General features: G+C 59.4%; 65 protein-coding genes, 1 rRNA gene and 4 pseudogenes (1 of these 70 only partly in view). 45 read left to right on the top strand and 25 right to left on the bottom strand.

Annotated elements, in window-relative coordinates; all coding sequences use genetic code 11:
* Positions 1–172 precede the first annotated feature (172 nt).
* The 7 genes from rrf to BLQ55_RS19900 all read left to right on the top strand — a co-directional run bounded on the left by rrf (position 173) and on the right by BLQ55_RS19900 (position 12,161).
* A 5S ribosomal RNA gene (rrf, locus tag BLQ55_RS19930) occupies positions 173–288 on the top strand.
* Between the two features lie 155 nt (positions 289–443).
* Positions 444–3,896 (top strand): exodeoxyribonuclease V subunit gamma, encoded by a 3,453-nt coding sequence (gene recC, locus BLQ55_RS19925; protein ID WP_092256181.1) that lies wholly within the window; start codon positions 444–446, stop codon positions 3,894–3,896.
* Positions 3,893–7,582 carry an exodeoxyribonuclease V subunit beta gene (recB, locus tag BLQ55_RS19920; RefSeq protein ID WP_092256178.1) on the top strand — a complete coding sequence of 1,230 codons (3,690 nt, stop codon included), beginning with the start codon at positions 3,893–3,895 and terminating at the stop codon, positions 7,580–7,582. The genes recC and recB overlap by 4 nt, the downstream gene beginning before the upstream one ends.
* Positions 7,579–9,675, top strand: coding sequence for an exodeoxyribonuclease V subunit alpha (gene recD / locus BLQ55_RS19915; RefSeq protein ID WP_092256165.1), 2,097 nt, complete (start codon positions 7,579–7,581; stop codon positions 9,673–9,675). Before recB ends, recD begins: the two co-directional genes overlap by 4 nt.
* Before the next feature lie 138 nt (positions 9,676–9,813).
* Complete coding sequence (locus BLQ55_RS19910; protein WP_092201966.1) at positions 9,814–10,389, top strand: regulatory sequestration protein YfiR; 576 nt, start codon at positions 9,814–9,816, stop codon at positions 10,387–10,389.
* A complete protein-coding gene (locus BLQ55_RS19905) occupies positions 10,386–11,654 on the top strand; it encodes a diguanylate cyclase DgcN/YfiN (protein WP_092201968.1) in 1,269 nt (422 codons plus the stop codon). Before BLQ55_RS19910 ends, BLQ55_RS19905 begins: the two co-directional genes overlap by 4 nt.
* A gap of 3 nt (positions 11,655–11,657) precedes the next feature.
* Positions 11,658–12,161 carry an outer membrane lipoprotein YfiB gene (locus BLQ55_RS19900; RefSeq protein WP_092256163.1) on the top strand — a complete coding sequence of 168 codons (504 nt, stop codon included), beginning with the start codon at positions 11,658–11,660 and terminating at the stop codon, positions 12,159–12,161.
* Here the strand turns inward: BLQ55_RS19900 and BLQ55_RS31695 are convergent.
* Positions 12,158–12,295 (bottom strand): annotated as a pseudogene (locus BLQ55_RS31695) (LysR family transcriptional regulator); the annotation flags it as partial. The gene BLQ55_RS19900 and the pseudogene BLQ55_RS31695 sit on opposite strands and share 4 nt — an antisense overlap.
* Before the next feature lie 164 nt (positions 12,296–12,459).
* Here BLQ55_RS31695 and BLQ55_RS19895 point away from each other — a divergent pair.
* From BLQ55_RS19895 to BLQ55_RS31690, 3 genes are all read left to right on the top strand, one after another.
* On the top strand, positions 12,460–13,686 hold the full coding sequence (locus BLQ55_RS19895; RefSeq protein WP_256326613.1) for a tyrosine-type recombinase/integrase: 1,227 nt from the start codon (positions 12,460–12,462) through the stop codon (positions 13,684–13,686).
* A gap of 463 nt (positions 13,687–14,149) precedes the next feature.
* Positions 14,150–14,776: a helix-turn-helix domain-containing protein gene (locus tag BLQ55_RS19890; protein WP_092256157.1), complete on the top strand. Its 627-nt coding sequence runs from the start codon at positions 14,150–14,152 to the stop codon at positions 14,774–14,776.
* 160 nt (positions 14,777–14,936) lie between these two features.
* Positions 14,937–15,662 carry a hypothetical protein gene (locus BLQ55_RS31690; protein WP_143011754.1) on the top strand — a complete coding sequence of 242 codons (726 nt, stop codon included), beginning with the start codon at positions 14,937–14,939 and terminating at the stop codon, positions 15,660–15,662.
* A gap of 363 nt (positions 15,663–16,025) precedes the next feature.
* Here the strand turns inward: BLQ55_RS31690 and BLQ55_RS19885 are convergent, their stop codons facing one another.
* Entirely contained in the window at positions 16,026–16,346 is a 321-nt protein-coding gene (locus tag BLQ55_RS19885; RefSeq protein WP_092256154.1) for a hypothetical protein, read from the bottom strand.
* A 104-nt stretch (positions 16,347–16,450) separates the two neighbouring features.
* Here BLQ55_RS19885 and BLQ55_RS19880 point away from each other — a divergent pair, with 104 nt between their 5' ends.
* The 3 genes and pseudogenes from BLQ55_RS19880 (at position 16,451) to BLQ55_RS19870 (ending at position 17,956) form a co-directional block, all read left to right on the top strand.
* A complete protein-coding gene (locus BLQ55_RS19880; RefSeq protein WP_092256151.1) occupies positions 16,451–16,732 on the top strand; it encodes a helix-turn-helix domain-containing protein in 282 nt (93 codons plus the stop codon).
* Between the two features lie 254 nt (positions 16,733–16,986).
* Positions 16,987–17,202, top strand: a pseudogene (locus tag BLQ55_RS32575) (hypothetical protein).
* Positions 17,203–17,335: 133 nt separating this feature from the next.
* Positions 17,336–17,956 carry a recombinase family protein gene (locus BLQ55_RS19870; protein ID WP_092256148.1) on the top strand — a complete coding sequence of 207 codons (621 nt, stop codon included), beginning with the start codon at positions 17,336–17,338 and terminating at the stop codon, positions 17,954–17,956.
* Between the two features lie 219 nt (positions 17,957–18,175).
* On the opposite strand, the gene BLQ55_RS19865 is transcribed toward BLQ55_RS19870, so the two are convergent.
* From BLQ55_RS19865 to BLQ55_RS19855, 3 genes are all read right to left on the bottom strand, one after another.
* On the bottom strand, positions 18,176–18,961 hold the full coding sequence (locus BLQ55_RS19865) for a hypothetical protein (RefSeq protein WP_092256146.1): 786 nt from the start codon (positions 18,959–18,961) through the stop codon (positions 18,176–18,178).
* Between the two features lie 12 nt (positions 18,962–18,973).
* Positions 18,974–19,237, bottom strand: a complete 264-nt coding sequence (locus tag BLQ55_RS19860) for a hypothetical protein (protein ID WP_143011753.1) — start codon at positions 19,235–19,237, stop codon at positions 18,974–18,976.
* Between the two features lie 270 nt (positions 19,238–19,507).
* Positions 19,508–19,927, bottom strand: a complete 420-nt coding sequence (locus BLQ55_RS19855) for a Rap1a/Tai family immunity protein (protein WP_092256141.1) — start codon at positions 19,925–19,927, stop codon at positions 19,508–19,510.
* 361 nt (positions 19,928–20,288) lie between these two features.
* Between BLQ55_RS19855 and BLQ55_RS19850 the strand changes: the two genes are divergently transcribed.
* Positions 20,289–20,831, top strand: a complete 543-nt coding sequence (locus BLQ55_RS19850) for a hypothetical protein (RefSeq protein WP_092256138.1) — start codon at positions 20,289–20,291, stop codon at positions 20,829–20,831.
* A 188-nt stretch (positions 20,832–21,019) separates the two neighbouring features.
* On the opposite strand, the gene BLQ55_RS19845 is transcribed toward BLQ55_RS19850, so the two are convergent.
* The gene (locus BLQ55_RS19845; RefSeq protein WP_092256135.1) at positions 21,020–21,967 is read right to left on the bottom strand and encodes a LysR family transcriptional regulator; all 948 of its coding nucleotides are present in this window, start codon (positions 21,965–21,967) and stop codon (positions 21,020–21,022) included.
* A 139-nt stretch (positions 21,968–22,106) separates the two neighbouring features.
* Here BLQ55_RS19845 and BLQ55_RS19840 point away from each other — a divergent pair, with 139 nt between their 5' ends.
* From BLQ55_RS19840 to gntB, 8 genes are all read left to right on the top strand, one after another.
* A complete protein-coding gene (locus tag BLQ55_RS19840; protein ID WP_092201974.1) occupies positions 22,107–23,633 on the top strand; it encodes a CoA-acylating methylmalonate-semialdehyde dehydrogenase in 1,527 nt (508 codons plus the stop codon).
* Between the two features lie 10 nt (positions 23,634–23,643).
* Positions 23,644–24,531, top strand: coding sequence for a 3-hydroxyisobutyrate dehydrogenase (gene mmsB / locus BLQ55_RS19835; protein WP_092256132.1), 888 nt, complete (start codon positions 23,644–23,646; stop codon positions 24,529–24,531).
* A gap of 274 nt (positions 24,532–24,805) precedes the next feature.
* Entirely contained in the window at positions 24,806–25,768 is a 963-nt protein-coding gene (locus tag BLQ55_RS19830; RefSeq protein ID WP_092201978.1) for a proline dehydrogenase family protein, read from the top strand.
* Between the two features lie 11 nt (positions 25,769–25,779).
* Positions 25,780–26,841, top strand: coding sequence for a threonine aldolase family protein (locus BLQ55_RS19825; protein ID WP_092256129.1), 1,062 nt, complete (start codon positions 25,780–25,782; stop codon positions 26,839–26,841).
* Positions 26,838–28,142, top strand: a complete 1,305-nt coding sequence (locus BLQ55_RS19820) for a hypothetical protein (protein ID WP_092201982.1) — start codon at positions 26,838–26,840, stop codon at positions 28,140–28,142. The genes BLQ55_RS19825 and BLQ55_RS19820 overlap by 4 nt, the downstream gene beginning before the upstream one ends.
* Complete coding sequence (locus tag BLQ55_RS19815) at positions 28,139–29,347, top strand: MFS transporter (RefSeq protein ID WP_092201984.1); 1,209 nt, start codon at positions 28,139–28,141, stop codon at positions 29,345–29,347. Before BLQ55_RS19820 ends, BLQ55_RS19815 begins: the two co-directional genes overlap by 4 nt.
* Positions 29,348–29,350: 3 nt before the next feature.
* Entirely contained in the window at positions 29,351–30,466 is a 1,116-nt protein-coding gene (locus tag BLQ55_RS19810) for an aminotransferase class V-fold PLP-dependent enzyme (RefSeq protein WP_092256125.1), read from the top strand.
* A 203-nt stretch (positions 30,467–30,669) separates the two neighbouring features.
* Positions 30,670–31,656, top strand: a complete 987-nt coding sequence (gene gntB, locus BLQ55_RS19805; RefSeq protein WP_092201988.1) for a guanitoxin biosynthesis L-arginine gamma (S) hydroxylase — start codon at positions 30,670–30,672, stop codon at positions 31,654–31,656.
* 66 nt (positions 31,657–31,722) lie between these two features.
* On the opposite strand, the gene BLQ55_RS19800 is transcribed toward gntB, so the two are convergent.
* Positions 31,723–32,067 carry a cupin domain-containing protein gene (locus BLQ55_RS19800; RefSeq protein ID WP_060739285.1) on the bottom strand — a complete coding sequence of 115 codons (345 nt, stop codon included), beginning with the start codon at positions 32,065–32,067 and terminating at the stop codon, positions 31,723–31,725.
* Between the two features lie 96 nt (positions 32,068–32,163).
* A complete protein-coding gene (locus BLQ55_RS19795) occupies positions 32,164–33,045 on the bottom strand; it encodes a LysR substrate-binding domain-containing protein (protein ID WP_092201990.1) in 882 nt (293 codons plus the stop codon).
* A gap of 216 nt (positions 33,046–33,261) precedes the next feature.
* On the opposite strand from BLQ55_RS19795, the gene BLQ55_RS19790 reads away from it, so the two are divergent.
* Positions 33,262–34,026, top strand: a complete 765-nt coding sequence (locus BLQ55_RS19790; RefSeq protein WP_092201992.1) for a sulfite exporter TauE/SafE family protein — start codon at positions 33,262–33,264, stop codon at positions 34,024–34,026.
* Here BLQ55_RS19790 and BLQ55_RS19785 read toward each other — a convergent pair.
* Positions 34,016–34,330: a putative quinol monooxygenase gene (locus BLQ55_RS19785; RefSeq protein WP_092201994.1), complete on the bottom strand. Its 315-nt coding sequence runs from the start codon at positions 34,328–34,330 to the stop codon at positions 34,016–34,018. The two genes, BLQ55_RS19790 and BLQ55_RS19785, sit on opposite strands and share 11 nt — an antisense overlap.
* 201 nt (positions 34,331–34,531) lie before the next feature.
* Here BLQ55_RS19785 and BLQ55_RS19780 point away from each other — a divergent pair, with 201 nt between their 5' ends.
* From BLQ55_RS19780 to BLQ55_RS19770, 3 genes are all read left to right on the top strand, one after another.
* On the top strand, positions 34,532–35,122 hold the full coding sequence (locus BLQ55_RS19780; protein ID WP_092201997.1) for an NADPH:quinone oxidoreductase MdaB: 591 nt from the start codon (positions 34,532–34,534) through the stop codon (positions 35,120–35,122).
* A gap of 208 nt (positions 35,123–35,330) precedes the next feature.
* Entirely contained in the window at positions 35,331–36,242 is a 912-nt protein-coding gene (locus tag BLQ55_RS19775) for a LysR family transcriptional regulator (RefSeq protein ID WP_092201999.1), read from the top strand.
* 103 nt (positions 36,243–36,345) lie between these two features.
* A complete protein-coding gene (locus BLQ55_RS19770) occupies positions 36,346–37,260 on the top strand; it encodes an NAD-dependent epimerase/dehydratase family protein (RefSeq protein WP_092256122.1) in 915 nt (304 codons plus the stop codon).
* 116 nt (positions 37,261–37,376) lie between these two features.
* On the opposite strand, the gene BLQ55_RS19765 is transcribed toward BLQ55_RS19770, so the two are convergent.
* Positions 37,377–38,822, bottom strand: coding sequence for a SulP family inorganic anion transporter (locus BLQ55_RS19765; protein WP_092202003.1), 1,446 nt, complete (start codon positions 38,820–38,822; stop codon positions 37,377–37,379).
* Between the two features lie 310 nt (positions 38,823–39,132).
* Between BLQ55_RS19765 and BLQ55_RS19760 the strand changes: the two genes are divergently transcribed.
* The 4 genes from BLQ55_RS19760 (at position 39,133) to BLQ55_RS19745 (ending at position 43,336) form a co-directional block, all read left to right on the top strand.
* Positions 39,133–40,482 (top strand): GntT/GntP/DsdX family permease, encoded by a 1,350-nt coding sequence (locus BLQ55_RS19760; RefSeq protein ID WP_092202005.1) that lies wholly within the window; start codon positions 39,133–39,135, stop codon positions 40,480–40,482.
* Positions 40,483–40,509: 27 nt separating this feature from the next.
* Positions 40,510–41,370, top strand: coding sequence for a MurR/RpiR family transcriptional regulator (locus tag BLQ55_RS19755; protein WP_072411014.1), 861 nt, complete (start codon positions 40,510–40,512; stop codon positions 41,368–41,370).
* 1 nt (position 41,371) lies between these two features.
* Positions 41,372–42,844: an N-acyl-D-amino-acid deacylase family protein gene (locus BLQ55_RS19750; RefSeq protein WP_092256120.1), complete on the top strand. Its 1,473-nt coding sequence runs from the start codon at positions 41,372–41,374 to the stop codon at positions 42,842–42,844.
* Positions 42,845–42,967: 123 nt separating this feature from the next.
* The gene (locus BLQ55_RS19745) at positions 42,968–43,336 is read left to right on the top strand and encodes a glyoxalase superfamily protein (protein WP_060739274.1); all 369 of its coding nucleotides are present in this window, start codon (positions 42,968–42,970) and stop codon (positions 43,334–43,336) included.
* Positions 43,337–43,403: 67 nt separating this feature from the next.
* Here BLQ55_RS19745 and BLQ55_RS19740 read toward each other — a convergent pair whose 3' ends face one another.
* Genes BLQ55_RS19740 through BLQ55_RS19725 form a run of 4 tightly spaced genes read right to left on the bottom strand, consistent with a single transcriptional unit; the run spans position 43,404 to position 57,846 of the window.
* Entirely contained in the window at positions 43,404–46,217 is a 2,814-nt protein-coding gene (locus BLQ55_RS19740) for an RHS repeat domain-containing protein (RefSeq protein WP_092256118.1), read from the bottom strand.
* Entirely contained in the window at positions 46,214–50,701 is a 4,488-nt protein-coding gene (locus BLQ55_RS19735; RefSeq protein WP_092256115.1) for a SpvB/TcaC N-terminal domain-containing protein, read from the bottom strand. Before BLQ55_RS19735 ends, BLQ55_RS19740 begins: the two co-directional genes overlap by 4 nt.
* Complete coding sequence (locus BLQ55_RS19730) at positions 50,698–55,266, bottom strand: Tc toxin subunit A-related protein (RefSeq protein ID WP_092256112.1); 4,569 nt, start codon at positions 55,264–55,266, stop codon at positions 50,698–50,700. Before BLQ55_RS19730 ends, BLQ55_RS19735 begins: the two co-directional genes overlap by 4 nt.
* A gap of 30 nt (positions 55,267–55,296) precedes the next feature.
* On the bottom strand, positions 55,297–57,846 hold the full coding sequence (locus tag BLQ55_RS19725; RefSeq protein ID WP_092256109.1) for a Tc toxin subunit A: 2,550 nt from the start codon (positions 57,844–57,846) through the stop codon (positions 55,297–55,299).
* A 229-nt stretch (positions 57,847–58,075) separates the two neighbouring features.
* On the opposite strand from BLQ55_RS19725, the gene BLQ55_RS19720 reads away from it, so the two are divergent.
* Together BLQ55_RS19720 and BLQ55_RS19715 are read left to right on the top strand one after the other, a co-directional pair.
* Positions 58,076–58,315: a FitA-like ribbon-helix-helix domain-containing protein gene (locus BLQ55_RS19720; protein ID WP_092202015.1), complete on the top strand. Its 240-nt coding sequence runs from the start codon at positions 58,076–58,078 to the stop codon at positions 58,313–58,315.
* A complete protein-coding gene (locus BLQ55_RS19715) occupies positions 58,316–58,735 on the top strand; it encodes a type II toxin-antitoxin system VapC family toxin (protein ID WP_092202017.1) in 420 nt (139 codons plus the stop codon). It abuts the gene before it with no gap.
* Between the two features lie 54 nt (positions 58,736–58,789).
* Here the strand turns inward: BLQ55_RS19715 and BLQ55_RS32935 are convergent, their stop codons facing one another.
* Together BLQ55_RS32935 and BLQ55_RS32930 are read right to left on the bottom strand one after the other, a co-directional pair.
* Positions 58,790–59,494 (bottom strand): methyl-accepting chemotaxis protein, encoded by a 705-nt coding sequence (locus BLQ55_RS32935; RefSeq protein ID WP_371128544.1) that lies wholly within the window; start codon positions 59,492–59,494, stop codon positions 58,790–58,792.
* 201 nt (positions 59,495–59,695) lie between these two features.
* A pseudogene (locus BLQ55_RS32930) lies at positions 59,696–60,574 on the bottom strand (methyl-accepting chemotaxis protein); the annotation flags it as partial.
* Between the two features lie 347 nt (positions 60,575–60,921).
* Here BLQ55_RS32930 and BLQ55_RS19705 point away from each other — a divergent pair.
* Both BLQ55_RS19705 and BLQ55_RS19700 read left to right on the top strand, forming a co-directional pair.
* Positions 60,922–61,593, top strand: coding sequence for a lipopolysaccharide core heptose(II)-phosphate phosphatase PmrG (locus tag BLQ55_RS19705; RefSeq protein ID WP_371128543.1), 672 nt, complete (start codon positions 60,922–60,924; stop codon positions 61,591–61,593).
* Between the two features lie 24 nt (positions 61,594–61,617).
* On the top strand, positions 61,618–62,478 hold the full coding sequence (locus tag BLQ55_RS19700; protein ID WP_092256103.1) for a phosphatase PAP2 family protein: 861 nt from the start codon (positions 61,618–61,620) through the stop codon (positions 62,476–62,478).
* 97 nt (positions 62,479–62,575) lie between these two features.
* Here BLQ55_RS19700 and katG read toward each other — a convergent pair whose 3' ends face one another.
* Complete coding sequence (gene katG, locus BLQ55_RS19695; protein ID WP_092256100.1) at positions 62,576–64,840, bottom strand: catalase/peroxidase HPI; 2,265 nt, start codon at positions 64,838–64,840, stop codon at positions 62,576–62,578.
* A 360-nt stretch (positions 64,841–65,200) separates the two neighbouring features.
* Between katG and BLQ55_RS19690 the strand changes: the two genes are divergently transcribed.
* Positions 65,201–65,791, top strand: coding sequence for a hypothetical protein (locus BLQ55_RS19690; RefSeq protein WP_092256097.1), 591 nt, complete (start codon positions 65,201–65,203; stop codon positions 65,789–65,791).
* Positions 65,792–65,841: 50 nt separating this feature from the next.
* Here BLQ55_RS19690 and BLQ55_RS19685 read toward each other — a convergent pair whose 3' ends face one another.
* Genes BLQ55_RS19685 through BLQ55_RS19660 form a run of 6 tightly spaced genes read right to left on the bottom strand, consistent with a single transcriptional unit; the run spans position 65,842 to position 72,027 of the window.
* Positions 65,842–67,356 carry an ABC transporter substrate-binding protein gene (locus BLQ55_RS19685; protein ID WP_092256093.1) on the bottom strand — a complete coding sequence of 505 codons (1,515 nt, stop codon included), beginning with the start codon at positions 67,354–67,356 and terminating at the stop codon, positions 65,842–65,844.
* A gap of 27 nt (positions 67,357–67,383) precedes the next feature.
* Positions 67,384–68,355: an ABC transporter ATP-binding protein gene (locus BLQ55_RS19680; protein WP_092256090.1), complete on the bottom strand. Its 972-nt coding sequence runs from the start codon at positions 68,353–68,355 to the stop codon at positions 67,384–67,386.
* Entirely contained in the window at positions 68,352–69,338 is a 987-nt protein-coding gene (locus tag BLQ55_RS19675; RefSeq protein ID WP_092202033.1) for an ABC transporter ATP-binding protein, read from the bottom strand. Before BLQ55_RS19675 ends, BLQ55_RS19680 begins: the two co-directional genes overlap by 4 nt.
* Positions 69,335–70,192: an ABC transporter permease gene (locus tag BLQ55_RS19670; protein WP_092256087.1), complete on the bottom strand. Its 858-nt coding sequence runs from the start codon at positions 70,190–70,192 to the stop codon at positions 69,335–69,337. The genes BLQ55_RS19675 and BLQ55_RS19670 overlap by 4 nt, the downstream gene beginning before the upstream one ends.
* Positions 70,189–71,136, bottom strand: a complete 948-nt coding sequence (locus BLQ55_RS19665) for an ABC transporter permease (RefSeq protein ID WP_060739260.1) — start codon at positions 71,134–71,136, stop codon at positions 70,189–70,191. The genes BLQ55_RS19670 and BLQ55_RS19665 overlap by 4 nt, the downstream gene beginning before the upstream one ends.
* 3 nt (positions 71,137–71,139) lie before the next feature.
* Entirely contained in the window at positions 71,140–72,027 is an 888-nt protein-coding gene (locus BLQ55_RS19660; RefSeq protein ID WP_092256084.1) for a proline iminopeptidase-family hydrolase, read from the bottom strand.
* Between the two features lie 165 nt (positions 72,028–72,192).
* Between BLQ55_RS19660 and BLQ55_RS19655 the strand changes: the two genes are divergently transcribed.
* The 9 genes and pseudogenes from BLQ55_RS19655 to BLQ55_RS19620 all read left to right on the top strand — a co-directional run bounded on the left by BLQ55_RS19655 (position 72,193) and on the right by BLQ55_RS19620 (position 88,554).
* Positions 72,193–72,954 carry a LuxR family transcriptional regulator gene (locus BLQ55_RS19655; protein ID WP_092202039.1) on the top strand — a complete coding sequence of 254 codons (762 nt, stop codon included), beginning with the start codon at positions 72,193–72,195 and terminating at the stop codon, positions 72,952–72,954.
* Between the two features lie 90 nt (positions 72,955–73,044).
* On the top strand, positions 73,045–73,944 hold the full coding sequence (locus tag BLQ55_RS19650; RefSeq protein WP_092256081.1) for a proline iminopeptidase-family hydrolase: 900 nt from the start codon (positions 73,045–73,047) through the stop codon (positions 73,942–73,944).
* A 232-nt stretch (positions 73,945–74,176) separates the two neighbouring features.
* Positions 74,177–75,826 (top strand): ShlB/FhaC/HecB family hemolysin secretion/activation protein, encoded by a 1,650-nt coding sequence (locus tag BLQ55_RS19645; protein ID WP_256326611.1) that lies wholly within the window; start codon positions 74,177–74,179, stop codon positions 75,824–75,826.
* 23 nt (positions 75,827–75,849) lie between these two features.
* Positions 75,850–85,341: a hemagglutinin repeat-containing protein gene (locus BLQ55_RS19640; protein WP_092256074.1), complete on the top strand. Its 9,492-nt coding sequence runs from the start codon at positions 75,850–75,852 to the stop codon at positions 85,339–85,341.
* Positions 85,338–85,559, top strand: a complete 222-nt coding sequence (locus BLQ55_RS19635) for a hypothetical protein (protein WP_092256071.1) — start codon at positions 85,338–85,340, stop codon at positions 85,557–85,559. The genes BLQ55_RS19640 and BLQ55_RS19635 overlap by 4 nt, the downstream gene beginning before the upstream one ends.
* Positions 85,560–85,727: 168 nt before the next feature.
* A pseudogene (locus BLQ55_RS19630) lies at positions 85,728–87,114 on the top strand (IS4 family transposase).
* Positions 87,115–87,291 (top strand): HNH/endonuclease VII fold putative polymorphic toxin, encoded by a 177-nt coding sequence (locus tag BLQ55_RS32925; protein ID WP_371128542.1) that lies wholly within the window; start codon positions 87,115–87,117, stop codon positions 87,289–87,291.
* Positions 87,215–87,916: a hypothetical protein gene (locus BLQ55_RS19625; RefSeq protein WP_143011752.1), complete on the top strand. Its 702-nt coding sequence runs from the start codon at positions 87,215–87,217 to the stop codon at positions 87,914–87,916. Before BLQ55_RS32925 ends, BLQ55_RS19625 begins: the two co-directional genes overlap by 77 nt.
* A gap of 194 nt (positions 87,917–88,110) precedes the next feature.
* The gene (locus tag BLQ55_RS19620) at positions 88,111–88,554 is read left to right on the top strand and encodes a hypothetical protein (protein ID WP_092256065.1); all 444 of its coding nucleotides are present in this window, start codon (positions 88,111–88,113) and stop codon (positions 88,552–88,554) included.
* 353 nt (positions 88,555–88,907) lie between these two features.
* Here BLQ55_RS19620 and BLQ55_RS19615 read toward each other — a convergent pair whose 3' ends face one another.
* Entirely contained in the window at positions 88,908–89,345 is a 438-nt protein-coding gene (locus BLQ55_RS19615) for a hypothetical protein (RefSeq protein WP_092256062.1), read from the bottom strand.
* A gap of 438 nt (positions 89,346–89,783) precedes the next feature.
* On the opposite strand from BLQ55_RS19615, the gene BLQ55_RS19610 reads away from it, so the two are divergent.
* Positions 89,784–90,125 carry a DUF6124 family protein gene (locus tag BLQ55_RS19610; protein WP_060739250.1) on the top strand — a complete coding sequence of 114 codons (342 nt, stop codon included), beginning with the start codon at positions 89,784–89,786 and terminating at the stop codon, positions 90,123–90,125.
* Positions 90,126–90,692: 567 nt separating this feature from the next.
* Here the strand turns inward: BLQ55_RS19610 and BLQ55_RS19605 are convergent.
* Positions 90,693–90,892 carry the 3' portion of a hypothetical protein gene (locus tag BLQ55_RS19605; protein WP_092256060.1) on the bottom strand. Its footprint extends 73 nt past the window's final position, so 200 of the gene's 273 nt are visible here — the last part of the coding sequence; the start codon falls outside the window, past its right edge — the gene reads right to left on this strand; the stop codon is at positions 90,693–90,695.

The raw sequence follows: 90,892 nt of genomic DNA, 5'->3' as shown, positions 1-90,892 counted from the left end.
TATAACACCCAAGCAATTTGTAAGCTCCAAGCCCCAGGGCGAAGGAGAACCAGATTGCGGTGTGTGAAGACGAAACGAACCGAAAGTTCGAGACGCTCGACCGCGACACACAAACTATCGCATACCCATTCGCTGGAACGTGACCGCAAGGCACGCGCTGGCTACCGAATTTCTTGACGACCATAGAGCATTGGAACCACCTGATCCCATCCCGAACTCAGAAGTGAAACGATGCATCGCCGATGGTAGTGTGGGGTTTCCCCATGTGAGAGTAGGTCATCGTCAAGATTAAATTCCGAAACCCCTATCTGCTGACGCAGGTAGGGGTTTTGTTTTGCCCGCAGGAAAGTTCTTACGACAAGCGCGGACAGCTCCCGGCTGTCACAGTCCCCCGACAGTGCTAAGGTTCTGCCCTAGCTTTTGCATTTTCAAGGATGCCTTTCATGCCGGACGCTACGTCCCTCAGCCCAGCTTTCATGGTGGTTCACGGGAATCGCCTCGATGAGTTGCGCAGCCTGGTGATCAGCTTGATGCGGCGCTACCCGCTGGCTCCCCTTGAAAATGAAATCGCCTTGGTGCAAAGCAACGGTATTGCCCAATGGCTCAAGCTCGCACTGGCTGAAGACCCGGAAGATGATGACTCCGGCGGCTGCGGTATTGCGGCGGCCATTGATGTGCAACTGCCGGGCAGTTTCATGTGGCAGCTGTATCGAACAGTCCTGGGGCGTGACGAGATTCCAGCCAAGTCCCTATTGGACAAGGCTCCGCTGATCTGGCGCCTGATGCGCCTGCTGCCGCAGTTGATCGAGCAGCCTCATTTCGAACCTTTGCGACGATTCCTCACCCACGACACCGACCTGCGCAAGCGCTATCAACTGTCCGAGCGCCTTGCCGATCTGTTCGACCAGTACCAGGTGTACCGGGCCGACTGGCTCGAGGATTGGGCTGAAGGTCGACACCAGACACGAAATGTCCGAGGCGAAATCAAGCCGCTCTCGCCGGCGAATTGCTGGCAAGCGGAACTGTGGCGAGCCTTGTTGCTGGATGTGGGTGAACAAGGCATGGCGCAAAGCCGTGCCGGCGTCCACCAGCGCTACATCGAGCGTATCAACAACTTGGAAGTCGCTCCGAAAGGCTTGCCCGCGCGGGTCATCGTATTCGGTATTTCTTCGTTGCCTGCCCAGGTCCTCGAGGCGCTTGCCGGTCTTTCCCGGTTCAGCCAGGTTCTGCTCTGCGTGCATAACCCGTGTCGTCATCATTGGGCGGATATCGTCGCCGACAAGGATCTGCTGCGCCACCAATACAAGCGTCAGGCCCGCAAGACCGGCATGCCCGCCGTCCTCGATCCGCAAACCCTGCATCAACATGCCCATCCGTTATTGGCTGCCTGGGGCAAGCAGGGGCGCGACTATATCAACCTGCTCGACAGCTACGACGACCCCAACAGCTACCGTGCGGTATTTCGCGATGGGCGAATCGACCTGTTTACGGATGGGACCCCCACGACCCTGCTCAGTCAGTTGCAGGATGACATCCTGGAGCTGCGTCCCCTGAACGAAACCCGGGAACACTGGCCTGTCGTCGATACGCAGCGAGACGGCTCGATCCGCTTTCATGTGGCCCACGGTGCCCAGCGTGAAGTCGAGATTCTCCATGACCAGTTGCTGGCCCACTTCAGTGCGGATCCGACCCTGCGCCCACGGGATATCATCGTTATGGTCCCGGACATCGACAGTTATGCGCCGCACATTCGCGCGGTGTTCGGCCAGCTCGACCGGAGCGACCCTCGTTTCATTCCATTCACGCTGACGGACCAGGGCCAGCGTGGACGTGATCCACTGCTGATCGCCGTCGAGCATTTGCTCAAGTTGCCGGACAGTCGTTTCCCGGTCAGCGAAATCCTCGATCTGCTGGATGTCCCGGCGTTGCGCGAACGGTTTGGCATCGATGAGGCCGACCTGCCGACATTGCACCGCTGGATCGAAGGTGCGGGGATCCGCTGGGGGATGAGCGCCGAACACCGTGCCGGGCTGGGCCTGCCTGCGGAGCTTGAGCAGAACAGCTGGCGTTTCGGCTTGCGTCGCATGTTGCTGGGGTATGCTGTCGGCAGTTCGCAGGCCTATGACTGCATCGAGCCCTATGACGAGATCGGCGGTCTGGATGCGGCATTGATCGGTCCACTGGTTGCGTTGCTGGATGCCCTGGAAGTCGCTCATCAGGAACTCACCCAGCCGGCATCGCCGCAGCAATGGGGTTCGCGCCTGCACGACTTGATGCAGCTGTTTTTCCAGGCGAGCAGCGAGCATGACGACTATTTGCTGGCCCAACTCGAAGACTTGCGTGAAACCTGGCTGGAAACCTGTGAGTCGGTGGGGCTGCAAGATGAATTGCCGCTGACGGTGGTACGTGAAGCGTGGTTGGCCGGGCTGGATCAGGGGCGACTGTCCCAACGCTTCCTGGCCGGAGCCGTCAACTTCTGTACCTTGATGCCGATGCGCGCGATCCCCTTCAGGCTTGTGTGCCTGCTGGGGATGAATGACGGTGATTACCCGCGAGCCCAGCCACCCTTGGACTTCGATCTGATGGGCGGCGATTATCGCCCGGGCGATCGTTCCCGCCGTGAGGATGACCGCTACCTGTTGTTGGAGGCGCTGCTTTCGGCCCGGGAAAAGCTGTACATCAGTTGGGTGGGGCGCAGCATTCGCGACAACAGTGAACGACCGGCATCGGTGTTGATCGGCCAACTGCGCGATCATCTCGCCAGTGGCTGGCGGTTGGCCGATGACAGCAAGAGTCTTCTCGATGCCCTGACCCGGGAACATCCGCTGCAACCGTTCAGTGCGCGTTATTTCCATCAAGGTGACGAGCTGTTCAGTTACGCCAGCGAATGGCGAATGCTCCACGACACCTCCGATCACACCGATAAAACCCAGGTGCTGGCACCTTACGTCCAGGAAGAACCTTTGGGCCTCGGTCAGTTACAGGACTTCCTGCGCAATCCCGTCCGCCATTTTTTCAGCCAGCGGCTGAAAGTATTCTTCGAAGCCATCGAGGCGCCTCTGGCCGATGACGAGCCTTTCGTGCTCGATGCGCTGCAACGCTACACCCTGAGTGACAGCCTGCTCGAGGCTGCGCTGGTACGCCTGGACCAGCCGGATCTGGCCCTGGCCGCCCACACCCAGAGACTCCAGAACAGCGGCCTGTTACCGATGGCCGGGTTCGGAGAGTGTATGCAGCGCGAATTGATCGAACCCTTGCCGGATCTGCTCCAGCGTTACCAACAGCTTCTGGCGTTATGGCCCACACCGCTGACCAGTGCCGTGCCCGTCAGCCTGCACTTGCAGGGCGTGAGTGTCGAAGGGTGGCTCAGTGGCCTGCACCAACGCGCCGACGGTGCGGTCCTTGCCATCACGGCTATACCCAATAGCATCGGTTCCACCAAGAGCCGCAAGTGGCATCGCCTGATACGGCCCTGGGTCAACCATCTCGTGGCCTGTGCTCACGGCTTGTCGTTGACGACGGCGCTGGTGGCCAGTGATGACAGCTTGCTGTTGGCACCTTTCGAAGAGCCTGCCGCACGAAAGCTGCTGGGCGATATGCTGCAGGCTTGGCAGACCGGTATGCGCCAGCCGCTGCCGATCGCGGTGAAGACGGCTTTCGCCTGGCTGGGCCAGAGTGATCCGCTCAAGGCCGAAGCCGCGGCGCGCAAAGCCTATGAGGGCGATGGACAGACGTTTGAAGGCGAACGGCGGGAAAACCCGGCCTTGGCTCGACAGTTTCCGGATTTCGCGGCCTTGATGGCTGACGAAACATTCCCCGACTGGTGCGATGCGCTTTATCGGCCCTTGCTCGAAGCCCCATGGCGTTCATCGGCCGGCGAGGAGGCCCGTTCATGAGTCGGCAGACACCATTGGCCCTGGCTTTTCCGCTACGAGGCAGCCAACTGATCGAGGCCAGCGCCGGTACCGGCAAGACCTTCACCATTTCGGCGCTGTACCTGCGTCTGGTGCTGGGGCACGGCGGTTCGGCGTCCGGTTTTGGTCGCGAACTGCTTCCGCCGCAAATCCTGGTGGTGACCTTTACGGACGCTGCCACCAAGGAATTGCGTGAACGAATTCGCACCCGTCTGGCCGAAGCCGCACGCTTCTTTCGCGACGAGATTCCAGCCCCGGATTCACTGATCGCTGCATTGCGCGATGAATTCAGTGCCGAGCAATGGCCCGGCTGCGCGAACCGGCTGGACATCGCCGCGCAGTGGATGGACGAAGCGGCCGTTTCGACCATCCATAGCTGGTGCCAGCGGATGTTGCGTGAGCATGCCTTCGACAGCGGCAGCCTGTTTACCCAGACCCTGGAAACCGACCACAGTGAATTGCTGGGCGAGGTATTGCGCGATTACTGGCGCCTGTTCTGCTATTCGATGCAAGGCGAGGCGCTGAATTGGGTGCGTACCCATTGGGGAGGGCCGGCTGCGCTGTTGCCACGGGTGAGGGGGCTGTTTTCCAGCGAGCGTGGCGACGCTGACGGGCTTGAGCCTGCCGAACTCATCGCCGCCTCCCTGCAGGAGCGCAGTGCTGCCTTGCTCGATCTCAAGGCGCCATGGCGACAGTGGGCCGTGGAACTGCTGGAGATCTGCCAGCAAGGTGTCGCCAGCAAGTCTGTCGATGGGCGCAAGATGCAGGCGCGTTACTTCGAACCGTGGTTTCAGAAAATCACCGCCTGGGTCGATGACGAAAGCCTTGAGCTGTTGGACATCGGCACCGGGTTCACGCGCCTGACCCCCGAAGGTATGGCCGAAGCCTGGAAAGGTGAAGTGCCCAGCCATCCCGGGCTGGACGCCATGGCCGGTCTCAAGGCCAGCCTGGATGCGTTGCCCACGCCAGATGCCGCCGTGTTGCAGCATGCCGCGCGATGGGTCGGGGCGCGTTTCGAAGCCGAGAAGCGTCGCCGCGCCGAAATGGGCTTCGACGACATGTTGTTGCGTCTCGACGCGGCGTTGCAGGCCGACGGGGGCGAGCGTCTGGCGAGCCTGATCCGCGAGCAGTTCCCGGTGGCGCTGATCGATGAGTTCCAGGACACCGACCCGGTTCAATACCGGATCTTCGAAAGCATCTACCGCATCGAAGACAACGATCCTGAGACCGGGCTTTTCCTGATCGGCGATCCGAAGCAAGCGATCTACGCTTTTCGCGGTGCCGACATCTACACCTACCTGCGTGCTCGCCAGGCCACCGCCGGCCGGTTGCATACGCTGGGCACGAACTTCCGTTCCAGCCATGCCATGGTGGGTGCGGTAAACCATATTTTCCAGAAGGCCGAGTCCCGTCCAAAGGGGCGCGGCGCCTTTCTGTTCCGTGAACCTTCGGGTGAGAACCCGGTGCCGTTCCTGTCCGTTGAGTCCCAGGGGCGCAAGGAGTCCTTGCAGGTGGCAGGACAGGCCGTTGCAGCGCTGAATATCTGGCACCTGCCGTCGGAGCAGCCGCTTTCCGGTGCGGTGTACCGGCAATCCATGGCGGCCGCCTGCGCCAGTGAGATCACGGCATTGCTCAACGGTGGCCAGTCGGGACGCGACGGTTTCATGGTCGATGGCGAAACGTTGCGCGGGTTGCGCCCGGCGGATATCGCCATCCTGGTGCGCGACGGTAAAGAAGCGCAGGCCGTGCGAGACGAGTTGTCCGCGCGGGGCGTGCGCAGTGTCTATCTGTCCGACAAGGATTCGGTCTTCGCATCGCAAGAGGCGCGGGATTTGCTGACCTGGCTCAAGGCCTGCGCCGAGCCGGATGTGGAGCGACCGCTACGGGCAGCGCTGGCCAGCATCACGTTGAACCTGCCGCTGACGGAGCTGGAGCGCCTCAATCAGGATGAGCTGGCCTGGGAAGCCCGGGTCATGCAGTTTCGTGGTTATCGCTCGGTCTGGCGTAGCCAGGGTGTGCTGCCGATGTTGCGCCGCCTGCTGCATGATTTCGAACTGCCCCAGGCCTTGATGGCGCGCAGCGATGGCGAGCGGGTGCTGACCAACTTGCTGCACCTTTGCGAGCTGTTGCAGCAGGCCGCCGGTGAACTGGATGGCGAACAAGCCTTGATCCGGCATTTGTCCGAACACCTGGCCTTGTCCGGGCAGGCGGGGGAAGAGCAGATCCTGCGCCTGGAAAGCGATGAGCAGTTGGTCAAGGTGGTCACGATCCACAAGTCCAAGGGCCTTGAATATCCGTTGGTTTTCTTGCCCTTCATCTGTTCGACGAAACCGGTGGATGGCAGTCGATTGCCGTTGCATTACCACGATGAGGCCAACAAGGCGCAGATCAGCCTCACCCCCACCGCCGAATTGATCGCCAAGGCCGATGACGAGCGTCTGGCCGAGGATCTGCGGCTGCTCTACGTGGCACTGACCCGTGCGCAACATGCCTGCTGGCTGGGTGTGGCGGATCTCAAGCGGGGCAACAACAACAGCTCGATCCTGCATGTGTCCGCGCTGGGTTATCTGTTGGGCGGCGGTGTGCCGTTGGCCGAGTCGATGGAGCTGAGGCGTTGGCTGGAAGACCTGCAACAAGGCAGTGTCGCGGTGAGTTGCCAGCCAGTGCCCGAAGCGACCGACGAACGCTACCGGCCGTCGCGCAACGACGCTGTGTTGCTAGAACCCTTGGTGCCCTTGCGAAAAGCCAGCGAAAATTGGTGGATCGCGTCTTACAGCGCCCTGCGCATCGGCGAAAGCCTGAGCGAAGGCAGCGATACCGCGCCAGAGAATCCGCAGGCCCAGAAGCTGTTCGACGATGAGCGACTGGACCCGGACGCTCCCAGGGAGACCAACGCCATCGGTGGCGATATCCACCGTTTTCCCCGTGGTCCCGGCCCCGGCACTTTCCTCCATGGCCTCTTGGAGTGGGCCGCGGGGGAAGGCTTTTCATCTGCGCCGGCGGATATCGAGGATGCCATTGCCCGACGCTGCAATCGCCGAGGCTGGAAAGGTTGGATCGCCACATTGAGCGACTGGCTGCAGCACCTGATCAGAATGCCCATGCCCGTCGGCGACGACCAGGCGCCGGTGGTGCTCGAACAACTGACCCGTTTCCAGGTCGAGATGGAGTTCTGGTTCGCCAGCCACAAGGTCGATGTGCAAAAGCTCGATCAACTGGTTTGCCGGTTCACCCATGGCGGTGTGGCCCGTGTCGCGGCGGAACCGGTGCTGCTCAACGGCATGTTCAAGGGCTTCATCGATTTGACGTTCGAACACGACGGTCGGTATTACGTGGCCGATTACAAATCCAACTGGCTGGGTGTCGATGACATGGCCTACACCGTACAGGCCATGGAACAGTCGATCCTGGACCATCGCTACGACCTGCAATACGTGCTGTACCTGTTGGCCCTGCATCGCCAGCTCAAGGCGCGGCTTCCCGATTACGACTACGACCGGCATGTCGGCGGCGCGCTCTACCTGTTCCTTCGCGGCACCCGCTCGACCAGCCAGGGCGTGTACTTCACCAAGCCGCCACGGGCCTTGATCGAACAACTGGATCGGCTGTTCCAAGGCGCGCCCGAACCCAAGGCCGAGCCGGCGTGGGTACAGGGAGAACTGCTATGAGTCGTTCCTTTGCCGACCTGCTGCCCAAGGCCGCCGACGACGAGAGCCCGGTTGACCTGGCCCCCTTGAGCCGTGCCCAGGACCTGCTGTCGTTACTGACGCGCTGGGTCGAGCGCGGCTGGTTGCGGGCCCTGGACAAGGCATTCGTGGCGTTCCTCCATGAACTGGCGCCGAACGATGATCCCTTGGTCCTGCTCGCCGCTGCGCTGACCAGTCATCAACTGGGCCACGGGCATGTTTGCCTGGATGTATTCGAGACCCTCAAGGAGCCGGACTTCGCCCTGTCGCTGCCCCCCGAGGGCGACCTGCAGCCAGGCGTGATGCTGTTGCCCTCGCAAATATTGCAGACACTGGACGGCGCCCATTGGTGCAAGGCCCTGGCGTCCAGCCGGCTGGTGGCCTTGGCTGCGGATGGGAGCGAGGAGGCGCAGCAACGTCCGTTGGTGCTGTCTGGCAAGCGTCTTTATCTGCGCCGCTACTGGGATTATGAACGACGGATCGACGAGGCGTTGCGCCAACGGCTGATTGACCATGAAGCGGCGCCCGGGGATCTGCGCGAGCGTTTGGACGGGTTGTTCGGGCCGGCCAATGCCAACGGCCCGATCGATTGGCAGAAGCTGGCTTGCGCGCTGGCGACTCGCGGGGCCTTCAGTATCGTGACCGGTGGTCCGGGTACCGGCAAGACCACCACCGTTGTGCGCCTGCTGGCGTTGTTGCAGGCTCCGGCTGTCGAGGCTGGGAGGCCGCTGCGAATTCGCCTGGCTGCGCCCACGGGCAAGGCGGCGGCACGCCTGACCGAGTCCATCAGCCAGCAGGTCCGGACCCTGGACGTGGATGAGGCTGTGCGCGAACGCATTCCGTGCGACGTCACGACAGTCCATCGTTTGCTGGGCAGCCGCCCCGGCACCCGGCATTTTCGTCACCATGCAGGCAATCGCTTGCCGCTGGATGTGTTGGTGGTCGATGAGGCGTCGATGATCGACCTGGAGATGATGGCCAATCTGCTGGATGCACTGCCGACCCATGCACGGTTGGTGTTGCTGGGGGACAAGGACCAGTTGGCTTCTGTAGAGGCCGGTGCGGTGCTGGGGGATTTGTGTCGAGACGCCGAGGACGGTTGGTACAGTCCCCGGACCCGAGCCTGGCTTGAGTCGGTCAGTGGTGAAAACCTGGCGGCCAGTGACCTGCGGCAAGACCTCGACGGCACTCATCCCCTGGCGCAGCAAGTGGTCATGCTCAGGCATTCCCGACGCTTCGGCGAAGGCAGTGGGATCGGTCAACTGGCTCGCTGGGTCAACCAGCAACAGCCGGAAAAAGCCCGTCAGTTGCTGGAGCAAGGGCAATATGCCGATCTGTCCTTCCTGAAATTGACGAGTGAGCACGACACCAAGCTGGAAAAGCTGTTGCTCGACGGCAAGCCAGAAGGGCCCCAGGGGTATCGGCATTACCTGAGCCTGCTGCGGCAGCGTCGCCCGGCCATTTCCCGCCCCTTGGAAGACGGCTGTTGGGCCGATTGGGCTCGAGAGGTACTGGCGGCCTTCGACGAGTTCCAATTGCTTTGCGCGGTGCGGAAAGGCCCGTGGGGCGTTGAAGGGTTGAACCAACGGATCACCGCCGCATTGCTCAAGGCCCGCCTTATCGATAGCGATCACCAGTGGTACGAAGGACGCCCGGTGCTGATGACCCGTAACGACTATGGGCTGGGGTTGATGAATGGCGATATCGGCATCGCCCTCAAGCTGCCCGAACGTGACGGGCCCGATGCCGGCAAGCAGGTCCTGCGGGTCGCTTTCCCGCGCAATGACGGCCAGGGCGGTGTGCGTTTCGTCCTGCCCAGCCGACTCAATGACGTGGAAACCGTGTATGCCATGACGGTGCACAAATCCCAGGGTTCGGAATTCACCCATACCGCGTTGATCCTTCCGGATGCGTTGAACCCGGTCTTGACCAAGGAACTGGTGTACACCGCCATTACCCGGGGCAAGCAATGGTTCAGCCTGATCGAGCCGCGAGTGGGCATCTTCGAGGAAGCAGTCCGGCGCAAGGTCAAGCGCTTGAGCGGGTTGATGCTGGAGTTGGAGCAGGCTGACTGAATCATCAGCTTTTAATGGTTCATGCCCCTCGGCAATTTTGCCTGTTTCGCTCCGAAGTCTGCGTAACACGTGGTCTCGCTGGCTTTTTGGCACTGTGCTATCGTTCCGGCACTTATCATCTGGATCAAGAGACTTTCCATGAAAGTGCCTGTACGGGAGGCAGTGCGCAGCAAGGGGTGGGGGCATTTTCTGCTGGCCGGCCTTTTATGTCTGCTGCTGCCTGTCGCGATGGCCCAGGAGCAGGTCAACACGACCCAGGCCGAGCAGCGGGCCGAAGCGGTGACCCAGGTGGTGTTGGGCATTCTCAGTTACGCACGCTGGCCCGTGGAGCCCACCCAACTGAAGCTGTGTATCGTCGGGCCAACCCAATACACCGACGATCTGGTCAAGGGCACCACCCAGGCCACGGGGCGGCCGGTGACGGTGCAGCGGCTGCTGGCCGATCATCCTGATATCGCCACTGACTGCAACGCGGTCTATGTCGGCAGGCTGACCAGCGATGAGCACACCCGTTTGTTTGCGTCCTTGATCGGCAAGCCGGTGCTGAGCATCAGCGAAGGCGGCGATCAGTGCACCGTGGGGAGCCTGTTCTGCCTGCGGGTCGGCGATGAACAAGTGTCTTTCGAGGTCAACCTTGACTCTGTGGCGCGCAGTGGTGTGCGCATCCATCCAAGTGTGCTGCAGCTTTCCCGCCGCAGGCCGGCGACGCCATGAAACAGCGCAAACCAAGGGTCCGTCCCACCCTGGGCTCGGTCATCGGTCGTGGCCATCTGATCGTCGCGTTGGTGGCTATCACCATGGCCAGTGTTTCCCTGACCTTGCTCGGCCTGCTGGCGTTGCGGGTCTACGCCGATCACAACCTGCACCTGATCGCCCGTTCGATCAACTACACCGTGGAAGCCGCCGTGGTCTTCGATGATTCGGCCGCGGCCACCGAAGCACTGGCCTTGATCGCCTCCACCGAGGAAGTCGCCGATGCCCAGGTGTTGAATGAACATGGCCGTCTGTTGGCACGCTGGCAGCGACCGCAAACCGGCCTGTTGTCGGAACTGGAAGTACACATTGCCAAGGCGTTCCTGGAAAAGCCCATCAGCCTGCCGATCGTTCATCAAGGGCAGAACGTCGGCCGTATCGTGTTGGCGGGGCATGGCGGCAGCCTGTTGCGCTTTTTGCTCAGCGGCCTGACGGGGATCATCCTGTGCACGGCGGTCAGTGCCTGGGTGGCGCTTTATCTGGCGCGGCGCCAGTTGCGTGCGATCACCGGGCCGCTGCGCAGCCTGGCCGAGGTGGCCCACGCGGCACGCAGCGAACGAGCCCTGGACCGACGCGTGCCACCGGCGGCCATTGCTGAACTGGATAACCTGGCCAATGACTTCAACGCATTGCTCGATGAACTGGAGTCCTGGCAGACCCATCTGCAAAGCGAAAACGAAACCCTGGCGCACCAGGCCAGCCACGACAGTTTGACCGGCTTGCCGAACCGGGCGTTTTTCGAAGGCCGACTGATTCGCGCCTTGCGCAATGCCAGCAAGCTCAACGAGCAAGTGGCTGTACTGTACCTGGACAGCGACCGGTTCAAGGGCATCAATGACAACTTCGGCCATGCCGCCGGTGACGCGGTGCTGACGGCCGTGGCGACCCGGGTCCGGGCCCAGTTGCGCGAGGATGACCTGGTCGCGCGCCTGGGGGGCGATGAATTCGCCGTGCTGCTGGCCCCCCTGCACAAGGCCGAGGATGCCGAGCGGATCGCTGAAAAAATCATCGCCAGTATGGAGGTGCCGATTCAATTGCCCGGCAACGCCTCCGTGTTGACCTCCCTCAGTATCGGCATTGCCGTCTACCCGGATCATGGTGCCACACCGGGCACCCTGCTCCACGCCGCCGACGCGGCAATGTACCAAGCCAAACGCCTCGCTCGAGGCGGTCAACATACGGCGGGGTCGGATCACTCCGTCGCTGATCTTCAAACCAGGAGCTGACTCGTGCGTTCATACCCTCAATTTTCCCTGCGCTGGTTCGCGGCGCTGTTCTTGCTTGCCATCCTGACGCTGAGCGGTTGCCAGACGGCCCCGCCGAAAGGCCTGACCCCGGCGCAAATTGCCGTACTCAAGCAACAAGGCTTCGAATTGACCGACGATGGATGGGCCTTCGGTTTGTCGGGCAAGGTGTTGTTCGGCAGCGATGTGGAAAATCTCAACCCGGCCAGTACCGAAATCGTCGAGCGCATCGGCAAGGCGTTGCTGGGGGCGGGCATCGAGCGGGTACGCGTCGATGGTCATACCGACGCCTCGGGCTCCCAGGCCTACAACGAACAACTGTCGATGCGCCGGGCCGCCAGCGTGGGCAAGGTGCTGACAAGCGTTGGCATGCGCGAAGAGAACGTCCAGCTGCGCGGCCTTGGCAGCAGCAAACCGGTCGCCTCCAACGACACCGCCAGCGGTCGCACCGAAAACCGCCGCGTCGCCATCGTGGTCATCGCCGACTAGTCGGCGAACACCATCTCCCGGCTGTCGCCCATCAACAATGGCTGATTCTGCTCGGTCACCTCGCGGATGTAATCCCACAACAACGTAATCCGCTTCAGTTTCCTCAAATCTTCCCGGCAGTACATCCAGAATTTCAAGGAGTACAGGTTTTTCCCAATGTTTACGGGGTTAAACCTTTATGAATCGCCTTTTAGAATGCTCTGCTGTTACAAGTCTTGTACCAAGTCCGGTAAGCCCTTCGAGACCCACTACAAGACTCGCCAAGCTGTATTACTACAGACGCAACGGGATTTACTACATGCGTCTCAGGGCTACTGGTAGCACCTCTGAGGCCGCTGCGGTTTCTTTACAGACCAGCAACAGAAGTGCGGCGATGGAAGCCTCGGAGCAGCTTTCAGGATTCGTCAGGGCATTCCATTTGGAGAACCCAGAGGCTACATGGAGCGCTCTGAAGGAATATTTTCGAGTGGTCACCGTGGAACTGTTTGAGTCCAAGCGTGCCAGCGATGTGGTGCAGGCGTGGGGTGGCTTGCACGATAACAATGCTGCCCCGGCAGGCGGCTCATCGAGCCCCCTGAGGTCCGTAACGAACGCTCCCTTGTCCTTATCTGTAATCGCTCCCGCAGTGACCTTTGAAGCCCTTTCGGCGCTTTACTTGGCGGACCGTGGGCAAGACCAAAAAGCCTCGACCCTGAAGGAAACCAAGATTTGCCACGGGACAATCTCGGCGGCCCTTGGAGAGCTGGACATGCGGAGGCACTCTCGGGCTGACCTCGTTGCCCTACGTGATCGTCTTGCAGATGGCCGCATGCCTTCAACCGTCAACAAGCTGCTCGTTAAGCTGTCAGCTGTCCTCGCGTGGTCAGTTGAAAATGGTCACATATCTAAGTCATACGATAAAAAACTGAAGCTCACCAAGGGCACTGAGTCTAGCCGTAGGGCGTTTACTCAGGATCAGGTAGGCAAGCTTGTGGCGTATTCCAACACGCTCCCAGACACCTCATGGAAGCGCTGGTTGCTCAGCCTTGGAGCAATCACAGGCGGGCGCCTCAACGAAATCTCTCAGTTGACGGTAGGTGACGTTCAGACCCTTGCATCCGGTATCACGGTCATTCACATCAACGAGCTGGGCGAAGGTAAGTCAATCAAGAACAGACGCAGTGAACGATTGGTGCCACTGACTGATGGCGCCTACGGGTTCGACCTTGCAGCGTTCTTGCGGTATGTCGCGCAATCTGGGGCGGGTGCTTTGGCTCAGATTGGCTACAAGACAGCCGGTGAGTGGGCTAACCAACAAGCAATCCCGGCGGCTCTTGGGGAGTCCTACGGTCCCGGCTTAGTGTTCCATTCGTTGCGTCACTCGTTGGCTTCTTTGATGCAGGCCAGAGGGGTCCCTACGGCTTACGCACAGGCTGTGATGGGGCATGCGTCGGGTACGATAACTTTTGATGTCTACGGTTCAGGGGTGCCCGTTGAGACCATCGCGGAGATGCTTCGGGAATTGTTCGTATGCGGTGGTCTGTGACGGTGTCGCTGGGGGCTATTAGCTGCACCGAAAACTTGTTAGTAACCTTCGGTAAACCAGAGCATAACTTGCACCAGATTCGCCATACTCCAATTACCCACTTCTGTCCTGTCCAGTGTTTTCGGACTTACATGGCAGTCTGGACTAAGCAGGACGCTTTCTCTCCCACCGGAAACCAGTTTTTTAAAGAATTTCTCTCGGAGAAAGCGTGGACGAACAAACACATTTGGAACAACCATTTCTAGATCAATAGTTACGCGTCACGTCAACAATTGACTTGACAGGAACCGCATAAAAGTGCATTATGCTCCTCTGTCTCGACGGACAGGCCGACAACTCGAAAAGCCTCACGCGAACACTGTTTATGCAGCGTTTTAGATGAGGCTTTTTTGTGGGCGTCGAATAACCAACTGGCACAACCCGAGGGCTTGCCTATTGAAATGAACTTGAACAGGAGAACAAAATGGCACTCGACTGCCCAGCTTTTACCTCAGCAACCTTTCTTCACGTCGATGGACTGTTGATCAGTTCAGAAACCGGCGAAATCTTCGGCTATGACGACAAGCCTTCTGTGTTCACCGAACGTCCTGACCACCGGCCCGAACTAAGCAAGTGCCGGAGTGCTGACGACCTGAGCGCGTTCCTAAAGCACATTGACCGACGCAAGCTACCACTACATACGCTGCACTCACTGATTGACGCACAGGACATTGCCCATGGTGTATGGCGCCGGACGGGCTTAGATTGTCGTATCACCCTGCCGATGATGAATACCCTTTGCACGCTGCACGGGTTGGTCCAATACCACAACGTCATCATCATGCCCCAAGCTGATCTAGCGAAGGCACTTAGCACGTCGGAGTCAAACCTGATGAAGAAGCTGAGCACTTTGGTCGATACCAACATTGTCCGGGTCAGCACATCAAGGCAGGGCGACATTCGCAAGGGCGAGATCAAATTGACGCTCAATCCTCGACTGATTTTCCGGGGAGATGACTACGCACGGCAGCGGTACTTGAAAGATTGGTATCTGAATCCAGTAAACAACAAGTCGGACTCTGCGAAAGAGACCTTCAGGGTTGCAGCGTAGCCTCACGTAAATTTTCATAAAAAACTACGCGAGAAATCGCCTGCAAGTCCAGTAACACAAGGGCTTGAGCAAAGTCCTATTACTATTGAAAGACCTTTCGACTGACACGTCGAGCAGTCGCGCTCACAGAGGAATACAACCAACATAACAAGGAGGCCATATGACCTACGCAACACAAGCAACAGAAACGCTCCCGCCACGTGGCAAAGGTTCGAGATCAAGAACTCCAGACTATGCACCAATAGAATTTACGATTCCCAAACCAGCCACCAACAAACCGAAAGATGTTTTGTTGTTCGGTGTGGGCATAGATGACTTTACAGGCGATCCCGGTGCAAACGATTGGTCGTACAACGTTTGGAAAGGAATGTTTGATCGTTGTTATAACGAGAAGTCAACAAGATCACGTGCGACGTACACAGATTGCTTAGTGGCGCCATGCTGGCACAGGTACTCTGACTTCAAAGTTTGGTTCGATAAAAACTGCATCGATGGATATCAGTTAGATAAGGATATTCTGAAGCCGGGCAACAGGGTTTACAGCCCTGATACGTGCTGCTTTGTCCCTCAGTACATTAATCAGGCTGCTAGATGGTGGAGAAAAACGCCGAAGTCTGGATATCCGGGGGTTAGGATATTCGGGGGAGGTCTACAAGCTGAAATCACGCATAAAAGCTCACTCAAGATCGGTGAGTTTAGAACGGATGCACTAGATGCCCATTGTGACTGGCAGAGACTGAAAGCAGATGCGATTGACGATCATCTTCGTGATTACCTGCGAGAAACTGCACCTGATCTTCGTGTTGTACGGGCGCTGATCAAGTATGCCGATCTCCTACGCTCCAACGCTGACGCACTAATTCCTACATTCCAATATCGGCACTAACTAGTAACGGAGCGATAGCCAGCACAGCTTACGCTCCCCATACATTCGCATTAGTGAAGTGAAGGACGGCATCTCGCCGCCCAACCACAATAGCTCGGATTTTACGTCCTAGACTTACCGCTTGTTCATCATCTGCCTAATCTGCTTGTCTATCTTCCGATTGTGCCAATCATTGCTTCGCATGGTTACGCCCCAGACGAATATCCACAGTCCGCAGGTCGGGATGTACATCAGCAGATGTAGGACGTGATTGGTGGATTTTCTTCTGACTGGTCAAATACTAGAGTTGGTCTTTCATATCTTGACCTCGCTCGATCCGTTGTTGAATGTATGCATTGGCTCAACTCCTTTCTTGAGCGGAAATCAACGTAACCAACCATTCGCTGTCATGGCGGTTTTGCCGCTGGGGAGCTGGATCAGTGCAGACTTGTCACCGTCCTTGGGACCTTCGATAAAGTTGACCTTAGTGGAAGTTGAAATCGTTCGACACTTACCTGATTCGATCAGACGGCCAGCTTCATCTTCGTCCTGATCAAGCGAGGCTTCCACCATCTTGGTCCAGTCACCAGCCTTGTAACAAACCATCGAACCTGCGACCAGCGTTCGCTTAGGGTAGGTGTCAGCCATGGCGGCTGTAGAGGCGAACAGGGGTAGCAGGCAGAGCAAGCGAGTAATCGTGTTCATCGAGCGTTCCTTGGGTACGACAGGTAGAAACAACAATATCCCAAATTCAGATATCTGAAAACCAGATATAGGTTGGCAGCTGCTCATTTCGCAGTTGTCCAGCCATGCCCAAGACGATCTACAAACCCGAACACGCAGTCCTGTTGTCCCTACTGAAGAAATACAGGAAGGCGGCCGGTCTGACTCAAGTACAGTGTTCAAAGGCTCTGGGGCGTCCACAGTCGTTCATGAGTGACGTTGAGAGTGGGACACGCCGCTTGGATATCGTGCAGCTTCGCGACTTGTGTGAAGTCCTGGGGATTGGTCTTACCGAGCTGGTCGTAGAGTTTGAAAAGTCATTGTGGGAGGAGCGTCAGAACGACAACCCCGTCAGCTTGAACCCTTGAGAAACTAGCAACCTAAGCTAGCGTTGATGATGTCGCCAAAATGACGATAAGCCATTAGGAGCAGCACATGGTTAACAAGCGTGGCAGGGACTCAAAGACCGGCGAGTTTATCCCTATCGAAGAGGCAAAACGGCGTCCTAACACCACAACGGTAGAGACGATCCCACCGCCGAAGAAACCAACGAAACCAAAAGGTAAATAGCAGCACCGTGAGGGCGCTATGAGACGCCCTCACGCCCTCAAGGACGCCCTCTATGCCTGACAACACAGATGCGCGCATAGCAACAGCAGACGTGTTAACCCTGCTGCTGCACAACCAGTACGCGCTAGCCGCTGCAATCGAAGAAGTAGCTCTATAGGCTAGAGCCAGTGGTTCAAGCGAAGCCCATGTGCGTGCCGTCGCTGCGATGGAGACCCTCGATGCGAACGCATCCGCTATCACATCTGGAATCCTAAAGCTCCGGCAATAATCGCTATCAAAGGACTAGACCTATCCGGTAGTCCCACAGCCACTCATGAGTCACTATCAAATATCTATTGCGGATAGCTATAAGATTAAATTATCATTGCTCTATCGAATTTAAGAGCAAAGGATAGCCACCCATGAACGCCCACCTCTACCTCCGAGCATCGACCAAAGACCAAGACGCTAACCGTGCAAAAGTCGCTTTGGAGTCGTTCGCTGTTGAGAAGGGTTTGAACATGGTTGGCGTGTACGCCGAGAACATCAGCGGGACAAAGCTCAACCGGCCAGAACTGCTCTTCCTGCTCGATAATGCCCAGAGTGGTGACGTTCTACTGGTCGAGTCTGTAGACCGCCTCAGTCGCCTCTCGCAAGCTGACTGGGATACGCTCAAGGCCACCATCAAGGCCAAGGGACTTCGGTTGGTCGTGGCTGATCTGCCCACAAGTCATATGCTGGTTGAAGCGAAGGGAATCACAGGTCAAATCATGGATGTAATTAACAACATGTTGATTGACCTGATGGCAACCATGGCGCGACTGGATCAAGAGAAGCGTGTGGAACGCATCCGTCAGGGTTTGGAGAACAAACGTATTGCTGACCCGGATTGGAAGCCAGCAGGGAAAGGCAAGGACACTGTGAAGTGGGCGAAGGTGAAGGAAACCATAGCCAAACATCCAACCATGTCTGCTGATGACGTCGCCAAGTTGGCTGGCTGTGGCGTTGCTACGGTTTACAGGATCAAGCGTGAGATAGCTTGACTTCTAACAGGTAGCTTTGTTCTGCGGGGCTCTCAGGGGACCACAGACTTATTTACGGTTCCCTTTGGACCTTTCTATCTGACGCCGCATTTCGTTGTTCGATAGCACTAGCTTTCGCACCAGAGTTTCATGGGAAACGCCCCAGCTTATATTCCAGCCTGAAAAATTAAACTTCGTAAAGATGAGGCCGTTTCCCACGGCGCGGGGCAGGATTTCAGACTACTTTTCACCCTTGCCATGCTCAAGGAACTGACGGGCACCAAAGTACCTTTCACTGACATGGTGGAAATCAATCTTCCCCACAGCGTCCAGCTCATCAAGTCTATCGCTCTGCCAGCTGGCAAATTTATAGATTACATAAGCTGAGGTTTCGTGTATGGGCTCTTGCATCTGACCTGTAATCCAACGATCCCATTCCATATGATAGAAGTAGCTTGGCTGCATAGTCTCAGGGCTTTTGTCGGGGTTGAGCAGAGTGCTGAATCTGGAGCGAATCACCTTCTCTGCTGCCTTATAGGTATGCTGCATGCTGTCGCTCTTGATTCTCTCAGCCAGATTCTGTGCGGTGATAATCAGGCGTGCGGACTCCAGCCACGCAAGGCGACTTCTATACAGTCTGCCATCGATAGGACTTTTGAGCTTTTCTAGGGCTTCATTCAAGCACTCAAGAGATTGTTTGCTATACACCTCATCGTCTCGAATTTCCTTTTCCTGAGCGATGCCAGAGAGCTGTGTAGAAATGGTGTCTGATTGAGTTTTGATGGTGGCTATGATGCCGATGAACCCAAGGGCAGAGATTACAGTTGATAGCACGCCTCCGAAGTAGTCACCGAACACGCCCCAATTGCTAGGATCAGTGCTAAAACTGGATGTAGAGAATCGCCAGAGCCAGGGGGCTATCACTACCACTGTGCTACCTATTAGCACAACGATAGCGATAGGTGCCCAGCTCTTGGTTACCATGCTGTGCTTTTTGGTGTTGGCTTCCAGTGCTACTCGCTTCATATATTGATGCCCTTAAATCCTATCAGCACGCAGGTCTAGGCTAATCAGCAGCCTTTTCACAATTTCGTGGCATTGCTGCTCAGGCATATCTGTTGCCACACTCACCAAACCAACGCTGTTCCTACCCACAGTGCAGCCTACATCTTCAAAGTGGGTTACAACGTCTGCATAGAATGCCTCAAGCTTCTGCTCTTGCTCATCTACAGAAAGCTCATCCCGCATTGGGTTAGCTGGGCTTGGCCCTTGGTAGTAGGGTCTGTAGCTATAAGTTTTCATTTTTCACCTTTGGAAGTTAGATTTAATCCGAGTCTATCCAAGTACTTTTGTTGCTGCAATTATATTAATCTGCTCGGAGGGCTATGCACACATACAGCGTTGCTATAAACATCAAAAGGAACATCGCCACACTCTATGGTGTTCTCGTCTTGACGGCAGTTGTTCAGGAGAAACGCCTCAGCTTATGTTTCAGTGCGAATCCATACCCATAAAAGATTAGGCTGAAAATTTTGGCGGGAAATTGGGATTTTGTGTGGAAGATAACCTTTATCAGTTCTTGCAGGGGTATGCCGTATGGAAGGCCAGCATTGTTAGCATGCTGCTGTCGAGGGCAAGTGCATCAGGATGTGCTTTTAAGTATTCAACCACAACTCGCACTTGTGTGCCGACCTTGATCTCAGTCACGGGAAAACATGTCTTCATGGGTTCGTTGAGTGATCCGTTGAGGCTTGCCATGACCGTCTTCACGCCACCAACTATCCCGATGCACTGACCCATTTCCAAGAGATTGCCTGCGTCACTGGGCTTCCCGTCTGCGATGTCGAGGAATGATTTGCAGGCAGTCAGAAGGGTGTTGCCATCGTTTATCAGTTGAGGTCCTGTTGCTGCATTGCATGGTGGGGAAAATACACCGAGTAGTGCCAACGCCGCTGCTATCCCTGCTATCCCTGCTATCGCTGCTGTCTTCATGCTAGTTCTCTTCGTGTGTGGTGTCACGATACTGAAATGAGTCCGCCTAGAGCGTGTTTGGATTCAGTGGGAAACGGGTCTGCTGATCAGAAGTGCTCGCACTGGCCTATAAATTCATGATGACTACGCGGTGTGTGAAGTCCTGTGTATCACTGCACTCAGCACTCTGGCTATCCACCGTGTCACCTACCGTTTTCTTGGTCTACTCCTTGTCACTCTGGGAGCCGCTTAGGTGGTCCTTTGGTCGAAGGCCTTGGGATGTCATCTACGTTCTACTTAGTGGCTGTGATGGTGTTGATCTCGCGAATTTGCTGATGTGGCCTCTGATAGAATCGAGATCACCCTTGAAGGAGCGCTGAAATTGGAGTTCAACGAACCGTATTACTTTCTTCGAATGTACTCAGTTGACTTCAGCACTGCCCGGGGAGCTATTAAGGTTCTGAAGCGCTACAGGCGTCCTGACGTCCAATACGCTCTGCTGCGAGACCTTATTGTTGTCTATGTGAGGCCCTTTTCGACAAATCAGGGACCTCTATCCAAGCATACTCTCAGCGCTAAACAGCATGTGCCCACGCCTATGAAACCCCTCCACAACGAACTCGTGAGGGTCCGAATGGAGCAGTTCGCACACACCGACCTGACCTACTATTCCCCCGAAACGCTGGCGTTCAAGGGGGCAAATGGTGAGCTCCATGGCTACGCCATGATGTTCAAGGGATACGATTATGCGGCCTTGTTGAATAAGCTTCCTCAAATCGAAGAGCTTGTCCGTGCGGTCGAAAGCAGCGTCAATGCCGAGATAGCCAAGCAAGAGGCTGCCTCCTCGGCACACGGCCCGGAAGTTCCAATTCCACCATCGGCCCTTAAGAAGTCCCTTGAGAATCTGACAGAAAAATCTGAGTGACCACCTCAGTACGCGAATGTGCAGGTGTCCCCACCATGGGAGCCCTCGCGTGGTCCTTATCGCGTGCCTGTGCGTCTCTGAATGTCGACGAGGAGGTGTTACAAGTTGAGTACCAATTCCTGTTACAAACCGTTGGAAAAGACCTGCTGACCTCGTTACGATTTCGCTACCTGATTCCTTGAAAATTCTTAGTCGGCGAACACCATCTCCCGGCTGTCGCCCATCAGCAGTGGCTGATTCTGCTCGGTCACCTCGCGGATGTAATCCCACAACAACGTAATCCGCTTCAGTTTCCTCAAATCTTCCCGGCAGTACATCCAGAACTGCCGGGTGACGGTGATGTCCTCCGGCAGCACCGGCAACAGCCTTGGGTCCTGGGCGGCGAGGAAGCAGGGCAGGATCGCCAGTGAGCGCCCTTGCTGCGCGGCCACGAATTGCGCGATCACGCTGGTGCTGCGCAGGTGGGCATTGGCGCCGGGCAGGACGTTGGCCAGGTAGAGCAATTCGGAACTGAACGCCAGGTCGTCCACGTAGCTGATGAACGAATGCTTGCCCAGGTCGGCCGGGCGCTGGATCGGTGGGTGATTGTCCAGGTAGGGCTGGGTGGCATAGAGCTGCAGTCGGTAGTCGCACAATTTGCAGCACACATAGGGGCCATGTTCGGGGCGTTCGAGGGCGATGACGATGTCGGCTTCGCGCTTGGAGAGGCTGATGAAGTGCGGCAGCGGCAGGATGTCCACCGAAATGGCCGGGTAGGCGTCGACGAAATGGCTCAGTTGCGGGGTGATGAAGAAGCTGCCGAAGCCTTCGGTGCAGCCCATGCGGACATGGCCGGACAGCGCGACGCCGGAGCCTGAGACCTGTTCGCAGGCCATGTGCAGGGTGCTTTCGATGGATTCGGCGTAACCCAGCAGGCGCTGGCCTTCGGCGGTCAGGACAAAACCGTTGGTCCGGGATTTCTCGAACAGCAGCGTGCCCAGCGAGGCTTCCAGCGAGCTGATGCGTCGCGACACCGTGGTGTAGTCGACAGCCAGGCGCTTGGCGGCCGTGCTGGCCTTGCGGGTGCGGGCCACTTCGAGGAAAAACTTGAGGTCGTCCCAATTCAGCGACCCCAGGGAGGTGATGTTTTTTTGCATGATGGACCGGCTTTTATGTGCATTCTTATTAGAAGTTTGCACATCTATACTCCAAAAACCGTCTCATCACCATGCGTGCCCATGCACCTTGGTCTTTGCTGAACCAGCGCTCTCTATAAGAACAATCCCGGAGGCCAGCATGAACGTTTCCCTTACGCCCAGCGACACCACCCTGCAAACCGTCAGACTGTTGATCGATGGCGAGTGGGTCGAATCCCAGTCCAGCGAATGGCACGACATCGTCAACCCGGCGACCCAGCAGGTGCTGGCGAAGGTTCCATTCGCTACGGCGTCGGAAGTCGATGCCGCCATCGCCGCTGCCCAGCGTGCGTTCCAGACCTGGAAACTGACGCCCATCGGTGCGCGGATGCGCATCATGCTCAAGCTCCAGGCATTGATCCGCGAGCACTCCAAGCGCATCGCCGCGGTGCTCAGCGCCGAACAGGGCAAGACCATCGCTGACGCCGAGGGCGATATTTTCCGCGGCCTGGAAGTGGTCGAGCACGCCTGTTCCATCGGCACCCTGCAGATGGGCGAGTTCGCCGAGAACGTCGCCGGTGGCGTGGACACCTACACGCTGCGCCAACCGATCGGGGTGTGCGCGGGCATTACGCCGTTCAACTTCCCGGCGATGATTCCGCTGTGGATGTTCCCGATGGCCATCGCCTGCGGCAACACCTTTGTGCTCAAGCCGTCCGAACAGGATCCGCTGTCGACCATGCTGCTGGTGGAGCTGGCCATCGAGGCCGGCGTACCGGCGGGTGTGCTCAACGTGGTGCACGGTGGCAAGGACGTGGTGGATGCGCTCTGCACCCACAAGGACATCAAGGCGGTTTCCTTCGTCGGTTCGACGGCGGTCGGCACCCACGTGTATGACCTGGCGGGTCGCCATGGCAAGCGCGTGCAGTCGATGATGGGCGCCAAGAACCACGCGGTGGTGTTGCCCGATGCCAATCGTGAGCAGACCCTCAACGCCTTGGTCGGCGCCGGTTTCGGCGCGGCGGGCCAGCGTTGCATGGCCACCTCCGTGGTGGTGCTGGTGGGCGCGGCCAAACAATGGTTGCCGGAGCTCAAGGCCCTGGCGCAGAAGCTCAAGGTCAACGCCGGCAGTGAGCCGGGCACTGACGTCGGCCCGGTGATTTCCAAGCGGGCCAAGGCACGGATTCTCGAGTTGATCGAGAGCGGCGTGAAGGAAGGCGCGAAGCTGGAACTCGATGGCCGTGGCATCAGCGTGCCGGGCTTCGAGCAGGGCAACTTTGTCGGCCCGACCTTGTTTTCCGGTGTGACCACCGAGATGCGCATCTACACCGAGGAAATCTTCGGCCCGGTGCTGGTGGTGCTGGAAGTCGACACCCTGGATCAGGCGATAGCCCTGGTCAACGCCAACCCATTCGGTAACGGCACCGGCCTGTTCACCCAGAGCGGTGCGGCGGCGCGCAAGTTCCAGAGCGAAATCGACGTTGGCCAGGTGGGCATCAACATCCCGATCCCGGTGCCGGTGCCGTTCTTCAGCTTCACCGGGTCCCGCGGTTCGAAACTCGGCGACCTCGGCCCGTACGGCAAACAAGTGGTGCAGTTCTACACTCAGACCAAGACCGTGACCGCGCGCTGGTTCGATGATGACAGCGTCAATGACGGCGTGAACACCACCATCAATTTGCGTTAAGGAGCCGGACATGAACATCGCATTTATCGGCCTGGGCAACATGGGCGCCCCCATGGCGCGCAACCTGCTCAAGGCTGGCCATTCGCTGAACCTGTTCGACCTGAACCAGACGGTGCTGGCCGAGCTGGCGGCATTGGGCGGTACGATCAGCGCCTCGCCTCGCGACGCGGCCCAGGGCGCCGGGCTGGTGATCACCATGCTGCCGGCCGCCGCCCATGTACGTAGCGTCTGGCTGGGTGAGGACGGTGTGCTGGCCGGTATCGCCGCTGGCACACCGGCGGTGGATTGCAGCACCATCGATCCACAAACCGCTCGCGACGTGGCGGCTGCCGCTGCGAAACAAGGGGTGGCGATGGCCGATGCGCCCGTCTCGGGTGGCACCGGCGGTGCGGCGGCGGGTACGTTGACCTTCATGGTCGGCGCCACGGCTGAGTTGTTCGCCACCTTGCAACCGGTGTTGGCGCAAATGGGCCGTAACATCGTGCACTGTGGCGAAGTCGGCACCGGGCAGATCGCCAAGATCTGCAACAACCTGCTGCTGGGCATTTCCATGGTGGGCGTCAGCGAGGCCATGGCGCTGGGCAATGCCTTGGGAATCGACACCCAAGTGCTGGCCGGGATCATTAACAGTTCGACGGGGCGTTGCTGGAGTTCGGACACCTACAACCCGTGGCCGGGCGTGATCGAAACGGCGCCGGCGTCCCGTGGCTATACGGGTGGCTTTGGCGCCGACCTGATGCTCAAGGACCTTGGCCTGGCGACCGAAGCCGCGCGGCAGGCCCATCAGCCGGTGGTGCTGGGGGCGGTGGCGCAGCAGTTGTACCAGGCGATGAGCCTGCGAGGCGAGGGCGGCAAGGATTTTTCGGCGATTGTTAACAGCTATCGCAAGCCGCAATAAGCGTGTGATGGGCGAGGGAGTGAGCTTCCTCGCCACAGCGTCTGATGTTCAAGGTCGCCCCGTTGGCTGGGAAACAAGCTGACTGGGCGATATTTGCCGTGAAGCTGTAATAAACGATATTTACGATGACACTGTCTTGAGTGTACTTGGTTTCATATATATGAAACGTTGTGGATGATAACGAGTTGTTATAGTTATGGAGCCTTGACAGACAAAAAACGTTGCACAATACTCGGCGCTCAGGACGAGCAATCATTATCAAGGAGCGATACCCATGCCTTCGCAGGATACGTGCGTACTTATATCTGCTGCCCTTAAAAAGTTGGCGCTCAATCAAGAATGTCGGGACGCCTTCAGCAAAGACTCGTTGTTCTTCAAGTTGTTCGAGCAAGCGGCCCACCGCTATATCGTCTCTTCGGATCGGGAAGAGCTCGCTGGAAAACTCCAATTACTCCACGACAAAGGCTATCGACTCGGCGTTGAGTATGTCGGCGAGGAGAACCACGATCCGCGCGTGGTGCAGGCCTTTGTCGATGAATATCTGAAGTCTATCCAGACGTTCGCCAAGGCTGGGTTAACGCCGCAGTTGGGGTTTGATCTAAGTGCCGTGGGCATGCTCATTTCCCAGGAAACGGCCTATCGCAACGCCGCGACTATCCTGTCTGCTGCCGCAGAACATAATATTTCCGTGATGATTAGCATGGAGCACTCTTCGGCGGTCGATAAGATCCTCGAAGTGTATTCCCAGTTGGCGCCTGATCATTCCAATGTTGGTCTAACGGTACAAGCGCACTTGCATAGGACGCTTGATGATCTACCCGAAATCATTGGGTATGGCCGTAAGGTTAGATTGGTTAAGGGTGTATATAACGAAGCGCGTGAAATAGCCCTCCCTCGTGGTGCGGAACTGGATCAGCGCTATTTGACATTACTTGCCGAACTTCTCGAGGCCGACATCGCGGTCAGTTGCGCGACGCAGGACCCCAGTCTGATCAAGCGCATTTTCGAGCAGGGTTACCACTCGCGTATCCAGGAACTGGAAATGCTCCACGGTGTGCAACCCGAGACCTTGCGTAACGCCAAGGACGCAGGGCTGGCATGTCGTATCGCGGCGGTTTATGGCGACAGCTGGTACCTGCATTTTCTGCATCGACTCGCCGAGTCGCCTGAAAACGTCCTGGAGTCCCTCGCTGACTTCTACGATCCCTCTCGCATCGTCTTTGGCGCAGGTTACTAACGGAGCAATTTATGTTTATCGATCTGAGAAGCGACACGGTAACCAAGCCAACGGAAGGCATGCGCAAGGCGATTTATCAGGCTGAAGTGGGTGATGACTGTTTCGGTGAGGACCCGACAGTGCGTGCGCTGGAGGAGTACTGCGCCAATTATTTCCAGAAGGAAGCAGCGCTGTTCACCTCGGGCGGCACCTTGAGCAACCAGTTGGCGATCAAGGCACTGACGAACCCGGGCGACGAGATATTCCTCGACGCTTCGTACCACATCAATTTCTATGAGTCGGCCTCGACGTCGGCTTTTTCAGGGGTCAATTTTTCGCTGTCCAACCATGACGACGGCCTGTTCGACGTCGGTGACCTGGAAAAACTCTACGCCTCCAAATGCCGCTGGAGTCAGAACTATGCCTTGCCGCGGGTGGTGGTGATTGAAAACACCCTAGGCTGCAAAGGCGGGGACATCTTTCCGCTGCAACAAATGAACGATGTCTTTGCTTACGCCAAGGATATCGGTGCCTATCGTTATCTCGATGGCGCACGCATTCTCCATGCGTCGATTGCCTCCGGCATTGATGTGACTTCATACACCGACAATGCTGATCTGCTGTCCATGTGCCTGTCGAAGGGATTGGGTGCGCCGGTCGGTTCGATCATGGTGGGTTCGCAAGAACTGATACTGCGCGCCAAAAAATACCGCAAATGGTTCGGTGGTGATTTGCACCAGGCCGGCATGATGGCGGCGGCCGGGCTTTATGCGATGCAAAACCACGTCGAGCGGTTGGCCGACGACCATGAGCACGCAGCGTTGCTGCACCAGTTGCTCAATGACATCGACGAGGCGCCTGCGCGCTACAAGGGCACGAACATGGTCACCCTGGACATTGCCGCACTGGGTATCGCGCCGGTGCAGTTCGCCGCTCTTCTGCGTCAGAAAGGGGTGGGGGGCTTGCCTTATAACGCCAGGGAAATGCGCTTCATGCCGCATCTCAACATAAGCCGCGACGATATCCATAAAGCCGCCGGGATTATCAAGGAAACCGTTCGTGAGGTCAGCCGTGCCCCGGAGGCGATCAAGTGATCTATAAGAAAAACATTGTGCTGATCGTGGATGCCTATTCGATCGGCAGCCTCATCGCGCCCGCCTTCATTTCCCGTGGATTCGAATGTGTGCACGTGCGTTCCACCGCCAATGTCAACGCCTTCTACAAGCCCTGGTTCCGTCCGGCCGACTTTATCCAGGACGTTCTCTACCACTCTGACGCCGAGCTGCAGCAGGCATTATCCGATTACTCGGTGCAGTTCGTGCTGGCCGGCTGCGAGTTTGGTGTTGAACTGGCTGCGCATCTGGCGGGCCTGTTCGATATTCCTCGCCGCAATGATCCGGCGCATGCCGTTCGCTGGCGCGACAAGTTCGAAATGCATGAAGCCTTGCAGCGGGCGGGCGTGCGCTCGATCAAGCATTTCAAGTCGGATTCGCTGGCAGCGATTCTGGAGTGGATAAAAGAACAACGCATCCTGCCGGTGGTGTTGAAGCCGATCAAAAGTGCCGGTTCCGACAATATTCATATCTGTACGCAGGAAAGCGAAGTCGAACAGGCCTTCGAGGTCATCAAGTCGAGCCAGAACCTGTTCCTTGAAAGCAACGAGGAAATCCTGGTCCAGCAGTATCTGGACAATTCGGATTTCAACTCGGAGTTGTCGGCGAGCAAATCCACGGACGTGGACATCGAATACTGCGTCAATACCGTGAGTGTCGACGGCCAGCACTATGTCAGCGAAATCATCCGGGTATACCGCACTCGGATTGGCGATTCGCCCGTGCACGACTACAACCAGCTGATGTGCCCGGTGGACAATGCCGACGTCTACGGTCGTCTGTCGCAATACATTTTTTCCGTGCTCGATGCGCTGGGTATCCGGCAGGGTGTCGGTCACAGCGAACTGATGATTGTCGACGACGAACCGGTGTTGCTTGAAACCGCGGCACGCATGCCGGGCGGCATCGACCTGTCGGCCTATACCCGGGCCTTGGGGCATAACCAGTTGAGCCTGTGGATCGATTCGTTGATCAACCCCCAGGCCTTTCTCGATTACCGGCAACGCCCGAGAAACAAGCTTTATTTCCATTCCAGCTGTGTGTTCCTGATCGCTCGACAGGCCGGGCCAATCAAGCGCGCGCCGGACCTCGCCCGGTGGAAAGCGATTCCTGGCGTACACAGCATCAAGATCCAGGATGAAGGAGCGCTCAAGGAAACCGTCTCCCTGGAAAACTGCCCGGGCCACGTGTTCATTCTCGACCGTGACCGTGCAGCCATTCAGAAGAGCATCGAGTTGCTGCGCGAGGACGAACCCGGCGTGTACAGGGAAATGTTGTCATGAAAGACGTGTCGGGAGAGCTGGCGGTGCAGGGTGGATTCAAGGTGTATACCCGGCCCGTGGTTCTGCTGCTGTCGGCGACGTTCATCCTGACCGTTGCTCGGGCCCTGGCCTTGCCTTATCTGGTGGTTTATTTCTCCCAGGCCTTTGGCCTGGGGGTCACCGATATCGGTCTTGTGGTGGGCGGCGCGTTGATCGTCAGCTCCATCCTGGGTGTCTACGGCGGTTTTCTGGTGGATCGGTTTTCCAACTACCGGATCCTGCTCGGTGCCGCCACGCTGTTTGCCCTGGCGTTTGCCGTGGCTTACCAGGTGGCCAGCCTGGTGCCGTTCATCATCGCTATCGTGGTGGTCAACCTCGCCTATGCGGTGATCGACATCGCGGTGAAATCAGGCATCGGTTTCCTGGTGACGGCGGACAAGCGGGCGAGCGTGTTTTCCATGAAGTACACGCTGACCAACGTCGGTTACGCCATCGGCCCTTTCCTGGGGGCGCTGTGCGCGAAAATCAGTCCCGGCCTGCCGTTTGCGGTCTCGGCCTTGATCGGGGTGGCTTTTGTCGTGTTGTACAGCGGAATGGGAGCACGGCTTCCCCGTGGAGAAGGCGTAGAGCGGCCAAGTCATGATTTCGCCCGCGTGCTGGTCCATTTGGTGCGTAACTACAAGCTGGTGTGTTTTACGATCGGAGGCGTTCTCAGTGCCGTCGTGTTCGGTCAGTTCACGGCCTATTTGTCGCAATACCTGATCGTGACCAGCACGCCGGAGAACACCTACAAGATCATCAACTATCTGGTCACCACCAATGCTTGCGTGGTGATTGGTTTGCAATACCTGGTCGGCTCCAGGATCAACCAGAACAATCTGTTCCGGATGCTGATGCTGGGCATGTTGTTTTTCGTGGTTGGCCTGATGGGGTTTTGTTACGCACAGACTCCGCTGGCCTGGGTATTGGCCATGATCGTTTTCACCGTGGGTGAAATCATCATTATCCCGGTGGAATACCTGTTCATCGACTACATCGCCCCGGAGGATATGCGCGGCGTGTACTACGGTGCGCAAAACCTGTCCAACCTGGGGGCCGCGCTGGGGCCGGTGCTATGCGGTGTCGCCCTGTCGCTCTTTGCACCTTGGGCGGTGTTCTACCTGTTATCCATGTGCGTGGTCGTGGCCAGTCTGTTTTATTTCCTGGGTTCAAGGCGTGAGAGGTGATTGATGATTCACTTCAATACGGCGGGTTCGGGGCTGATGTCTGCCGAGACGCTGAAGCTGATGCAACGTTATCTGCAGGACGAGTTCGAGTCGGGAGCTTATGAAACCGAGTTGAATTACGCCCCTGTGCTGGACGTTGAGGTCTATGAAAACATTGCCCGGCTGCTGGGCACCGATGCGCGTAACGTGGCGCTTTTCGATGGGGCGACCAAGGCTTGGGTGACCGCGCTGGAGGCATTGACCTGGTCCGAAGGCGCACGCGTTCTGGTCACGCCCTACGAATACGCGGGCAACCTGATCGCACTTGCAACATTGCAGCGCCTGCATGGGGTCGTGGTTGAAGTGATGCCGCTGCTGGCCGATGGCAATCTCGACCTGCCATGGCTGGCCCGGCACATGAGCGCCGAGGTCAAGTTGGTCTCGATCGTCCATGTCCCTTCTTGCTGCGGCATCGTGAATGACATCGAGGCGGTGGGCAGTATCCTGCGCGACTACTCGGCCTGGTACTTTGTCGATGCCTGTCAATCGGCGGGCATGCTGGCGCTGGACGTGCGCGCCGCCGGCTGCGATGTGTTGACGGCTGCCGGTAGAAAATTCCTGTGTGGGCCAAGGGGAACAGGGTTTGCCTACTTGTCCGAGCGCTTCCTGGCCACCGCACAGCCTCGTTTCACTGACCTGGGCCGGGCCACGGTCGATGTCAGCGGCGGTGTCACGCGAGGGATGGAAGATGCCCGCTGTTTTGAATATGCCGAGCGCAACAACGCGGCCGTAGTGGGTTTGAACCAGGCGATAAAAGAGCGCTTGTCGAGCGCCTACGGGGCGGAGTCCGAGCTCTATCGAGTGCTGTTCCGGCGTCTGGCAGAGACCCCCGGTGTCAACTTGATTGCTCCGGGCACTCACCATCAAGGCATCATCGCTTTCACCCATGAGCGTTGTTCGGCGACAGAACTCGTCAGTTATCTGCGCGCCCGAGGTATCAACGCATGGCCAGGATATGCATCGCATACGCCGTACTTCATGTTGGCGCAGGGGCATGAGCGTTTTGTGCGCGTGTCCATCAATGCGAGGAACAACGCTCAAGAGGTGGATGAGTTCATCGCGTTGCTGTCCGAGTTGTAAATGATCAATGAGGCAACCAATAGCCTTTAAATAAAAAAATCTATGTCGTGCGGTTTGTCGCAATGGAATGTGCGTGGTGTGTCTGGCAGGTGACCGTCTGCGGCAGTGGTACTGCATTAATTGTTTTGTCCGGGGAAATAATTAAGGCCGCGCAGGCGTTTCGCGCCTGCATTCATCACTTCGAGTTATGAAAGGGAATTCTGATGAACGATGTGAACAGGTTCAATCCTTCCGCTGCACTCAGGCTGCGTCTGCGGCCCTTGTACAAAAAAGACAATTGGCACTGGCTGGTTGCCCTGGGTGCGGATCTTCTGGTCATTGCCTCGGCGATATTTCTAGCCAATCGCTATAACGTGCTTTATCCGCTGGCATTGTTGTTCATCGGCTCTCGGCAGCGGGCACTTGCCTCGCTTTTGCACGAAGCGGCGCACATGACGTTGGCTCAAAGCAAGGCGCTTAACAAATGGGTCGGTGAGTATTTGTTGGCCTATCCCATCTTCCAGGACTATGAAGCCTATCGTCGATCCCATGTGCAGATGCACCACCACCATCTGGGCGACAAGCTGAAGGATCCCGACCATCGTTTCTATATCGAGTCGGGTTTGTACGAGGCTCAGGACCGTCTGGACTTCCTGTTCCGTCATCTGTTCAGGAGCGTGACGCTGGTCAACACCTACAAGTACTTCCTTTATCTGGTCAAGAACCGGGCGGGGGACATCCTGGCCAATCCGTTACAGGGCTTGAAGCTTCTGGCGGTTCATGGCGCCATGTGGTTGCTCTTCAATTACTTTGTCGGCCCGTGGGCTTATGTCCTGTTCTGGTTGGTTCCTTACTTCACGGTGTTCCAAGTGATTGGCTGGCTCTCCGAGATTTCCGAGCACTTCGGCATGTTCGGGGTGTACCAGGATGAGGTGCAACTGACGCGCAATCGTTTCCCCACTCCGGTCGAGCGATTGTTTATCGGCATGCATGGCGATAACTATCATCTGACCCACCACCTGTTTGCCGGCGTGCCGTTCTGGAACCTGAAGCAGGCGCACCAGATATTGATGGAGGATGAAAGTTATGCGGCGGCCAATCGGGGCTGTGGCGGCATTTTCACTGCGAAAGGGGATGCCCGATCGAGCCTGCATCAGATATTCGAGGCGTATCGCAGCGGTAAAATCAGCACCGTCGACGTGACGGCATAGCGGGGGGCATGCTGCGCTGTGCTCCAGGCGCGCCTTCGAGCACAGCGTATCGGTCAAGCGCGTTCGTCAGGCGAAGACGAAATATTTGCGCACGGTCTCGACCACTTCCCACGTGCCTTTCATGCCTGGCTCGATGACGAAGATGTCACCGGCGCGCAGATGGATCGGCTCCAGGCCCTCCGGGGTGATGATGCAGTAGCCTTCCTGGAAATGGCAGTACTCCCACTTCACGTATTCCACATACCATTTGCCGGGTGTGCAGATCCAGGTGCCCATGATCTTGCTGCCGTCTTCGCTGGTGTAGGCGTTGAGGTTGACGGTGTGCGGGTCGCCTTCGAGTTTTTCCCATTTGCAGGCATCGAGTACGGGCAGCGGATGGGTGTCGCGCAGGACGGTGATGGGGGCGGTCATGTGAACTCCGAAAGGGCGGAAGAGAACAGGCACCCTAACGCGTGGCCTGGGTGGGTAGATGCCTGTGGTCGACATCGAGCTATCCAGAAGCGCGCATCAATCGGCCAGATGTCGAGCCAGGGCGCTGGCGTAGGCCGGCAAACCGTCGAAGTGGCGGGCGCACAGCAGCAGCGCCCGGTGGGTCCAGGCCTCTTGCAGCGGGACGCAGTGATACGAAGGCTCGGGTGGGCGCCGGTCGATGGCCGCCTTCGGCACGATGGCAATGCCTGCACCATGGGCCACCATGCGAATCATGCCGTCGAAACCATCGGCGCGAATGCGGATTTGCATGCGCGAGCCGATGTGCAGGGCCTGTTCTTCCAGGTGAATCGCCAGGGCACTGGAGGCGTTCAGGCCGACATAGTCATGGCTGAGGGTCTCGCTGAACCGCACCGCTCGACCGTCAGCCAGTGGGTGCCCGGTCGGTAGGATCAAGACCAGTGGATCGTCGCGAAACGGCCAGGCCTGAAGGCCGTGGGTGTCCACCGCGTCGGAAACGATCCCCAGGTCCGCCGCGCCCTGGCGCAGCGCATGGGTGATCCGTGAGCTGGGTAATTCCTGCAGGTCGATGTCTAGGTGGGGATGGGCCTTGAGAAAGCCGGCCAGCAGTTCGGGCAGGTACTCGGTCATGGCGCTGGTGTTGCACAGCAATCGCACCCGGCCTTTGACGCCCTTGGCGTATTCGGCCAGGTCCTGTTGCAGGCGTTCGGCCTGTTGCAACAGGGCCCGGGCATGCTCGGCCAGGGCCCTGCCAGCCGGCGTCGGGGTTACGCCACGCCGTCCGCGCTCAAGCAGATCGATGCCCAGGGAAGCTTCCATGGCCCGGACCCGCGCACTGGCCGCGGCCAGGGACAAATGGCTGCGGGCCGCACCGGCGGTGATGTTGCCGGTGTCGAGGATGTTCAGGTAGAGGCGCAGGTCGGTGAGGTCGAAGTGCATGGGCTGGTGATCCTGTGCCGGGTTTGTCTGGTGTCTGGTACATCGTCATCGCGAGCAAGCTCGCTCCCACAGGAGGATTGCATTTCAAACTGTGGGAGCGAGCTTGCTCGCGATGACGTCGTCAGCATCAACGAATTTACAGCCTCTTGTCACAAGAGAGGCACCCTCAGTATATGGCAGATTTTCAGGCTAGGTCCCGGGGCGCACGATACCCCCATGAACACACTTATCGCTTTCTATCAAAATCTCGGCCTGGCCCTTTCCCTGCTGGTCATCGTCACCTTCCTGCTGGCCGGCACCATCAAGGGTGTGATCGGCCTGGGGCTGCCGACCGTCTCCATGGGCTTGCTCGGGCTGGCTATGTCTCCGCCACAGGCTGCGGCGTTGCTGATTATCCCGGCGACCCTGACCAATCTCTGGCAACTGGCGTTCGGCGGTCATCTGCAAGCCCTGATCCGGCGCCTGTGGCCGCTGCTGCTGGCGATTTTCTTGGGCACCGGGCTCGGTACGCTGTGGCTCGGTATGACAGGCGGGGCTTGGGTCGTGCGGGCCTTGGGCGGGGCATTGTTGCTGTATGCGTTGAGCGGATTGTTGCTGCCAACGCTGCGGGTCGATCCCGATGCCGAATCGTGGATCGCTCCGCTTTGTGGGCTGCTGACCGGCCTCATCACGTCCGCCACCGGTGTGTTCGTCATTCCGGCGGTGCCCTATCTGCAAGCGCTGGGCTTGAGCAAGGATGAACTGGTGCAGGCCCTGGGCCTGTCTTTCACCGTTTCTACCCTGGCCCTGGCCGCCGGCCTGTTGTGGCGCGGCGAGCTGGGCGGGGGCGAGTTGAGTGCTTCGTTGTTGGCAGTGGCACCGGCGCTGCTGGGGATGTGGCTAGGGCAATGGTTGCGCCAGCGGATCAGCGCCGTGTGGTTCAAACGGGCATTTTTCATCGGCCTCGGCGTGCTCGGCGGCCATCTGCTGATCAGCGGCTAGCCGAGGACGGGCTGAGCATGTCGACGCGGCGGATGTCGAAGTCGCGCTCCAGGTACTCCATGCGTCGCTCGAAGAATTGCCGCATGTGCGGCAGGTTCGAGTGCACCTCCAGGTGCGCCTGGGATGCCCAGATTTCATAGAAGATGAACAGCGTTGGATCCTGCTGGTCCCGCAGCATGTGGTATTCGATGCAACCGGGCTCGGCACGGCTTGGCTCGACGTAGGCGCGAAACAGCGCTTCGAAGGCTTCGGCTTTTTCCGGGCGGGTCTTGGCATGCAGGATGAAACCGTGCAGTTCGCTCATCGAGGGGGCTCCTGAATATAAAGAGGTGTCGGAGCTTACGGCAACAATCGGCCTTCCATTCTTGCGTATAGATCAAATCAGTTTTGCCGTTGCGGTGCTTATTCCGCGCGAAGCTCGTCGGTACCCTGCCGCCATCATTTTCAACCTTTCCATGCAGCGGCCCTCCAACGGCCCACGCCGTGGAACCCGATGAGGCTCCCCATGAAAAAAGTCCTGTTGCTCAACGGCGGCAAACAATTCGCCCACTCCGACGGTCGCTATAACGCCACCCTCCACGACACGGCGCTCAGCGTGTTGGACCGTGGCGGTTTCGATGTGAAAACCACCTTCATCGACGGCGGCTACGACGTCCAGGAGGAAGTCGCCAAGTTCCTCTGGGCCGACGTGATCATTTACCAGATGCCAGGCTGGTGGATGGGCGCACCGTGGACCGTGAAGAAATACATCGACGAAGTCTTCACCGAAGGCCACGGCAGCCTCTATGCCAGCGACGGTCGGACCCGTTCCGATGCCTCGCAGAAATATGGCAGCGGCGGCCTGATCCAAGGCAAGCAGTACATGTTGTCCCTGACCTGGAACGCCCCGCAGCAAGCCTTCGACGACCCGACCGACTTCTTCGAAGCCAAGGGCGTGGACGCGGTGTACTTCCCGTTCCACAAGGCCAATCAGTTCCTCGGCATGACCGGCCTGCCGACCTTCCTGTGCGTGGACGTGATGAAGCGCCCGAACATCGAAGAGGATGTGGCGCGGTATGAGCGGCATTTGATCGAGGTGTTCGGCCTGAAGGCGTGACCTTTTTGCGACGTACCCCGTTACTATCTGTCTGGTCCGGGGCGCGGTGGATCTGTGGCGAGGGGATTTATCCCCGCTCGTCTGCGAAGCAGACGCCGAGGCATGACGACATGATTGCTCAGGTACATCGCGTCGTTGGCTAAGGTCCGCTTCGCGGCCCAGCGGGGATAAATCCCCTCGCCACAAAGATCAATCGACAGGGGGATACGTGAAAGCCAGATCCGACGAGTTGCAGATTTTCGTCTGCGTGATCGAGTGCGGATCGATCTCCGCCGCCGCCGAACAGGTCGGGCAGACGCCATCGGCGGTCAGCCGCACGCTGTCGCGATTGGAGGCCAAGCTCGACATCACGCTGATCAACCGCACCACGCGGCGCATGGACCTGACCGAGGAGGGCAAGTACTTCTTCGAACAGGCCAAAGGCATCCTCGACCAGATGGATGAACTGGAAGAGCGCCTGTCGTCCCGCCAGAAAAATCCCGCGGGACGCTTGCGGATCAACGCGGCCTCGCCGTTCATGCTGCACGCCATCGTCCCGCACATTGAAGAGTTCCGCGGGCTTTACCCGGATATCCAGCTCGAACTCAACAGCAACGACCTGATCATCGACCTGCTGGAGCAAAGCACCGACATCGCCATCCGCATCGGCACCCTCACCGACTCGACGCTCCACGCCCGCGCCCTGGGCTGCAGCCCGTTGCACATCCTCGCCAGCCCGGCCTATTTGAAGCGGCACGGCACACCCACCAGCGTCGCCGAACTGGCGGAGCACGCATTGCTGGGGTTTGCCCAGAACGAGGGCCTCAATCAATGGCCGCTGCGCCACCGGCACGGTGATCGCTGGCCGATCCAGCCCGCCATCAGCGCGTCCAGCGGCGAGACCGTGCGGCACCTGGCGCTGCAAGGGCAGGGCATTGCCTGTCTGTCAGACTTCATGACCCGCGAAGACATCCAGGCCGGTCGGCTGAAGGTGCTGCTGGCCGATGCCAACAGCGGATACCGCCAGCCAATCAATGCGGTGTACTACCGCAACTCGCAACTGGCCCTGCGGATCCAGTGCTTCCTGGACTTCATCCAGGGCAAGCTCGCCGACTACGCCGCGCGGGACTTCAAGGGCTGATTCGTGACTTCAAGGCAAGAGTGATTTGGGCAATGTGGACTGTTTCGGCAAGGACCAGTCCTCGATACTCGTCCCATCACTCAGGTTGCCAAGGAGTTATCCCATGAACGTATTCATCACCGGCGCTGCCGGTTTTATCGGCGGTTCCATCGCCACCGGCCTGGTACGCGCCGGGCATCAGGTTCGCGGTCTGGTGCGCAGTGCCGAACAGGCGAGCGAACTCACTGCGCTGGGCATCGAGCCGGTCATTGGTACCCTCGAGGACAGCGCGCTGCTCACCGAACAGGCCCGTACCGCCGACGCCGTGATCAACGCCGCCAGCAGCGATCATCGGGGTGCGGTCGAAGCCCTGATCGAAGGGCTCGAAGGCTCGAACAAAGTGCTGCTGCACACCAGCGGTTCGAGCATTGTCGGCGATGCTTCCGGTGGTCGTCACAGCGATGACATCTACCGGGAAGGCCATCTGCCGCCACCCACGGTCGACAAAGCGGCCCGTGTCGCCATCGACAATCTTGTCCTGGATGCCGCCCAGCAAGGCGTGAATTCGGCGGTGATCTGCAACACCTTGATCTACGGCCACAGCCTGGGGGTCAAGCGTGACAGTGTGCAGTTGCCACGGCTGCTCAAGCAGGCGCGTAAAAGCGGGGTGGTGCGGCATGTGGGACCGGGGCAGAACATCTGGTCCAACGTGCACATCGAAGACGTGGTCGAGCTGTACAAGTTGGCTCTGACCCGTAACGTACCCGGCACGTTCTATTTCGTTGAAAGCGACGAGGCCTCGTTCATCGACATGACCACTGCCATGGCCCGGGCGCTGAAGCTGGGCGAGCCGCAAGATTGGCCGCTGGCCGAAGCCGAGGCCGAATGGGGCTACGAAATGGCCAACTATGGCCTGGGTTCCAACAGCCGTGTGCGAGGCACGAACGCCCGTGAGCTGCTGGGCTGGACGCCGAAGCGGACGTCGGTGGTGGAGTGGATTCTCGATGAGATGGTGACATCGACAGTGCCAGCAGAATAAGCACCCTTGTGGGAGCGAGCTTGCTCGCGATGGCGCCAGGTCATTCAGTACTGAAGTTGGCTGACCCACCGCTATCGCGAGCAAGCTCGCTCCCACAGTTTTTGTTGGGTGTTGCTTCAGTCGTGCTGCACGCCTGCGCGCTTGAGCATTTGCTTGCAACGCTCGGACAGGTGAAACACCCGCAGGTGCTTGCCCGCTTTGCTGTAGCGCTCGCGCAGGGTCTTGAGCGCGGCGACGGCCGAGTAGTCGACGAAGCGCAAGTGACGGCAATCGAGGGTCACCAGCGCCGGGTCGTTGGCCGGGTCGAACTGGTTGAGGAACGGCGTCGACGAGGCGAAGAACAGCGTGCCGTGCAAGCGATAAAGCTTGCTGCCGTCGGCTTCCTCGTGGGTGTCGGCGTACAGCTCCCGGGCTTGTTGCCAGGCGAAGTTGAGCGCCGCGATGATAATCCCGCAGAGCACGGCCACGGCCAGGTCGGTGAACACCGTGATCACCGTCACCGCGATGATGACCAGCACATCGTTGGCCGGCACTTTGTTGACCACCCGCAACGAGGCCCAGGCGAATGTCTGTTGGGACACCACGAACATCACGCCCACCAGCGCCGCCAGCGGGATGCGCTCGATCAGCGGCGACAGGAACAACACGAACAGCAACACCATCACCCCGGCCACCACGCCGGATAACCGCCCGCGTCCGCCCGAGCTGAGGTTGATCATGGTCTGGCCGATCATGGCGCAACCGCCCATGCCGCCGAGCAAGCCGGAGGCCATGTTGGCCGCGCCCAACGCCACGCACTCACGGTCCGGATAACCGCGGCTCTCGGTGATTTCATCGGTCAGGTTCAAGGTCAACAAGGTTTCCAGCAAACCGACCATCGCCATGATGACCGCATAGGGTGCGACGATTTGCAGGGTTTGCAGGTTCCAGGGAATGTCCGGCAGGGCAAAGGTCGGCAAGCCGCCGGCGATGTGGGCCATGTCGCCCAGTGTTCGGGTCGGCAGGCCGAGCAGGTCGACCGCCAGGCCAACACCGAGGATGGCCACCAGCGCCGGCGGCACGCTGCGGGTCAGGCGCGGCAGCAGGTAGACGATGGCCATGGTCAGCGCCACCAGGCCGGCCATCAGGTACAGCGGCGGGCCGCTCAGCCAAGCCTCGCCATTCTTGAAGTGTTCCAACTGGGCCAGGGCAATGACGATCGCCAGGCCGTTGACGAAGCCGAGCATCACCGGGTGCGGCACCATGCGCACCAGCTTGCCCAGGCGTAACAACCCGAACGCCATCATGATCAACCCGCCCAGCAGCACGGTCGCCAACAGGTACTGCACACCGTGTTGCACCACCAAGGCGACGATCACCACGGCCATCGATCCCGCCGCGCCTGACACCATCCCGGGGCGACCACCGAACAACGCGGTCAGCGTGCACAGGATGAACGCACCGTACAACCCCATCAGCGGATTGAGATGGGCCACCAGGGCGAAGGCGATGCACTCGGGGAGCAGGGCGAAAGAGGTGGTGAGGCCGGCGAGGGTATCGGCGCGAAGGCGTGCTGGTTTCATGATTTACCTGACTGGGCGCCGGTGGAGCGTCGGCTGCCGGGGCGTGGTGCGAAAACAGCTGCGGATGGTACGGAATTGAGTGCGGGGCGGCCAGCCGTCTGTGGTGAGGGGATAAATCCCCTCACCACAAGAGAAGGGTTCTGTATGAAAGTCCGGCGCCGGATTTTCATAGCGGCTGCATCGCGATGTCCGTCAGCGACATTTCTTGCCTGTGGGCGAAAATTACTTTCAATGGGTTTGAAGAATCCTCGGTGAAATGATTTATGAGTTTCACAACACATCGACGTGACCCCCATTCGAGGAGTAACGCATGGCCCCTGCTTTCGGTTATTGGCTACTGGTCTACGCGGCCATCGCCATCATTGCGCTGATCGTTCTGATCGCCCGTTATCGACTCAATCCGTTCATCGTGATTACTCTGGTTTCCATTGGCCTGGCGTTGCTGGCCGGGATGCCGCCGTCAGGTGTGGTGGGGGCGTACGAGGCGGGTGTCGGCAAGACGCTGGGGCACATTGCACTGGTGGTGGCCTTGGGCACGATGCTCGGCAAGATGATGGCCGAGTCCGGCGGGGCGGAGCGGATGGCGCAGACGCTGATCGGACGCTTCGGCGAGCGCAACGCCCACTGGGCAATGGTGTGCATTGCCTTCCTGGTGGGCTTGCCGTTGTTCTTCGAAGTCGGCTTTGTGCTGCTGGTGCCCATCGCTTTCACCATCGCCCGGCGTGTGGGCGTGTCGATCCTGATGGTGGGGCTGCCGATGGTCGCCGGGCTTTCGGTGGTCCATGCCCTGGTGCCGCCCCATCCGGCGGCGATGCTGGCAGTGCAGGCGTTCCAGGCCTCGGTGGGCCAGACCTTGCTGTACGCGATCCTGATCGGCATTCCCACCGCGATCATCGCCGGCCCGCTGTACGCCAAATTCATCGTGCCACGCATCCAGCTACCGGCCGAGAACCCGCTGGAGCGACAATTCCTCGACCGCGAGCCGCGCGCCAGGCTGCCGGGTTTCGGCGTGACCCTGGGGACCATTCTGCTGCCGGTGATTCTGATGTTGATCGGCGGCTGGGCCAACCTGATCTCCACGCCGGGCAGCGGTTTCAATCAGTTCCTGCTGTTCATCGGCAACTCGGTGATCGCCTTGCTGCTGGCGACCGTTCTCAGCTTCTGGACTCTCGGCCTGGCCCAGGGCTTCAACCGCGAATCGATCCTCAAGTTCACCAACGAATGCCTGGCACCGACCGCCAGCATCACCTTGCTGGTGGGTGCCGGCGGTGGTTTGAACCGGATCCTGGTGGACGCCGGGGTCACGCAACAGATTGTCGGCCTGGCCCAGGAGTTCCAGTTGTCACCGCTGGTCATGGGCTGGTTGTTCGCCGCACTGATGCGGGTTGCCACCGGATCGGCCACGGTGGCGATGACCACGGCCTCGGGCATCGTCGCGCCCGTGGCGATTGGCCTGGGTTATCCCCATCCCGAGTTACTGGTGCTGGCCACCGGGGCCGGGTCGGTTATCTTTTCCCACGTCAACGACGGCGGCTTCTGGCTGATCAAGGAATACTTCAATATGACCGTCACGCAAACCTTCAAGACCTGGACGGTGCTCGAAACGCTGATTTCCGTGGTCGCGTTCGCCTTGACCCTCGGGCTTTCGCGCTTGCTTTGAGCGCAACGCACCCCAACAGGAGCCGCCATGGACATCCTCTACCAGATCCGTTCCCGCCAGGATTCCTTCAGCGCCGGCGAAGGAAGAATCGCCCGGCTGATGCTCGAAGACGTCGGCTTTGCCGCCTCCGCCAGCCTCGATGAACTGGCCCAACGGGCGGAAGTCAGCAGCGCTACCCTGTCGCGCTTCGCCCGTACCGTCGGTTGCCGCGACCTGCGGGACTTGCGCCTGCAACTGGCCCAGGCCAGCGGTGTCGGCAGCCGTTTCCTCGACCCCGCCGGCGCGCCGGAGCAATCGGCGTTTTATGGACAGATCGTCGGCGATATCGAAGCGACTCTGCGCCAGCATCTGTCGGCATTCGAAGAGTCGCGGTTCGGCGATGCCGTGCGGATGATCGGCAAGGCACGGATGATTCATGCGTTCGGCCTCGGTGGCTGGTCGGCGCTGTGCGGCGAGGAGTTGCAGGTGCGGCTGGTGCGTTTCGGCTACCCGATTGCCGCCTGTCGCGACCCGGTGATGATGCGCATCACCGCCACTTCGCTGAGTGACCAGCATCTGGTCATCGCCTGTTCACTGACCGGTATCACGCCGGAGCTGTTGAGTGCCGTTGAATTGGCCCGCAGCTACGGCGCGGCGATCCTGGCCGTCACCCGCGCCGACTCGCCACTGGCCCAACTGGCCGACTGCGTGCTGCCCCTGCAAGGCGCCGAAACCTCGTTCATCTACAAACCCACGGCGGCGCGCTACGGCATGCTGCTGGCCATCGACGTGCTCGCCACCGAGCTGGCGCTGGCCCATCCCGAAGACAATCAAGAGCGCCTGCGGCGGGTCAAACTCGCCCTGGACGATTACCGCGGCGGCGACGATCACTTGCCGCTGGGAGACTGACATGCTGTACGACACGCTTATCCGCAATGCGCTGGTCATCGACGGCAGCGACAGCCCCGGTTACCACGCCGATGTCGGCATTCGCGCCGGGCGCATCGAACGCATCGGCGAGCTGGGCGATGCCCGGGCGCTTGAAGACATCGACGCCGGCGGCCGCGTGCTGGCGCCTGGGTTCATCGATGTGCACACCCACGACGACACGGTGGTGATTCGCCAACCGCAGATGCTGCCCAAGCTCAGCCAGGGCGTGACCACGGTGATCGTCGGCAACTGCGGCATCAGCGCTTCGCCGGTGAGCCTGCGGGGCGATCCACCGGACCCGATGAACCTGCTCGGCACGGCCCAGGCGTTCGCCTACCCGCGCTTCGGAGATTATCGTGGGGCGGTAGAGGCGGCGAAACCGGCGGTCAACGTGGCCGCGTTGGTCGGGCATACGGCGTTGCGCAGCAACCACATGGATGATTTGTTGTGCACTGCCTCGCAGGGCGAAATCACTGCCATGCGCCGGCAATTGCGCGAAAGCCTGGAGGCCGGTGCACTGGGTTTGTCCACCGGCCTGGCCTATGCCAACGCTTTTTCGGCGTCCACCGACGAAGTCATGCAACTGACCGAAGAGTTGAGTGCATTCGGCGCGGTCTACACCACCCACCTGCGCAGCGAATTCGAGCCGGTGCTCGAGGCCATGGACGAGGCGTTCCAGATCGGTCGCCATGCGCAGAGCCCGGTGATCATTTCCCACCTCAAGTGTGCCGGGGCCGGTAACTGGGGACGCAGCCCGCAGGTGCTCGCGGCCTTGGAGAACGCGGCGAAAACCCATCCGGTCGGTTGCGACTGCTATCCCTACGCGGCCAGCTCCTCGACCCTGGATCTCAAGCAAGTGACCGATGCCCATCGCATCACCATCACCTGGTCGACACCGCACCCGTCAATGGGCGGGCGCGACCTGACCGACATCGCCCGCGAATGGGCGGTGTCGCTGTTGGAAGCGGCGCGGCGCCTGCAACCGGCCGGTGCGGTGTACTACGGCATGGACGAAGGCGACGTCCGCCGAATCCTCGCCCATCCGCTATCCATGGTCGGCTCCGACGGATTGCCCGAAGACCCGTTTCCTCATCCGCGCTTGTGGGGCGCTTTCCCACGGGTGCTGGGCCATTTCAGTCGTGATGTCGGGCTGTTTGCGCTGCACACCGCCGTGCACAAGATGACCGGCCTTTCAGCGGCGCGTTTCGGCCTCAAGCAACGAGGGGAAATCCGCGAAGGCCATTGGGCGGACCTGGTGCTGTTCAATCCGCACACCATTCGCGACGTGGCCGATTTCAACGAGCCGCAACGGGCTGCCGAAGGGATTGATGGCGTGTGGGTCAATGGTGTCTTGAGCTACCGCGAAGGGCAGGCTAACGGGCGCCGGGAAGGCCGGTTCCTGGCGCGGGAGGGTGATCTGCGCCAGGGGTTTGCTCCTGCGAATGACGTGTAAGCGGCTGATATTGTGTAAATTGGCGTCACAATAATGGCACTGCGACACTAAAGAAGCCGGGTCCAAGGCCGAAGCATTGGGGTCAACCCACTAAACTGGGTCTTTTCAGCCAGGGAGCAACCCATGAGCTTCGGTAAAACCACCCCGATCCTGCGGATCTTCGATGAAACCAAGGCGCTGGCGTTCTATGTCGACTTCCTGGGCTTTACCGTCGACTGGCAACATCGCTTCGGTGACAACTTCCCGTTGTACTTGCAGGTCTCCCGTGGCGACTGCGTGTTGCACCTGAGCGAGCACCATGGCGATTGCACGCCGGGCTCGGCCCTGCGGATCGAGACCGATGAGCTGGAAGCGTTCCAGCAGCAATTGCAGGACAAGGCGTATCGCTACGCCCACCCCCAGATCCAGGCCATGCCCTGGGGAAGCCAGGACATGACGGTGGTCGATCCGTTTGGGAACCGGTTGGTGTTTACCAATGCGATCACTGTCTGAGAGGCGCCCCCGCTCGAGTCCTCCAGGCCAGGCAGGATCCGAGCGGGTTTGAGCTGGCCAGGTGCAGTCAGGGACTGGGACCAGGGCGCGGAGCACGATTGATAGCCAAGACATGCTCGTTGTATTTCGCATAGTCCATAGCGTGGCGCCCCGTCTGGATACTGACGTTTTGCGGAATGATGCCGCTGCAATTGAAGCAGGCAATGAAAGGTTTCGGTTTGTCCGCGCCGGTCAATTTTTCGGTGAACAGTTGCGTATTTGACAGCACCCTTTCAACTTGACCCGGATAGAGCGCAACGACCGAGTTGAGTACGCGGACTTCTCCGTGCGCCCCTGGCCCCCCCGTGAGCTTGGGAATGATGTTGCCGGATTTCTCGATGTGCGTGGCGATGAGGTTCTGGGTGTACTGCTGGAGTTCATGGACATCCTCGACGGTCCTGCTCAGCGTCGGCTCGCTCTTTAACGCGTCGGGGTCCAGTTCGATTTTATGGATCGGATCGTTTTTCGTCGCGCTGTATCGTTCGGCCAGATCTGCCAGGTATTCGTGGGTATTGCCGATCCTGTAGCTTCCGAAATTCAGGTAGAACTGCTTGCTTTCGGCGGTGCCGTCATACGCCTTGTCTACGCCGCGGTATCCCTCCGGGCCGGATTTGGGCCCGGTGAGGTTGTAGTACTCGTTGAGACCCACATCGTTGTCGCCATTGCGATCCACGACTAAGCCATAGGAGTGAACGACCAGCTCCTTGCGTTTGGTTTTGCTGAAACTGGGGCTGGCGTCGGGATCTGGAGGACCTTCCTGATGAGTGCCGGCACGTTTTTTAGCGTGTTTCGTCGGTGGCGGCTGCATCATTTTCAGGGAACGGGCGTGGCCATCCTCTTTCATCCATTGGAGGAAATCCTCCTTCATCCATCCTTGACGGTCGACAAACCTGAGGGGGTTGTTTCCCACCAGGGCATACAGGTTCAAGCCATCGACCGCCCCTGCCGGGTCGGGACTGATCCAGCGTTGCAACCACGGCGCGTAGTACCGCTGCCCGTAGTAATACAGGCCACTGGCATCGCGTTCCTTGCCGGAGTAGCGAAGGGTCCGGTAGTCGGCTTCCACGGCTGAGCGGGAGGCCTGCCAAGCGGTTGCGCCGTAGGGCAGGTAGCTTTCCTGGCTGATCAGGCCGCCCTGGTCGTCAAGTTCCAGTGAGCTGGAGCCCAGGTGGTCGCCAAGGCCATAGCGAATCTGGTTGGCGGCGATACCGGACGGTCGGCCTTCGGTCCAGTGCAGGTAGCGCACGTTGTAGCGACCGGCTTGCAGGGTGATGACTTCCAGGCGTTCATTATCGCGCGTGCGAATTTCGAGGCCCGGCAGATAACGGACTTCCCGAGTGTGAACCCGTGTTGCGCCCAGGGTTGTCTGGAGCTTGCGTACTCGTTGACCGCCGCTGTCGTAGCGATAGCGCTCGATGTCATCGGCAGCGTTTTCACGCCGTACCAACACCACGCCGTCGAGCTGGTTGCGCAGGTTCCATGTCAGCGCCTGGCCTGGGGAAAGCGCCTGCTGGTTGCCGTTGGCATCGAAGTCCACTGCCACGTCGGGTGTCGATTGGCCTTTATTCCAGGCGCGCAGGCGATTGCTCGCGGCGGCCACGTTCAGGGTCCGGGTATAGTGATTGCCGTCGCGACGATGGCGCAATTCGATCAGGTTGCCGCCAGTGTCGTACTCGTAGTGTTCGGTGAAGTTGAACAGCTGATTCGGGTCGATGGGTGTTTTGCCAAGGGCTGGAAGGTCCGGGGGGCTGGTCAATCCGGCGGCCTCGCGGCCCGTCGCGCTGATCAATTGGTAAAGGCTGTCGTAGGTGAATGTGCTGGCGGCTTCGACCCGCTGGTTACTGCCGAACTGCACCGGTTGGGCCTTGTCCTCCAGCTGCGTCACGTTGCCCACCGGGTCGTAGGTGTAGCGCAGATCCTGCAAGGTGCTGGCCGCCCGCGACGTGAGCAGTTTGGTCAGTCTACCGTTGGCCGGATCGTACACGGCGCGACTGACGACCCCGTTGCCGGCCGTCTGGGACTCGAGCTGGCCGGACGCGTTATAGACCAGATCGCTCATGATGACTTTTTCGGTCGCCGTGTTGCTTATCCGCAGGCCCACGGACTTGAGCTGACCGGCGACATCGAACGAGTAGCGCTGCTGGTGCTGGGCGGCATCGGTCTGCTGGATGAGTTCGGCGAGCGCGTCGTAGCGCCAGCGGGTGGTGTAGCCGTTCCCCTGTTCCAGCAAGCGATCGCGGTCTGTCTCCTGCGCTGGCCAGTCCAGGCGTTCGGCGGTGGCCAGCAGGTGCCTGGTCTGGCTGAGAGGTTTGGCGCAAAGCCCATAGTCATGGATCAACAAGGTGCCGGCGCTGTCATCGTGGCGGATCAGCGCACCGCACTGGTTATGCACCGCGGACTCCGGCGAATTGTCGCCGTAATGCCGGCATTCGACCCTGCGCGGTACGTCGCCTGCCGCTTGTTCATGGACGGCCGTCATGCGCAGTTGCGTGTCATAGGTGGTTCGCCAATAGGTGCCTCGCTGATCCCAGCAGTGCGATAGCTGCCCGGCATCGCCAGGCAGGTACAGGCGCCACCCGGCATCGATACTGTCGAGCAACAGTGTCTTGCCGGACAAACTGAAGACCGTCCGCAGGTTCGCCCCGCCGGTCGCCATGGCAAACAGTCGGGGATCACGCTGCGCCACCGCTCGTCCCGCCGCGTCATAGTCTTGCTGGGCAATGCGCACCTGGGAGGGCGCCTGGGCGTCACGCCGGTAGTAAGCGATTTGCCGCACGGGCAGGCCACGACTGTCGAGGGCATTGATCATGGGCGTCTTGTGATGAAGGCGTGCGTCGTTCATACGCCACCTCCAGCCGTGGCGGCGTGTTCGGACAGGACTTCCTGCAGCGTGTCATTCTCGTCCTCGTCCACGGTGTACCAGGGGTGACGTGTATGCCGGCGCAGATAGGCGAGGCCATTTTGCCTGGCGAGCAACACGTGGCTGGGGCGTCCGAGTGGGTCGTAGAAGTGTTGGTCGAAATGCCCGGACTGGCGCAAGGACGCATCGTTGATGTGGCTGTGCCGGTCGGCGAAATATGGGCGGTAGATACGCACCGCCAGGCCCTTGCTGTTGTATTCCACCCGTTCGCTGACACGCCAGCGCCTGGCGGCGATCTGCTCCTTGGGCTTTCCATCCGTCAGTGTCAGGTCGCCCTTGGCGTCGACGACGTAAGCCTGGCCCGGTTCGACGAGTTGCTTGCTTTGCAGGGGGCGCCCGAAGCCATCGAAGCCACTGACAGCGATGCGGATTTGTCTTCGGGGGTCATCCGGGAAGCGGTCGGCGACCAGCGTGGCGATGTGTATCGGTTCACGGGGCGCGGCTGCGATTTCGTGTTTCAGCTTGAGGTCGTCGGCGGAGGATGTCTGAAGCTCCGCCAGGTGGGCTCGGGCCGATGCGCGGATATGGCCGCTGGGCAGCAGGTCGCCGTTACCCACGCAACGTGCCAGCCAGTCGCTGTCCGACCGGGCAACCTTCGATACACGCCCCATCCAACTGAAGGGCGCGTAATAGAGGGTCATAGCGGCGTCTTGCAGGGCCTCCCTGCTTTGCCTGATGGCGGTCGCGGGGCTGCTGAACGGTGGCCGTTTGAACTGTGCGAGCGGCTTGAAACCTACGGGTGTGTGGTGCTCGTCCCCATGAAAAGAGGTGGCCAATACTTGGCCGAACGCATCGAACAGACTTTCTTGTACGTTACCGTTGGGGTCGATGATGCGCAGGGGCTGGAGTGAACGGTAATCGTAAAACGCCTGGGTGGTGCAGCCGTCGGGTAGTTTGAAGGTGGTGACAAGACAAGCGTATGGGTCATGGCCTATCTCGTACACGCCTTGGCTTTCGCTCGGTTGTACGCTTCTGGTTTTGTAGAAACCCGCCAATGGCGCGTAGGTGGTGAAAGCGCTTTTGACTGACCAGAGTTTTTTCTCCGGCGCGGTGTCGAGAAGAAAATCGCTCATTCGGTGATAACCCATTCGCTCCAATAGTTTTCCTTTGGGGCGGCTGTCCTGTGGCAGTAATTGGAACGCGCCCAGGGCGTTTTCATCCAGTTCGGCGCTTTCCAGATGGTCGACCAGGGCCTGAAAATCCGCGACGCCGTCCGGCAGGGTCGCTGTGCTCGACGCGTGTCTGTAGCGCTGCACGGACAAGCCGGTCAGCACGCCTTGGGTTTTCCAGGTGGTCTGTTGCGTGAGTTCGCTGAGCGTTTCGAAAGACAGGTCCCGTGGGCTCAACCCCTGGTCCGCAGGGCGCTTGGGGCGCTGCAACGCCTGGGTGCGCTGGCGATAAGGCAGGCCGAGTCGCCATTGCTGGGGCGTCTGCAGATGGATGAATTCGGCACGGGTTTCGTTCAGGTAGTAGAGCTGCTGCGCCGGGTCATGCGCGTCGCGCCACCACTGTTGCGGGTCGGCTTCGCTGAACGGTGGTGTATCGCTGGCGGTTTTTCGTCGGGCGTAGTGGATGTCCACGCTGTGGGTCAGCGCGCCGTACCGGTCGTGTTGCAGGTTCAGGGTGTGCCGGCATTGTGGGTCATCGGTAATGCCTTCGTACTGGTAGTGGATGGACTCCAGCAGCAGGGGCAACATTCGGGCCTGCCGGCGAACGCTGTCGGGCGCTTGCAGCAGGCGCAGCCCATAACGGTTTTCCTCCACCGAATACAGACGGGTGGTTTTCAACTGTCTGTCGATGCCGAAGACCTCGCTGCGCAATACCCGGCCACACAGGGCGCGGGACATTTCCAGTTCGGTCGCCGCGTCTGGCGAGGCAATGATGCGATCCTGCAACGACTCTGGCGGGCAGTGGCACAGCACGGTCTTGCCCAGCGGCACGGCTTGCTTGTCTGCCCGGCTGTAGCCATTGCGTGGCAGGTTCACCCTTCGCCCGGTGTGAAACCAGGTCTTTTTCAGGCAGGTGGCGGTGAAGGCCTGGACGTCGGTGTCGCCGGGGCTCGCTTCAGTGTCGGTTTGCAGCAACAGGCCAAAGCCCCGAAACTCACGTTCGATGCCGTCGTAGTAACCCTGGCGATAGGAGAATGCCTGGGTCAGTCGATTGCCGGTTATTTCATCCACTTGGGTCTGAGCGCAAACCAGGTGCAGGGCCAAGGGCAAGCGGCAGGTGAGGGGCTTGCCGGCCGTCATCCGCTGCAGTTTTTCATCCAGCCACTCCTGGGCCGAGCTGCGGTAGCGGATGCGCTGGTCGGCGCCCATGTTGTTGTGGATGCCGGTGAGCAGGTACGGTTTGGCGCTGACGAAGTCGTAGCGCCAATGCCGCGGCGTCATGTGCGGCGCGCTCAGGATCAGGCTGGAACAACCGAGCCCTTGCAGGTCGGCGATGCTGACCTGGCACAGAGGATCGTAGCGCAGGCCTTCCGGCCAAGGCAGGGCAACCGCGGGGCTGAAACCATGGCCGCAGCGGTTCATGAAAATCAACGCCTGGTCCGCTTGCAGATAGATCAGGTCGACAGCGCCGGAACCATCCAGGTCCGCCAGGCGGATACGCGCGGCGTCGAAGCTGTCGTAGGCCAGCCCGGGAAAGTCCAGCACCCTGGCGTTGCCGAAACGCCCACGGCCGAGGTTGGGCCAGCACTTCACTTCGTTGTGACGAATGCGCACCAGATGCTGCTGGCCGCTGCCCAGTACATCGCTGAAAGCCACCAGTTCACCGGGTGAGGCGCTGAATAAGGGCAGGGCGTCTTCGTTTTCCTTGCGAGGGACTTCCACTGGGGGGGAGAAGCCGCGCTCCCGCTGGTTGGCGTACAGGCGAACGCTGCGCGGGCCGATCACCGCCAGATCGCCGAGCCCGGCGCCCATCAGGTCGGCCAACAGCCCTTGGGGGCTGAAAAACTCTGGCGCAAGGGCATTGAACGTGGCAAAGCCCGACCAGCTTCGTTCGGCATCGAGGGCGAAAAAGCCGCTCACTTGCGGCTGGGCGACGAGCCAGTCCAAACGACCGTCACCCGTGACGTCATTCAGGGCCTGGTGCACCGGTGTGGCCGTGTCGGTCACCGGGATGTGGGGCAGCCTTCGCCACGGCCCGTAGGCCACGTCGTCGCCTTGGGTACTGGCCCGCACGGGCTCGCGGTAATGCCAACCGTTGTCGGTTCGATGAAGCACCCCCGGCAGGCCTTCGCCGTACAGGTCCACCAGTTGATAGGCATGGCCGTCGTTGAGCCCCGGCATGTCCTGGAAACGCCGCCAGGCAAGGGGCTCAGGCGCAAGCTGGAAGGCGCTGTAGCTGAATTCGACGGGCGGTCGGCTTTCGGCCGCTTCACCTTCGCCGAACGCCTGGTCATGGGCGGCGCTAAGGAGCGGGTAACCCAGAAGTGTCTGGCGATAATCCAGCAGCAGGCGCCGTATCAGGACGGGGACGGCGCCCAATTCCTCAGGGAAACGGTGAAACATCAGGACCTGGCGACAGAGCCGTTCGGTGCGCAACTCAAAACCGTAGGCGAAGCTGGAAAATGCATCGCCCCGGGCTTGCCACTGCTGCCCCTCATACGACGGTTTTTCTGTGTAGGCGGTGGTCCGTTCGCCGTAGTCGAACAGCAGCTCGAAGTGCCATTGCGCGTTCGCGAGCCGATCCGCTGTCCACCCGTACAGGTGTGGGTCAGCCTTGAAATTGCCATAGCTGACCTGGCTCAAATAGCGTTGGGCGGTGGTGTCTGTCTTGTACTGGTAGAGGATGTGCTCACCGTGGGCGTTCAGGCTCTCCTCCAGCAGCCATTCGCCGACACGGCTCGTGTCCTGGGGATCGGTGCGCCGTGCTGAGAGGTGCTTGCCAAACAGGTGGAGGCTGCCGTCGGCACCGTGCACCAGCCAGAAGCCGGCCTTATCGTCTTGCGAGGACCAATGCTCAATTCGGTCGAAGTGGCTTTCGATCCTTGAAAAGTATTGGGTGACGGTATAGCGCGTACCCAAGTCCAGACCGTTGTAGTGGTCGATGTAGGTGGCGGCGATGACATCTTGTGAATCGCGCTCGGCTAGCCACGCCACCTCGCTGGGGCCGACGAACTCGTCAGCCTCGGTGTACGCCGGTACACCCTTGCTGGTGCGGCGCGTCACGCTGGGCAATGACAGCCCCCAGCCGATGCCGAACACCCCGTTGCCGAGCGAGCTGAGATAGCTCAGGGTCAAGGGCGGCGCAAAGCCACGCCCTGGCGAAATGGGCAGGGCAATCTCATAGGAGGCCGTACCGTGGGCGCCGACGGGGCTCCATCCTTTGCCGATGCTTTGGATGGCGCCGCCCCCCTTGGGCAGGGACGGTGCGGTGACAGGCAGCGGGGCGTGTTCATTCATTGCACACCTCCACCGACCCTGGCGGTATAGCTCACGTGCACGATGACGTCGGTCAGCGACTCCAGCAGGTCTTTTTGGGCCTCGGGGTTCGGGAAGGTCAACCGCCACTTGGAAATCGCGCCGGTGTATTCGAACGGCAGGTATCGATCATCGTTGAAGTTCAGAGTGAACAGACCGTTGTCGTCGACACCCGTCGAAAGGGCGATCTGCTGGTTGGCGCGCCAGCTCTCCATGGCCGGTCCTTGATTGTCCGGCGACAGGAACACGGTGCTGGCGGTCTGGGTCAGCGTGGCTCGAATGTTTTCATAAGGCCCGACGACGGTGGGCAAGGTCACGCTGATGGTTTTGATGCGTCGCAGATAATGTCGCTGGTCCTTGTAATCGTCTTCGAACAATTGATGGGTCAGCTCGAACTCGCATCCGCCTTGCTTCAGGTCGGCGTGCAACTGTCCCCACTCCTTGTTGAGAGAGCTGTCAGCGGTTTTGCCCTTGAGTTGTCGCAACGATATTGTCTTGCGGATCTCCAGCTCCCGCTCGTGACGTTGCAGGTACCCGGCGTGCATCTTCAACAGGTTCATCTTCAGCCGCTCGCCAGCGCCAAGCCCGCGATAGGTCGCATGCCAGGCGCCAGGTTGAATGAAGCGTGTGTCGAAGTCGGCGATTTCATACTGCCAACAGGCTTCGGCGGCCAGGCACAGGCTCAATGTCGCGTCGTAGGCCTGGCGATACAGTGCGACCAACTGGCTGTTCAGCCATTGATACAGTTGTGCCTTGGTAAAGCGTTTGCTGAGGAAGTCGTAGTGGGCCTTGGCTTGGCCCAGGGTCGATTCGGCAAGCCGCAATTGCAGGCGAGTGGCGGTTTCCTGCTCAGTGAATTGCGCCAGTTGTGCGTCGATCTGGGCCAGTTCCAGTTGCGACTGATCATACGCTTGCATCCATTCATCCCAGCGTCGATTGAACGATGCCAGACGGTCGTATTGGTCCGCTGCCGTGCGGCTGATGATGGCGGCGCTATGGGCTGCGGCGGAGGCAGAGAGCATTGGCCCTTCCCACCGGCTGCCACCGTTGCTGAAGCCAAAGACGTTGGGTAGCGTCATCAGTCCGCCTGCCGCGATTTGATAGGTCATCGCCGCGAGCTCTGAGGCTCCGCTGGCGACGTAGAGGTAACCCGCATTTTTCTCGGAGTCACTCAGGTTGTCCTCCAGCAGTTTTTTGTAATGGCTGGCGCGGCCCTGGACAATCGCTTTGCCGGCCAGCAGCGCCTGGCGGGTTTGTCGTTCGATATTCAAGGCCTGGCGTTGCAGGTCGACGGAGATTTTTGCCAGGTCCCAGGCTTGCTGTTGTTGCAGCTCCTGCAACTGGGCCTGTTCCTTGCGCTCGATCAGCGACAGCAGCAGGGTGCCGAATTGGCTGAGGCTTTCCACGGCGTTCTGGGCATGGCTGTGCATGACGGTGAAACGATAGTGGGGAATGGTGACGCTCGGCAGGCCTGTCGACGGGTTGTCCGAGAGACTCAGGGCCTTGGCGCTGGAGAGGGCGCGCGGGTCCAGCGGTGCCGCGATAATCGGCAAATGCAGCGGCTTGCCGGCCATGTCGAGGTTATGCCGCAGGTTGTACAGGCGACTTTCAGCGAGATCCCAGCACTTGAGCAGTTGCGGATTGAAGGGCAAATGCAAATACGGGCTGTCGATCGCCGGCAGGGTCGGCCGCGAGCTGCCTTCGCGAAGGGCCAGTGTGTGATTACCGGTCAAGCCGGTCACGGCGTATTCGAAGGTGCGCAGGCTGTCATCGGCGGTGTCGCTCAGCGCTTTCAAGCTGATGGCAGCCCAGGGATCGGCCGGTTGGACGACCGGGCGTGGACCCAGCAGGTCCAGCACGCGCACGTACCACAGCTTTGCCTCGCTGAGCCCGTCAGGGGTCATCTCGCGGTACGCGGCATCGCCTCGGTTGATCAGGATGTCGAGGTACAGAAAGTACAGCGCCTTGCGAAAGTGCACGGGATGACTGAGGGCAATCTGGTGCGGATCATGGGACGCCTGATGCGAATACGATGGCATGCTGTCGTCGATCAGCGGCACACTCCGCCAAAAGGCCTTCCTGTCGCGACCCGGGTCGAAGGTATAACGCAGCCAGCGCTCGGCCTCCTCGTAGTGCTGTTCGGCATTCAAACGATGGGCGACCAGCCAGGGCAGATAGAGAAACAACTCGGTGAAGTAACGGCCATAGGCGCCATGGAAATCCATGCCGTTGGCCAAGTCACCGGGCATCGCGGGTTCCTGCAGGTGTTGCGTCGTCCAGTCGAACAATTCATCCAGACTGTTTTCGGTACGGCGGATCAGTTCGGTGGCGAATACCGTGTTCAATCGGATGGGTGGGCGAAGTCGGCTGGAGGCGTCACTGGTTTCGATAGCGGACTTGGCGAAGTCGATGAATTGGGTGGTTCCCAGGCCGGGTGTCGTGACGTGGGTAATGGTCGGAGGTTGCTGGCGCTTTAAAGGGAGCTTCAGCGTAATAGCCTTGAGGACGGAATAGAGCTTCGTTGCCGGTTCGAGGGGATGGACGAACGCCACCCCGAGAAGAAGCGTGGTGCCGTCGTGACCGGGATCGTTACCGGGCCACTCGAAATCGAAGGACTGTGCCAGGTGCTCCGCGGGTATGGACTCGGCCACGACGGTCAGGTCGTCGTAGGTCAGGGGGCGGTCCGCTAAGGTGGGTGGTTGCCGGAAGACGACATATTGCTTGTTCAGCGGTTCATCGCGGAGAACGGCGAGGGGCCCCACGTCAAAAGGTTTGGCGTGCGCCGCTTGCAGGGTAATGGTTTCCGATGCGGTGGTGGAGGAGCTTGTATTCTCACGCCGGCTCGCCTCGAGCATTCGCCTGACGGCATCCGTGGAAATGAATTTACCTTCAAGGTTGGTCTCGCGGGATAGCGTGACGGTGGGCGAGTGTTCACTGTCTCTCAGTGCGTCAGGCGTGTGCCTGAAGGACAGCGTGAAGCGTCGGTCGAGAGAGACCGGGGTGTTGATGAGGCGAAGTCTCGAACCTCCATTGAGCCTCATGTAGGGAGTTTGCGGCAGGCTTTGAGCAGGGAATACCAAAGTGAATTGAAGGTGAGGTTCAACAGTGGAGGAGTTATCCACCCTCAAGTGCATTGTGTTACGTTGCAGGTCACTTATGAATCCTACGCTGGTAATGCCGATGTTCGCCGTCATGTGCAGTGTGAGCCTGGACCCGTGCCTGGTATAGCGCAGGTTGATCCGATCGCGATAGGCACTTTCGAAATCCGACATGCTAGAGGGCATGTCGCTGGGCGGGGCAGCTTCTGCGAGTTCCAGGTCTGTGGAGGTTTTGGCTTGGATGCGCTGGACGGCAGTGTCCAGGAATGCTTTCTCGGTGGCGGAGTCCGCCGAGCGAACCGATTCAAGGCTGAGGTGCTTGTCGATGCAAGTCGTTCTGTTGAAGACGAGGCTATTGTCGGTGGTGACGCCCGACGCTACCAGGGATTCATAACCATACAGGGCCAGAAACAGGACGTCTTGCGAACCGTTGCTGTGCCTTACCGCAACGGTGCGAATCAATGCCTTGATCGCGTTCACGTCCTTGCTGCCAAGTACCTCATTCTCGCAATAGCCTTGCAACGCCACCCGCGGAGTGCTCCAGTTGCCGTCCTGTTTCTTGAAGCAATAGCTCAAGCGCAAGAGCGGGTGAGTCTTGCCCGATGGCGTGGTATTGGTCTGCGAAGGGGCGTTGGCGGAGGGATCCTGGTGGATGCATTCTGCCCAGGTCACGAACAGCCGATTGTTGAACCAGACCGGCCGAATCGAGTGCTCGGCCGCATTCTCGGGAATGGGCACGTCGGCTTTTTCCCAGTCCGACCAGGCGAACGGATCCGGCTGGTCCCGCTTGGGTGCGATGGCCGGTGGTGGCGCAGGGGGGCCGTCGAACGGACGCTGGGCCATGTTCAACGAGCGCCAGAAGTAGCTGTTTTCGGAGCGGGATTTGGCAATGAAGTAATAGGTGCTGTTGGCAAAGTCCGAGCCGTCGATGTAACCGTTGAGAATGTTCAGGTTGGCGACTTCTTCGAAGCGGGTCAGGTAGGCCATGACCGCCGTTTGAACGGCATCGGGTTGAATCTGGTTCTGGCTGAGCTCGTTTTCCAGTTGCCGGAAATTCTCGCTTTTATCAGCCCTCAGGGCGGGGTCGAGATAAGTCGCGGGGAAGTACAGCAATTTTTGATGGGCAGCCCAGGTGGGGTACTGATGCATCTCATCGCGCCATGTTTTCAAACGCTCGGCGCCGATACTGGCCGGGTCGTAACCGGGCTCCAGGTTCATCAGGATGCGGTTGATGTACTGCTGCAGGCTGGCAATGGCGCAGGCCACTGGCGTGGTGGGCACGTCCTGGCTGACCAGCACATCGAGCAGCCAGTATTCGTAGAGGTCACGGGCTGTCTTGAGCTGGCGGGTTTTTGTCGTGGCCTGGTCAGGCGCGACCTTGTTCAGATAGAGCGCCAGCAGGGCATCGCGCAGGCTTTCATCGAGCTGCTTGTTCAGGGCAACGGTCATATTCGATCCTTGAATATTGAAGTAGGGTGGTCAATGGCTGGCCGCGATCAGCGCTTCGCCGACGGTTTTCCAATCCGAAACAGGGCTGTGGGTATTCAGTGCGGTTGCCTTGAGTAGCTGCTCTGCCGACAGCCCTGTGCTGACGCAGCACGCTTGGCAGCGCATGACCCAGTCCAGCGCTTCCATTGACGTCGCACGTCGAGGTTCCAATTGCGCCGTGAGGCGTTGCACTTCTTCGTTGTTCCAGTTCAGGAGACTGGCCAGCAGGCTGTTGGCTTCTTTTTCCGCCTGTTGGTCGTCCTGGTTGGCGACGTGCAGGTAGTGCAGCAGGTTTTCTTCCGACTGCGCCTGGTGACGGGCGCAATGGCTGAAACGCTCGAGCAGATACAGCGTTTGCGGGGTGAGGGCTCTGGAAGTGTTCGGGGCCAGCCATGTCGGGTTTGCCATCAAGGCGTTCAGCGTGCTGCTGCTCAGGTGCAGGTGTTGGCAAGCGTCGGCGGTGCGAAGCACCTTTGCCAGCGTCTGCGGCATGATGCCCGGGGCAGCCTTGATGGCCGCGACAAGCGCCTCGGCATCGGTGTCGGCCATTTGCATCACGTGAGGGACGAGCTCGCTGGAAAGGTCGGCCATTTCATGCAGGAGGGTTTCAACCAGGTGCTGAGGGACGTGTTCGGTGTCCTCTCGAAGTCTCGCCAGGCGTTGTTCCTGGTTCTGGTTCAGTGGCAAGCCCGCTTCTGGTTCAGCGAACAGACGACACCACCGCAGCACATCGAGCCCGTTTTGCCTGAGCCAGTCGACGGCCCAATCCAGGGCCATCAGCACGTCGAGAATGTCGGGTGTCGAGGATGCCGGGGGAGACAGTCGCCCGGTCACCAGCGCCTTGCCGTAATCGTCCCCTCCCAGTAGCCGGGCCAGCTCGGTGCACTCCAGCGGCGATAGGCCCAGCATCCGGGCGATGCGGGCCTGGCGGTAGAGGGATGAAACCGTGGGCAGGTCGTGTTCCAGTCCCGGCAGGTATTGTTCGCTCTGTTGCACAAGCAATAGCAACGCGTCCTGGCTCATGGGCAATCCGAGGCCGGCACTCAAGTAGCTGAAGGTTTGCTGGTCGGTGACGGCCAGTGGCTTCTTGGGGTATTGCCACACGGGGTTTTCAAGCAAGCGGGTGCGATTGAACACCTGATCGAACAACGGGACTCGTTCCCCGCAGGCTTCAACCGGCATGTCGTGCAGCAAAGAAGCAAACTCTTCAGGCGCGATGCCATGACGTTGGTTCAGGTACCGGTAGACGCCAAGGGTGCGCAACGTGTTGGCGCTGAGCGTGTCGCTTCCCTCGGATCGCAGGGCATTGATGATCAGTGTGTCCAGTTCGGCCACGGGGATACCGGTCCAGCGATGCAGGCGGATCATGCGCTGGAGACGATCGAAACGTTCATCGGAATAGTGCAGGAAGACGCGCGACGCCCCTTGGGTTTCGATGCGCAGGGGGGGAGTACTTTCCGACCCGTTGATGTAGCTGGCGCCATAAACGCTCTGCGTGGCGTCCGGGCTGTTGATCGAGCTGCGAGGGCTGTAGCGGCCTTGCGCCAGGAATTGTTCCACCTGATCCGTCGTCAGCCCGGTGCGTTCCTGGAAAAAATCGAGCTGATCCAGGCGTGTGATGTCCTGGGTGCCATAGCTTTTCTTCAGCGCGTCAGGCCTAGCGCTTGAAGCGCTTGGCGCGAGTAGCAGGTTCTGTTGTTCCGGGCTGAGGCCGGACAACAGCTTTTGGGCATCGACATGAGACGTCGTGACGCGCCCGTACGTCGAGGGGCCTGGTGAAAATGGCAGTTGCAGGCTGATCCGATAGTTCAGTTCGCCTAGCGCGGGTTTGCCTGCGCCCAGCCCAAGCAGACATTGGTGGTGATGCAGGTCATAGGGCAGCGAGAAGGGATAGTGCTCGCCGGCCAGCACCTGCTGGACAGTCTCGTTCCTGCCGGTACTGGCCAGGTGCGCCGCGATGTTGCTGCGCAGGGTGTCGTTGATGATGTCGAGCATCGGGCGTGTGGCGAAGGCGCTCTGTCGGTCGAGCATCAGCTTGCCGAGGTCCGGGCGCCGCTCCTCCAGGGTGATCCTGGCCGCTTGTACAGGGGCCGGTAGCTGTTCCAATTGCCGGGCGAACAGGTACAGGGCGCGCAGATACGCCACCGGTGAGTCGATGGCGGCGATGTCGCCTTCGTCACAGAACTGATCCCAGTTTTCTTCGAAGAGTGCCTGATAGCCGGAGGACGCTGGCGTTGAATCCGAATCCGGGCTGTACCGGAAGCTTGGCTGGGTGTCCTTCCTGGGTGATACGCGGTGCTCCTGGTACAGGCGGCTGATTTGTCCGGCATAACTCACAGCGCTGTCATACACCCGCCCGGCATCCGCGTCGCTGTGCTTGGCGAGTTCGAGGGCGAACTGCGTTTTGTCCATGCGCACGATGTCGAATACCGACGTCACACCCATGCGCTGCAGGGCTGTTCTGAATTTGGTTTCTGAAGTTTTCTTGCGGGCAGGGAAGGCGACGAGCCGGTGTAACAGCGAGTCGTTGCTAACGTCCATGTGGGGTCTATCTCCTGTTCGAACGGAATGTGCGTTTCGGAGAAAACCGTACAGGAGCGTGCAGAAAAAAACGGTAGGACGTCAGGGGAAGATGTGTAAGAAAGGGCGATGCGTGGGGCGGTTTTGGATTCCCGGTGGTCCCTGGGGGCTGAGGGGGGAGCGGCCGCTAGACAAGTTGAGCGCTTTAAACTAGCTTGCAATCAATGATTTCATTGATTGCAGGTGTTTTATGGCCAGCCTCACTATTCGAAACCTGGACGATCAGATAAAGGAACAACTGCGTATCGCGGCAGCCCATAACGGCCACTCCATGGAGGAAGAGGCCCGGCTGATTTTAGGGCGTGCCTTGGCAAGAGTGAGCCCTGAAGGTGGATTGGGGAGTCGCATCCGAAACAGATTCAGTGCCCTGGGCGGTGTGGAGCTGGATCTGCCTGCGCGTGACGAAAGGGCCAATGCGGCGGATATCTGAATGATAGTGCTCGATACCAACGTGATTTCAGAGTTCATGCGTGCAGAGCCGAACGCCAGTGTCCTGGCCTGGGTTGATTTGCAGCCTGCAATGGAACTGGTCATTTGCGCTGTCACCGTGGCGGAAATTCTTCATGGTGTCGCCCGGCTGCCTTCCGGCAAGCGCAAGCAAAAGCTTGAAGCCCATGCAATGGCAATGTTCGAAGAGGATTTTGCTGGCAGGATCCTGCCTTTCGATGCCCATGCGGCGGTTGAGTACGCGACCCTCGTTGCGTCATGCGAGGCGAAGGGGAGGACGGCCGGCATGGCTGATGCACAGATTGCCGCTATTTGCCGTACTCACGGGGCGCTGATTGCAACTCGCAATACCACAGACTTCGAGTTCTCAGGGGTTGAAGTCATCAACCCCTGGAACGCTTGAAGAGGGCTTCATCCATAACGCCCGTATCCCATCGGAACCGGGCGTTGTCCATGATCAAACCCTGAAGTGGCTCACCATCATCTGCAATTGACTACCCAGCCGCGCCAGTTCCACGCTGGAAGCGGCGGTTTCTTCGCTGGCGGCGGCGGTCTGTTCTGACACGTCGCGCACGTTGATGATGCTGCGGCTGATCTCCTCGGCCACGGCGCTTTGCTGCTCGGCAGCGGCGGCGATCTGCTGGTTCATCGACTGGATGTTCGACACCGTGCGGGTGATGTTTCCCAGGGATTCTCCAGCCTTGCGAGTCAGGGCCACGCTGCTGTCAGTGAGGCTGCGGCTGTTGTTCATCACGGCGGCCACTTGCTGGGTACCGTTCTGCAGGCCGGCCACCAGGCCTTCGATTTCCTCGGTGGATTTTTGCGTGCGCTGGGCCAGGCCACGGACTTCGTCGGCCACCACGGCGAAACCACGCCCGGCTTCACCGGCGCGGGCCGCTTCGATGGCTGCGTTGAGCGCCAACAGGTTGGTCTGCTCGGCCACGGCCTTGATCACGTCCATGACGCTGCCGATCTTGTCGCTTTCCTGTTGCAGCACGGTCATGGCGTCGGTGGAACGCACCACTTCGCTGGCCAGGCGTTCGATCTGGGCGATGGCTTCGCTGACCACCTGGTCGCCGGCCCGGGCTTCGCCATCCGCGGCGGCGGCTGCCTGGGAGGCTTCTTCGGCGTTGCGCGCGACTTCCTGGACCGTGGCGGTCATCTCGTGCATGGCGGTCGCGACCTGGTCGGTCTCGACTTTCTGGCTGTTGACCCCGGCGCTGGTCTGCTCGGTCACGGCGGACAATTCTTCGGCGGCGCTGGCGATCTGGGTCACGCCATCGCGGATGCCGCTGATCAGGTCGCGCAGGGTCACGCCCATGCGTGCGATGCCTTGTTGCAGCACGCCCAGCTCGTCACGGCGGGTGACGATGACATTCTGCGACAGGTCGCCACTGGCAATGCGTTCGACCACGGCCAGGGTTTCGCGCAGCGGGCCGGTGATCTGGCGCGTGATGATCACGGCCGCGATGACGCCGACCAGCAACGCCAACAGGGTGCTGACCAGTTGCAGGGTGCGGGCCTGGGCGCTTTCAGCGTCGCGGCGGTCGAGTTGGATCTGGTACAGCTGTTCGCTCAAGGTCACGATGGTCGCGCCCTGGTCGGTCATTTCCTTGCGTGCCTGGACCACATCGGCGGTGGCCACTTTGAAGGCCTGCACGGCGCTGCGGTATTGGGTCAGGGCGTTTTCCAACTGGCGCAGTTCGTCCTGGCGGCTGCTGGAGAAATGTTCATTCAGCGGCTTGAGCGAAGCGATGGCGGCGTCCAGTTGGGCGATGGCCTTGCGTTCGGCGTCGGCGTTGCTGTTGGCGGTGTAGCCGCGCACTTCATAGCGGGCCAGCATGAAGGCCTGCTTGGCCTCGGTGATGGCCTGGAACTGGGCGAAACGCTCATCGCTGAGGGCCATGTGCCGCACGTCGGAATCGATGGCCTCGATCAGCTTGTAGGCGACCTCGGCGTTCGCGCCCATGGCGTCGCGGGCGCTGTTGCCGGTGCGGTAGGCGCTGCGCATTTTGTTCAGGGAAACCTGATAGGCACCGATGACCGCGCTCTGCTCCTTGAGCAGCTTGACGTTTTCCGGGCTCTTGAAGCTGCTGAGCAGGGTGTTCTGTTGCGCCACGAAACCATCGAGGGTGGTTTGCACATTTTGTGCGGCGGTTTCGTCGCCATTGGTCAGCATGTATTGCAGGCGGGTGACGCGAAGTTTGGTCAGGCCGGCGTTGAGCTGAGTGATGTCGCTCATCCAGTTGCTGCGCTGGATCAGACCGCCCAGGCTGGTCCAACTGGTCAGGGCCAGCAGGCAGGTCAGGACCAGCACCAGGCCGAAGCCCAGGCCCAATTTCATGTTGACGCTAATGTTGCCAAACCAGCTATTCATCAAATTCCTCCAGGAACGTTGTGCTGCTTGATCATCGATTGGCTGGAAGATTGTTGTTGTTAAGAGCCAGCAAGAGCATGTAGCAGGGCTGTATCGGCGAGGGTCCCTGGATCTGAAGCTTTTTTTCACATCGGTTTCACTGCCTGCCTACGTTGGCCTCTCTATTGTCGCGCCATCGAATGACTGGGTGGATGCCGTCGAGGCGGCTTGATGTGGAACTGAGACTGAGCCTTTTCGGCCTGACGCGCTCGATCGATACGCGTTGGTTTGCCCGTTACCAAAACACCCTGGTCGTGCTGGCTTCGGCGCTGCTGGTGATCCCGTTGACCTTCTGGCTGCTGAGCCCGGCAGCGGTGCCGGACCTGGCCCATGGCAATATCGCCGGTGCCCGGGCCTTGGCCGATGGCTGGGCCAAGGGCGAGATGATCGTGCTGGTGCGCCATGTCGAGCGCTGCGACCACTCCAAGGCCGCGTGCCTGAATGATCGCGAGGGCATCACGGACCGCGCCCGTGCCGTTGCGGTGGGCCTCGGTGCCCGGTTCGAGCAACTGGGCCTGGACAACGTCGACCTCTACAACAGCCCGCTGGTGCGTGCGACCCAGACGGCGGGTTACATGTTCAACAAGGTGAGCACCGGTGACGATTGGCTGATCAATTGCCGGCATGACCTGCTGCGTAATGCCCTGGCCCACAAGGTGGCGGGGCGCAACCTGATTCTGGTCACCCATAGCGAATGCATGCAGGCCATGGAAACCGCACTCCAGCGCCCGACTTCGGCGTTCGGCTATGGCGCTTCGCTGTTCGTTTCCACCGCCCAGCCCCAAGCGCCACGTTTGCTTGGGTTTATCGAGGCCTCTGACTGGCACTCGGTGGCGTTTCAGTAACTTTCCCCACGATTAGGACCGCTCATGCTGACGTCTGCTCGCGCCCGTTTCTACGGACTCAACCTCGGAATTCCCTTGGTCTGTGCCGCCGTGGTGTTCCTGCTGTTCGACCTGACCCGCATCGACATCGCCATCAGCGATCTTTTCTACGATCCGCTGCACCAGGTTTTTCCGCTAGAGCACGTGCGGCTGTTCGAGCAAATCACCCACAAGTGGGCGAGGGTCATTCCGAACTGGACCGGCGAGGCGGCCATAGTGGGGGCGCTGTTGTCGTTTTTCTGGTCGATCTTAAAACCGGAAAAGCGCCCTGGGCTGCTTCGCCTGCTGGATAAGACCCGACTGAGCAAACCACTGCGTTTTGCCCACAAGCATCGTCGCGACTTTCTCTACGTGGTCTTCGCCTTTTCCCTCAGTACCGGGGTGGTCCATTACCTCAAGGGCCACACCAGCGTGTACTGCCCGGTGGAAACCACCCAGTACGCCGGCAAGATCGAGCACAAGGAATGGTTCCAGAACTTCGACCTGCTGAACGTCGCCGGTGACGGTCGGTGCTGGCCTGGCGGTCATGCGTCCGGCGGCTTCACGATGCTGGCGCTGTATTTCGTCGCCCGCCGCTACCGCTGGCGTCATTCGAAAGCCTTGATGTATGGGGCGCTGGCCCTGGGGTTTGTCTACGGCACGACGCGGGTCCTGCAGGGTTGGCACTACATGTCCCACACGTTCTGGGCGGGGATTTTCGTCTGGTTGAGTTGTTGGCTGATGGCATTGCTGTTTTATGGGCGGGCGGCCTTGGAGCAGCCTGTGTTGGGCAACGCACTTCGTCAGCCTGAACGCCAGGCAAAAAAAAGCCCGCTGGGAGCGCGGGCTAAAACCTTAGTTTCTTGAATGAGCGAGGGGACTCTACCCAATCCCACGCAGGCGTGGGGTGAAGAAAAGTTCATGAGGCCGCGTCCTTGCACGACCTCATGGGCTTGTCCCCTTCTCACCGCACATCGAACCGATCCAGGTTCATCACCTTGACCCACGCCGCGATGAAGTCCTTGACGAACTGCTCCTGGGCATCCGGGCTGGCATAGACTTCGGCCAGGGCCCGCAGCTGTGCGTTGGAGCCGAAGACCAGGTCGACGCGAGTGCCGGTCCATTTGACCTGGCCGGTCTTGCGGTCGCGAGCTTCGAAGGTTTCCTGGGTGTCGGAAAGGGCTTTCCATTCCACGCCCATGTCGAGCAGGTTGACGAAAAAGTCGTTGCTCAACGTCCCTGGCCGTTGGGTAAAGACACCGTGCGCGGTATGGCCGACGTTGGTATCCAGTACCCGCAGGCCGCCAATCAGTGCCGTCATTTGCGGAGCAGTGAGGGTCAGCAGTTGTGCCTTGTCGACCAGCAGCGCCTCGGCGGACACGCGGTACCGGCCCTTGAGGTAGTTGCGGAAACCATCGGCGATGGGCTCGAGAAAACCGAACGACTCGACGTCCGTCTGCTCCTGGCTCGCGTCCATCCGTCCTGGCGTGAAGGGTACCGTCACGCTGAGCCCGGCATTTTTCGCGGCCTGTTCAATACCGGCGCTGCCAGCCAGCACGATCAGGTCCGCCAGAGAGATTTTCTTGCCGTCGGCTTGGGCGGCATTGAACTCGTTCCGAACCCTTTCCAGGGTCGCCAGCACTTGGGCCAGTTGTTCTGGCTGGTTGGCTGGCCAATCCTTCTGCGGGGCCAGGCGCAGGCGGCCACCGTTGGCACCGCCGCGTTTGTCGGAACCACGGAAGGTGGAGGCCGCGGCCCACGCCGTGGACACCAGCTGTGAAACCGTGAGGCCCGAGGCCTGCAACTTGGCTTTGAGGGCGGCGATGTCGCTGTCGTTGACCAGCGGATGGTCGACCGCCGGGATAGGGTCCTGCCACAACAGTTCTTCATTGGGCAGTTCCGGGCCGAGGTAGCGTGAGAGCGGGCCCATGTCGCGGTGGATCAGCTTGAACCAGGCGCGGGCAAAGGCGTCGGACAACTGCTCCGGGTTTTCCAGGAAGCGCCGGGAGATTTTTTCGTAGATCGGGTCGAAGCGCAGCGCCAGGTCGGTGGTCAACATCGTTGGATTACGCCGTTTGGCCGGGTCATGGGCATCGGGGATGATGCCCGCGCCTGCGCCGTTTTTCGGCGTCCATTGATGCGCGCCTGCCGGGCTCTTGGTCAGTTCCCATTCGAAGCCGAACAGGTTCTCCAGGTAGTTGTTGCTCCAGCGGGTGGGCGTGGTGGTCCAGGTGACTTCCAGGCCGCTGGTGATGGTGTCGGGCCCCTTGCCGGTGCCGAAGGTGCTCTTCCAGCCCAGGCCTTGCAGCTCCAGGCCCGCGGCTTCGGGCTCGGCGCCGACATTGTCCGCAGGCCCGGCGCCGTGGGTCTTGCCGAAGGCGTGGCCGCCGGCAATCAGTGCCACGGTTTCTTCGTCGTTCATCGCCATGCGGCCGAAGGTTTCGCGAATATCCAGCCCGGCGGCGACCGGGTCCGGCTGGCCCTCGGGGCCTTCCGGGTTGACGTAGATCAGCCCCATCTGCACGGCGGCCAGCGGGTTCTCCAGGTTGCGTCCTTCGTCAGTGCGGCTCTCTTCGTTGCCAGGTTCGGCCACCAATTGGCCTTCGCCGGGATCCTGCATGGCGGCTTTGTCGGGCTTGCCGTAGCGAACATCGCCCCCCAGCCATTTGTTTTCGGAACCCCAGTAGACGTCTTCATCCGGCTCCCAGACATCGGCGCGACCACCGGAAAAGCCGAAGGTCTTGAAGCCCATGGACTCCAGCGCGACGTTGCCGGTGAGGACGATCAGGTCGGCCCAGGAGATGTTGCGGCCATACTTCTGCTTGATCGGCCACAGCAGCCGACGTGCCTTGTCGAGGCTGACGTTGTCGGGCCAGCTGTTGAGCGGCGCAAACCGCTGCTGGCCGGAACCCGCCCCACCGCGCCCATCACCGGTGCGGTAGGTGCCTGCACTGTGCCAGGCCATGCGGACAAAGAGCGGTCCGTAGTGGCCGAAGTCCGCTGGCCACCAGTCTTGCGAGTCGGTCATCAGCGCATTCAGGTCTTGTTTCAAGGCCTGGAAGTCCAGGCGCTTGAACGCCTCGGCATAGTTGAAGTCCTCGCCCATTGGGTCGGACAGCGAGGAGTGCTGGTGCAGGATCTTCAGATTCAGTTGGTTCGGCCACCAGTCGCGGTTCGTCGTGCCACCGCCAGCGGCGTGATTGAATGGGCATTTCGATTCGTTTGCCATGAGAAGCTACCTTTGGTCGTATTCATCCAGCTATCCGGCCCGGCGGGGCTTCGAATAGCGACAGGCGAAATAAATGACACAGGGCGCAGGGCTCACAGTTCGCTCAACTGATCATGTTCTGCCACGCGGCAACGTCTAATTGCCAATACGGTGGCCCACGGCAAGCCCAGTACGTTTCTGAACGCTTCCTATCTCTTGTCAGGTTTCAAGGGCCGGATTACACCAGCCTGAATTCAGGCTAGCCCCCCTTTGGCAGATAGCTAATAGGCGCAGTATTAACGGTCGATAGGGACAATCTTTTATCGGCGCCCCGGGGGGAGGCAGATGATAGGAAAGGCGCCTGCCGTGACGGACCCCCTCATGAACAAATGCCCGCGCAGCACGGCCTTCCATGAAGCGGGTCATGCCCTGGCCTTCTGGTGGAATGGCCTACCTATAAAGCGCATCAGCGTGCGTACCAAGGTCGAAGCCTGCACGGGGCCTCTGTTCGACCTGCGCGGCAACCCGCGATACGCGGAAGGGCTGGTCGAAGCCGACTACCTTGTTTCGCGCCCGGCCTTCGACGCGCCGGGAATCGCTGAATACCTGCCCTCGATGATCGATGCCATCGAGCGTGACCTGCTCCATTGCTTCGCCGGGCCAGTGGCCGAAGCGGTCTACCGGCACGGCAGGTCCGACCGGCTGATCAGGGGCAGCGGCCGGGGTGACCTGGACCGGGGGTACGAGCTGATCAGCCTGCTGCCACCGCGCAAGCTGCTCGACGCCCAAGCCCAGGCCATCGCTCGTTGCAGTTGCCTGGTGCACCGTTACTGGCCGGCGGTCAGCGCCGTGGCGGGCTTCCTGCAGGAGCATGGCAGGGTTGAAGGGAACGCCGTCACAGCGCTGCTGTGCGAGATGACCGGGGAGCGGCCGATGTTGCTTGGCCATCAAGTGGCAAGCCTCGATTCGTGATCAAGGCGTTGCCACTGGCCCTATTCGACTCGGATGAAAGCTACTACGCGTTAGCGCTTCACTGTTTCCTCAAGAGAGAAGCGCCCCAGTGGGTTTTGTTGGAAGTGCTCGATGTTCTTGCGCGAAATATTGATGTACGGGCTGTAGTAGAGATCGATCCAGTTGACGTCCTGCTTGGCGATTGCCTGAAGGTCGGTATACATCTGCTTGCGCTTGGTCGGGTCCACTTCTACCCGCGCGGCCGCGACCAGATCCTTGACCTTGTCGTTCTTGTAGCGGGTCATGTAATTCATGTTGGTGTCATGTCCCAGCACGAAGGTGGTCTTCTGGTCCGGGTCGAGGATGTCGTTGGTCCAGTACATCACGGACAGATCGTAGTCGCCGTCGATCAGCATCTGCCAACTCTGGGTTGGGTCGACTTTCTGCAAGGTGGCTGTCACGCCGACTGCTGCGAGCTGTTGCTGGACCAGCACGGCGATCTGCTCGTCGGCTTCATTGCCCGCATTGACCACATAGTTGAGCTTCAGGCCTGAGGCGCCTGCATCGGCCAGCATTTTTTTGGCTTTTGCCGGGTCGTACGGGCGCTGCAGATTATCGGCATTGTGATAGAGCGCTCCCTTGGGAATGTAGGAATAAGCCACCTGGCCATGGCCGAAGGTCACGGTATCGACCAGGGATTTTTTGTTGATCGCAAGGTCCAGGGCCTGACGTACTTCAGGCTTGCCCAGCAGGCCGTGCTCATGGTTGATCAGCAGATGATCCTCACGGGTGGAGGGATCCATGTGTACGACCAGGTTGGGATCTTTCTTCAGGGTTTCGACGCGCGAGAAGGGTACGAAGATCGCCGAATCCAGTTCACCGGCCTGTACCTTCAACATCCGCGTATTGTCATCCGGGATGGAGATCCATTCCACGCCATCCAGGCTCACCTTGTCGGCCTGCCAGAAGTGGGGGTTCTTCTCCAGCACCACGCGATCACCGCGTAGCCACTCCTTGACAATAAAGGCGCCAGAGGCGACGGGGGCCTGGGCATAGGCTTCCTCACCCATTTTCTCCATGGCCTTTTGCGACAGGATGGAGACGTTGGGCAACGCCAGCTGCGCGAGGAAGGGCACCGAAGGGCTCGTGAGTGTCACCACCAGGGTCTGCGGGTCGGTTGCCTGGGCCTTGTCGATAATCTTGTAGGAGTCGCTCCACAGCGACCCTTTGTTGTCGCGGATGCGCAACAGACTGAACGCTGCATCGCTGGCGGTAATCGCTGAGCCATCGGAGAACTTGGCCGAGCGCAGTTTGAAGGTATAGGTCATGCCATCGTCGGAAACCTGCCAGCTTTCGGCCAACCCCGGTACCAGCTTGGTGCCGGTGTTGTCGACGCGCACCAATACGTCGTAGACATTGGAGAACACCCAGTTATCACGGTTCTGCGCGCTTTTGATCGGGTCGAACGTCGTACTTTCTTCCCGACAACCGATGGTCAGCACGCCTGCTGCCTGGGCGACACCGGCCGCCAGTGTGCAAGCGGTCAACGTCGCGGCGGTCAGCAACTTCAAGTGTTTCGATCGCATGGTCAAACTCCCTATTGGTGAATGTTTTTAGAGCAACGGCTCTCCGAGCACACAGCTATAACGATGTCCATTGATGTCATGGCTGGGGGGCGGCGTTTTCGCGCAGATGGGTTGTGCATACCGGCAGCGTGGGTGAAAAACGCAGCCGGATGGAAGGTTCAGGGGGCTGGGTGGCTCGCCAGGCAGGGGGGCGCTCAGCAACGGTCGAGTCGGGTCGATGTGTGGAATGGACTGGATCAGCGCGACGGTATAAGGATGCCGCGGGTTGCTGAACACGGCCTCCGTGGGGCCTTGCTCGACGATCTCGCCGAGGTACATCACGGCGACCCGATCACAGAGCCGCCGAACGATCGCCAGGTCGTGAGCGATGAACAGAATCGCCAGGTTCATGCGCTGTCGCAGCTCCAGCAGCAGGTTGATGATCTGTCCCTGGATGGAAACGTCCAGCGCGGCCACGCATTCATCGGCGATGATCAACCGCGGCTCGATGGCCAGTGCCCGAGCGATCCCCACACGTTGGCATTGACCGCCACTCAACGAACCCGGTTTGCGGTGGGCCAGCTCCGGTCGCAGGCCGACCAGGTTCAGCAGTTCCTCGACCCGCTGGCGAATCAGCGATGCAGGAGTCGCACAGCGTACTCGCAGCACTTCAGCCAGGGTGTCGCCAATGCTCATCCGTGGATTGAGGACGGTATAAGGATCCTGGAAAATCATCGCGGTTTCGTGGCGCAGTCGCTCGATGTCGATCCGCTTGCCTCGGGCCATATCCACGCCATCGAACAGGATTTGTCCGGCGCTGACGTCAGTGAGGCGCAAGATGGCCCGACCCAGGGTGCTCTTGCCGCTGCCCGACTCCCCCACCAACCCGAGTACTTCCCCGGTGGCCAGACTCAGCGACACGCCGTTGACGGCTTTCACCCATTGCCTGTTGATTCCGAACGGACCACTGCCAGGGGCGGCGAAGCGCACCTGCAGATCTTTCACGTGTAACAGGGTCATGACGAAGCCCCCACAGGCAGCGGGTAATGGCAGGCCACTCGATGTGCCTCTGTCGTGACTTGCATCTGTGGCAACAGCCGCGTGCACTGGCTGCCCTGTTGAAGGCAGCGAGGATTGAAGCGGCAACCGGTGGGCAGCGCATTCAGCAGAGGAGGTTGGCCGGCGATGGTTTTGAGCATGGCATGGCCGGCGCTGGTAGCCGGTTGGCAGTCGATCAGGGCCGCCGTATAGGGATGTCGTGGGTGAGCCAGCAGATCAAGCTTGTTGCCGTGCTCGCAGAGCCGACCGGCGTACATCACCGCGATGGAGTCACAGGTCTGGGCGACGATCCCCAGGTCGTGGGTGATCATGATGATTGACAGCCCATGTTGGTCGCGCAAATCCAGGAGCAGGCGCAGGATCTGTGCCTGTACCGTGACATCCAGGGCGGTGGTCGGCTCGTCGGCGATCAGCACCTGGGGGTTGCAACCCAATGCCACGGCGATCATGGCGCGTTGACGCATGCCACCGGAAAACTCATGGGGATAGCTGTCGACCCGCGTTAGCGGATCGGGAATGCCCACCTGGCGTAACACATCAATGGCCTTCGCCCGTGCTTCACGTTTGGACGCCCCCTGATGCAGGCGTATGCCCTCGCCGATCTGTTCGCCAATACGCATCAACGGGTCAAGATGACTGCCGGGATTCTGAAAAATCATCCCTAGCCGCCGACCCCGTATGCCCCGCATGTCGGCTTCATCGAGTGTCAGCAGGTCCTTGCCGGCAAGGCGCACGGCCTTGCCTTGGACCCGCAGGCTTGCGGAGGGCAGCAAGCGCATCAAGGCCCGGCAGGCCATCGTCTTGCCTGAGCCGCTTTCACCCACCAGACCGAGGATTTCGCCTTCGGCCAAGTCAAATGACACGCGATCCACCAGCGTGACCTCGTCCTCACCGTGGCCGGCGATCACGCTGAGGTCCTCGACGTGCAGCACCGGTGTGCTCATGGGCGTTCTCCGAGGTGCTCGGCCACACCGTCGGCCAGCAGACTGAAGCCCATGGCCAGGGTGACGATCGCCAGTCCCGGGAAGGTGCAGATCCACCAGGCGTTGGTGATAAAGCTCTGGCCCTCGGCGACCATCGTGCCCCACTCGGCGGTGGGTGGCTGGACCCCCAGGCCGAGATAGCTGACCGCGGCCCCATTGAGCAGTACCAGCACCGCGTCGGACATGGAAAACACGATCGAACCGAACATGGCATTGGGCAACAGGTGCCGAAACAGAATGCGTCCATGGCCGAAGCCCAGGCTTTTGGCCGCCAAGGCGAAATCGCTGTGCTTGAGCACCAGGATCTGCGAACGGATCAGCCGTGCATAGGACACCCAGCCCACCAGGGCCATCGCAATATAAAAGCTGCCCAGGCCGGGGCCGAGGATGGCCATGATTGCCAACATCAGCACCAGGAAGGGGAAGGCCAGGATAATATCGATCAGGCGCATGCAGATCGTGTCGAACCGGCCACCGATATAGCTGGCCAAGGCGCCGACGCAAGTGCCGATCAAGAACGGGAACACCACTCCGATCACGGAAATCTGCAAGTCGATGCGCGCACCCCAGATCACTCGGGAAAGAACGTCGCGCCCGAAATTGTCCGTGCCGAACGGATGGGCCAGGCTCGGCCCCAGCAGGCGAATATCGGTGTCCTGGGCAATCGGATCGAAGGGCGCGACCCAGGGTGCCAAGAGTGCGAGCAACAGCCAGCCAAACAGAATCGCCAGGCCTAGCACGGTGGCCAGGCGACCGTTGCGCAAGCCGAAACGCAGCGCAAGACGCCAGGTGGGACTGAGGGTCTGGCCGCTCATCGCATGTTCACCCGCGGATCAATCATCACGGTCAGCACATCGGCGAGGAAATTGACCGTGACGGTGGCGAGGGCCAGCACCATGGCCACGCCTTGGACCACCATGTAGTCGCGGGTAAAGATGCCGCGTACCAGCAATTGACCGATGCCGGGAATGGCAAACAGACTTTCGATGACCACCGTGCCGCTGATCAACCAGCCGATGTTTACCGCCAGCAGGTTGACCGCCGGTACCAGGGAGTTGGGCAGCACATGCCGACGAAATATCGCCCGCTCGGACAAGCCCCGGGCCCGTGCGGCGGTGGCATGATCGGCTTGTAGCTCCATGAGCATGCTGGCGCGCAGGTTGCGCACCAGAACGGCGGAGAGTGCCAAGGCAATGGTCAGGCACGGCAAAACCATGTGATGCAGTTTGTCCCACCCTGTACGTCCATAGCCTGAGACCGGGAACAGTCCCAACTGCACACTGAGCAGCAGGATCAACATGATGCCGAGCCAGAACGCCGGCATGCCGAGCCCTGCCGTGGTGAACAGGCGAATCAGATGATCCTGCCAACCGCTCTTGTTGCGTGCCGCTACCGTGGCCAGTGGCACGGCAATCAGCAGCGCCAGCAGTACGCTGCCGAGCACCAGGAACAGGGTTGGCTCAATGCGGGTACTGATCAGTTGCAAGGCGTCGACTTTGTAGAGCAGCGATTGGCCGAGATCGCCTTTGAGCAGGTTCTTGAGAAAGTAGAAGTACTGCATCCACAAGGGCTGGTCGAGACCGTACTGGGCACGAATCCTGATCAGCGCCTCCGGCGTGCTGCGCGAGCCCAGCAGCGCCCTAGCGGGGTCCCCGGGGATCGAGCGCACGAGCACGAAGGTGATCATGCTGATGCCAAACAGCACCGGCAACAGCTGTAGCGGGCGCGACAGTATGAAACGGTAGCGCGCCAGGTTCATGGGCTAGTTCCGGTGGCGGTGCAGAAAGTCCAGGAGGACTGGGAAGTAGGCGTGGGGCTCTTCGTAGAACGGCATGTGGCTGCTGTTGGGGAACACATTCAGTTGTACATCCTTGAGCGCCATTTTCATGCGCATCGCACAGGCTGGCGTCAGTTCATCATGTTGACCGGTGGTGATCAGCACAGGCATTTCGAAGCCGGTCATCTGCTCGATGCGATTCCAGTCCTTGAGATTGCCGGTATAGAGAAATTCGTTGGGGCCCTGCATGGTCATGTAAGGCCCCATGTTCCAGTCGCCCAGGGAACGTGTCACCGGTGCTGGCCACTCGTCCAGACGGCAGACATGGCGATAGTTGAGCAGGGTGATGGCCGCCTGGTATTGCGGATGATCCAGGGTGCCCAAGGCTTCATGGCGCTGCATCATCGCGACGGTCTCACTGCCCAGGGCAGCCCGCAGACGCTCCAGCTCCAGGGACAGATGAGGAATATCGCCGGCGGTATTTTCCAGGATCAGGGTTTTCAGCGATTGAGGGTGATGAATGGCGTACTCGATCGCCAGCCAGCCACCCCAGGAGTGCCCCAGCAGGTGCACTTTGCCCAGGTCGAGGGCTTGGCGGACGGTCTCTACCTCCGCCACATAGCGGGTGATGTCCCACAGGGATTCGTCAGTAGGCCTGGCCGAGGCGCCGGTACCCAACTGATCGAAAGCGATGACCCGCAAGCCCTTTTCCTTGAGCCAGCCATGGCTGTCCCGCAGATAATCGCAAGGCAATCCCGGGCCCCCATTGAGGCACAACAGCACGTCGTCGCCGTCGCCAAAGCCATAGGCCACCAGACGATGACCATCGACTTCCACGTCGTACCGCTGGTCTGGCTCGATCTCACGCCACATCATTGCTCTCCTGCTCAGGTGCGCCCGTTGGCTAAACCTTACCGAGGAAGCTACGCGCCCATAAGCTAGCAATTCTTATAGGTTTGATCTCTGGCATTCCCTCGCTCAGGCGTGGCATTCTACTTGCACGATTTCAGGATTGAAATTAATAAGGGAGCTGAATGGATGCAGGCCAAGCTGTCTGACTTCAATACCCGTCTTTTGTCTGGCAGGAGCCTGGACGAACAGCTGGATAACACCCTGGGGATGGTCCAGGCGCTAGGCTTTGATGCCTTGGTGTACGACTACAGTCCGGTGCCGCTGGATCATGATGGGGCACTGATCACCCCGACTGTGCTGAAGTTGCGCAATACCCCCCGTGATTGGCACTCGCTCTGGTGTGAAGAAGGTTATTACCAGATCGACCCCGTCCAGCATCTGGCAATCAATGCCATATCTCCTTTTGTCTGGTCCTATCGACCGGAGGCCGACACGGTGTTGCAGTCGTTCATCGGCCAGAGTCATGCACCGGTCGTGAGCTACCTGCAGGATTCGCGCATGACCTGCGGCGTGACGGTGCCGATGCATTTGCCCAAAGGTGGCTTTGCGACATTGACCGGGCTGCGCACCGATACGAAGGGGAGCACCCTGCAGGATGTCCGGCAAACGCTGGGCGACTTCAGCCTGATTTCCCATGCCCTGCAAGAGGCGGCTTTTCCGCTGCTCGGCAAGGAGGCCCGCGCATGCCCGGTTCGCCTGACCAAACGCGAGCGTGAGTGCTTGAGATTGGCCGCTGAAGGGTTGACGGCGGCGGACATCGCCAGGCAACTGAATCGTTCCTTGGCCACCATCACCCTCCACCTGACTTCTGCAATGCACAAGCTTGGCGCCAGGAATCGGGTCCAGGCCGTGGTCAGGGCGGTGCACTATCGGTTGCTCGATAGCTGAAATCGGGTAAAAACCTATCTGTTTCTCTAGTTATTCCGCCGTCCACTCCCCGGTATCGTGTTCCGCAGGATTTCTAGGGAGCGGCACGAAATGGATCTTCCCGTAACGCACGAAGGCTTTGCGCCTTTTGGTCCGTATCAGACCTGGTATCGCATCACGGGCGATTTCAGCAGCGGCCGTACGCCGCTGCTGATCCTGCATGGCGGACCGGGCTGTACACACGATTATGTCGATGCCTTCAAGGATGTTGCCAACAGTGGCTATCCGGTGATTCATTACGACCAACTGGGCAATGGGCGTTCCACCCATCTTCCGGAAAAAGACCCCTCGTTCTGGAACGTGGCGCTCTTTCTCGATGAGTTGGAGAACCTGCTGGATCATCTGGGCATTCGCGACCATTACGCACTGTTGGGGCAATCCTGGGGCGGCATGCTGGCCAGCGAACATGCGGTGCTCCAGCCTGCGGGCTTGCGCGCATTGATTATCGCCAACTCCCCGGCGGACATGTCCACGTGGCTTCTTGAAGTCAATCGCTTGCGCCAGCTTCTACCCCTTGAGGTGCAGCAAACACTGCTCAAGCACGAGCGGGCCGGAACCTTGACGTCTACCGAGTATTTTGAGGCCGCTCGGGTTTTCTATGATCGTCATGTCTGCCGTGTCACGCCCTGGCCCGATGACGTCGCCCGGACCTTTGCCCAGATCGATGCCGATCCTACCGTTTATCACGCCATGAATGGCCCCACCGAATTCCATGTGATCGGCAGCATGAAGGACTGGTCCATCACCGATCGCTTGCCTCGGATCAGCGTGCCGACCCTGCTGATTTCAGGCCGATACGATGAAGCGACGCCGTTGGTGGTCAAACCCTATGTGGATCATGTTCCCGACATTCGCTGGGCGTTGTTCGAACACTCCAGCCATATGCCCCATATCGAGGAACGGATGGCTTGCATGGGAACCGTGGTGAGTTTCCTGGATGAGTGCCTGTAGGCGCCTGCGCAATCCGAGCAGTCGTTTTTGTTGTGTTTTCAGACGCGTCCTGTGAGACGCGTCTCTTTTTTGAGTGGAAAATTCCCGCTCTCTTGAACCGAAAGCGATATGCAGGGTCTGGTGTGCGCGCATTGCTGTGCATGCCTGCTGTCATTTCTGTATCGAGGGATCGAACATGTCCGTATTCGCCTTAGGGACGAGGCTAGTCGTTGCGTCGCTGTGTTTTCTAGCGATGAACATTGCCGTCGCCGCGCCAACCCCCGGCGACACGGACCTGATCCGTGAGCGCCAGGACCGTCTGCTCGAAGAGCAGCGTCGGCGCCTGGAGGAACTCAAGGACCTGCCCGGCAAGGACACGAAGCCGGCCCAGCCCACCGCACCTGCCGATACCCGTTGCTTCCCGATCAAGACCATCGAGCTCAAGGGCGCCGATGCGTTGTCCGAGGGCGAGCGCCAACGCCTGCTCAAACCTTTCCTCAACCAATGCCTGGGCGTGCCGCAGCTTAACCAGTTGCTCAAGGTCATTACCGACCACTACCTGGAGAAGGGCCTGGTCACCAGTCGCGCCTATTTGCCGCAACAGGACCTGTCCAGCGGTCACCTGCAAGTGCTGGTCGTCGAGGGCCGCCTGGAAGGCCTGAAAGGTGCCGAGAACAGCCAGCTGTCGGACCGTGAGTTGGCGATGGCGTTTCCCGGCAAAACCGGCGATCTGCTCAACCTGCGGGAGATGGAGCAGATGGTCGATCAACTGAACCGTTTGCCGTCCAACCGTGCGCAAATGGAGCTGACCCCCGGGCAAAACATCGGTGGCAGCGAAGTGCGGGTCGACAACACCCCGCAGAAACCCTGGCGCGCCGGCCTGTCACGGCATAACGATGGGCAGAAAAGCACCGGCGAGCAGCAATGGGGCGCTTCCCTGGATTGGGACAGCCCCTTGGGCCTGGCTGACCAACTGGCCTTGCGCGGCGGCCACGATGCCGTCAGCGACCATCAGAAAACCTCACGCAATGGCATGCTCTATTACAACCTGCCGTTTGGCTGGTGGAACCTGAGCTACACCTACAGCCAGAGCGAGTACCGCGCGCTGGGCCAGGCCAACGGCTTCAATTTCAAGCAGAGCGGCGACAGCCAGAACCATCAGGTGCGCCTGGAGCGGGTGGTCCATCGCGATGCCGTGAGCAAGACCTCCCTCAACACCGGCCTTTCGTACCTTCGCACCAACAACTTCATCGAAGACAGCAAGCTTGCCGAAAGCAGCAATCGCATCAGCGAGGCGCAGTTCGGTATCAACCATGGCCGGCGGATCGGCAATGCCTTCGTCAACTTCGACCTGGGCCTGCAACAGGGTATCGGTGCCCTCGATGCCCAAGGCGATCATGAGCCGGGGCCGGGGTTGCCGGATGCGCGCTATCGCAAATACACCGCGACCCTCAGCTATTTGCAGCCCTTCATGCTGGGCGGCGAGTCCTTCAGCTTCAGCAGCCTGATGACCGGCCAGCGCAGCGAAGACGTGCTGTTCAGCCCCCAGCGCATGAGCCTGGGCGGCCTGTCGTCGGTTCGCGGCTACAAGGACCAGACGCTGTCCGGCGACAGCGGCGGCTACTGGCGCAACGACCTGCGCTGGAGCCGCCCGGTGACCATGGAGTGGCTGCGCCCGGTGTTTGCCGAATATGGCACCAGCCTCGGTTATGACCAGGGCGTGATTCGTGGCGATCGCTACAACGGTGATCAGCACGGGCGCATGTCGAGCAACTCGCTGGAGCTGTTCGCCCGCGGTGAGCACCTGAACGCCAGCGTCACCTTCGCCCATTCCCTGGAACGTCCGGATGCCCTGACCGAGCGCGAAGCGCCGATCTACTTCCGCTTGGATGTATCTATTTAACGCTGCTGTAACGAGACCTGATCATGGACGACCGCCAACACGCCTTCCTGGCCCGCCAGCCTTCTGCTGCCCTGAAAAACCGCGACGCCTTCTGGGGCATGCCCAAGCGTGGCCTGGCGTTCCTGCTGGCCAACGTCATGTTCTGGCAACCGATGTGGGCCCAGGCCGACGGCATCGTGGTCAGCGCCCCGGGCACCAGCCTCGGTCAGGCGGGCAACGGCGTGCCGGTGGTCAACATCGCCAAGCCCAACGGCAGTGGGCTGTCTCACAACCAGTTCAAGGACTACAACGTCGGCAGCAACGGCGTGATCCTCAACAACGCCACCAACCCGGCCCAGGCCACGCAACTGGGTGGGATCATCCTCGGTAACCCGAACCTCCAGGGCACGGCCGCTACCACCATCCTCAACGAAGTCAACGGCGGCAACCCCAGCCAACTGCGCGGCTACACCGAAGTGGCAGGGCAGTCGGCCCACGTCATCGTCGCCAACCCTTATGGCATCAGCTGTAACGGCTGCGGTTTCATCAATACCCCAAAGGCGACCCTGACCACGGGCAAGCCGATCATCGAAAACGGCCAGGTGGGTCGCTATCAGGTGGACCAGGGCAGCGTCGCCATCGAAGGCGCGGGCCTGAACGCGAACAACGTCGACCGCTTCGAAATCATCACCCGCAGCGCCAAGATCAACGCAGAGATTCAGGCGAAAAACCTGACCATCGTCGCCGGGCGCAATGACGTCAACGCAGGCACCCTGAATGCCACTGCCCGCGCCGATGACGGCAGTGCCAAACCTGAATTGGCCATCGATTCCTCGGCCTTGGGTGGTATGTACGCCGGGGCGATCAAGCTGGTGGGTACCGAGGCCGGAGTCGGGGTGAAGCTGGACGGCAAGATGGTCGCCAGTGGGGGGGATATTCAGCTGGATGCCAATGGGCATTTGAGTTTGGCGCAGACGGCCGCCGCCGGTGCTGTCGACATCGCGGCCAAAAGCCTGGAAACCCGTGGCCAGGTGTACGCTGGTAGCCGCTTGGACGTTAAGACCCAGGGCGACCTGACCAGCCAAAAAAACCTGGTGGCCCGCGACAGCATTCACCTGGACAGCGGCGGTACGCTCAGCAACAACGGCATCATCGAAGCCGGCGTCAACGCCGATAACAGCCGCAATACCACGGGCGATGTCTCCCTCACGGCCAAGCAACTGAACAACGGCGGCAAAACCGTTATTGCCAGTCGCGACCTGAACGTCACGACCACCACGGCGTTGAACAACCAGGGCGGTACGCTCAGTGGGCAGCGCAATACCACCGTCACCGGCAACGCAGTGGATAACCGCAACAAAGGCCGCATCCTCGGCAACACCGAACTGCACCTGACCGCCGATCAGGTCCTCAACAGCCAGGGCGGCCTGATCAATAGCCAGGGCCTGCTGACGGCCAACCTGGGCCACCTGGAAAACAATGCCGGTGAATTATCGAGCCTGAACAGCGCGACGCTGATCCTCGGCAGCCTGGACAACCTGACCGGCTTGGTCATGACCGGTAAAAACCTCGACATCACCAGCACCGGCGCGATCAAAAACCAGGGCGGTGAATTGTCCAGCCAGGGCGTTGTGACCGTGCGCACCGCCAGCCTGGACAACAGCAACAAAGGTACTGTCGCCGCCAATGGCAAGTTGCTGGTCAGTGCCAGCGACTCGGTGAAAAACGCCGAAAAGGGCCTGATCGCCAGCCGTGAAGGCGCGCTCGAACTCGATGCCGCCAGCCTGAACAACGCCAAGGGCACGTTGCAAGGCAAGGGCCTGGTGACCGTGGATGTCGCAGGTGATATCGATAACCAGGGTGGCAGCATCATCGCCCAGGACGCCAAGCTGAGTGTCTTCGCGACCAACCTGGACAACCGCGGCGGCGTGCTGTCCAGCGTCAAAGCCGCGCTGGAGGCGCGGGCCACGGGTGTGCTGAAAAACGGCTATGACGTGAGCCTTCGGGGCGGCACGATCCAGGCCCAAGGACTCAGCATCCAAGCCTTGGCTGGGCTGTTCAACGACGGCGGGCGCATCGCTGCACAAGCCGGCGATGTCGTGATCACCAACGCGGGTGCGGATATCAACAATCGCAACGGTGGGATATACGCCACGGGCAAGGTCCAGGTCATTGGTCGGGACATGGACAACAGCGGCGGCGGGCAGGTCAGCGCCAGTCGCATCGACTTTGACCTTTCGGGCGCGCTGAACAACAACGCGGGCATCATCGAAAGCCAGGACAGCCTGGATATTCTGGCCGCGAGCCTGAGCAACCAGAAGGGCCAACTGCGCACCCTGGGCAAGAACAGCACCACCGTGTTCGACATCGGTGGCCTGTTCGATAACAACGACGGCACCCTGGAAACCGCCAGCCAAAATGTGGGCCTGGACACCGGCAGCATTCAGAACGCGGGTGGCAAGCTGTTGCACACCGGCCTGGGAGTGTTCGGCATCAGCCAGGCCAACCTGGGCCAGGCGGGCGGGCAGTTGGTGACCTACGGCAACCTGACGGTGACGGCTGATCGCTGGACCAACAGCACGGCGATCCAGGCCGGGCACCTGGTCGTGGATGTCGACCAGTTGACCCAGACCTCCACCGGCCAGTTGCTCAGTACCGATAGTATGGTGGGCCGTGGCAGCAACTGGCGCGTCGACGGCCTGATCGGCAGCGATGGGGCCATCGACCTGCAACTGACCGGCGCCTATGCCAGCAACGGTCGCTTGAGCAGTCTCGGTGCCCTGGGCCTCAAGGCCGCGCTGATCAATCTGGAGCAAAACGGCAGTATCGCCGGCGGCGGCCGCACAACCGTCGTGGTCGATGGCGTCCTCAACAGCTACGGTCGCCTGACCTCGGCGGCGGACATGAACGTCACTGCCGCCACGATCAACAACTACGGCACCCTCGGCAGTGCCGGTGCGCTCGGCGTATCGACTGGCGACCTGCTCAACGAGCACGGTTTGATCTTCAGCGGCGGCGCTACCAGCCTGCGCGTCAATAGCCTGACCAACCGCTATGCCGATATCTACAGCCTGGGCGATCTGAGCATCGATCGCGACGGCCTCGGCACCCGTGCCAACCGAATCCTCAACAGCTCCGGCTCGCTGCAGAGCGATGGCAGCATGCGCCTGGCGGCCAGCACGATCGACAACGTCCGTGAGGTCTTGACCGCCCACGACGCGGGCATCTACACCGCCTCGATCAGGGAAGTGGCCTGTATCGAAGGGGTCAACGCCGGTGATTGCAGCGGTGGCAAGGAGAACCACGTCTGGCAGATCATTCAGCGCGACAAGTTCGAAGTCACCGCGGCCAGCGCCGCCTCCAGCATCACCACCGGCGGTAACCTGGATATCCAGGGCGACACCCTGACCAACCGGAGCAGCAGCATCGGCGTCGGCGGCGCATTGACCGCCAACCTCGTTAGCCTGAACAACATCGGCATCGAGACCGGCGAGACCGAAACCTCGCGCACCTTCATGTCCGAGCGCACGCGCAGCCCAGGTGGCTGGCGCGCCGCCGCCAATGACTTCACCAACAAATACTGGTTGCAGAGCCCAGGCTACAACGCCAATGACCTGGGTGGCCTCGAGGCAGCGATGAGCCGCTTCATCGGCATGACCGAACGTGAGCTCCCGCAGTTCCGCACCCAGGCAAGTACTACCGATAACCAGACCTACGCCGCGATTATCCAGGCCGGCGGCGCAGTCGATGTCCGCGCCTCGGGTAACACCGACAACAGCGTCGTGCGTGGCGGCTACAACTATGTCGGTGCCGGCCCGCGCACCGACACCCAGGCCGACAACGCCTTCTCGACCCGCATCAGCATCAATCGGCAGCTACCCCCGAACCTGACCCAGCAACAGGTCGATCCGCTGGCCTTGCCGGGTTTTGATTTGCCCACCGGGCAAAACGGCCTGTTCCGCATGAGCGGCGAAGGCTCGACCACGCCGACCCAAGCCTCAGGCCTGACCCAAGTACGCGGCCTGCCGGACCGCTCGTTCCAGGCCAACCCGCAAAAATACCTGATCGAGACCAATCCGGCGCTGACCGACATGCGCCGCTTCATGAGCTCGGACTACCTGCTGACGAACCTGGGCTACGACCCCGACATCGCCGCCAAGCGCCTGGGTGACGGCTTCTACGAACAACGCTTGATCCAACAAGCCGTGATCGCCCGCACCGGCCAGCGCTTCCTCGACGGCCAGACCTCCGACGACGGCATGTTCAAGTACCTGATGAACAACGCCATCGCCAGCAAGGACACGCTGAACCTGTCCTTGGGCGTCAGCCTAACCGCCGAACAAGTCGCGGCCCTGACCCATGACATCGTCTGGATGGAAACCCGCACGGTGAACAACGAGCAGGTGCTGGTGCCGGTGCTCTACCTGGCCCAGGCCAACAACCGCCTCGCGGCCAATGGTGCGTTGATTCAGGGCGCCGACATCAGCCTGATCACGGGTCAAAACCTGAACAATGCGGGCACCTTGCGGGCGTCCAGCAACCTGAGGGCTTCGGCTGGCGACAGCTTGGTCAACAGCGGGCTGATGGAGGCGGGTGGTCGGCTGGATGCGTTGGCGAGTAATAACCTGACTAACAGGGCGGGTGGGGTTATTGCTGGACGGGATGTCAGTGTTGTGGCGGTGGCCGGTGATTTGACCAACGAACGAACCATCACCACCCATGCCAGCAGCACCGGCTCCAAGACCGAGCGACGTGATTTTGCCGACAGCGCGGCGCGGATTGAGGCGAGTCATGATCTGAGCGCGGGCGCTGGGCGGGATATCGCCAATGTTGGTGGTGTACTCAAGAGTGGTAACGACACGAACTTGCAGGCGATGCGTGATGTGAACCTTACCTCCGCCGAGCAGGTGAACAGCCATACGCAGGGCAGCAAACACCGGGACCAGACCATTACCCAGAATGGTTCCAGCGTGACGGCTGACCGCGAGCTGAAGGTCACGGCCGGGCAGGACCTGAGGGTCGTTGCCAGCAACGTCATCGCCCAGACCCGCCTGGCGCTGACAGCCGGGCGCGATATCGCCATCGAGTCTGCGGCCAACGAAAGCCATCGCGCGTCCCAAAGCAAAAAAGTCAAAAGCAGCAGCGATCTGGTCCGCCAGCAGTCATCGCTTGTCCAGTCGGGAGGCGACCTCAGCGCCAAGGCGGGACAAGACCTGAGCCTGGTGGCCAGCCAGATGAAAGGCGCCAAGGACGTTGCCCTCGACGCCACGCGCGATATCAATCTGTTGTCCGCAACGGATGAAGCCGCGGAGTTCTACTCGAAGAAAAGCAAAGGCTCCTTTGGCCGCAGTAAAAGCGAACAACGGGAAAGCTACCACAGCACCAACATCGCATCCGTGGTGGAGGCGGGGCAGGACCTGACGGTCAATACCAGCCAAGCCGCTGGTGGCGATGTCACGCTGGATGGCGGTCGTAATGTCACCGTGATCGGCAGTCAGTTGAAGGCCGGTGATGACCTGGTCGTCGGTGCCACGGGTGATGTGGCAGTGCTATCGGGTGTCGAGGAGCATGGCTCCTACAGCAAGAAAACCAAATCGGGTTTCCTCGGCTTGTCCAAGAGCGGCAAGAGCGAATTGAAGACTACGGCCTCCCAGGTAGCCAGTGAGCTAGAGGCCGGCAACGACGTGGTGATCGCGGCAGGCAACGACTTGCGCGTGCGGGCCAGTGAGACCACTGCTGGCAATGATGTGGAACTGCGTGCGGGTCTGGTCAAGGACAGTGGCGACATTAACCTCGTCTCGGCCAACGATACGGCTTATAGCCGGAGTGAGGAGTACAAGAAGAAAAACGGGTTATCGGTGTCGGGTGGTTTCCTCTCGATCTCCTCGGCCAAGGAAGCGGGTCGGCTAGCGCAAAGTAGTACCAGCGTGGGCAGCCAGGTTTCCGCTGATCGTGATGCGACCCTGCAGGCAGAACGCGATATCAACCTGATCGGCAGCGGCATCGATGCCGGGCGCAACGTCAGCTTGAATGCCGGACGCGACGTAAATGTGCTGGCTGCGCAGAACAGCCGTTCCGAGCAGGACTGGGAAAAGAACAAACAAGCCGGGATCGGTGTGTCTTCGGATGCCAACGGCATCAATTTCTTCGCCGGTGCGGACCGCACCAAAGAGAAAAACCGGCTGGAGCAGCAAACCGCTGCTGCCAGCCAGATCAGTGCCGGTCAAAACCTGGCCGTCAACGCCAAGCGAGATATCACCCAGATCGGCTCAGACCTTGAGGCGTTCAACGATATCGACTTGACGGCCGGTCGCAATATCAAGATCGACGCTGCCCGCGAAATGCAACTGATCGAGCATCAACGCGAGAGCGAACGAAACGGCGCCAGCCTGAGCATGAACCACAACTACGGCCGAACCCGCGATGTCGTCAAAGGTGCCGGCCAGGGCGAAGATGGTGTCAGCAAGGCTTCCAGTACGTTGAAGGCTGTGGACGGCGTTTCCCAATTTGTTTCAGGCCCTACGTTCGACGCCAAGATCGGTAACAGCAAGCAGAGCACCAGTCAGCAGGTCATTGAACAGACCCGTCGCTCGTCGACGCTGAACGCAGGCAACGATCTGAACATTGCTGCCAACAACGATGTTCAGATCAGCGGCAGCCAATTGATCTCCGGTCGCGATATCAATGTCAAGGGACGCGATGTCACCCTCGATGCCGCCAAAGGCAGCTATGCCGAAGAGACTCGTGAGCGACAAAGTTGGGGTGGTATCCATGGTGGAACCAGCGGCGGCTTCAAGCTTGGCGTCGGTGGCAGCAATGGTATTGCCAGCGGCGACAGCGAACAGCAAACGTCGACGGTCACTTCCCTGGATGCGGCGCGGGACGTCAACCTGCAGGCGAGCAATGATCTGAACCTGATTGGCTCCCAGGTCAAGGCTCAGCGTGATATCGACCTGCGCGCAGCAAACAACCTGAACATTCGCGCCGCCCAGAACGACAGCGGCAGCGACAATACCCGCAAGAGCGGCGGCGGTGAGGTAGGCCTCAGCGTCGGCTCTGAAGGCGTCGGCATCTACGCCAGCGTCAATCTGGGCAGAGGCAACCTGGAGCGTGAAGCCCAGCGGCAACAACAGGCCTATCTGTACGCAGGTAATCGCCTGGGCTTCACCAGCGGCAAAGACACGAATATCGCCGGTGCGGACCTGCGCGGCAATGAAGTCATCGGCCGGGTTGGCCGTGACCTCAATGTCTCGTCGGTGCCTGATACGGGCAAGGTCGAAGGCAAGGAATTCGACCTCAGCGTGACAGTAACCGTGGGGCCAGGAGCGGGTGTCAGTGGTTCGGTCGGCTATGGCCAGACCTCTGGCTCGACCGAATGGGTCGAGCAACAGACCCGCATCACCGGGCAGGACAAGGTCGACATCCGTACCGAAAACCACACCCAGCTCGACGGGGCGCTTATCGCTTCGGATACCGGCAAGCTCAAACTTGACACCGGCACGCTGGGCTTCAGCGACATCGCTGGCAAGGACAAGGAGCATGGCTATTACCTGAACGTCGGTGGCAGCTACTCCAAGGGGGGCGGCGGAGCCCAGGACAGTAGTCAGGTCGGCAAGGGCGAAAAGGACAAGAACGGCTGGAGTGTCGAAGGCTGGAACTATGAGAAGGACCGCCAACAGCTCGTACGTGCCACCGTGGGGGCGGGCGACGTCGTGGTGCGCAATGACGCCGGGACCGGAGCCGATTCGACCAAAGGCCTGAACCGCGACGTCGACAAAGCCTACGAAATCACCCGGGATGATGAACACCGTACAGACCTGTACGTGACCAAGTCTTCCGTGACGGCAGCCCTTACGCCGATTGAAACCGCCAAGGAGTGGACCAAGCAACTCCGCAACTACGACGAAACGGCCAAGCAGAACTTCCAGCAAGCCGGCTACGACTTCAATGCGGCGGTCAACAAGATCGAGGCAGGGTTGGGGCGGAAAATGGATGCGGGTGCCTCGGCGATGGTGGGCGTCGATTTCGCCGAAGCGACTATGGAGGCGTTGATCATCGGCGGTCTTACGCGTGCTCAGGCCATGAAGACCATGAGTAACCCGGACTTCCAAGAGCGGGTGCTGGCTGAGGTAGGCCGGCTCGCTGGTGTGGATGTTAAGCAGGTCGAGGCCATAAGCAAAGAAGTTCAGGTGCACTCGTCTAACGCAGAGCGCCCATCGGGTTTGGAACTCGCCCCTACCTCTGTCACTGATGACGATGTCGAGAAGCTCAGCCTTGCCCAAGATACCTTACGGACATTTTCGGGGATCAATGAGTACGCTGCTGCGCATGAGGACGAGAAGCAAGCGATCTCCGTGGTCATTGCTATGGCACAAGGCCCTAAAGGGCTCGTGCAACTGGCTGTCATCAACGCGGCCTCCGAAACCGAGCCGGGTAAAGCACTGCTTGAGAAAACCGAACAATTCAGCGAAGCCATAGGGAAAGAAATCGCGGATGAGATAGAAGATACAACGCTCGATCCAAAGTTCGAAACGGACAAATACCTGATCGGCGGCGGTCAGTTTATGGCCTCGGTGTTGACGGGGGTACTTTCGAAAAATAGAGGTTCGAAAGAGCCTACGCCCGTTGTGGTAGCGGATGGGAAGGGGTCAAAAGGCCCACTGGTGAGTAACCCAACCGCAGGAAATAAAGGCCCCTGCTGCTTTGCCGCCGGGACGATGGTATCGACGCCAGAGGGCGACCGAGCCATCGAAACGCTGCAAGTCGGCGACGTGGTATGGAGTAAACCGGAAAAAGGCGGCAAGCCCTTTGCGGCTGCGATCCTCGCTACTCACCAGCGTAGCGACCAGCCAATTTACCGCCTCAAACTCAAAAGCGTGCGTCACGATGGCTCCGCGCAAGGCGAAACACTGCTGGTCACGTCAAGCCATCCGTTTTACGTACCGGCCAAACGTGACTTCATCCCCGTTATCGACCTGAAGCCTGGCGACTTGCTGCAATCGCTGGCCGACGGAGAGACAGAAAATACCTCATCGGAAGTCGAGTCCTTGGAGCTTTACGCGCCAATCGGCAAAACATATAACCTAACGGTCGATATCGGCCACACGTTCTATGTGGGAGAGCTCAAGACCTGGGTGCATAACACTGGGCCTTGTGATTTGCCGGAGAAGAGCGGTGGTATAGGCGGTGCAAAAGGCTCGTTTGCAGGGAAGAGCATCGAAGATTTGTCGAATGCGGGAAAACTGTTGGATCCGGCGGATAAGTCTGGACAGCTTTCGCTAGCTGGCCGAGCTCTTCAGAAACACGGTAGCCGTGAAGGCAGTGCGTTCCCAAGCGTTAAAGGAAGTCCCTCCGAAATTAACGCTCAAGGTCAAAAAATAGCTGATGAAATTCTGAGCAATCCTGCGACAACTGTAGCCTATAAGGATACGGGGAGATTTGGAAAGGTAATGGATGTAATCGCTCCCGACGGTCGGGGGCTACGTTATGATGCTAATGGGAAATTTATTGGTCTATTGGAGCCACCAAAACCATGAATCATTTATCTTCAATGATAGCTAGCCCGCCAGATCGTGAAAATTTGGTATTTGAAATATGGGCGGGAACTGACCAGCTGGCTGAAGTAACCTGTGAGCCTGGCAGATCAGTTGAGATCGAAATTTACCCCCCTGTTAAAGGCGGGAGTTGGAGTTTTGAGTTAGAAGAGTTCATGATCCTTTTGAATCAGGCGGCTAAGCATTTGAATCATGATTAAAAAGTACGTGAAAAAGGGGGCTGAAAAAGTGCGAAAAGGGGACAGATTTGAATGGCACTTACTTAACAGCTAACTAGCTGATACGACTGCGAAAAAATGAAAAAAGGCTGGCCTTGGTCTACGGTGATAGTTGCGAACACACACCGATCAAGCAAGGACACAGCCCGAGTGAATCGTAGACGCCAAATCGTCCGACATCAACAGTACCGTATGCGCCAGCACGCCACGAACAGCAATGCTCATGCTTTCTTCAAGCTGCTCTCCGATCCTGAGTTATTGCGGGGTGTCGAGTCGTCGATACCCAAGCATCGCCAGCGGCTATTTCCCCCGACCGAAACGCTGTCCATGTTTTTGTCCCAGGCAATGAGCGCCGATCGGTCCTGCCAGAATGCCGTGAATGATTTATCCATCAAACGCTCCTGCGAGGGTTTGAAACCCAACAGCGTTCATACCGGTGCCTACTGCAAAGCTAGAGCGCGGTTGCCGGTGGAGATGGTTTCAACCTTGTTGAGCTCCACGGGGTCATCAATGAGCAACCGGGGTCCGTCATCGTGGCGTTGGATGGGGCGACCCGTTCGTCTCGTGGATGGCACTACGGTGACCCTGCCGGATACGCCGGCCAACCAAGAGGCCTACCCGCAATCTCGTGGGCAGAAGGCCGGACTGGGCTTTCCCATCTGCCGTTTAGTGGGGATTGTTTGCCTCGCCAGCGGTGCTGTTTTGGACGCCTCGTTGGGACGTTTTCGCGGTAAAGGAGGCGATGAACAGACGCTACTCAGAACCATGCTCGATACCTTGGTACGAGGTGACATTGTGCTGGGCGATGCCTACTACGCTACCTACTTTTTATTGTGTGAATTGCAACATCGAGGCGTGGACGGGGTGTTCGAACAATATGGCGCTCGACGGCGCAGCACGGACTTTCAGTTGGGGAGGGCCTTGGGGTCGGAAGATCATTTGGTTGAGCTGAAAAAACCAAAGGCAAAGCCGTCCTGGATGAGTCAGGCCTATTACGACAAGGCACCTGAAACGCTGACGGTACGTGAATTGAAGGCTGGCGGGAAAATCCTGGTCACCACTTTGAGTTGCCCGCAGCAAGCGCCAAAAGCTTCCCTCAAATCCCTGTTCAAGGATCGATGGCATGTGGAGTTGGATCTGCGCAACCTCAAGACTACGATGGGGCTTGAAGCACTGAGCTGCAAGACGCCGGATATGGCCGTCAAAGAGTTATGGGTTTACCTGCTGGCGCACAACCTGATACGGATGCTCATGACGCAATCAGCTCTGTTAGCCGACTGCCTGCCTCGCGAGCTGAGCTTCAAACATAGCCTTCAGCTGTGCCTTGCGTGGAGGCAGTACGAGGCTCAAGAGCAAGAGGACAAAATGCTGAATCTGCTTGAGCTGATTGCCCAGAAGCGTATCGGTAAGCGTCCAGGCAGGATTGAGCCGCGCGCCATAAAACGAAGAACCCAAGCCTTACCCCATGCTGATGAAAACACGTCGATCAGCAAGGGCCGAGGTCAAGAAGAATGGACACCCGAAGAAGGTTAAGTAAGTGCCATTCAAATCTGTCCCCTTTTTTGCTTGTCCCCTTTTTTGCTCTGCGTCAGGTGGTGGTACCAAAACGGTAAGAGTCCGAGATGATGCGGGAGGTCATGACTTTGGTGTTGGGAATCCTCAAAATCGCGGCTCCCACTTTAATGATGAAATCGGGAATCATTATGACTACTGATATTAAAGTTACGAGTGCGCCTGATTTGTTAGTAAATAATGAGGTGTTTAACATTCGCTGTGCGGGGAAGCGAGGGGGCGGGGAGCTCTCGGTGGCAAGCTTTTTGACTGCCGGGGCGTCAAGCGATTCCGTATCCTCAGTATTAAGTTATTTGTATGATCTAATTGAGAAGAAATTTCCTGATTACGGTCTGTGGTTTTTTCTAGGTAGTTCGGCATGGCAGCCAGATACACGGATTGTCCGCCATCGAAAATTGTGGGGGGCATTGAAGTTTAGGGGGTATGAGGTTGTTGGTGGCAGTAACTCGCAAGAGTACATTGTCGAGGCGGAAGGAAAAATTAAGTTTTTTGGTGCGTTGCGCCTGTCGAAGCTGTCTATTGAAACCGTCGCTAGTGTGCTTGAGACAGAGCGTTGTTCATATGTGGCAGCGCTCCCTAAGGGGTTTGATGTTCGAGTTGCTCTTGATAGGGGATGGTCGGGGGATGTAGAGGAAGATTTGAGTTTTCATTATTTGCTATCTGAAAAGCAAGGTCTGCTTTTTAAGAAGGTGGGTGAGTTTGATGACGGTGAACGGGGATTTATATCGGTTGGTTTGTCGGAGCAAATAAGTGTGTTGTTGCATTAAAGAGTTTCTTTAGAATTGTTATGGATAGAAAAACGAAAGAACTGCTTGGTGGAGGGGGCAGATGATTCTCAGATTTATTTTGTGAAACGCAGAGGGGCAGATTTGTTGGTTTTGCTCGGTTTATAAAATAAATCTGTACACTTTTCCCATTGTTTTGCTGGATCGAAATAAAAGCGCGCCTTGGAGGCCCATTGATGCGTCACGATATCGTTTTACGTTTTATCGCAGTGATGTTGTTTTGCTTCACGCTGACCGGATGCATTCATTACGAGCATAAAAACGCAGAAGGGAGGCCCTGGGACGAGGTCGCGACAATTCGGCAGTTCGACAAGAGTTTGTCTATAGACAAAATCGATGACGATACATCGTTATATTGGCTAGCCCGTCAAACCGAGTATCGACTCGGTGCAGGAAGGCATAAACTTTCCGTTAAGCGCGCCATTGGAACCGAATACACACGTCCAATTGAAATGACCGTGGATTTGGTTGGTGGCCGTACCTATGGGATTTATGGCGTTTCTTCGATGAAGTGGTGGTATTACGAAGTTCGCGATGTCGAGACAGGGCGTTCCGCGAAAGTTATAGAGCCGGCTGTCACAACGACGCCTTCCGAATCAGCCAGGCAGGCGGTCCAATAACTTCATTGTGGCGAGGGGATTTCGAAAAGGGGGATTTATTCGATCGTTCCCACGCTCCTGCGTGGGAATGTCGCCAGGGACGCTCCGCGTTCCGCTTCTGGGAGGTGACGCAGAGCGTCACGGGATGCATTCCCACGCAGGGCGTGGGAACGATCAAACTCGGTGTGTCAGGAAGATTTGAGTTTACTGCTCTAGGGCTGCTGCGCAGCCCAGCGGGGCGGTGCGACGTTTCGCTAAATCCCCTCGCCACAAAAGCCGGACTGTGATCGCTCGCCATGGGCAGGTTTATTTTGCTGTCCCCTTCTTTTTCTTCCTGTCGTGCCTTGGGTGTCCCGGGTTCGCGTACTAAGAGTTTACAGCGGGCACCACGGGTCTCCTCCATTCGCGCTTTCCAGGATCTTCGGAAAATTTCGCTCGAAGGCCCAGCCTGAAGCCACGGCAGTCATGGTGGTTTTGCAGGCGGGGTTCTTTTCCGAGACGATCACGTTCATATAGAACTGGCTGCCGTAGATTGTCGGCGCCCATAGCACCATGTCGCTTCTTTCGGCATTGCTGTCGACTTTCAATTGGATGGTATTGACGAGTGTCCCACCGGTCGTGAGTTCGGTCACTTGCGGGTGAAAGCAGTGGTTCAGGTAGCCTTGTACCCGTTCTTCCACCACTGCCCGCTCTTGCGTCAGACAGTATTCGGGGCTGGTTTTTCCAGTGTTCAGCAGCTCGTCCTTGGTATGCGGATGCAGTGAACAGCCGCTCAATAGCAGCAAAACGATCGCTGTAAATTTCTTGTACAAAACTCATGCTCCTTCAGAGATTGTGGGCTGCCAAAACTGATTGCCGTAAGGGCGGCGGGCGGGACTATACGCAATTTGTTTCGCTGTGGAATGGTCAAACGGGCTTGTCGTAGGAATCGACGGAGCGAATATTCCCCATTGACTTGCAGGACATTTCCTAGAAAATCCCAGTCCCTTGCGCCTGCTGATTTCGGTGCCTAGTCTTTGTCCACCGCTGCCAATCCAGCGGTCGGGTTTAGTCGCTCGGTATTCGTTAGGCGCAAGGTTCTCCTTGAAGTCAGGCTACAGTGTTGTCGCTGATTTTATGGTAGCTGTGCGCAGGGCACTTTCGGGTGCGCCGGTTTCCTAACGTCCCGGTCGACTAACCTGTGCACAGCCGCCACCCCACTTCGTTTAGTCGCGAACAGTGGCGGATCCGACTGACGTTAGGAGGTCCATATGGACAAACTCATCCCCGACCCACCCGTTCCACCGCTGCACCTGGACATCGCTGCCGACGCCAACGCCGAACGCGTCATCGATTCCTATCTGAACCCCAAACCCGCCCAGCCCGACAAGAAGCTGCCTCCGGACCAGTTGTTCACAGTCGTGGAGGGCGTCGATGCTGAAAGCTTGTTGGCAAATCTCAGCGAAACCTTGGCCTCCGCCAATGCCATGGCTGGCGATTTGGCGTTCGACCTGGAGGATTCTCGACGGCATGTTGCATTAGGGCTGCAACAGTTGATCGAGCTGAGTCAGCTATTGGCAAACCGGGCACTGGATGTCGTCGACCCTAGATAGAAGCTGAAAACTGACAAGGGATAGGCCACGTTTTTCCACGAAGAAGTGACAGCCCTTCTTTGAACCGTGGTCTGTTCCTGAGGGATCTGAGACGTCGTTTTTGTTGTTTTTTTCGACACGACCTGTGAGACGTGTCTCTTTTGTGAGTGGAAAAATCCCGCTCTCTTGAACCGAAAGCGATATGCAGGAAGGGAAAGGGGACGGATTTATTTTATGAGATGCAGAGTGTCCCCTTTTTTTAATCGGCGTGCCGAGGTCTTGGGAACCGTGATCGATTCCGGTCGTGGCGAAGGCATGGTTGTGTTGGCGCTGTTTGAGGAGATTTTGGCGCAATTGTGGCGCAGTTCTTGACGAACTGCGCCACAGCTCATCGCAGCAGATGGACTACGTTATGGCCACAAATAAAACCAATGCTACCCCGCTTAAATGGGTGGCATTGGGTTACCGAGCAACCTAGCAGATTGACTCTCCAGCGCTTCCAGTCCTTCACCACATCATCGATGACAGCAGTGGCAGTGTCTCTAACGGATCGTGAAACGGGCGACCCCAAAGGTCGCCCGTTTTCATTTACTCAGCCGCCTGCGCCCGCAACCGCCTCCCAATCACATCCATCACATCACACCCATCGCGCAGCGATATCGTCAGCATTTTGCAAAGGTCGGAGAGCACCAGCGTGTCGGAGCTGATTTCCGAGCGGAATGCGATGTTTTCCAGCAGTTGAGTCACGGTGCGGATGCGGTAGTCGGCGGTTTCGAAGAGGACGTCGA

The organism is Pseudomonas sp. NFACC13-1 (assembly GCF_900104425.1).
Lineage (GTDB): Bacteria > Pseudomonadota > Gammaproteobacteria > Pseudomonadales > Pseudomonadaceae > Aquipseudomonas > Aquipseudomonas fluorescens_AA.
Note: the sequence above shows the minus strand (reverse complement) of the source record. Positions and strands in the feature narration are given on the sequence as shown.

Excerpts from the sequence above, each read along its gene's own strand:
- BLQ55_RS19895 (WP_256326613.1), top strand. The coding sequence starts at position 12,460 with ATGCGTCTCAGGGCTACTGGTAGCACCTCTGAGGCCGCTGCGGTTTCT.
- BLQ55_RS19680 (WP_092256090.1), bottom strand. The coding sequence starts at position 68,355 with ATGACCCTGTTACACGTGAAAGATCTGCAGGTGCGCTTCGCCGCCCCT.
- BLQ55_RS19725 (WP_092256109.1), bottom strand. The coding sequence starts at position 57,846 with ATGGACGTTAGCAACGACTCGCTGTTACACCGGCTCGTCGCCTTCCCT.
- BLQ55_RS19730 (WP_092256112.1), bottom strand. The coding sequence starts at position 55,266 with ATGACCGTTGCCCTGAACAAGCAGCTCGATGAAAGCCTGCGCGATGCC.
- BLQ55_RS19830 (WP_092201978.1), top strand. The coding sequence starts at position 24,806 with ATGCCTTCGCAGGATACGTGCGTACTTATATCTGCTGCCCTTAAAAAG.
- BLQ55_RS19840 (WP_092201974.1), top strand. The coding sequence starts at position 22,107 with ATGAACGTTTCCCTTACGCCCAGCGACACCACCCTGCAAACCGTCAGA.
- katG (WP_092256100.1), bottom strand. The coding sequence starts at position 64,840 with ATGGCAAACGAATCGAAATGCCCATTCAATCACGCCGCTGGCGGTGGC.
- BLQ55_RS31690 (WP_143011754.1), top strand. The coding sequence starts at position 14,937 with ATGACCTACGCAACACAAGCAACAGAAACGCTCCCGCCACGTGGCAAA.
- recD (WP_092256165.1), top strand. The coding sequence starts at position 7,579 with ATGAGTCGTTCCTTTGCCGACCTGCTGCCCAAGGCCGCCGACGACGAG.
- BLQ55_RS19785 (WP_092201994.1), bottom strand. The coding sequence starts at position 34,330 with ATGAGCGAACTGCACGGTTTCATCCTGCATGCCAAGACCCGCCCGGAA.
- BLQ55_RS19800 (WP_060739285.1), bottom strand. The coding sequence starts at position 32,067 with ATGACCGCCCCCATCACCGTCCTGCGCGACACCCATCCGCTGCCCGTA.
- BLQ55_RS19650 (WP_092256081.1), top strand. The coding sequence starts at position 73,045 with ATGGATCTTCCCGTAACGCACGAAGGCTTTGCGCCTTTTGGTCCGTAT.
- BLQ55_RS19845 (WP_092256135.1), bottom strand. The coding sequence starts at position 21,967 with ATGCAAAAAAACATCACCTCCCTGGGGTCGCTGAATTGGGACGACCTC.
- BLQ55_RS19610 (WP_060739250.1), top strand. The coding sequence starts at position 89,784 with ATGGACAAACTCATCCCCGACCCACCCGTTCCACCGCTGCACCTGGAC.
- BLQ55_RS19675 (WP_092202033.1), bottom strand. The coding sequence starts at position 69,338 with ATGAGCACACCGGTGCTGCACGTCGAGGACCTCAGCGTGATCGCCGGC.
- BLQ55_RS19865 (WP_092256146.1), bottom strand. The coding sequence starts at position 18,961 with ATGAAGCGAGTAGCACTGGAAGCCAACACCAAAAAGCACAGCATGGTA.
- BLQ55_RS19665 (WP_060739260.1), bottom strand. The coding sequence starts at position 71,136 with ATGAACCTGGCGCGCTACCGTTTCATACTGTCGCGCCCGCTACAGCTG.
- BLQ55_RS19825 (WP_092256129.1), top strand. The coding sequence starts at position 25,780 with ATGTTTATCGATCTGAGAAGCGACACGGTAACCAAGCCAACGGAAGGC.
- recC (WP_092256181.1), top strand. The coding sequence starts at position 444 with ATGCCGGACGCTACGTCCCTCAGCCCAGCTTTCATGGTGGTTCACGGG.
- BLQ55_RS19625 (WP_143011752.1), top strand. The coding sequence starts at position 87,215 with ATGACTTTGGTGTTGGGAATCCTCAAAATCGCGGCTCCCACTTTAATG.
- BLQ55_RS19720 (WP_092202015.1), top strand. The coding sequence starts at position 58,076 with ATGGCCAGCCTCACTATTCGAAACCTGGACGATCAGATAAAGGAACAA.
- BLQ55_RS19670 (WP_092256087.1), bottom strand. The coding sequence starts at position 70,192 with ATGAGCGGCCAGACCCTCAGTCCCACCTGGCGTCTTGCGCTGCGTTTC.
- BLQ55_RS19910 (WP_092201966.1), top strand. The coding sequence starts at position 9,814 with ATGAAAGTGCCTGTACGGGAGGCAGTGCGCAGCAAGGGGTGGGGGCAT.
- BLQ55_RS19770 (WP_092256122.1), top strand. The coding sequence starts at position 36,346 with ATGAACGTATTCATCACCGGCGCTGCCGGTTTTATCGGCGGTTCCATC.
- mmsB (WP_092256132.1), top strand. The coding sequence starts at position 23,644 with ATGAACATCGCATTTATCGGCCTGGGCAACATGGGCGCCCCCATGGCG.
- BLQ55_RS19885 (WP_092256154.1), bottom strand. The coding sequence starts at position 16,346 with ATGAACACGATTACTCGCTTGCTCTGCCTGCTACCCCTGTTCGCCTCT.
- gntB (WP_092201988.1), top strand. The coding sequence starts at position 30,670 with ATGAACGATGTGAACAGGTTCAATCCTTCCGCTGCACTCAGGCTGCGT.
- BLQ55_RS19795 (WP_092201990.1), bottom strand. The coding sequence starts at position 33,045 with ATGCACTTCGACCTCACCGACCTGCGCCTCTACCTGAACATCCTCGAC.
- BLQ55_RS19905 (WP_092201968.1), top strand. The coding sequence starts at position 10,386 with ATGAAACAGCGCAAACCAAGGGTCCGTCCCACCCTGGGCTCGGTCATC.
- BLQ55_RS19715 (WP_092202017.1), top strand. The coding sequence starts at position 58,316 with ATGATAGTGCTCGATACCAACGTGATTTCAGAGTTCATGCGTGCAGAG.
- BLQ55_RS19870 (WP_092256148.1), top strand. The coding sequence starts at position 17,336 with ATGAACGCCCACCTCTACCTCCGAGCATCGACCAAAGACCAAGACGCT.
- BLQ55_RS19740 (WP_092256118.1), bottom strand. The coding sequence starts at position 46,217 with ATGAACGACGCACGCCTTCATCACAAGACGCCCATGATCAATGCCCTC.
- BLQ55_RS19745 (WP_060739274.1), top strand. The coding sequence starts at position 42,968 with ATGAGCTTCGGTAAAACCACCCCGATCCTGCGGATCTTCGATGAAACC.
- BLQ55_RS19880 (WP_092256151.1), top strand. The coding sequence starts at position 16,451 with ATGCCCAAGACGATCTACAAACCCGAACACGCAGTCCTGTTGTCCCTA.
- BLQ55_RS19790 (WP_092201992.1), top strand. The coding sequence starts at position 33,262 with ATGAACACACTTATCGCTTTCTATCAAAATCTCGGCCTGGCCCTTTCC.
- recB (WP_092256178.1), top strand. The coding sequence starts at position 3,893 with ATGAGTCGGCAGACACCATTGGCCCTGGCTTTTCCGCTACGAGGCAGC.
- BLQ55_RS19760 (WP_092202005.1), top strand. The coding sequence starts at position 39,133 with ATGGCCCCTGCTTTCGGTTATTGGCTACTGGTCTACGCGGCCATCGCC.
- BLQ55_RS19815 (WP_092201984.1), top strand. The coding sequence starts at position 28,139 with ATGAAAGACGTGTCGGGAGAGCTGGCGGTGCAGGGTGGATTCAAGGTG.
- BLQ55_RS19685 (WP_092256093.1), bottom strand. The coding sequence starts at position 67,356 with ATGCGATCGAAACACTTGAAGTTGCTGACCGCCGCGACGTTGACCGCT.
- BLQ55_RS19765 (WP_092202003.1), bottom strand. The coding sequence starts at position 38,822 with ATGAAACCAGCACGCCTTCGCGCCGATACCCTCGCCGGCCTCACCACC.
- BLQ55_RS19890 (WP_092256157.1), top strand. The coding sequence starts at position 14,150 with ATGGCACTCGACTGCCCAGCTTTTACCTCAGCAACCTTTCTTCACGTC.
- BLQ55_RS19860 (WP_143011753.1), bottom strand. The coding sequence starts at position 19,237 with ATGAAAACTTATAGCTACAGACCCTACTACCAAGGGCCAAGCCCAGCT.
- BLQ55_RS19855 (WP_092256141.1), bottom strand. The coding sequence starts at position 19,927 with ATGAAGACAGCAGCGATAGCAGGGATAGCAGGGATAGCAGCGGCGTTG.
- BLQ55_RS19810 (WP_092256125.1), top strand. The coding sequence starts at position 29,351 with ATGATTCACTTCAATACGGCGGGTTCGGGGCTGATGTCTGCCGAGACG.
- BLQ55_RS19640 (WP_092256074.1), top strand. The coding sequence starts at position 75,850 with ATGGACGACCGCCAACACGCCTTCCTGGCCCGCCAGCCTTCTGCTGCC.
- BLQ55_RS19620 (WP_092256065.1), top strand. The coding sequence starts at position 88,111 with ATGCGTCACGATATCGTTTTACGTTTTATCGCAGTGATGTTGTTTTGC.
- BLQ55_RS19655 (WP_092202039.1), top strand. The coding sequence starts at position 72,193 with ATGCAGGCCAAGCTGTCTGACTTCAATACCCGTCTTTTGTCTGGCAGG.
- BLQ55_RS19700 (WP_092256103.1), top strand. The coding sequence starts at position 61,618 with ATGCTGACGTCTGCTCGCGCCCGTTTCTACGGACTCAACCTCGGAATT.
- BLQ55_RS32935 (WP_371128544.1), bottom strand. The coding sequence starts at position 59,494 with ATGACCGCCACGGTCCAGGAAGTCGCGCGCAACGCCGAAGAAGCCTCC.
- BLQ55_RS19690 (WP_092256097.1), top strand. The coding sequence starts at position 65,201 with ATGAACAAATGCCCGCGCAGCACGGCCTTCCATGAAGCGGGTCATGCC.
- BLQ55_RS19750 (WP_092256120.1), top strand. The coding sequence starts at position 41,372 with ATGCTGTACGACACGCTTATCCGCAATGCGCTGGTCATCGACGGCAGC.
- BLQ55_RS19735 (WP_092256115.1), bottom strand. The coding sequence starts at position 50,701 with ATGAATGAACACGCCCCGCTGCCTGTCACCGCACCGTCCCTGCCCAAG.
- BLQ55_RS19635 (WP_092256071.1), top strand. The coding sequence starts at position 85,338 with ATGAATCATTTATCTTCAATGATAGCTAGCCCGCCAGATCGTGAAAAT.
- BLQ55_RS19755 (WP_072411014.1), top strand. The coding sequence starts at position 40,510 with ATGGACATCCTCTACCAGATCCGTTCCCGCCAGGATTCCTTCAGCGCC.
- BLQ55_RS19660 (WP_092256084.1), bottom strand. The coding sequence starts at position 72,027 with ATGTGGCGTGAGATCGAGCCAGACCAGCGGTACGACGTGGAAGTCGAT.
- BLQ55_RS19780 (WP_092201997.1), top strand. The coding sequence starts at position 34,532 with ATGAAAAAAGTCCTGTTGCTCAACGGCGGCAAACAATTCGCCCACTCC.
- BLQ55_RS19645 (WP_256326611.1), top strand. The coding sequence starts at position 74,177 with ATGAACATTGCCGTCGCCGCGCCAACCCCCGGCGACACGGACCTGATC.